This is a genomic window from Vibrio sp. HB236076 (genome assembly GCF_040957575.1).
Taxonomy (GTDB): domain Bacteria; phylum Pseudomonadota; class Gammaproteobacteria; order Enterobacterales; family Vibrionaceae; genus Vibrio.
This window is the reverse complement of the sequence record NZ_CP162601.1, coordinates 2133850-2249192: the sequence shown is the minus strand read 5'-3', so window position 1 is coordinate 2249192 and position 115343 is coordinate 2133850. Positions and strand designations below refer to the sequence as shown.

Below are 115343 nucleotides of genomic sequence, written 5' to 3'. Positions count from 1 at the left end.
ATGTGGCATAAGGTTAGACACATCGAAGGGGCTTCTCAGCGTATTCAAGAAGATACCATGCGTTTCGCTTCCATTGTTGAGGGACTTGGGGTGAGCTTTCTCAACTCAGTGATGACACTGATTGCGTTTTTGCCTATTTTATGGGGGTTATCAGGTTACGTTAAAGAGGTCCCTATTTTTGGCGAGGTACCACAAGCATTGGTGTTTGTGGCGATCATTTGGTCTATTTTTGGTACCACGTTATTGGCACTTTCAGGCATAAAGCTACCAGGGCTTGAGTTTAACAATCAAAAAGTGGAAGCTGCTTACCGTAAAGAATTGGTGTACGGTGAAGATTTCGCTGACCGCGCCCAACCACCAACGCTTAAAGATTTGTTTTCGAATGTACGTCAAAGTTATTTTAAGCTTTATCTTCACTATGTGTATTTTAATATAGTGCGCTATGGCTATTTGCAAGTCGGTGCATTTATCCCCTTGATTGTATTGGCACCGTCTATTGTGGCAGGTGCATTCACATTAGGTGTTATGCAGCGTATCCTCAATGCGTTTAATCAAGTTGAGAACTCCTTTCAATACTTGGTTAACTCATGGACCACCATTGTCGAATTGATGTCGATCTACAAACGTCTTAAAGCGTTCGAAAAACAGATTGATCACACCCCCGAAGGTGCTTCAGAGTTAGCTTACGACAACGACTGAGTGCCCATATACGGACAAAAGGGACAACCTGAAGTTGTCCCTTTTCATTTGTCTCTCATTCAATCAATTGGGTGCTGTAACCATTGCTCTATCGGTAAGAGGATTACTGATTCCAAGCGTCAGAATAAAATTCTCTATAACCATTGTCCGGATCATAAGTATTTCTATCACCACCGGCTTCATCGATATTATCAGGCGTTACGAGATGTACGGGGGTGACGTAATTACTGATCGGTTTTTTATTAAACAGCCGATTGAGTTCATCAATGGTTTGCCAGCCGTGCAAGTTGAGCGGTTCGGCCACGGTCGCAACCTGAAAATCTTTATTGCGAATTCGTTCAAAAGCTGACTGACTACCATCGCCAGCAGAGATATTTTTTGGTGCATTGGTTTGATTTTTGCCCAAAGAGTGTAACGTTGGGGCCATATAGTCGAAATAGAGATCGTTTATGGCAAGTGTGTACCCATATTGGCCTTTGAAATCTTGTATGAGGTTATAGGTGAGCTTGGGAATGCGACTTGACGTTTTGGCGAGTGGTTCATCGATATAATTCAAAACCTTACAGCTCCGACATTTTTTAATATAGTCTTCCATCACTTTGGCTTTGTGAATTGCAATTTTATAAGCACTGTCGGTTAAGATGACCACATTGGCGCGACCATTTGAATCGGCGATGGCGTACATGGCCGAGACTTTTGCTACGTCATCTGAGGAGCTGGTGATGTTGGTTGAAATATAATACTTTGGCATGGGGCCAGGGTCTGGGCTCGCGTGCCAAGCGACGGTTTTGATGCCTGCGGTGTGGGATTTTTTTAATAATGTTTCCATTTTATCCGGGTTAAAGCCACCAACTACGATGCCGTCTGGATTTAAGCTGATGGCTTGCTCAAGCGCTGAGTATTGGCCGTCAAAGGTGCCAGCACCGTCGATAATCCGCGTTTTCCACCCTATTGCTCTGCTCGCTTCCATAAACCCTTTCACAACCCCTAAAACACCATTGTTTTTTAGATCTGAAGTGACAAAAATAACGGTTTTATTTTTCGCCGCTTGAGGAGTATTGGGCAATGTAAAAGGAGGGAATTGGGTCGATGATGCTTTTTTAACAACAGATTTGGCATGTTGAATATAGTCATTGGTTGAGTTTGCCCAAGTTGGGGCGGTGGTGAAAACAGACACCACAACGGTTGAAATAACAATGAGCATTTTCATAGATATAACCTTTCCTCTTTATATGGGCAAATGAGAGTATTGTTGCTAACTATTTAGTCAGTCGATGTAATAGACAATCGTTTGCTTAATTTCTGATTGCTTTAAGTCGTACTTAAATAAACATAGTTTAAATGTGACAGACAGAAGGACATTCATTTGAAATAAACGAATTATTGTGAGGAGGTTATAATTTTCAAGCTGTAAAATCACAGGTGTGTGTACTCAATTTGCCGATCATCTAACAGTGTTTTTAATTTGCAACGCATGTAAAGCCGGGAGTTGCATTTTGCTTAATTCCACTAGTTATCATTGAAATACGTATTTATTGAGCTCATAGTTTTTATTGAGATCATGGTGTCAATGGGCGAAACAAAATGTCGAGCTTAGGGTGAACCATTTTTCGCTTCACGGTAACGGCATAAAAACTCTCGTAGACACTTGGCAGTTGCACATAGCTGCTTAATTGATGATTATCGAGCTCATCTTTGACCACTACTTCCGGCATTACCGCTAGCGCCTGGGTATCTCGTGCCAACAATCGCAGCATGGCCATGTCATCGGATTCGGCGACAATTTCTGGCTGCAAATTATATTGTGCTGACAGGGCGTCAAACGCACTGCGCAGTGCACTCTCACCGTAGGGGAGTACCCAGCGTTGATTTTGATAACTGTCATCTAGGGAAGTATTTAAAGGCAAGCCTGGTGGTCCAATAATGGAAACCGCTTGTCTGGCGAGTACTCGTGTTTGCCAATGCGGTTTGTGTGAGCCACTCACGGCAATCGTAGTCAGTGCAATGTCGAGTTGCAGTTCGTTTAGTGCATTGAGTAGCCCGGCTTGACTCATGGATTGCAAGGTGTAACGACAATCACTTTGATTGATGAGGGGTTGTATAAATTGCTCAGTAAAGTTTCTCGATAGAGTAGAAAGAATACCGATTCTTAACGTGGCACCGGGCAGGGCTTTACCACTGGTCAATAAGGTGGTGAGCTCTTCACCATTTCTAAAAATATCTTCAGCGTAACTCAAGGCGTGATAACCACTTTCAGTCAACTGTAAGTTTCGTCCTTTGCGTTCAAAAAGTTGAACGTTAAATGATTGTTCTAACTGCTTTATTTGCGCAGACAATGCCGATTGCGAGATGTGTAGCTCTTGAGCAGTATGGGTGAGGTTACCTTTCTTGGCGACTTGCCAAAAATAAAAAAGGTGATGGTAATTGAGTCTGTCCATGAGTTCTTTAAAAGTGAACGTTTAGTTATTTATAATATATTTTACTTAATGAAAGTAAAGTCGCACAATAGACATTACGTTTTAATGTGTGAGATTTGTCATGCTTTCTCTATTTCTCTTAACCCCTTTGAAATACAGCTTATTGGGACTTATTGCGATCCTTGGCGCGACCATTTTGCGTTACAGCTGGGTTGCATTCGCCGGAGAGTCAGACCGTCGCCGCTTTTTACAGGCTTTACTGATGACCATGGGCTCCGTTGTTTTGGTGATCATCAGTAACCACTTGGTGGTGTTTTGGTTAGCTTGGGTGGCGGTAAGCCTTTGCTTACATCGGTTGATTTTATTTTACCCATTAAGGCCACGTGCACAGCTTGCTGCTCACAAAAAGTTTCTTCTCGCCCGTTTTAGTGAAGGGCTGCTTGCCATTGCATTTGTTTTTCTCTATCACCAGTTTGATACCTTCTCCATTCATGACATTGTGCATTTGGCCGCGACTCAAGGTCCGAGCATCAGTGTGTCGATTGCGGCGACGTTATTGGCGGTGGTTGCCATGATCAAGTGTGCTCAACTGCCTGCTCATGGCTGGTTGATTCAGGTGGTCGAAGCACCCACCCCGGTTTCTGCTTTGTTACATGCAGGGATCGTTAACCTCGGTGGTATCTTGTTATTGTTTTTTGCCCCTATTTTGGCGGCCAGTGCATTGGCCTCCTGGTTAGTGATCATCCTTGCGGGAGTCAGTACTGTTGTTGCTGGATTGATCAGCACAACTCGGATCAGCATCAAGGTTAAATTGGCTTGGTCTACCAGCTCTCAAATGGGACTGATGTTAGTTGAAGTGGCATTAGGGCTTTATGAGATGGCGTTGTTGCACTTGTTTGCTCACTCGTTTTACAAGGCGTATTCCTTCTTAAACAGCGGCAATACGGTCAATCATTATCTGGCGGCAAAGCTGGCCGGTAAAGTGAAGCCGTCAATTCGTCATTGGGGGTGGGCATTGGCACTGTCGGCATTGGTGTTAATCGTGGGGCAAGTGCTGTTTAGTGTCATGACCAGTGCTGCAGCAACCATGCTGGTTTGGTTTGCTTTAGCCGCGCTAATACTGCCAAGTATTGCTCATCAGGCGCCGGTCAAAGCTAGGGCAATCAGTATCGCAATGTCATTGGGGTTGTCAGCTTTGTTACTGACCTTATACACACTGGCTAAGCATAACTTGGCACCTTTGATGGGCTTGGATGCGCCATTAAACCTGTATGCCGATTTGTTTATTGCTGTGTTGTTTGAAATTTTGTTTGTGTTGTCCATCGCTCTTCAATATTGGCCACATCATCCTTGGGTTAAAAAATTATTTATCTGGCTTAACGCCGGAGCCTACTTAGATGAGTGGGCAACGCGGATCACACTGCGCTTATGGCCGAGTAGTACATTAATTCAAATGCAGAGCGCTCAGTGGCAATCAAAATCAGAGGTAAAATAATAATGAATATCAAGACTATAACAGACAATAAGAGCAAGCCTCGAACATTTCAATCGGTTGCCACTCAAGCGGCGTCTTTGATTGCCCCTGCCTGGCCTTTAGATCGCTCTATCGCGGTTAACCCTTGGTGGCCTCAGCGACATCAAACCATTGACGATACTTTTGCACAACAAGCGGTACTGACAGGGTTTCACGGGTTGATGCCGGTCTCTTACTATCGAGCGCATTGGCAAGCGCAAATCCAGCCCCACCATTTGATGGAAGCGAAACGCCAATGCCAATCGCCTTTGGATGAGCAGGACTTAGTCGCTGTTATTCGTGGTGAGCTTGGCGACATTGGTCGATGGAAAACCTTGGCGATGTTGATGGATGACATGGTGCCTTCGGAACAAGGACACAGCTGGGAGCAAGAAATTATTCAGCAAGTGAGTCAGTTTATCGCTCTTTATCATCAATACCCTGAGCGATTTGATGCCGAAGGAGGCAAGAGCGGTCAGCACCTTTATCAAAGTTGGTTGGAGGTGGTGTGTCTAGACAAAGGGATTAAAACCTTACTTGGGGTCGATCTATTGGATTACTTCAACCGATTACCCAAAACTTTGTCAGCTTTGTTTGAGCATGTCGAACATCAATGGCAAGACGTATGGTATGACGAACAAGGCGCGTTGACGTTTACTCGCGGCTCTCTTAATCAGTTATCGGGGTGGGCCGGTTGGCAAGCTTGGCTTGATTGGCAATCTGGATTGGAACAAAAAACCACAGATGAACCACATGCGCTGGGCTTAGTGGCTATTTTGTTGGCATGGGATACCGTACTCATGCACTGGCTACTCAAAAACAATACGGAAGCGGCGTTGAAAATTCGCCAACGCATCAAGCATCAATCGATGCAATTAGAGAGCTTAGTGAGCAGTGCTAAGCAGGTACTTGAACCACTTTGGGTATGGCAATGTGCGTTGGAAATCAGCATTCAAGACGATTGGGTGACGAAGATCAAGCAAACCTCGATAGAGCCTTTGTCCGAGCTCCCTGAATTACAGGCGATCTTTTGTATCGACGTACGCTCTGAGCCGATGAGACGAGCGATTGAGGCCCAGAAACAAGGGTTTGAAACCTTGGGCTTCGCCGGCTTTTTTGGGGTACCTGTTTCTTATCAAACACAAGATGGCAACGTTACTCGACCACAATTACCAGGGCTACTCGCGCCGAACTTTGTTGCTAAATCCACGCGTGTTCAGCCTGAACGTTGGTTTCGTATGACCCATTTGGGCTGGCAAAATAGTTTTGAAAAGCCGGCATCCAATTTAGGCATGGTAGAAGCGGGAGGGCTACTTAAATTGGTCAGCCTGTTTAAGCGCGCTGTGTTAGAGCAAGGAACCGATAACCCAGTGAATAAAGAAGCGCGTAAAAACCAGCGCTGGCAACTTGAGCGACATGATATTGCTCTAACCGTAGCAGAAAAAGCGGAGCTAGGGGCAGGTATTTTAAAGGCGATAGGCATTAGTCAGCGTCTAGCTAAGGTGATTTTGCTGACAGGCCACGGTAGCCAAACGTGTAACAATCACACTGCTTCAGGGCTTGATTGTGGTGCGTGTGGTGGTCAAACCGGAGAGGTCAATGTCAAAGTACTGGCGGCTTTACTCAATGATAAAGCTGTGCGTGAGAAAATGGCGGAGTTTGGGGTGTTAGTCCCTGAGCAAACGGTATTTTATGCGGCTTTACACAATACCACTACCGACGATATCGATGTGTTTGAAGCGCCAAATCAAGCCGCGTGGTTAGCAGATATCGACAACGCATCGCAATTGGCACGTAAAAATCGATCAAAACAATTTGCCGATATCGATGAGCCTTCACCAGAAGAAATGGTGAGGTTTTTCAAGCACAGAGCGACAAACTGGGCTCAAATGCGTCCGGAATGGGGGCTGTGTAATAACGCTGGTGTGTTTATTGCTCCGAGGCATTTGACAAAAAATATCGATTTTTCTGGACGTGCGTTTTTACATGAATATCATGTCAGCCAAGATCCAGAGTTTAGCCAGCTTGAAAAGATCATGACAGCACCTTTGTTGGTAATGAACTGGATAAACCTGCAGTATTATGCTTCAGTGACCATGCCTGACAAATACGGTAGTGGCAACAAGTTGCTGCATAACGTCGTGGGTGGGCGCATTGGTGTTTTCGAGGGCAATGGTGGGGATTTGCGTATTGGCTTATCACATCAGTCGGTGCATGACGGAGAAAAATACCGTCATCAACCCGTGCGATTAAATGCGTTTATTCAAGCGCCTAAATCGGCAATTGAAGCCATTCTTGCTCGCCACGCGGATGTCGCAGCACTGGCTGATAATCAATGGTTGTTTCTTTATCAAATCGACGAAGACCACCAAGTTTGGCGTTATCACAATAAGCATTGGCAATTAAAGTAGTTACGGAGATTTTTTGTTGAACACTCTAAAGTTGGCGGCCACTAGCCGCCAAGATTTACAAACAGCGGCTCAATTACTCCAGCAAGGTAAACGAGTGGCGCTTCCTACTGAGACAGTTTACGGTTTGGCTGCCGATGCAACCCAGCCCGATGCTGTCAAAGGGATTTTTGCAGCCAAAGGAAGGCCGGCTAATCACCCTCTCATTGTGCATATTGGGGATATTGCACAGCTATCTGAGTGGGTGGAGAGTGTTTCAGAAGATGCCTTAACGCTAGCCAAAACCTTTTGGCCCGGGCCGTTAACCTTGTTGTTGAAAAAATCGACGTCTTGCAATTCTGTGGTGACTGGCGGCCTGGAAACCGTTGCAGTGCGTATTCCTTCTCATCCTGTCATGTTGTCGTTATTACAAAAACATCGCCTGGCCGTCGCGGCGCCGTCAGCGAACTTGTATAAACAGCTCAGCCCCACCAATGCCGATCAGGTTCTAGATGGGCTTGATGGTCGTATTGAAGCGGTAGTGGATGGCGGGGATTGTCTGTTCGGTTTGGAATCGACGATTGTTGATCTTACGTCTGAGGCGATTCAAGTGCTTAGAGCGGGCCCGATTACCGCACATCAATTGAGTGAATGTCTTGGTAAACCCGTTACTTACCCTGAGAGCCACAATGTGGCGGTACCAGGTAATGTAGGAAGTCACTACCAACCTCAAACCCTATTGCGTTTAGTGGGGAGCCTCTCCCAGTCACTAGAGCAACGTGATCGCTCTTTGACTTACGCGGTATTGCATACCACCGCTTTTGCTGAAGAAGCCAATGTACACAGCTTAGCCATGCCGCTTGATGCTCAGGAGTACGGCAATAAACTGTATCGCTATTTAGCCAAAGCAGATAAATTGAAAGTAGACGAAATTTGGTTAGAGCAGCCACCGACAGGTGAGGAATGGAATGCGATTCACGATAGGTTAAGTCGCGCTGCTCTACCATTGTAACCCTCATCGTGAGTCGTGAAACACTCACCGTGGTGCAAGTTATCAATCTGATATAAGTATACCAATTTGATCCACTTTTGGCTCACAAGTAGCGCAAAAATGGCCTGTTAATTGAATTGGTATATTTCACTGCTACTCTGTCTAAGTCACTTATTCGCCCTCACTTTATGCACTAGGTCATCCGACGGCCTTGATAAGATCTGATTGAGCTTCCTTTTGTTATGTTATAACATACCTATATCTGGCTTGGGCATTTGGTATTAGCGGTATTTCGCTTTAACACTAAAACCAAGGTAATCCCTCAATTGAGTAGTGTTAAACCTTTATGAGTATTCATCCAACATCTCCGCTCCCCGTTACGGTTCTCTCTGGCTTTCTCGGCGCAGGAAAAACAACGGTTTTAAGGCATATTCTCACTAATCGTCAAAATCGAAAGGTCGCCGTGATTGTCAACGATATGAGTGACATCAATATCGATTCTTCAACCATTAAGAATGAGGTTTCGCTTAGTCATCAACAAGAAAAATTGGTTGAAATGAGTAATGGTTGTATCTGCTGTACCTTGCGAGAAGATTTATTGGTCGAGATCCAAGCGTTAGCCAAAGAAGGTCGATTTGACCATATTGTGATTGAATCAACAGGCATTTCTGAACCTTTGCCTGTCGCAGAGACTTTTACCTTTCAGGATGAAAACGGTCATTCCTTATCGGACATTGCCCGACTCGATACTATGGTAACCGTTGTTGATGCGTTAAATTTTATGCGTGACTACCAGCAAGCTGAAGACTTACAAGCCACCGAACAACACCTCGGTGAAGAGGATGAGCGCAGTGTGACTGATCTGTTAGTCGACCAAGTTGAATTCGCCGATGTTATCCTGATCAGCAAAAGCGATCTCGTCTCGCCAGAGTCATTAGCACATCTACAAGGGGTACTGAAAACGCTAAATACAACGGCTAACATTATTGTGATTCGCGATGGTCGCGTGGATATTTCACAAGTATTAAACACCGGGTTATTTGACTTTGACAAAGCCCAGCAGTCTCCAGGTTGGCTCAAAGAGTTGCGCGGCGAACACGTACCGGAAACGGAAGAATACGGCATCAGCAGTTTTAGTTATCAAGCTCGTCGTCCATTTGATCCTGAAAAGTTTTATCACTTTTTGCATAACCTCGAACAATTTGGCACCTTGCTTCGCTCAAAAGGGTATTTTTGGTTGGCGACTCGGCCTGATTTTGCCGGTCAGTGGAGTCAGGCCGGTGGAATGGCTCGTTATGGCTATGGCGGTATGTTTTGGCAAGCGACGCCCAAGTCACAGTGGCCGAGTGATCCAGAGTATCTCGCGTCGATTGAAAAAACCTGGCTTGAACCCTTTGGTGACCGACGCCAAGAGTTGGTATTCATAGGGCAAAATTTGGATAAACTTGCCATGATCAAAGCGCTAGATGATTGCTTGATCAGTGAAGAGCAGGCCGCTTTGGGGCCAAAGAGTTGGCAACACCTTGCTGACCCGTTTACGGAGTGGGAGGCGTAACCATGTCTACTGTTCATTTACTTGACTCGGAACTGGACGATACCGAAAAGCCGTTGTCTTATGCCATCGATACGGCGCCCAATGTATTGGCTAACATCTACCAATGTGAACACAATATCGCGCTATGGCAACGAAAGCTAGACCAGAGTTTAGTCGATAACATTGAGACCATGCTACGCAATACAAGCACCTTGGCTTTAGTACAAACGGTCACGCCAGATAATGCGGCACAATGGATTGAGAATCGGTTATCTGAGCACCCATGCGCCAAGCCGCTAGGTGAAGACATTGCGCTCGTTGTCGATATGTTTTGTTGTCTGTTTGACCTTGAGGAGGTCGGACTGAGGCTCACCAAATTAGACAAGCCGATGTGTCCTAAATTTCATGTTGACCACGTACCGTGTCGTTTGGTCACCACTTATGTTGGTACGGCGACAGAGTGGCTTGCGAATCAGGATGTCAATCGAGATAAATTAGGGTCGGGGAGTGCTGGTCTGACCGACAGTGAATCTGGGTTGTATTCATCTGCCGAAGTGATTAAAAAGGTCACACCTGGCGATATCGCTTTATTAAAAGGCAGTGGTTGGGAAGGTAACGAAGCTAAGGGAATCGTGCATCGCTCTCCAGCCATGAACAATGATCAGCCGCGTTTATTACTGACATTGGATATGATCTGATAGTGAATGGGTTAGCAGTGAACTCTACTCAAATCTGATTGCTTGGCCATCCGTTACCGAGATTTGGGGGCGGGAATGACAACTTTAACCACCGAACTTATGGGGTTTCCATTGATTGACCATTCTCCATGATCATTGGCATTCAATGTCACTTTGACAACGTTGTCTCCTGTTTTAAACAACGATCTTGGCAAGTGAAACCAAGAGCTATAAACACGAGCAATTTTGACGTCATTGACATAAATATGAGCGTGCCCTTGGTTATTGTTTGGCGCTTGATTGATTGATGCTGGAGTAAACGTAAAGTGGCGAGTTAAAATTTGTACATTAAAGCCATCCATAACATCGGGAAACATCAAATGGCTGACACTGGGAATTGGGCTTTGTGATGACACTTCTCTTGGCGGGTGCTGATGGCTCACCTCCATGCCTTTAATGCTGCGTGTATTTTGATAAGAGCCAGTATTATTGTCCGCCCCTGCGATGGGGCTATCTGTCATCGATAATACATTGATTAGCAGGAGCGAGAGGCTCGCCCCGAGAATGAAATAGGCGAACTTTTCCATTTATTGACCCGGAGGTGGTGGCATGGCATTGACTAAGTCACTCTTGTCGATATTGAGCGCTTGAGCAGCGGCTGAAAAGTCGGGTGGCATGGTATCGCCTAGCGCGTTTTTCAGCGCTTCTTCACTGACGCCAAGTTGCTCGGCAATGTCTGCGAAATTAGGGCCGCCACCTTGTGGGTGAGCCAGTTTACTCTCTACTTCACCATGGTAACAATCAACCATGTATGGGGCTTCATCGGCGGTTAAATGATAGTGATAGATGCCCTCGGGAAATTCTGGGGTGGGTCCAAAATGGCCACTGCATTCATCAAGATCATGACTTTTCACAATTACGCCTCCGACATCTTGATTGCTGTATACTGGGAAACCATCTTGTAATACCCCGATCATAATTGAGTGCTCTCCGTCTTGCTCGGCCGCTTCAGCAATACAGACTGGTATACCGTGGTAGTGATAATTTGACCCATCGACCAGTGTATGGCCATTACACTCATCCAGAAAAGGAACGTGATCGTGAATCACTTGATCGTCTTTAGCCACTACAGAGCGATCTGGGTTTTCATAATCATTGAAAATTTGTGCGCCACTTAACGCCACTCCTATCTGACCTAATGAGGTTTGGGTGACAGAGTTTGAATAAACCGGTTTGGTGGTAATGCGTGTATCAATGGGGGTTTCTGTAAAATAACTGCCTGATTCAACAACATTAAAAAATTCTGCGGGTTTATTGGCAAAAGGTTGATTTTGAGGGTTAGTCGGAATTAAATACTTTTCGGCAAATCCATGACTGGGAATACCATTCGATTGAAAGCGAAAGGTATTGTCTGAGCCTTGAAGCGTAATCGTGACATTGTCTGCCCAATTGGCATGTTGGACCGCTTGAGTTGTGTCGACCGGCTCGGTAAGGCTGCTTTTAGCTGAGACCGAAGAGTAAATGATGGAGGCAACAGCTGCCATCACAGAGACTGCCGTGGTGGTGTAGAGGAGTTTATTGGTCATTGAATTTGCTCACGATGCTTTGCGACGACGTTATCTTCCAAATAATTAAAGTAGTGAATAAAGATCACAAAATCAAATCGCACAGTGATGCATTGACCCATCTTTACCTTGGAAAACTAGCCGTGCAGTGTGTGATTGATACCGGGAAAGGTTTCATTTTATTGATAAATGTCTATCGAACTCTTGTTTAGCTCGTATCCGAGTGTGACAATGACCAAAGCCAAGCGCCAAGGCTGTTATGTCCTGTTCTTTTGGAGAGATTAGATGCATTTTGATGTGAATTTGAGCGGTAAGATTTTAGACCCAATTCACGGCACAATTATGATTACCGATATTGAAAGGCAGGTGATCAGTCATCCGTTATTTCAACGGTTGCGCAGTGTGAAGCAGAACTCTTTTTTATATAAAGTCTTCCCTTCTTCCCAGCATAGCCGGTTTGAACATTCGCTTGGTGTCATGCACGTTGCGTATCAAATGTATCGCCATTTGGTTATTAACTCATACCGCTATGATTCTAAATACAACGATAAATTATTGTTTACTCAGATAGAAAAAATATCTTTTGCACGGGTGCAAGAGTTAAGGTTGGCCGCATTGCTGCACGATATTGGCCACGGCCCGATGTCTCATCAATTTGACTCATTTTTGTTGAGTGCTACACAACTTAAAGATGCCCTTGGTCCTGAATTTTCAGACATATATTCGTTAATTGATGACAGTAAAGGGGTTGAACACGAGCATATTTCACTGATTTTTATCAAAAAGATATTTTCTGATCTACAGGTAAATATTGAAGTGGATAATATTATTAAATTAATTGAGTCAAGTTTTAAAGGTGGTGTCATTAATGATGTCATTGGCGACGAGCAGTATGATATTCAGCCCTTGTTTACCTCTTTAATTTCCTCTTGTCCTATTGACTCGGACCGGATGGACTATTTACTGCGCGACAGTTATTTTTCTGGCGTCAAGTGCGGTATCTATAATATTGAGAGAATCATGATGTCGATTGTCCCTGTTGTGAAAGGCAAACAGGTATATTTGGCTTATAAAGAAAGTGGTCTTGATTCCATATCTGAGTTTATTTTCTCGCGCTCTAGTTTATTCAGTCAAGTGTATTACCATAAAACCAATCGAGCATTTTCATCGATGTTGACCAAAGTCTGTAATAAGTTAACGGCTAAGAGCGACGATGATCATTTATTCGCGGCCATGTATCAGTTTAAAAGTGGTCATTTTGCCAATAATTTACGCTCGCTTGAACGTTTTTATCTCGATAACTCGGACGAATTTTTTATCAAACATACCTTGTCACAACTGATTAAACGCGACCCTAAAGCAAAAGATATTATAGACAATATTTTGTATCGTGCGCCTTGGAAAAAACTTTACGAAGCAAAAGCTTACCAGCCAAATTGCACCGTACATTCCCAAGTGAACAAAGGGTTTGTCACGCAATTGAAAGACGACTTTAGCCAATATTTGACCCAGTACATTGATAAAGAAGATTTTTTTATTGATGTAATGAGTGATAACTCATTGAAAGATTTGGATAAAACAAAGGTTAAGTTATTAACTAAAACCGCGAATAGCGACTATGAATGCCACGATATCGCCTTGTGTGGTGAAAAATTAGATCAGTATCAAAGCGTGCGTTATTTTATACGTGTGTATGTTAACCCAGTGGTATGTGATCCGTCAGTGATTGAAGCCGTCAATAAACTCGATGTGATTAAGCAAACCCTCGTTTCTCGTTATGCATTGCGTTAGCGTCTTTATCAAAGGTGTTGTATCAGGGCAAACGCTTTGATGAGCTTCTTACTGCGCCGTTTTCGATTTGGCTTTGTCACAAAGATCAGATAACGCGCTCCAAACCAAAAAGGCTTAGCGATAAAAATCAGCTAAGCCTTTTTATTATTAAATGGCGCTCCCGACAGGATTCGAACCTGTGACCTACCCCTTAGGAGGGGGCCGCGCTATCCAGCTGTGCCACGGGAGCTTGCCAATATTCTAACGAATTGACTTTAAAAGTCCAATAGGGCTTTTGAATTACTACTGATTTTTCAGTATCTTGTGCATCACATCGCCAATTTGAACACTTGAGGCGAGGTCGGGTTGATCTACGGTAAGATCCGCACCGGTTTCATACACACGTGCCACGGTTAACGTCACGTCGCTTTCGATAACTTTTGGCCTTGAAATCCCTTTTTGATCAATAAAAGAGGCGGTGTGCCAAAGTTTGAGTTGATCGCCTTTTTTGACGCCGTGAATGCGTCCCAGATCCATACTGATCGTTTCACCAAATTTGGCCGCCACTTCGGGTAAAGTGACTTTACAAGCCAATTCGTTTTCCAGATCTAACATCACATTTCGGCTGACACGTAGCATCATCTCGCCATAGGTTGAGTGCCAAAAGCGGGCACTTTGGGTATCGACTTGACTGGTTTTAGGAAAAGGCCAAACACCAATATCTCGATAGATCTTGTTAAAGACTTGATGACCAGTACTGCCATCAAAAATAGATAAATCCATTGCAAATTGACGATTAATGGTGTCTTCATCGCTAAATGAGTTACCAATTGTGGCCGTCAAATCAATGATATTGCCGCCAACTAAATACTGAGCTCCGGTATCTTGCGCCAACATTTGTATACGAGCAGGGTCGTCAAGGCCAAATTTATATGGCGTAACACCAACGGACACAAAGCTGTGAGATTGTTTGTCAATTTGACGCTCGACAATTTTGGTGTAGTCCTCACCCAGTTGATAAATCTGACCCATCACGGCTTGCTGAGGTGATAAAAGCCTGAGATCGCCCAGTAGTATTGTCTTTTTGTACTGTTGATTGTGGCAAGCTCTTGCCGATGGATAAATATCCACTCTGGCCGTGACATAAATTTTATTGCCGTTTTTACTGATCTTATCAATCGCAATATAGCGAACTTCGTGGTTAGTAAATTGGTATTCGGTTTGAGCTGCCTCGAGAAAAGGCCATAAGTTGCTTAAGCTACCAATATCGGCGCCTGAAAACTCCACCGCTTTGTAGACGGCATCTTCAAGAGCGTGTTGCCGCGCTTGGTTTTCTGAACTAACAATTGCCGATTCTCCGGTGACTTGGTACCAAGCCGCCTGTGCATTAGCAGTGTAAAAGCCGATTAAAATCAATGCGCTTATTTGTTTAATCCATTTTTTCATGTCTATTAACCAATCTGGGTATAATTTTTGCTTCGTTAGAATCATTCACGGCTATAACGGCAAAAAAAGGATGGTGAACGTTCATCATTCAATGTGAAAGCAAAGACTGTTCCATTTACTCAATGCTTTGTGACTAGTGTAACAGTAGATGACGAATTATCTGGAGACAAACCGATGAAAAAGTGGCTCGTGTTGATACCAGTCTTATTCCTGACTGCCTGTGCGTATGCGCCAATTTACAATGGAAAGCAACAATACGCAGGAAGCCAATTTATGTTGTTAGAAAACCCACAGCATACCATGAATTACTTTGTCGATAGCTTGACTGAAGAGTTGATTCTGTCTAACACGAGTGTTTCAGCGAGAACGCCTTTAGCAGTGACCTCCTTTGTTGATGTACAAAACATGGATGCGACCAATTGGCTTGGAAATACGGTGTCTGAAGGCTTTATTTATCAATTTCAACGACGCGGATTTCAAGTTGTGGACTACAAAACGACAGGCGATATCCAAGTCACTCAAGAGGGTGATTTTGCTTTGAGTCGCGATTGGAAATCGTTGGCTCACGAGCAAAATATTCAGTATGTGTTAGTTGGAACGATGCTGCGCCAAGAGGGTGGGGTGTTGGTCAATGCTCGGGTTGTTGGTTTAAAAACGCGCATCGTCGTCGCCTCGGCTCAAGGGTTCTTACCCGCTGATCGCATTGGGCGTGATTTAGATACCCTGAACAGTATGCGTACAAAAGACGGTGTTATCATACGTTCTGATCCTACGATACGTCAGCCTTACACCGTGATTTTGAGACCTTAGGAGCAAGTGAAATGAGAAGCGCATTAATGATAATCACAGTTTTGTGGTTAGCCGCCTGTCAGCCGCTGCAGACGATTAGAGATGATAATACCTTGGTCGCGGTTGGCTATGCGACCATCAGTGAGCAAAAAGGTCGTAATGATGAGGAAAGGCGTGTTAGAGCGATGAGAGCGTCCAAGATTGATGCTTATCGTGAATTGGCTGAGCAAGTTTATGGTATGCGCATCAGCGGCCGTGCAGAATTACAAGACCAACGTTTAGGGGTAGAAAACACATCAGGTGCGGTTGATGGTGTTATTCGTGGTGCCGAAGTGGTGAGAAGCTATCCGGTGGGCGACAGCTATGTTACTGAACTAAGACTGGATATTCGTAAAATGTCTGCCTTAAGGGATTACGGTGAGGTTCAACCAGTACCCAATGCAAGGCAAGAAACGATCTTCTAATTTAAAAATTGACCTCGTGATATTCGCAACAAGCAAAAGCGCGATCTTATTTTCGCGCTTTTGTTTTTTTACATTGATGAGTGCGGTAAAGAAACCAACTTTAGGCTTTGATATTTGTGCCTAATGTCGAAATAGATTGGGTTTTTCCGCCAGCGTTATAAGTCATGCCCGCTTTGCGATTGGTTTCTTGCAATAAATTATTTAACTTGCGAAAACTCATCTCAGCTCGAGCTAAAGCCTCACCGTTCACTAGGTTAATTTCTTGGCAACGGGTGATAATCGCTTGGATATCACTGACTTTGGCAGACAAATTGTCATCGTCCGAGAGTTTGGTAACATCTGGGTGAGCCGCGATGCGTTGATCGGTGATTTTTAATCGTTCAACCAATTCATTTTTCTTTAGTGCAACGGACTCTATTTGGGAGGAAATTCGCTGAGTGATCGCCTGGGTTTCATCGCTCAGTACTTGCTCGAGCTCGTTGGCACTGTCGAGTTGAAATTGAACTAAATCCACTAAAGCAACCATCACTCACTCCTTATCTCGTTTTTACCGCCAAGCGTTACTGCGTTGAAAGCTCACTTTCAAATTTTAAAATATTGCTCGCTAGCTTGTCAGGATCAACCTTGTATGAGCCGTTAGCGATCGCTTCTTTGATAGAAGCTACCTTAGCTTTGTCAAACGCAGGTTGTGACGACAAATCTTGTTGCATTTGATTAAGCGCTTTGCTTTGCTGGCTCAAGGATACGGAATCTTGTCCGGAGCCCGTTGCGGTTGTTTTACTATCATTTTGTGTTGCAGTGCTGCTAATTTCAGTTTTACTGTTACCGCGTTGCGTTGCAGTACTTAACTGATTTGAGCGCACATTATCAATGCCTGCCATATCTCTCTCTCACTCTCACCAGGATGACATTTCTCTCAGTGGCTATATTATCGACCATCATTGAGGTTTCTTTAATATTTTGATCGAATATATTGATTCATTCTACCGCACTTTGGGCTTTGTAGGTCAAGTGAGCTTTAAAAGAGGGTGAAACTTAGTTAAAAAGCAACAGAAACCTCACCAACGGCAGTGACTCGCGCTTGGATTATACGTTGGGATTTGTCGTTTTTCACTCTCACTTGCTCGCCTTCTCCACCATCTTGTAGGGCGGTTCCTTGAGTTGTGATAGACATCCCACCTTTGGCAGCAATGATGGTCACTTTTTCATTGCGACAGACAACACAAATATCATTTCTTTCAACGACATCGCCCAAGCGAATCAAACGTTTTACCTTAGCGCCAGTGACGTTATTGAGTTGGCTATAGCCCTGGCGCCTAAAATGTTGCAAAGTAATCATCGACACCGTGACATCAGATGGCGATATAATAACGCCTTTTGCGAGTGGGCGAAGCGCGGTTACCATGGGCAATGCTAGCTCAATTTTTACCGGGACATACACGCGCCAATTGTCTGATTCGCACTCAACTAACACATTTATATTACTTCGATTACTGTTAGTATTGTTAGCACTGGTGGTAAGGGGTATGGGACAATCCGTCATTTTTAAACGCGGGTCAAGGTCTGCCGCTTGTACCTTGAGTTCTGCTCCTTTAGGCTTAGTCATATTGGCGAGGATATACTCCTCTGCCGCTAAGCGGGTGCGTTCGATTTGTCTATCGCTGGCAGCGTGAGTGAAAAAACTCAACAAAAAGAGAAAAAAGCCGATAAACTTAACAAATCTGGCTATAAACACTCTACATTTACAGTGTGTATCAAAAAAATGAAAATAAGACTTTGCCATTACGCGCCTCTTTTGTAGTTTTGGCTAAATTTAGGGTAACACCTTTGAGCAAAAAAGTTTGAAACGGAGTAAAACTTATGACGGGGATTCTTGATTCTGTCAATCAACGGACTCAATTAGTCGGCCAAAACCGATTGGAGCTTTTGACCTTTCGTCTAATGGGTCGTCAACGTTACGGTATTAACGTTTTTAAGGTTAAAGAAGTATTACAGTGTCCTCGACTCACAATTATGCCCAATCTGCATCCTTTTGTTAAAGGAATTGCTCATATTCGCGGTCAGACGGTCTCCGTAATTGATTTGAGTTTGGCAGTTGGTGGCCGGGCGACAACGGATATCGAAAAGTGTTTTGTCGTTATCGCTGAGTTTAACCGCAGTATTCAGGCGTTTTTGGTCAGCTCCGTTGAGCGCATCATTAACATGCGCTGGGAAGAAATTTTGCCGCCGCCAGAAGGGGCCGGTAAAGCAAATTATCTTACGGCTGTCACTAACATCGATAACGAGTTGGTTGAAATCCTTGATGTTGAGAAAATCCTGGCAGAGATTGCACCCGTCGATGAAACCATGGACAGTTCGATTGGCGAAGATCTGGCTGCGGCAGAGCAAGAAAAACAATTTGTAAGACGCATTCTTATCGCAGACGATTCAACGGTAGCACGTAAGCAAGTGGAGCGAGCCATTACCTCAATTGGTTTTGATGTCATTGCCGTTAAAGACGGCCGAGAAGCTTATGAAGCTTTGGTTGAAATGACGAAAGAAGGCAACATTCACGATCAAATTTGCTTGGTCATTTCCGATATTGAGATGCCAGAAATGGACGGCTATACCCTGACAGCAGAAATTCGCCGCCACGCTGAGCTTAAAGATCTTTATGTTATTTTGCATTCATCGTTGAGCGGAGTGTTTAATCAAGCGATGGTCGAACGCGTTGGGGCGAATTCATTTATTGCCAAGTTCAACCCTGATGAGTTGGGTAATGCCGTTAAGTCAGCGCTAACTATTCAATAAAAGAGTATTAAATGACAACAATAACGATAAATGATAATGAATACCGAGACTTTTGCCGTTTCCTAGAAGCACAATGTGGGATTGTTCTAGGTGACAGTAAGCAATATTTAGTAAGAAGTCGCTTAACACCCTTGGTGAATAAGTTTCATTGCTCGGACTTGTCGGGGTTACTCAAGGATGTCATTGTTGGTCGCAATCGCGAGTTGAGGTTAGCGGCTGTTGATGCTATGACGACCAATGAAACACTTTGGTTTCGCGATACGTATCCTTTTACGGTTTTGGCCGAGAAAATTTTGCCTGAGGTTGGAGCGAGTAAACGGCCAGTGAAAATTTGGTCTGCTGCGAGTTCCTCAGGCCAAGAGCCTTACTCAATTGCCATGACAGCGATTGAGGCGCAACAGAAAAAGCCGGGATTGTTTACCTCAGTGTCTATCACCGCGACAGACATTTCTCCAACTATGCTGGATCATTGCCGAGCAGGTGAATACGACAACCTTGCACTTGGTCGTGGGCTATCACCAGAGCGCCGTCGAGTCTTTTTTGAAGAGGCGGGTAACGGCAAGATGCGCGTCAAAGACAATGTGAAACGCATGGTTAACTTTAGACCACAGAACTTAATGGAAAGCTATGGTCTATTGGGCAAGTTTGACATTATTTTTTGTCGCAATGTACTGATTTACTTTTCACCTGAAATGAAGGCGAAAGTACTTAATCAAATGGCGATGAGTTTGAATCCTGGTGGCTACTTACTGCTAGGGGCTTCTGAATCCCTAACCGGGTTGACTGAACGCTTTGAAATGGTTCGCTGTAATCCGGGAATTATTTATAAGCTAAAGTAGCATTATTTACTCTCATTTGTCGTGAAGATGACAGGTTGTCATCTATAAAGCTCAGTGCTGTCACTGAGCTTTTTTGTTTCCAGTGTGATTGATATTTTTACGATGGCGTTTATTGTGTTTGTACACAAGTAGAAAGATTATCGCTTGTGGCGTCATTATTTCACATCAAAAGAGGGTTAATGGGTGAGATCTAGCGGGGTCGTAATCCCTCTTGTTTTGCTGACCGACATTGAGTACATCAAAAAAATGAATTTTTGATACAAGATTTTCCAGTTTGGCATAAAGTTTGCTAATTAAATAACCATCAATCCGTCAACTTACCTCCGGGGAAATAACATGGCCATTTCATTTGATAATGCTTTGGGAGTTCATCAGTACACAGTTGGTGTCCGCGAGCGTAATGCAGAGGTTATTTCGACCAATATTGCTCAAGCGAATACCCCGGGGTATAAAGCACGTGGCTTGGATTTTGCTAAAGAATTACAAGCGGCAACGTCGGGTAGAAGCCTGCACTTAGCAGAGACGGATGGACGGCATATTTCTGCCACTACAACGCTAGAAGGGGACAAACTCTACCGCATCCCTTCTCAGCCAGATACCGGTGATGGCAATACGGTTGACCTTGACATGGAGCGTAACTTATTCATGCAAAATCAAATCCGACATCAAGCCTCACTTGACTTTCTTGGCGGTAAATTTAAAGGCTTAACCAAAGCGATCAAAGGGGAGTAGTGTCGATGAGCTTATTTAACGTATTTAATGTTGCCGGCTCGGCGATGAGCGCAGAATCCGTTCGCCTAAACACAACTTCGAGTAACCTTGCTAACGCAGACAGCATCAGTAGTTCAGCGAAAGAGACTTATCGTGCACGTCACGCAGTATTCGGTGCTGAGCTTAATCAAGCGTTAGGGGATCGCGGTGATACCGTCCCAGTGAAAGTCATGGGGGTGGTTGAAAGCAATAAACCTTTGGTGGCTGAATACAATCCAGAACACCCGATGGCCAATCAAGATGGGTATATTTACAAACCGAATGTGAACGTAATGGAAGAGATGGCGAATATGATTTCGGCCTCGCGTTCTTACCAAACCAATGTCCAAGTCGCGGATGCCAGTAAACAAATGTTGCTGCGTACGCTACAGATGGGTCAATAATTAAGGAGAAATCGTTATGGCGGGAGTCAATAATGTCGGTCAAAGCGGCTTGTCCTATATTGACCAGCTTAAAGCGTTACAAGACAAAAAAACGGATGAAACAACCGGAAAGCAGGACCTAAAACAAGAAGACTTTTTGTCTTTATTGACCAAACAGCTTTCTCAGCAAGATCCTTTTAAACCGGTCAGTAATGATCAAATGATTGCCCAGATGGCGTCATTTGCCACCGTCGATGGGATTGGGAAAATGAACTCTCAGTTTGAAAGTCTCAACTCTTCGATGACCTCTAACCAGGCTCTACAAGCTTCTTCCCTTGTCGGTCGCGATGTACTTGTCCCGGGCGCGAGTGGTATGAAAGGCGACAATGCACCAATGTCATCCATGGTTAAGCTGCCTAATGCGGTAGATAACGTCATCATTCGGGTAAAAGACGCAGCAGGACAACTGGTGCGTACATTTGATGTCGGCGCTAAGCCTGCAGGCGATTCTAAGGTGATTTGGGATGGCAATGACGATAAAGGCAACCCATTGCCGGCTGGTAAATACAACGTGGAAGCCTCAGGAATGCTAGACGGCAAAGCAACCAATTTTTCTGTGTCGAGTTATGCCAATGTAAATAGCGTGTTGCTCGGTAAAGGTGACGGCAATGTCATGCTCAATCTGGCTGGTTTTGATTCGCCAGTCAAACTTGCGGAAGTACTGGAAGTCGGTAAGGCGTAACGCTTGCCAGATTTAGGAGAATTATAATGTCATACGTATCACTTAGCGGCTTATCCGCTGCTCAATTAGACTTAAACACGACGAGTAACAACATCGCGAACGCCAACACTTTTGGCTTTAAAGAATCGCGAGCTGAGTTTGGTGATGTTTATTCAAACTCCTTGTTTACTAACTCAAAAACCACGCCCGGAAGCGGTGTTCAGCCCAATCAAATTGCGCAACAATTTCATGAAGGCTCAAGTATCTATACTAACAACCCGATGGATTTGAGAGTCGCGGGCACGGGGTTTTTTGCCGTCGCGAAAGACAGGTTGGTGCCTAACCAAAATGAGCTAACTCGAAACGGGGCGTTTCACCTAGACAAAGACAATTACATGGTGACAGCAAATGATGAGTTTTTGCTCGGGTATGATGTCGATTCCTTAACCGGTGAAGTGACGTCTTATGAGCCGAAACCGCTTCATATTCCTTCAGAATTTGGTAAGCCTAAACAAACAGGCAACGTCACCGTAGGTGTCAACTTACCGGCCAATGGCGAAACCAAAGATCCATTGCAATTTGATTTTTCAGACCCGGATACCTATAACCGTTCCACGTCATCAACGATTTATGACTCTATGGGGCAGTCTTACAAACTATCGACATATTATCTGAAAGATCAAAACCAGCCTAATACTTGGCAAGTCTATTATACCGTGACCGATGCTGAAGGTGAGAAAGCCCTCAACATTGCCGGCGGTGATGCGACCAATGCCACAGGGCAAGTTGGCCACACAATGCGATTTAATAATGATGGTACGCTGGCCAGTATTAACAATAATCAACCCGTTTTGACACAGTCACTGGGCGGAGCTGATAACCCAAATCCGGTTAATCTCAATGGCGGTGATACCGAGCAGGTCCTCAACCTGGATGTCAGCGGCGCCACGCAGTTTGCTGCACCGTTTGAGTTAACTAAGTTTGATGAAGATGGCGCCACCACTGGCTTTTTGACCAAAGTTGATTTTGATGAAAAAGGCAGTGTTTATGGGACTTACTCAAATGGTGAAAACATCACTTTAGGACGTGTTGGTCTTGTGCGCGTTCCCAATGAGCAAGGCTTAGATAAAAAAGGCAGTACTCAGTGGAACTCGACCAATAACTCTGGTGATAAGATCTGGGGTGAGTCAAATAAAGGCTCTTTTGGTACTATCAACAGTGGCACCTTAGAGCAGTCTAATATTGATATGACGCAAGAGTTAGTCGATCTTATCTCAGCGCAACGTAATTTCCAAGCCAACTCTCGTGCGCTTGAAGTGCACAACCAACTGCAACAAAACATCCTACAAATCCGATAATACAGGGCGGGGCAGTGATGCCCCGTTCATTGTTTCGTTTCTAAGTCTCATGGCAGAGACTGTCTTATTTATTTCTGAATAAGGGGCAAATGCTACTCACCTTTTGCCGCCCCGGCTTGCCGCTTGTGAAAATATTGCCACCTTATAATTTAACCTACTGATTTATATTGATTAATTTTATGGCATCATAATTGCTTAACTCCTATTGAGAGAGATAGGAGGATCACCATGGATCGAGCACTGTACCTAGCGATGAGTGGCGCAAAGCAAAATATGCAAGCTTTGCAAACTCGTGCCAATAACTTAGCCAATGTCAGCACGACAGGGTTTAGAGCGGATTTAGCTCAAGCGAGAGCGATGCCGGCTTATGGTGAAGGGTTACCATCGCGTGTCTTTAGTATGACTGAGCGTCCAGGCTATAACTTTCGTCAAGGCAGTGTCATCACCACAGGTCGCGACCTTGATGTGACCATTCAAGGACGAGGCTGGATTTCGGTTCTCGACAGCAGTGGCCAAGAAGGTTTGACACGTAATGGCAATTTACAAATTGATCAAAACGGTTTGTTAACCAATGCCAGTGGCCATTTAATTGTCGGTGACAATGATGCGCCGATTAATCTACCTATTCCATTGAGCAAAGTCGAAATTGGTAAAGATGGTACGATTTCTGTCTTACCACAAGGGGCGCCTGCCGATGCGATGGAAATTGCTGGCCGCATCAAGTTAGTGACGACGGATGACAGTTCATTGTACAAAGATGCGAACGGTTTGTTTCGCCACATCGACCTCAATCAACCTTATCAAGCCGATGCTGCGGTTTCTTTGACAACCGGTGCCATTGAAGGCAGCAATGTCAATGCAGTCGGCGAAATGACAGCGATGATCGATTTACAGCGCCAATTTGAAATGCAAGTCAAAATGATGAGCACAGCCGAAGAAATGGACAAAACATCCGATTCACTATTGCGTAGCAGCTAAGACAGGTGAGGAAATAAAGTATGCAACCAGCACTATGGGTCAGTAAGACCGGGTTAGATGCCCAACAAACGAATATTGCCACCATTTCAAACAACCTTGCGAATGCGTCTACGATAGGCTTTAAGAAAAGTCGCGCTGTGTTTGAAGATCTCTTTTATCAAAACATTAACCAGCCGGGTGGTCAATCGTCACAAAATACTCAGCTGCCAACCGGTTTGATGCTTGGCGCTGGCTCTAAAGTGGTTGCTACTCAGAAGGTGCACACCCACGGCAATGTACAAACCACTTCGAATGCTCTTGACTTAATGGTGGAAGGCGATGGTTTTTTCCAAGTGACAATGCCGGATGGCAATATTGGCTATAGCCGTAACGGGCAATTTACTCTTGACGCCAATGGCACAGTGGTGACATCGGGAACAGGCTATGCACTTGAGCCACAAATTGTGATCCCAGAAGATGCGATATCCATTACGGTTGGCACCGATGGTGAAGTTTCTGTACGCGTGCGCGGTCAGCAAAATAATGTCGTGGTTGGACAAATTACGATTACTGATTTTATTAATCCAGGAGGGTTAGAGCCGGTAGGTCAAAACTTGTACTTACCCACAGGGGCAAGCGGTGACCCACAAGAAGGCGTCCCTGGATTAGATGGTTTAGGGGAAATTCGTCAATCTATGCTCGAAACCTCGAACGTGAATGTAACAGAAGAACTGGTCAATATGATCGAAGCTCAGCGCGTTTATGAGATGAACTCAAAAGTGATCTCTGCCGTTGATAAAATGATGAGCTTTGTCAATCAGCAGCTCTAACAGTACGGGAATAAGGACGATACGATGAAAGCTCTGTATCTAGTTGCGTTAACCACCTTGCTTAATGGTTGTAGTGCACTTTTAATGCCTGAAGACGCGGAAGCTCCGCAAGCGACGACCGTCGTCGATGCTATCGAAGGTGATAAGTCTCAGCCAGAATCTAATGAAGGCCTCGTCGATTCATTACGCGGGCGCACCGATGCAGTGGCAGACGATCCGGCCTGGGCTCCCATTCATCCCAACAAGCCAGAGGCTCATTACGCCGCAGAGACCGGTTCATTATTCAGTCAAGCAACAGCGAAAGACCTTTACAATGACAAAAGGCCACACAGTGTCGGTGATATTATCACGGTCAATTTAGATGAAAGTACAAATGCATCAAAAAGCGCTAATGCCGACTTGTCAAAAAGCAATGATGCCAGCATGGATCCACTCTCGGTTGGTGGCCAAGAGCTCAAAGTCGGCGATTACAATTTTTCGTATGGACTGAGTAACCAAAACAATTTTACTGGTGATGCATCGGCTAATCAAAGTAATAGTTTAAGTGGGGCTATCACAGTGCAAGTGATCCAAGTACTTGGCAATGGCAATCTCGTGATCCGCGGTGAAAAGTGGATGACGCTCAACACTGGCGACGAATATATTCGATTAAGTGGCACCATTCGCCCCGATGATATCGATGCCGATAATACCATTGCGTCTAACCGAGTGTCGAACGCCCGCATTCAATACTCAGCGACAGGCGATCAGCAAGATATGCAGCAACCAGGATTTTTGGCACGATTTTTTAATGTCTCACTTTAAGAGTGTTGTTTTTAATCGCTATTCATAGCAAGTTGGTGATGAGCCTTTGTCACACGAGGAGTTAGCATGAGCAAATGGCTGGTATTATTGGTAACCTTGGTGTCTTTCTCTACCGAGATTCAAGCGGCACGCATTAAAGATGTCGCTCAAGTAGCGGGGGTGCGCAGTAACCAGTTGGTGGGTTATGGCTTAGTGTCTGGCTTGCCGGGGACTGGGGAATCAACGCCGTTTACTGATCAAAGCTTTGCCGCTTTGTTGAAAAATTTTGGCATTCAATTGCCGCAAGGGGTAAGCCCAAACTCGAAAAATATTGCCGCAGTCATGGTAACGGCCGAAATGCCAGCTTTTTCAAAACCGGGTCAGCGTATTGATGTCACCGTTTCTTCGATTGGCTCTGCGAAAAGTTTGCGTGGCGGCACTTTATTACAGACGTTTATGAAAGGACTGGATGGGAAGGTCTATGCCGTGGCTCAAGGTAACATGGTTGTCAGTGGATTCAGTGCTGAAGGGGCAGATGGGTCAAAATTGGTCGGTAATAACCCGGCGGTTGGGTTGATCTCACGCGGGGCCATGGTTGAAAAAGAAATACCGACGCCGTTTTCTCGTGGCGATTTCATCACCTTTAATTTGTTAAATTCTGACTTTACTACCGCTCAGCGCATGGCGGATTCGATCAATAACTTTCTCGGCCCGCAAATGGCTAATGCCATCGATGCTACTTCTGTAAAAGTTCGCGCGCCAAGAGATCTTAGTCAACGAGTCGCCTTTTTATCTGCCATCGAAAATCTTGAGTTTAACCCCGCAGACGGCGCAGCAAAAATCATTGTTAACTCGAGAACGGGCACGATCGTTGTCGGTCAGCATGTACGCTTAAAACCGGCTGCGGTAACTCATGGTGGCATGACTGTTGCAATAAAAGAAAATCTCAATGTAAGCCAACCAAATGGCTTAGCGGGGGGGAATACTGTTGTTACCCCAGATTCGGATCTTTCGGTTAAAGAACAAGATGGCAAGATGTTTAACTTCCAGCCTGGTTTAACTCTCGATGATTTGGTGAGAGCAGTCAATGAAGTGGGTGCGGCGCCATCGGATTTGATGGCCATTTTACAAGCACTCAAACAAGCGGGTGCAATCGAAGGTCAGTTGATCATTATTTAAAGGCAAGCGCATTATGGTAAACAATGGCAACGATATCGGATTTGTACAAGACATTACCGGTCTCGACAAACTCAGACAGCAAGCCGTCAGCGGCAAAGAAACCGACCAACACGCCGCGCTAAAAAATGCAGCCAGGCAATTTGAGTCCATTTTTACCTCAATGCTATTTAAATCAATGCGAAAAGCGAATGAAGGCTTTGAGTCGGACTTACTAAAAAGCCAGAATCAAGACGTTTACCAAAACATGCTTGATGAACAAATGTCGAGTGATTTAAGTGCCAATGGTTCATTAGGGCTAGCGGATATGATCGTGAAACAGCTTGGCGGCAACTTACCGAGCAGCGATATCGCTAAGCAGCAAGAGAGCGCAATTCGCCAAGCATCCGTACAAGCGGTGAATCATCGCCCTATGTCACAAGCGGCTCTTCGTCAAAAGCAGGAAGCACTAACGGCTTCAGGAGTGATTACCCCCAGCTCATCCAATTCCCCTTTCGGTTCGCCACAAGAGTTTGTTCAGCGCTTAGCGCCTTACGCCAAAAGAGCGGCGAAAACCTTAGGTGTTGAACCCACCTTATTACTCGCTCAAGCGGCACTTGAAACCGGCTGGGGTAAAAAAGTGGTGAGCAATGCGTATTCCTCGAGTAATAACCTGTTTAATATCAAAGCGGACTCGAGTTGGCAGGGCAATAAAGTCTCGACACAGACCTTAGAATTTATCGACGGCATGCCGGTTAAACAGCAGGCTGCTTTTCGCCGCTATCCTAATTATGCGGCCAGCTTTACTGACTATGTTCAATTTTTACAGCGTAACCCTCGCTACCACAACACGTTGAACACCGCTCAAAACTCAACGGCGTTTATTCATGGTATCCATCAAGCTGGCTATGCCACGGACCCAAACTACGCCAATAAAGTACTCAAAGTCAAAGAACAAATAGATAAGTGGTCGTTCTAATCTAAAAAGGCTTATGTTTTCATAAGTCTTTTTTTTTATTGGTAATTTTGCTTGGTATGTTTTTTGCTTATTTCATGTTAGGCGCGGCATTTTGCCGCCCATATTCTCCATATCTTTTTTTGCGATCACCGAGGGGGCAGGCATGGCATCCGATTTACTTGGATTAGGCAGTCAGAGTGTTTTGACTGCTCAGCGGCAATTAAATACCACCAGTCACAATATTTCTAACGTGAACACGGAAGGTTTTAGCCGCCAGTCGGTGATCCAAGGCACTAATATGCCGCGAATGTTTGGTGGCAGTACCTATGGTATGGGGGTTCACGTTGATAATGTCCGTCGTTCATGGGATCAATTTGCCGTCGATGAACTCAACTTAGCAACCACCAATCACGCCTCCAGAACCGATGTTGATCAAGATTTGGATATGCTTTCGAGTATGCTTTCATCAATCGCATCGAAAAAAATTCCCGATAATCTGCACGATTGGTTTGATGCCGTCAATGTTTTGTCTGATACCCCGAATGATATGGGGGCTCGTGAAGTGGTATTAGAAAAGGCCGGTATTATCACTGATACTTTAAACAGTTTTCAAAACAGTGTTCGTCAGCAATACGATGTTGTCAATAAACGTCTTGATGTGGGTATTAAGCGAATCAATCAGTTAGCGGTCGAAATTCGAGATCTACAACGATTAATGATGAGCTCACCAGGCCCTCATAACGATTTGATGGATGAGCATGAAAAACTGGTCAAAGAGCTGGCTCAATACACTAAAGTAACCGTCACGACTCGAAAAAATGCCGAGGGATTTAATATTCATATCGGTAATGGGCACACGATAGTTTCAGGTACTGAAGCCAGTCAACTGCAAATGATTGAGGGTTATCCCGATGTACATCAACGCCGTTTAGCTATTGTAGAAGGCCCTGCAGTAAAACCAATCAAAAGCGATAGTATCGACGGTAAGCTCGGGGCCATGCTCAGGTTTCGCGATCAAGAAGTTCCCAATGTGCTCGATGAATTAGGCCGGATGTCCACCGCTTTTGCTTACCAAATTAACCAATTGCAACACCAAGGATTGGACTTGAATGGCGATGTGGGTGAAGACTTATTTACTGATGTGAATTCTGAGTTAATCGCGACGTCAAGAGTGATCAAGAACCGCGACTCAAAAGCCGACATGGCCGTCTTTATCGATGACTTATCAAGTTTAAAGGGCGGTGAGTATTCACTGCGCTACAATGGTAGTGAGTACGAAATTTATACTCCAAGTGGTGAGAAAAAGACGGTGTCTCCACTATCGGGGGACAATGGCGATCAATTTTATCTCGATGGTATGCGAGTTGAAATTCGTACCCCACCTCAAGAAGGGGAAAAAATTCTGTTGCGACCGACTCGTGATGGCGCGTTACAAATTGAGTTAGCGACAACCGATCCTAAAAAAATTGCGGCACAAAGTTTTGAGGCGTCTACCACGTTTGCCAATGGCAAAGCCGATTTTAGAATTGATCAGGCGGGCGACTTAAAAGAGTTCAGTGTCGTGATCTCCCCAAATGGTAATCAATTTGCGGTTTTAGATAAGTCGGGAAAGGTGGTGCAAAAGCCAGCCGATTACCCACCAACGGGCCCTGTCAGTGTGTCATTGCCAAGTGATCACCCAGATTTTGACCAAGGAACAGCTACGGTATTTGAGCTGAGCAGTGGTGCGTTAGCGAGAGATAAGTTTACGGCAAACTTGGTCCCTTCACCGGGTGACAACGGCAATTTGCGTAAAATGTTTGATGTGCAAGCTTTGCAAACCCTTGACGATGAAGAGTCTACATTGGTGGATGTGTATAACAATCTCAATACCAATGTCGGGCTTCGCTCGTCAACGGCATCTCGATTGTCTGATATTTCGAAACAAGAAAAAGAGCAAGCGGAGTCAAGAGTCGCCTCCATTTCAGGTGTTAACCTTGATGAAGAAGCGGCCAATATGATGCGCTTTCAGCAAGCTTATATGGCATCATCGCGAATCATGCAAGCGGCAAATGATACTTTCAATACCATACTTCAGTTGCGATAGGAGTGATCATTAATGCTAAATCGGATCTCAAGTTTTCATAATTATCAAACCGTGCAAAATGACTTGCGACGACAAGAAAATAAGATTCATCACAATCAAGCTCAATTAGCTTCGGGTAAAAAATTGACCAAACCCAGTGATGATCCTTTGGCGACCCATTATGTGCAAAATATCAAAAAACAATCGGATCAAATCCAACAGTTTTTAGACTCCATCGTGTTAGTTCGCAATCGTTTAGAGCAACACGAGGTCAATATTGCTAACGCGACCGAATTTATTGATGCCAGTAAACGCAACGTGATGGAAATGATCAACGGCGCCTTATCGCCGGAAGACCGGGCGGCGAATAAACGAGAGATATTGGAATTGACGAATAACTTGATTAACTTGGCGAATAGCCAAGATGAATCAGGTAACTACACCTTTGCCGGCACCAAGCCAAAGGAGCAACCTTTCTTTCGCGATTACGATGGTACAGTGATTTACAAAGGCGATGATTATCAGAGAAAAATGAAGATTTCATCGAACTTAAACATTGCGATGAATGATCCGGGTAGCCGGATTTTCATGAATATTGATAACCCATTTGGCCACTATATGCCGGCGTATGAGTTACAAAATGCGTCACAGTTGCTGCTTAACAAAGCCACTAACCTCGATCCCGATGACACTTCGACCTATAAAGTGACTTTTGTCGATATGGGCAATGATAAGTGGGGCTATCAGTTAGAGCAAGACGGTGATGTCGTTGCGGCAGACCAATTTGACCCTCAAACTGGGATTGAATACGAAGGGTTATCGATCAAAATTAACGGTGAAATTACCAAAGGCGACAGTATTACTTTGACGCCTCAAGACCAATTTAGTGTGTTCGACAGCCTAAATCAAGCGATGACCTGGTCAGAAGAGTCGGTCTCCGATGCCAGTGCGACGGCCGAATTACAAAGTGCGACTAAACAGCTGCAAGCGGCTTTTATTCATTTAACGCAAATGCGAACGGATGTTGGTGCTCGCTTGAGCACATTAGATACTCAAGAGCAACAGCATCAAGACTTTGAGTTGTCGCTCGCCAAAGCCAAAGGCAACTTTGAAGATTTGGACTATTCCAAAGCGGTGATTGACTTCAGTGAAAATACGCGTGCATTACAAGCTTCTCAACAAGCGTTTGGTAAAACCAAAGACTTAACCTTGTTCAATTACATCTAACCCACAACTTGTCTAGGCTAATCTTCTCTATCCCTTATGTGCAATGCCATATGTGCAGAGAGGAAAAGCGGGCGGCAACGGGGTGGCAAATGAAACGGCAAGGATGAGTTTAAGCGGAATTAGAAAGCGATTGAATGGAAGTAGGTAAATTATTTTAATGGTAAATTATTGTTTTTTATAGGGTGTTATCTTTAATTTAAACTTGGCATGGTATTTGTATTGTATTAAGAGTCAATTGTTGATTGCCGCTTTATCAAGGCAGTTAATGAACTTAGTCAATTTGTTAATTTCGGTCAGTGCTTATCCAATTGAGAATCGAGCTGGCCGCTTCGCAATCAAGAGCGAACTCAAAGGAGAGCATAATGGCCATTAATGTGAATACCAATGTGTCGGCAATGACGGCACAACGTTATTTAAACAAAGCCAGCAACGACTTGAATACATCGATGGAGCGATTGTCTTCAGGTAACAAGATCAATAGCGCTAAAGACGATGCGGCTGGCTTGCAGATTTCTAACCGTTTAACATCGCAGTCTCGAGGATTAGAAGTGGCCATGCGAAATGCTAATGATGGTATTTCGATCGCTCAAACGGCAGAAGGGGCGATGAATGAGTCTACCTCGGTCCTACAACGTATGCGGGATCTGGCGATTCAGTCGGCAAATGGTACTAACTCGGATGCCGAGCGCGCCGCTTTGAACGAAGAAAGTACGGCTTTGCAAGACGAATTAAACCGAATTGCTGAAACAACATCATTTGGTGGACGTCGTCTTCTCAATGGCACTTTTGGCGACGCATCTTTTCAGATAGGTTCAAATGCAGGTGAAGCCATGATCATGGGGTTAACCAGTATTCGTGCCGATGACTCGCGTATGGGCGGCATTACCTTCATGTCGGAAAGCGGTAAAGATAAAAACTGGCAGGTAAAACCAGAAAATAGCGATCTTACCATTGTTATTCCACGTAACCCGGCGGAAGTTAAGGATGGGGAGTCCGATGAGGTTACAATTAATATCAACGCAAAAACCGGCGATGATATTGAAGAAGTCGCGACTTACATCAACGGCCAGTCTGACTTGGTCAATGCGTCTGTTACTGAAGACGGCAAACTTCAAGTATTTGTTGCAAAACCCAATATTCACGGTGAAATCAGTTTCTCTGGTGGGTTAGCCAGTGATCTTGGTATCGTTGATGAGCCGGTGAAAACCACGGTACAGGATATTGACTTAACGTCAGTGCAAGGCTCTCAAAATGCGATTAGTGTTCTCGATGCGGCGTTGCAATACGTCGATTCACAACGCGCGGATTTAGGGGCGAAACAGAACCGATTGATGCACAGTATTAACAACTTAGCCAATGTCCAAGAAAATGTTAATGCGTCTAACAGCCGGATTAAAGATACCGATTTTGCGAAAGAAACCACGCAGATGACCAAAGCACAAATTTTGCAACAAGCAGGGACATCGATTCTTGCTCAGGCAAAACAGTTGCCAAGTGCTGCAACACAATTGTTGCAGTAGTACTTCGACATTGGGCCCGGTTCAGACGTGGACTTAACCTAATGACGATGGCAAGCTTTAAAGTTTGACAAAGGGCGGCTCTCTCATCTCTCACCTGCCAAGCTTTTGATGACTTTATTGCACAGGTAACAACCTATGGGTTTCATTTCTCTGATCTCCACTCGGCGTTGTTTACCTTTCTAGCCCCAGTTCTCTCAAAGGAAAAGGGGCTTTTTCTTTTTTATTCCATGATTCACCTCACCACCGTTCAATATTAACCTTAAAGAAAATACGACATTGCCCCTTCGTCAATATTGATATTATCTTGAGTGTTTCCTCTCCGTTTATTGTTATAGTGCTACCGGTTTCACAATTAAAGCCACGACGTAATGATTTGCGCTATATATTGATCGAGTTTTGAGCATATTGGCCGTTAATACCTATGTCTTCAAGTGAAACGAGTTTTCTGGTTGGTCGGAAAACCCGTAATCAGAAAACAATGTGGAGAATTATTATGGCGATTAATGTGAATACCAATGTGTCAGCGATGACGGCGCAGCGTTACCTCAACAGTGCTAATACGAATATGCAATTGTCAATGGAGAGGTTGTCATCGGGTTTTAAAATCAACAGTGCTAAAGACGATGCCGCAGGGCTGCAAATTTCTAATCGTTTAAGTGCGCAAAGTCGGGGTCTTGATGTCGCCGTACGCAATGCCAATGATGGTATTTCAATTGCGCAAACGGCGGAAGGGGCGATGAATGAAACCACCAATATATTACAACGCATTCGCGATCTTTCATTGCAATCGGCCAATGGTTCAAACTCCAAATCTGAGCGTGTTGCGATACAAGAAGAGGTCACCGCACTTAATGATGAATTAAATCGGATTGCTGAAACCACCTCTTTTGGTGGCAATAAATTACTCAATGGCACCTTCGGCTCTAAAGCTTTTCAAATTGGTGCCGATAGCGGTGAAGCGGTGATGCTGAATTTGAGAGACTTGCGCTCGGACAACCGCATGATGGGCGGGACCAGTTATCAAGCAGAAGAAGCTAAAGGCAAAGATTGGCAAGTGACCGCAGGCGATAACGACTTAACGTTAGAATTTACTGATACTTTTGGTGAAGAGCATGAAATCGTAATCAATGCTAAACAAGGTGATGATATCGAAGAGCTCGCCACTTACATTAATGGTCAAACCGATTACCTAAAAGCGTCCGTCAATGAAGAAGGACAACTGCAAGTGTTTGCCGGTAATAATAAAATTGATGGTGACGTTGACTTTTCAGGCAGTTTGGCTGGTGAATTAGGGTTCGGTGATGGTCAGGCGGTTACGGTAAATACATTAGATGTTACCAGTGTTGGCGGCGCTCAAGAGTCGGTGGCAGTGGTTGATGCGGCTTTGAAGTATGTGGACTCTCACCGGGCAGAGTTGGGGGCTTTTCAAAACCGCTTTGACCATGCAATCAGTAATCTAGATAACATAAATGAAAATGTAAACGCGTCAAAAAGTCGGATTAAAGACACTGATTTCGCCAAAGAGACAACGCAACTTACCAAAAGCCAAATTTTGTCTCAAGCATCAAGTTCGATTTTGGCACAAGCCAAACAGGCTCCAACCACGGCACTAGCGCTGTTAGGTTAGCCCACAGTGAATAAAATAGTCGACTAACTTAACATGAGTTGTTGATAGTAAGATGGGTTTTCTCTTTTTCAGAAAACCCATTTTTTTGATTGGTAAGGGTAAACAAGGATTAAGTCGCGCATGGTATCTATCGTCACTAATTCGACGGCTATGTTAACTTCAAGGTATTTAAATCAAGCGAATACAGAGTTGTCTGTATCACAAGCTCAGTTGCAATCTGGCTCTTTGATCAATCGCGCCAGTGATAATGCGGCGGGGATGCAAATTTCAAATCGTTTGACAGCGCAAACTCAAGGGCTTAGCCGCGCGATGGCCAATGCCTCAGACGCTTATTCTGTCGCTCAAACTGCTGAAGGGGCGCTACAAGAAAGTGCTGAAATACTGGGTAACTTAAGAGATTTATCACTTCAAGCGGCCAATGGCAGTTACCAAGACTCAGACCGGCGAAATCTAAATCAAGAAGCGCAGGCGTTACTTGATGAGTTAACGCGAGTGGCAAATAGCACCACTTATGCAGGCCATCATTTACTCAATGGAACATTTGGTCGCAAAGCCTTCCAATTAGATTCTGACACCAACAGTATTAGCTTACATTTACTCAATACGGCCCCAGACAACGAGAATATGGGCGGTTATCACTATTTATCAGAGCCAGTATCGGTGGATACGTGGTCGGTGAATACCGATAACCAAGAGTTTGTTTTTGATTACACTGACGCACAAGGCAATCATATTGAGCAATATTTGCCGTTGATAGCCGGTGATGATGTGTATCAAGTAGCCACTTATCTCAATAGCCATCAAGATGTGTTTCATGCCTCGGTGACAGAGCAGGGGCGTGTGCAGCTTTTTGCCGCTGAGCAGCACGCGCCCTTTGGTCTGAATTTATCTGAGCAAAGTCAGTCATTGTTTGAGTTTGATGCCCCTGAATCTAAGTTATTATCTCAGCTTGATTTGTCGACACAAGGCCGAGCACAACTGGCCATTGGTCAAGTTGATGCAGGCATTCAATTTATCGATCGATTAAGAGGTTCGATTGGCGGCTTTCAAAATAGAGTAGAAAGTACCTTGAGCAATTTAGCCAATGTTCACCAGCAAATTGTGCGTTCCAATGCGGCTTTAAAAGACACCGATGTTGCTAAGGCCTCAACCGCATTGGTGAAATCACAAATGTTAAGAGACGGCAACTCTGCGATGTTATCGCAAGCCAAACAAAGCCAGCACTCTGCCTTATCGCTGTTGGTGTGATATCAAGGTCGCAAAGGTGGAATTTAGGAGCAATAAAAAAACGCTACTCAAGAGCAGCGCTTTTGACCACGTTCGAAAATCTCTATCGACACGTCTTATTCTTTGAAACCAATAATGTTTACAAAGCCATTACTTGCTGACGCGAAGTACGGTGCTTTCACCGACGACGACAGTACCAGAAAGTTTGGTTAAGTCTTTGATTTCATCCATGTTTGAAATGACAACAGGGGTCAGGACCGATTTGGCTTTTTCTTCTAATAAAGCGAGATCAAACTCAATAATGGTATCACCAGCTTTGACCGTTTGACCTTCTTCCGCGATACGTTTAAAGCCTTCGCCTTTCAACTCAACGGTATCAATGCCAAAGTGGACGAACATTTCAATGCCATCATCAGATTCAATTGAAAAAGCGTGGTTGGTTTCAAAAATCTTTCCAATCGTCCCATTTACTGGAGCAACGATTTTGTCACCGCTTGGCTTGATAGCAATGCCATCACCAACGATTTTTTCAGCAAACACGACATCTGGCACGTCTTCAATATTGATGATATCACCGGACAAGGGGGCGATGATTTCGTAAGCACCTGTGTCTGCACTATCATCTGATACTAGTTTTTTGAGTTTATCAAACAGACCCATGTATTTGCTCCTAATATTTGAATGCGATTTGTTGAAGTATAGTATACCAATTGAAGCCATTAAACGAATACTTTTCATTTAATGGCTTGGTATTACAAGGTTATTCAGCGTGCTTCGCCATAAACTCTTCAACACATGCTTCAATTTCAGCAGCGGTTGGCAAAGAAAGCGCGTGCTCTGCCATGGCTTGTACTTCAGCAAAGTTGGCGTTGCGGATAACTTTCTTAACACGTGGAATAGAAATGCCACTCATTGAGAACTCATCAAGGCCCATACCGAGAAGCAGTAGCGTTGCATGCTCGTCACCAGCAAGCTCACCACACATACCGGTCCACTTACCTTCTGCATGTGAAGCGTCGATAACTTGTTTAATCACATTTAGAACCGCAGGAGAAAGCGGGTTGTAAAGGTGAGAAATCATTTCGTTACCACGGTCAACCGCTAAGGTGTACTGCGTGAGGTCGTTGGTGCCGATAGAGAAGAATTCCACTTCTTTCGCTAAGTGGTGAGCAACAGCGGCTGCCGCTGGTGTTTCAACCATAACGCCGATTTCGATGTTTTCGTCAAAGGCATGACCTTCTTGACGAAGCTCAGCTTTGTATTCCTCGATGGCTTTTTTCAGTTCACGAATTTCTTCAACCGAGATGATCATTGGGAACATAACGCGAAGTTTACCGTGTGCTGAAGCACGAAGAATACCGCGTAGTTGATCGCGAAGGATTTCGCGACGATCTAAGCTGATGCGAACCGCACGCCAACCTAGGAAAGGGTTGAGCTCTTCAGGCAGATCCATGTATGGCAGATCTTTGTCACCGCCGATATCCATAGTACGAATGATAACGGCTTCACCGTGCATCGCTTCGGCAACATCTTTATAAGCTTGATATTGCTCTTCTTCTGTAGGCAAAGAATCGCGGTCCATAAATAGGAACTCTGTACGGTAAAGGCCAACGCCTTCGCCGCCATTGCGCAATACGCCATCACAATCTTTCACTGTACCGATGTTGCCACAGACTTCAACGCGGTGACCGTCTTTAGTTTCAGCGGGTAAATCTTTTAGTTTGGCAAGTTCTTCTTTTTCTGCAATCGCATCAGACTGAACTTTTTTCGCTTGAGCAAGCTCTTCATCGCTTGGGTTGATGATGATCTTGTTGTTTACCGCATCAAGCACGAGCATGTCGCCGTTTTTAACTTGCTGAGTCACGTCGTTGGTACCGACAATGGCAGGTAATTCTAGTGAACGCGCCATGATTGAGGTATGAGACGTACGACCACCGATATCACACGCAAAACCAAGAACGTATTCTAGGTTGATTTGTGCAGTTTCAGAAGGCGTTAGGTCGTTGGCAACTAAAATAACTTGCTCGTTGATATCGCTAAGAGAAACGATATTGATGCCCAAGGCATTTTTCACAAAACGAGAACCGATATCACGAATGTCTGTCGCGCGTTCTTTTAGGTATTCGTCGTCTAAAGACTCAAGAGCAGAGGCTTGCTCTTCAATCACAGTGTGAATGGCATTGTCTGCAGTAAGCTTGTCATTTTTGATCAGAGCGAGAATTTCTTCTTCGAGCTCTTCATCTTCAAGCAACATGATATGACCTTCAAAAATGGCTTCTTTTTCTTCGCCGAAGGTTTCTAGTGCTTTCTGTTTAACGACTTCAAGTTGAGCGGCTGATTTGTCGCGTGCGTCGAAAAATCGTTGCACTTCGGTTTCAACTTGGTCATCGGAAATTAGGTTTGTATTGAGGACAATTTTTTCTTCTTTAAGAAGAAGCGCTTTGCCAATGGCAATGCCCGGAGATGCTAGGATACCTGAAATCATAGCTTTACCTTAACTTGGTCTGCTGTAAAAGAAAGAGTCTGGACGCTGTGTGCGTGAAGTACTGTGAAGGTAGCAAAGCCATGGGCATAGGTTACGACCATGGCTTTGCAGACTAAGACGGTGCTTAGTGTAGTTGATCCATTAGAGCAACTAAGTGGTCTACAGCTTCTTGTGCCTGTGCACCTTCAGCAGAAATAGTTACTACAGCACCTTTTACTAGACCTAGAGTCTGAAGTTTGAAAAGGCTTTTCGCGCTTGCGCTTTTACCGTTGTTAGTAACAGTGATATCAGCGTCAAAGGCTTTAGCTTCTTTCACGAACTGCGCTGCTGGGCGAGTGTGAAGACCGTTTTCTGCAGTAATTTCTACTTGCTTCTCGTACATGTGATATACCCCGATTTACTTTAATTGTCTTAATTGATGCCCTAGCTTAACCCCCTTCATTCGCTTTGACTAGCTGAAAAAAAACGGGATTATGTTATTTTTGTGCATCAACTTGTTTAGTAATGTATTGTTTTTCCCCAATTTAATGAGGTTTGCTATAACTTCTATTATTTTGAAGCTAAAAATAAACGCCCTGATATTACCAAAGGTGCGGCTAGGATCAACAAAAAAGCCCCTCAATCGGGGCTTTTTTACATGAAAAATTGATTTGACAATGGATTATTGTTGATTTTCTGCTTCAGTAAAAATACCTGCAAATAGTGCAGTACTGAGATAACGCTCACCAGAACTTGGCAAAATAACCACAATATTTTTATCCGCGAACTCAGGAAGTTCAGCAAGGCGATTTGCCGCTACCACCGCGGCACCAGATGAAATACCCGCTAAAATACCTTCTTCTTTCATTAGGCGCTGAGCCATTTCAATCGCATCGTCTGATGTCACAGTTTCAACGCGATCGAGTAGATCAAGGTCTAAGTTTTTAGGGATAAAGCCAGCACCGATACCTTGAATTTTGTGTGGGCCAGGTTGTACTTCTTGGCCGGCGAGCACTTGGGTAATCACTGGTGATTCTGCAGGCTCTACTGCAACAGCAGTAATGGCTTTGCCTTGTGTTTTCTTCAAGTAACGAGTAGTACCTGAAATAGTACCCCCAGTGCCCACACCAGCGACGAAAACATCCACTTGTCCTTCAGTGGCTTCCCAAATCTCTGGACCTGTGGTTTTTTCGTGGATCTCAGGGTTTGCTGGGTTGTCGAATTGTTGCAACATGTAAAATTTGCTAGGGTCTGTTGCAACGATTTCTTCCGCTTTGGCGATTGCGCCTTTCATGCCTTTTGCCGCTTCCGTTAACACTAGGTTAGCGCCAAGCGCTTTGAGGAGTTTGCGTCTCTCTAGACTCATCGACTCAGGCATGGTCAACGTCAATTTGTAACCACGAGCAGCAGCAACAAAGGCCAATGCGATTCCGGTGTTGCCACTGGTTGGCTCAACTAATTCAGTTTGTGAGGTGATTTTACCTTGTTTTTCGGCGTCCCAAATCATGTTGGCACCGATTCGACATTTGACACTAAAGCTAGGATTGCGAGCTTCAACTTTAGCAAGTACGTTGCCTTTGCTGACCTTGTTTAAGCGCACTAGTGGGGTGTTGCCGATCGTTAGAGAATTATCTTCGTAAATCTTGCTCATGGAATTGTTCCTTCATCACTCGTTACTGGATAGAGTCAAAGCATAGGCCTATGACAATAAACCGAAAAAGATTAAAAAGTTATAACTTATTTAATTGGGTTTGATAAGGGGGTACTCGTTTGAGACGCCGTTACATGTAGGGGGCGAAACTGCTCGACCCACATTGCGGTTGCACCGCAGACGGCAATGGGCATCACGAAAAAGTTAACCAAAGGGATAGAGGTGAATAATGACACTAAAAACCCAAACCCATAGGCCTTGGTTTGTTTTTGTTTCAGATTGTGTCTCATCTCACCAAAGCTGACTTTGTGGTTGTCGAAAGGGTAATCACAGTATTGAATGGCCAACATCCAAGCGGTAAATATGAACCACAATACAGGGCCTATTGTTTGACCTAACGCCGGGATAAGCAGCAACAAGAAAAGCCCCACCACTTTGGGCAAAGTGTAAGCCAGTTTTCTAAATTCACGCGCGAAGATTCTCGGTAGATCTTTGACGGCGTCCCATAACCCTTCGTCATTAATAGGTGAGCCAGTGAGCTTCTGTTCTACTTTTTCAGACAATAAGCCATTAAATGGCGCGGCGATGAAATTGGCCAATGTGGTAAAGAAATAAGAAAAGGTCGCGAGTATTGTCAGGGCCAGTATTGGCCACAGGACGTAGCTTAGCCAAGACAAAAAATTTGGCAGCTGGCCAAGCCAAGTTTCTATCCAACTATTGAGGTTGGAAAACAGATACACCAGAGCACCACCAATCAGGAGGATGTTGGCCACTAATGGCAATAGGATAAAGCGCCTTATTCCAGGTGAGATTGCGAGTTGTGCACCATAAAAAAAATAGCCAAAACCAGAACGTGAACTTTGCATAATTGGGTTTATAAGATTGAGAGACAGGCTGACATTGTACTTGAGATAACAAAGAAAAAAAGCGTGCCATTTATCACAATAAAATACTTACTTCTAACAATATTTTGTTCTAAATCCATGATAAGGTTTGTTAGAGTATAGGGATAACCAGTTTAATGGACAATTAATGAACAGATCAGTTTTGATTTGTTCCGACACGAGAGTTAAAAATGCAGGAATTGCGATTCGTTCTCATCATAGTAGGTATTATTGCTATTGCCGCCTTGCTGTTTCACGGCTTATGGTCCAGTAAAAAAGAAGGCAACTCCAAATTTAATAACAAGCCATTGAGTAATATTGACTCTGAGCCAGAACTCAAAGACAAGAAACGCAAGTCGTCTCGTTTTGGTCGTAAAAAGCGACGTGAATTTTCAGAGCCGACAGAAGACTCTGCCGAGTCATTTGATGCCGTCGATACCCCCGAGCCGCAAAATGACAATCCATTTGCCGCTCAAGATCAGCACGTGACACACGATCCCTTGATTGATGCTTACCAAGCGCCGTTACAAACAGAGCCCACATCAGCCGATGTGACCTTAGGCGAAACATTGAACACGGCGGATTTAGAAGGGTCTCGCGATGAAAACGCGCCGTCTGAGGTGACTCTGCCAACCATGGACGCGGTGGATGAAAACTCTGAGGCGGTTATTGATGAAGGCCAACCAGAGCCTGAAATGCAAGTATTAGTCCTGCACGTGCATTGTTTGGGTGAAGCGCCGTTTGTCGGCACACAACTTTTTGATAGTATGCAGCAAAATGGGCTCATTTTTGGTGAAATGAATATTTTCCACCGCCATGCAGACTTGTCAGGCAATGGTAAAATACTCTTTAGTGTCGCGAATATGATGCAACCTGGAACACTTGAGCATGACGATCCTGACACCTTTACAACCAAAGGGATTTCATTTTTCATGACGTTACCTTGTTTTGGGGATGCTGAGCAAAACTTTAAGTTGATGCTAAAAACGGCTCAACAAATTGCCGATGATGTTTCAGGGCAGGTGTTGGATGAAGGTCGCCATAGCATGACACCCGATCGCCTCGCTAAGTACCGTCGTCAAATTGCAGACTTTAAGTCATCTCAGGCATAATAAAGATTACCGAAAGAAGAAAGAGCTCCTGAGGGGGCTTTTTTTATAAACAGAGAAATGAGTATGTCGCAAGCATTACAATCGCGCCTAGAATTTTTAAAACAGCAACTTCAGTATCACGCCATTCGTTATTACGTTGAAGACAGCCCGGAAATCCCCGATGTTGAGTACGATACCATGATGCGTGAATTACTCGATATTGAGGCCAATCATCCTCAGTGGGTCACCGCTGATTCTCCGAGCCAACGAGTGGGCGCTCAAGCGCTGTCCAGTTTTGGTCAAGTTGAGCATGAGCTTCCAATGCTGTCTTTAGATAATGCGTTTAATGATCAAGAGCTTGAGGCTTTTGAGCGCCGTGCTCTTGAACGTTTGTCTAATAAAGCGGTGTTGAGTTATTGCTGCGAGCCTAAGCTGGATGGACTCGCGGTGAGTCTCTTGTATGAAAATGGCGTTTTGGTTCAAGCCGCGACCCGGGGTGACGGTACGACAGGGGAGAACATTACAGAAAATGTTCGCACGATTAAATCGATTCCATTGCGCCTGCGCGGTGAGGGCTATCCGACCCGATTAGAAGTTCGCGGTGAAGTATTCATGCCCAAAGCGGGGTTTGAACGTTTAAACGAGCAGGCTCGTCAAAAAGGTGAAAAAGTCTTTGTTAACCCAAGAAATGCCGCCGCCGGTAGCCTGCGACAACTCGATTCCAAAATTACCGCGACGCGACCGTTAAGTTTTTATGCTTACAGTGTGGGCGTGGTCGAAGGAGGCACGCTTGCTGACAGTCACTTTCAGCGTTTTAATCAGCTCAAAGCGTGGGGGCTGCCGGTTGGCGCACAAGTAAAACACGTTGATTCGATGGCGGCGGTTAAGGCTTATCACCAAGAGATCTTGGCGGCCAGAGAGTCCTTGGCCTACGAAATTGACGGAGTCGTATTTAAAATTGACGACATTGCGATTCAACAGCAATTGGGGTTTGTCGCCCGAGCACCGCGTTGGGCTATCGCCTATAAGTTTCCGGCACAAGAAGAAACAACACGACTAAGAGATGTGGAGTTTCAGGTTGGCCGAACCGGAGCGATTACCCCAGTTGCGAAGCTAGAGCCGGTGTTCGTTGGCGGGGTAACCGTCAGTAATGCGACACTGCACAACGCCGATGAAATACAACGCCTCGGAGTAAAAATAGGTGATAGTGTGATGATTCGCCGTGCTGGTGATGTGATACCACAGGTGGTGTCGGTGGTGCATGATCGCCGCCCAGACGATGCTCGTGATATTACTTTTCCTACCCAATGCCCAGTGTGTGGTTCCAATGTCGAGCGCATTGACGGTGAGGCTGTGGCGCGATGCAGTGGTGGTTTAGTGTGTTCAGCACAGCGCAAAGAAGCGCTTAAGCACTTTGTTTCTCGTAAGGCGATGGACGTAGATGGCTTGGGGGATAAAGTGATTGAGCAGCTCGTCGAACGTGAAATGGTACAAACGCCAGCTGATCTTTTCTCTCTCTCTGCCGGCGTGATCACGGTCTTGGAGCGAATGGGACCCAAATCAGCACAAAACATTGTCAATGCCTTGAGTGTGGCTAAGCAAACCACTTTGCCTCGCTTTTTATACGCCTTGGGCATCCGAGAGGTTGGGGAAGCGACGGCATCAAACTTGGCTAATCACTTTCAAGAGTTAGAGCGTATTCGTACGGCAACCATTGAGCAACTTGTTGAAGTTCAAGACATTGGTGAAATAGTTGCGACCCATATTGTCAAGTTTTTCTCTGAGCCACAAAACCAACAAGTGATCGAAGATTTGTTAGCCCAAGGGATCCATTGGCCTAATATTCAAACGGCAGAAACGGACAAACCGAAGCCACTTGATGGTAAGACGGTGGTGTTAACGGGAACTCTGACCCAGCTTTCTCGCTCTGATGCGAAAACGGCATTGCAAGACTTAGGCGCTAAAGTGACCGGCAGCGTGTCAAAGAAAACCGACATGTTGTTTGCAGGTGAGGCCGCAGGCTCTAAGCTTACCAAAGCGCAAGACTTGGGGATCAGCATTAAAACTGAACAAGATCTGCTCGACATGATTAAGGCTTAAGGTTTGACCGGGCAACCGGCAAAGAAAAAAACAGCCAAGTTAACAACTTGGCTGTTTTTTTTTCGAATTTAGTAAAGCAGTGAATAAAGCTGACGGCGATATTTGGCACTTAAAGCATTACCTTGACCAAGTGCGCTGAGAATATCCATGAAGGTTTTCTTTACGTCACCGTCTAACGCATTGAGGTCGCGTTGTAAAATAGGCCAAAGTAGCGCGAGCGCATCTTCGTCTCGATGTGCCTCGTGGTATTGAACGGCGAGATGACAGGCAAGACGTTCGTCTTGTGGTGCATTGGCGTATTCTTGTTCTAACTTTTGTAGTTCAGGGCTATTAGCAGCGTTTTCGTGCAAATTCAGTTTAGCGACAAGTCCTTCGTAAAAGCCCTGTTGGTACTCAAGAGGAATGGTCTCGAGTAGTGGTTTGGCTTCAGAGAATTGTTGTGTCTCTAATAAGCAATCGATCATGATGAGTTTGACTTCTGCTTGCTGCTGTTGATCGCTTTCAAGCTGTTTTAACAAAGCCAAGGCCTGAGCATAGTCGCCCTGTTGATGGAGCGATTGTGCTTGTTGAAAAATTTGCTCCGCTTGACTTGGCAAATGCTTAGCCAGCATGGCTTGAATGGAATCTTGTGTCTGTGGTCCACCTAAACCGTCAACCGGCTGCCCCTGAGTAAATAAAGCTAAGGTAGGTATCATTTGCACGCCGAATTGACTGGCTAGGCCCATGTGTTGATCACAGTCTAAGGTTGCCAGTAAAAATTGCCCTTGGTATTGCTGCGCCAGTGTTTCTACCGTTTGTTTACTTTGCAGACTTTCTGGTTGAGATGCTGACCAGAATAAGAAAAGCACGGGGGTTTTCATCGACTCTTCGAGTATTGAGTGAATGTTGTTGTCGTCGACAGCGGTGATGAAAGGGGATTGCATAAACCATTTCCTTGATTGGGCCAAAAGTGAAGAATAGATTGTAAATTTGCCGCGCAGACGGCTAGCAAACTGAATCGGCATCAGCCATAGAGTTCACATGCAGCGCGTTATTTACACTCAGTGTGTCTGATCAAGATCAATATATACCTATGTAATATATTGAGGTACATGAGGGATTTTTCAAGTTATCAATGGTCGATGAAGTAAGAAGTTGATGTTCTTTAAACTAAGAAAGTATGAGTAAAAAAATCAGAACGACAGTCAAACATAACCAATTAAGTTGATTAAGTGTCATTCTCTATCCTTGTGTTGTTAGTAAAGGTGTTGCGATACTACAGACGATAAGTGACACAATGATGACAAAACAACCGCAAGTGGTGTTTTTTTTGAACAGCTAGTGTGATGGGGTTAACTCTTTTGCAATAAATTATTTAATGCTGGGCTGAGATGGGGGTACTGAAAATTAAATCCAAGCTCAGTTAATTTTGTTGGCTTAGCACGTGCGCTATCAAATAACAAACAATGGGACTCCCCCATAAGAATGCGCATAAAACGGCGGGGAAGGGTTAATAAATGTGGTCGATGAAGAGCTTGTGCTAGGGCCAAACTAAACTCTTGCTGAGTGACGCTATGAGGTGAGCAAAAGTTAAACGGTCCTGTGGCTTTGTCGTGTGAGAGTAAAAAAAGAATCGCATTCACTACATCCTGAATGTGTATCCATGCCATAAACTGTTTACCCGCCCCTAATTTGGCTCCAAGACCCAATCGATAGGCCGGAAGCATTTTCGCTAGCGCGCCTCCTCTAGGGCTAAGTACAATGCCAAAGCGCAGTGTACACACCCGAGTTGACTCACTGTGTACTTTTAATGCTTCACGTTCCCATTGTTCGCAAACTTGGTGAGCAAAATCTGGGCTGTGCACGACTTTTTGTTCATCGAAAGCATGGTTTTTTTGATCGCCATAATAACCGACAGCAGAAGCACTTAAAAAAGTATGCGGTGGCGTTTGGCTGGCCAAACAAAGGTTGACTAACTGCTCAGTGGTCTGCCAGCGACTTTGGCATATGCGATCTTTTTGCCCATGAGACCAGCGTTTGTCGGCGATAGGCTCGCCGGCGAGGTTGATAACGGCGTCAAAGTCATTGAGGTGAGAAAGTTGGCTTAACTGGGAAATAAAACTCAATTGCCCGTGATTGAGATACTGTAACTGCTGCGCCGCGAGTTGAGGGTTGCGAGTGACCACCACAAGGGTCTCTGCGTGAAGTGCTTTTAATAAGGCCTGGCCAATCAATCCTGTACCGCCTGTGATTAAAACCTTCATCCCTTCTCCTTCCTGTTGGCTTGTGGCGCACAATGGGTCGCGGTGATAATTGTTCTGTGTTGTATGGTGTACGGTAAACACCGTGTACAAGATCTATTGTACAAGAACTATTGTTTATCAATATGCCCAAGTTGTCGCAATGGGTCAATATGATCTCTCAATCTTTGCTTAAGCCGTTTGGCATCAGGAAAACCCTGTTCTTTTTTTCTTTCCCATAAAGAAACATCATCGCAAAAAATCTCAAAATACCCGCCAGTCGACGGGCATAAATTCACTGATTCTATGTCATCACTAAAAGTATGCAACAATTCCTGGGCTAGCCAAGTGGCGCGTAACATCCAATTGCATTGAGTACAGTAGTAAATTCGAACGGTAACTTTTTTCATCAAAGTGCCTAATTAGCAAACAAAACCTGGGAGCCGTGATCTAAACTGGTCAGCAGTAACGTGTTAGGGTTAATGACGTCGACTTTGCGGCTTTGCTGTGCATCCATTTTAAATAATTGTTTGACGAGGTTTAACTGTTTATTACTGATGTCCTGAGATTTTGGGGAAGAAAGATCCTTAAAGTCTTTGGGGGTAATCAGTAGGTAGTCGTCGGTCATCTTCCAGTTGCCATTTTCCGAGATATCAATCGACATCACTTCTTCTTTCGCCGTGAATAACTTGATGGTTGAGACGCGAATATAGCTGCCGTTGGGCAAATATTTAACGTTGGCAGTCATACTGACTTTTTGCAAAGGGCGAGTACCTGGCACGGGGCTTGATGCGAGATTATCGGGCATCAAAGTTTCAAGGTGTGATTCCCATTCATTGGCTGTGATAATGTGGCGTATGCGATAATCACTGCCCCAATATAGCCAAGAGGAAAAGGCAATCGATAGGGCGAGCAAAAGAGAGGCAATCTTATAGGACATACGGAGGATCCTCATTCAACTACTGGCAAACTTGAGCAAGTTGTGCTTGCTTGTCGTACAATATTCGAACGGTGAAATTATCACTGGCTTGGTTTTCTTTGTGAATGTAGTTCAATACCAGTTTGTCTTCTTCTCCACCGGTCACAATGATTTGCGTTGGTAAGGCTTGAGCTTGTCGTTGGGTTAAATAGTGACTGACACACAATTGAATGTCTTTTTTCCACTTCTCAATGGAAGGGTAATACAGTGAGCTGTATACCGGCGTGTTTTGGTATCGCATTAGTAATTTGAGTTCGCTGGTCGGCGGCATAGAAAAAAAAGCCGTGTAAATAGGCAGTAATATCGCAACCGTAAGCATCGCAATACACATGGATCCCATACGCCATGATAGCGGGCTTCGTTGTTGCTTAAGCGGTTTGCTATTGGTTTGCGCCCCAGAAAAAAGGGACGATGTTTCGCCTTCAACAGGTAAAAGCGAATCAGTGGCATCCGGAGTGGTTGTACGGTGTTTATCGGTGTTTGACTGAGGTGCCTCAGACGCTTTTTTCAAGGGAGTCTCGAGCGTTAATGGCGTATCGATATAACAGGTTTCCACCGCGCAAATAAGTTGGTATCCGCGTTTGGGGACAGTCTTAATATAAATCGGTGAGCGGGTCGAATCTTTGAGGCTTTTTCTCAGCGTCGAAATGGCTTGGGTGAGGCTTGAATCATCCACTTCAAAGCCTTGTTCTCGCCATACAAATTCGTGTAATTCTTGTCGAGTAATGACATCGTTAGGATTTTGGCACAAAAGCAACAAAATGCGACCTTCATTACTGCCAAGTCGGCTCGACTCTTCATCACTTTGTTGATCGTACAAACAATTACTATTGCTATCAAACAAAAAGCGTCCAGCGATGAGAAATTTTGAATCAATCGAGTTCATTTTGTTTTCTTTTGTGGTTTGTTAAGCTATATCAATGGTTTATGACATTTTTTTGTCGGCTTTGTTCAGGTTTTTTTAGAATTTTTTACCCAAATTACTGAGTAGGATAATAAAAAAAAAACAAAAAAACACCGCATTTAAATAGATTTACACTTGAAAACCTATCTTTTGACCACAATCTACTGGTCAGGAATTAATGTCATATAGACAACGTATCTCTTTAATTATTCGTTACATATCAACTTAAAGCTTGGAGTTAACATGAGCGAGACGGTAACTAACAACAAAGAAACTCGTGGTTTTCAATCAGAAGTGAAACAACTGCTTCACTTAATGATCCATTCATTGTATTCAAACAAAGAGATCTTCTTACGCGAGTTGATTTCCAACTCTTCTGATGCTGTTGATAAATTGCGTTTTAAAGCCTTATCTGACCCTGAACTCTATCAAGGTGATGCCGATTTAGGTGTTAAACTGTATTTTAATGAAGAGGCCAATACGTTAACCATTTCTGACAATGGTATCGGTATGACTCGCGATGAGGTGATAGAAAATCTTGGTACGATCGCCAAATCAGGTACCGCAGACTTCTTTGCAAAACTGTCTGAAGATCAAAGTAAAGATTCACAGTTGATCGGTCAATTTGGTGTTGGTTTCTACTCGGCGTTTATTGTCGCTGATGCCGTGACAGTACGTACGCGTGCCGCGGGTGTAGATGCTGATCAAGCCGTACAATGGCATTCCTCTGGTGAAGGTGAGTACACCTTAGAAGACATCAACAAGGCCTCTCGTGGTACCGACATCGTCTTGCATATGCGTGAAGATGGCAAAGAGTTTCTCAGCGAGTGGCGCCTTCGCGATGTAATCAGTAAATACTCTGACCATATTGGCATTCCGGTTTACATCGAAACCGCGGTAAAAGACGAAGAAGGCAAAGACACAGAAGAAAAACAGTGGGAGCAGATTAACAAAGCTCAAGCGCTGTGGACACGAAACAAATCGGATGTGTCAGATGAAGAGTACCAAGAGTTTTATAAACACATTGCCAAAGACTTTGCCGACCCACTGACTTGGAGTCACAACCGAGTTGAAGGAAAAAATGACTATACCAGCTTGTTGTATATTCCGTCTAAAGCCCCTTGGGATTTATTTAACCGCGACCATAAAAGTGGTCTAAAGCTATACGTTCAGCGAGTGTTCATTATGGACGACGCAGAACAGTTTATGCCAAGCTACTTGAGATTTGTTCGCGGTCTGATTGATTCTAACGATCTGCCACTAAACGTTTCGCGTGAAATCCTGCAAGATAATAAAGTGACACAATCACTGCGCAATGCGTGTACGAAACGCGTGTTGACCATGTTAGAAAAAATGGCCAAAAAAGACGCTGACCAATACTTGTCGTTCTGGAAAGAATTTGGCTTGGTGTTAAAAGAAGGTCCGGCGGAAGACTTTGCTAACAAAGAAAAAATTGCTGGTTTAATGCGATTTGCGACCACGGAAACTGACTCAAGCGAGCAAAGTGTTTCACTTGCCGATTACGTTGGTCGCATGAAGGAAGGTCAGGATAAGATTTACTACCTAACGGCAGACAGCTACACCGCAGCGAAAAATAGCCCACACCTTGAGCAGTTCAAAGCTAAGGGCATTGAGGTTGTGTTGATGTACGATCGCATCGATGAGTGGTTAATGAACTACCTCAACGAATTTGATGGTAAGTCGTTCCAGTCAATTACGAAAGCCGGCCTTGATCTCAGTCAGTTTGATGACGAAGCAGACAAAGAGAAGCAACAAGAGACTCAAGAAGCGTTTGCCTCGGTTGTTGAGCGTGTACAAGGCTATCTAGGTGAGCGAGTAAAAGAGGTTCGCACGACCTTCAAGTTGGCGTCAACGCCTGCTGTTGTGGTAACCGATGACTTTGAAATGGGCACTCAAATGGCAAAATTATTGGCTGCTGCCGGTCAAGAAGCCCCAGAAGTAAAATACATTTTCGAGTTGAACCCAGAACATGCTTTGGTCAAACAAATGGCAGATGAAGCAGATGAAGAGCAGTTCGGGCGTTGGGTTGAAGTCCTGCTTGGTCAAGCCATGCTCGCGGAGCGTGGTACGCTCAACGATCCTTCGCAATTTCTAGGTGCAATGAATCAATTACTCAATCATTAATCCTATTGAAAAGCTCGCTACGGCGGGCTTTTCTTTCTTTTGATGAGGTGAAGACGCTTTTGGTGTACGATGAATCGTAAATATTATCAACGTCGAACTTGATTGAAAGTTCAAGGGCGTGTATTTTTCTCGCCTACTTTCTTACTCCCTTTATACCCAAGCTTACCCGTCGAAGTAAAAGGTAATCTTCGGTATAAATGACATTTAACAAGAGGATATAACATGCGCATCATTTTATTAGGTGCTCCTGGTGCTGGTAAAGGAACTCAAGCTCAATTCATTATGGAGAAGTTTGCCATTCCGCAAATTTCAACCGGTGACATGCTGCGAGCAGCAATCAAAGCGGGTACCGAGCTTGGTAAGCAAGCCAAAGCCGTTATTGATGCAGGGCAATTGGTATCCGATGACATCATCCTTGGCTTAATCAAAGAGCGCATTGCTCAAGATGATTGTGAAAAAGGCTTCTTGCTCGATGGTTTTCCGCGTACGATTCCTCAAGCTGATGGGCTCAAAGCCATGGGCGTAGATGTTGACTACGTTATTGAATTTGATGTCGCTGACGATGTGATTGTTGAGCGCATGGCTGGTCGCCGTGCTCACTTGGCTTCAGGTCGTACTTACCACGTGGTGTACAACCCACCAAAACAAGATGGCATCGATGATGTGACAGGTGAGCCACTGGTTGTTCGCGATGACGACAAAGAAGAAACCGTGCGCGCTCGTCTCGGCGTTTACCACGATCAGACCGCTCCTTTAATTCAATATTACCAAGCAGAAGCGAAAGCAGGTCAAACTCAGTACTTGACTTTTGATGGTACTAAACCGGTTGCTGAAGTCAGTAAAGATATTGAAAAAGCGCTTGCATGATCAGTATCTAGGTTTGTTATAGTGAAGGCGGCCCCTAATAGGGTCGCCTTTTTTGTGACAGTCAAAAAAGCTTGTTTAGGAGATATGAATTGAAAGAGAATGATAAATCAGGTGTTTTACTCGTAAACCTAGGCACACCAGACGCAGCAACCCCTAAGGCCGTTAAACGTTTTCTCAGCCAATTCTTACACGATCAAAGAGTAGTGACTCTCAATCGTTTTTTATGGTGCCCCCTTTTACACGGTGTGATATTGCCGACGCGTTCCCCCAAAGTTGCCAAACTGTATGAGTCAGTATGGATGGAAGGCGGTTCGCCGCTTATGGTGTATTCAGAGCGTCAAGCGAAAAAATTACAAGCCTTGCTCGATCAGCCTGTGGCGTTGGGTATGACTTATGGCAATCCGAGTGTCGGCGCTGGCGTGCAAGCACTCCTTGATCAAGGCGTGACTCGTATTACGGTGTTACCGCTATATCCTCAATACTCTTCAACCACCACCGCTGCTGTTTCGGATGCTTTAGCTAAGGTAACGAAAAAATTAATGGTGGTTCCAGAGATACACTTTATCAATCACTATCACGACCATCCTCTTTACATTAAAGCGCTAGCAGAAAAAGTGCGTCAATCATGGGCGGAGAAAGGCCAAGGTGATTACCTCTTGTGTTCCTATCACGGCATTCCACAGCGCTACGCTGACAATGGGGATATCTACCCGAAACACTGCTTAAAAACTACAGAGTTATTAGCGAAAGAGCTGGGCCTTAAAGAGGGGCAGTATCAAACCAGTTATCAATCGCGTTTCGGCCGTGAAGAGTGGTTAAAACCTTATACTGATGACACGCTAGAAGCCTTGGCTAAGCAAGGGATAAAGTCGATGGATATTATTACGCCAGCGTTCTCTGCCGATTGTTTAGAAACACTAGAGGAAATTTCGGTTGAGTCTCGGGAGGTCTTTTTAAGTGCCGGGGGAAATCAATTTCAGTTTATCCCTTGCTTAAATGATGATGACAACCACATTGCGATGATGGCCGATATCATCCAAAATCAGTGAGACGGTACCCATGGCTTTTGCCCATCGCGGGTTGAAAGTCACGGGTAGTACGATATAGGTAATGGTTTGGCCTAGTTGTTAAGTGCTGTGGCTGCGCTACCAGCGAGTACATACTTGATGAGCTAGGTATGATCAGCCGATCGAATAAGTGTATGGGGCAACTAATGCGTCAGTCGTTGTTGCCTCAAATCAGTAACAAAGAAGAGCGATAATAAATGACACCTTGGTATTTACTGTATTGTAAGCGCGCTGAGCAAGAAAGGGCGAAAGCACATTTAGAAAATCAAGGCGTGTGTTGTTATTACCCGCAAATAGAAGTAGAACGAATACGGCGTGGCAAAAAGCAGCGTCAGCAAGAGCCGTTATTTCCTGGCTACGTGTTTGCCAGCTTCGATTACAAACAGGGGCCGAGTTTTACGACCGTACGTTCGACACGAGGTGTCGCAGACTTTGTGCGCTGTGGGAGTAAGCCGATAGAAGTACCGATGGCATTAATCGATTCTTTGCAAACTCTAGAAGGGCTAGAGCAAAAAAAATGCCATTCTCAGTTGCCAAAACCGGGCGATAAGGTCAATGTACTCGGCGGGCAATTTGCTGGCATTGAAGCCATTTACCAAGAACCAGACGGTGAAACGCGCTCTATTATGCTAATCACCTTGATTAATCAGCCCGTGAAAGTCATTGTCGATAATCAAAACTTATCTTTCCCAAAGGATTAAAAAAATAGCAGCTCAACGCTGCTATTTTTTAGTTCAATCGAAGACGATTTAGTAGGCTTCGTTGTGTACGTTTTGAACTGCACGGCCTGAAGGGTCAGCACAGTTTTTAAATGACTCATCCCACTCGATCGCTTTTGCTGAAGAACAAGCAATCGATGGACCGCCAGGAACACATTCTGCTGCCGATGGTAGCGGGAATAGCTCTTCAAAGATTTCGCGGTATACGTAACCTTCTTTTGTTGTGGGTGTGTTATATGGGAAGCGGTAAGCCGCTGTTTCCATTTGTTGATCAGTCACTTTCTCTTCAGCGACAGATTTTAGTGTGTCGATCCAGCTGTAACCAACCCCATCGGAGAACTGTTCTTTTTGGCGCCAGGCGATAGACTCTGGCAAGTAGTGTTCAAAACACTCGCGCAAAATGTGTTTTTCCATCTTGCCGTTGCCACACATTTTGTCTTTTGGGTTAAGGCGCATTGCGACATCAATAAATTCTTTATCCAAGAAAGGTACACGACCCTCAACACCCCAAGCTGCAAGTGATTTGTTGGCGCGAGCACAATCAAACATGTTTAAAGCCAGTAATTTGCGAACGGTTTCTTCGTGAAACTCTTTGGCGTTTGGCGCTTTGTGGAAGTATAAGTAACCACCAAAAATCTCATCGGCGCCTTCGCCAGATAGAACCATTTTGATGCCCATGGCTTTAATTTTACGCCCCATCAAGAACATAGGTGTAGAAGCGCGTATCGTTGTCACATCATAGGTTTCAATGTGATAGATAACATCGCGAATGGCATCAAGGCCTTCTTGGATGGTATAGGTCATTTCATGGTGAACCGTTCCAATTTGATCAGCCACTTCTCGCGCTGCTTTCAAATCCGGAGCACCCTCTAAACCGACGGCAAAAGAATGCAACTGAGGCCACCAAGCCGTAGACTTTTCGTCATCTTCAATACGCATTGCGGCAAACCGCTTGGCGACTGCTGAAGTGATCGAAGAGTCAAGACCACCGGATAAGAGTACACCATAAGGAACGTCCGTCATCAGTTGACGCTTAACCGCCGCTTCTAGGGCTTCGGTTAGCTCTTCTTTACTGGTGCTATTGCCTTCAACTGCCGCATAGTCATTCCAGTCGCGAATGTAATAACGCACGGGCTCAGCATCCGCTGATGATAAGTAGCTGCCTGGAGGGAATTCACTGATGGTTTTACAAACAGGAACCAGGGCTTTCATTTCAGAGGCAACGAAGTAGTTACCGTGCTCATCGTGGCCTTGGTACAGAGGAATAATACCGATGTGATCGCGTCCAACGAGGTATTGATCTTTCTCAGAATCGTAAAGCGCAAAGGCAAAGATACCGTTGAGTTCTTCAAGTAACTCTGCGCCTTTTTCTTGGTAAAGGGCGAGAATAACTTCACAATCTGAATCCGTTTGAAATTCGTATTTATCTTGGTAGCGAGCGCGGATCTCTTTGTGGTTGTAAATTTCACCATTGACAGCCAGGGCGATTTTGCCATCTGGGCTGTACAAAGGCTGGGCTCCGCTGTTCAAACCAACAATAGCAAGGCGTTCATGTGCCAAAATAGCCTTGTCTGAAGCATAAATACCTGACCAATCTGGTCCGCGGTGGCGAAGCTTTTTCGACATTTCTAGGGCGATAGGTCTAAGTGCGGCAGCGTCACTTTTAATGTCTAAGATGCCAAAAATTGAACACATACTGAATTCCTTGTTGTTCTAATAAGCGATAATTTGTCTGTGGTTTAATTTGCCATTTTGATAAAAAAAAGCAAGCTAGACCGATTAAAAAAATCATAAAACCACATCATGTTTAAATTTCATCAATTTATTTAGCTATTTTGGTAAATAAATTCCATTTGCTGGTGGTTTGGTGACCAAAAAACTGACTTGGATTGTTATTTAGTTGCTTGAAGCTTTAGCTCACCTTCAAGCGTTTCGCAGACATGGCGTGCAAAACCCAATCCCGCTTCACTGTAAATATTGAAGGCGGCATCTACCCCAAGCTCGACTAAGGTATCAATTTGATCGTGATACTCAGCAATAGCCGCTGTTTTGCCACGGTAATGCCTGTTGCTGAGTTGTTCTAAAGCAAATTGATTTCCTTGATGGTGAGGCATGGCCAGCAACACGAGCTTGATGTTCGCGGTGTCTAGAATTCGTTCCCAAAAGTCCGAATCAGTGGCGTCGCCCACAATCACATTTCTGCCGGCTTCACGGTGACGGCGAGCGGTCTCTTCTCTGACCTCTACGCCAAGGCAAATCGAGCCAAAACGCTCTGAGAGTTCATCGTAGGCACCGCGGCCGATTCTGCCCATTCCCAGAATCAGTACTTGGGCATTCCCTGCACTGATCCTTTGGTCTTTGGGATTAATTTCATTGACATCAACATCGTGAATATGAGGTGACAAGCGATGGTAAATTGAATGGCCAAAGCGATTGAGCGGGGCAGCAATGATGAAGGACAGAGATACGGCTAATGCCAAAGCCACTAAGATGTCGTTTTCCATCCAGCCGAGTTGAAAAGCCAGACCGGCAACGATTAAGCCAAATTCGCTGTAGTTAAACAATGCCAGTGAGGTCATCATTGAGGTGCGGGCTCGAAACTTAAATTGATTAATCACCCAGTAGTACAACAGGCCTTTTAGTGGCAGTAATAGCATGATAACGAGCGCTAAAGCGGCCCCAGACCAGGTGAGATCCGCAGAGAGTCCTATGTTCAAGAAAAAGCAAATCAGGAATAGCTCTTTCATGTTAAACAATGATTTAGACAGTTCTGACGCCTTAGGGTGTCCGGCGAGTAAAATGCCAAGAACCAAGGCACCTAAGTCTGGTTTCATACCAACCAGTTGGAACAAGCCAGCACCGGTAACTAACGCGGCAGTGACGCCAAATAAAACCAACATTTCGCCGTGGCCGACAAAGTCCATGATGCGATAAAAAACAGGGCGAAGTAGGGGCAGTAATAAAACCACAACGGCGTACCAGTAGGGGAGTTTTCCGGTAGAGGCGGTTAAAAAGATGACGGCGAAAATGTCTTGCATGACAAGAATACCAATCGCTAATGTGGCGTAATTGGCATTCATCTCACCTTTGTCGTGTAACGTTTTGATCGCAAATACGGTACTGGAAAAAGACAGCGCAAAAGCCAGTAAGGCCATTTGCTCTATCCCCATCTCGGCTAATACGCCGACCCCCAAGGATTTAAACAGCATAAAACCGGCGATAAAAACGAGGGTAGACAGTAAGTTGTGAAGTGTCGAACCGAGCCAAATCTCCTTGTTAAGCAAGCTTTTTACATCCAGCTTTAAACCGATAGTAAAAAGCAGCAGAGTGACCCCTAGATCCGCTAACAAGGCAATGCTTTCTTGCGATTGGTAGCCGGCGGAGTGCAAAACAAAGCCTGCAATAAGAAAGCCGACCATAGGAGGTAACTTGACCGCAGTGGCAAGCAGTCCAGCGATAAAGGCAGAACCAATAAATAATAAATCCATAGTATATTCAATAATTAGTAAAGGATGACGATTGTTATTACAGTGACACTGAGCAAAATTAACGTTTATTAAGCTAATAATTTTTGTAGTAACTCACCGTTTAGCATTGCTCTTTTTATCATGGCGAAAGCGCCCATGGTGGGACGATGATCAATCTCTGAAGGCACTAATGTCAAATGTTTGTGCAATGCCGACAAAGACTGGGTAGAAATACTGCGATAAATGGCGGGGAAGATAATGTCGTGAGCGGCTTTGATGTGGCCAGCTAAAACGATTTTCTGTGGGTTAAATAAGTTGACTGTCATGGCAATCGCTTTGCCAAGTGTGTGCCCGACCATAATTAAGGTTTGCTTTGCTAATTCATCACCGGCTAAGGCGTGCTCACATATGACTTCAACGGTGAGATCTGAGTCTGGGACCTGATGTAAAGAAGAAGGATAGCCTTGAGCCAGCAAACGGCGGATCTTTCTTAAAATCGCTGGATTAGCCGCCACCGTCTCTAAGCAGCCAAAATTACCGCATTGGCATTGTTCACCTAAAGGATCTATTTGAATGTGGCCAATTTCCCCGACGTTGCGATTATGGCCAAGAAAGACCTGGCTGTTCATGATGATACCGGCACCGGTGCCTCGGTGTACACTGACGAGAATGGAATCTTGGCAGCCTTGAGTCGCGCCAAAGTAATGCTCAGCCAGAGCAATACCGCGTACATCATTACCAACCAGACATGGGCATTGTAAATGTTCGGAAATGAGCTCACCGAGTTTGAAGTCTGCCACTGTAATATGAGGCATGTAATCGACATCACCAGTGGCAGGGTCAACTAAGCCTGGCAAGATCACGCCGATGGCAATGAGGTGAGTGATTTGACTTTGGCATTGATCCACAAAAGAGTCGAGTTTCTCGAGTAATGAATACACCAATTCCGTTTGATTGGTATACGGCAAGTCATGATTGCTTTCATATAAGCTATTAGCTGATAAGTCATAGAGGCAAAATTGCACATAATCACGACCGATTCTGACGGCAATAGACTGGAATGAAAGTGTTTCAGTGGTGAGAGAAATGGCTCGGCGCCCGCCCGTAGACGCTTGCTGAGCTACTTCATTGATCAGACCGTGTTCGAGTAACTGACGGGTTATTTTTGTCACGCTGGCGGGTGCCAGTTGGCTAATTTCAGCAATTTTAATTCGAGAGATGGGGCCTTGTTGGTCGATCAACCGATAGACTGCGGCGCTGTTGAGTTGTTTTACGAGATCGACATTGCCGATTTGACCATCATACATAGGTGTACTGCTCTTTGCTCTTAGGGATCTTAATGGTATTTGACACCTTCAATATACTGACTTTTAAGTAAAAAGAAATCGACAAATGGCCACAATATGACATGGGTGGCATTAATCAATGTCGCTGGCAAGACGATGAAAGCGTCGGGCGCGATTTTAACAACCGGTTTTAATGAGTTAGAGGCGGAGGAAATTTGCCCAACTTTCCACTTGCTGCGTTTTATTTGCCAATAAAGTGGTTGTTCTGGTTGTGCAAACCGGCAGAATTGTGGATCATTAGAGATTATATTGTGTTAGCCACTGCTAACGAATCCAATTTCTGAAAAACGTAATGTTGAGGTGCTATAGATGAGTGAAGCTGAAGCTCGTCCATCGAATTTTATTCGCCAAATAATTGATAAAGATCTGGCTGAGGGCAAGCACAGTCAAGTGCACACGCGGTTCCCACCTGAGCCAAATGGCTATCTGCACATTGGTCACGCCAAATCGATTTGCTTGAACTTCGGTATTGCTCAAGATTACCAAGGACAATGTAACCTACGTTTTGATGACACAAACCCTGAGAAAGAAGACATCGAATACGTTGATTCGATCAAAAAGGATGTCACTTGGTTGGGTTTTACTTGGCAAGATGAACCTTGTTACTCTTCTAACTACTTTGACCAGTTGTATCAATACGCGATTGAATTGATCAACAAAGGCCTTGCTTACGTTGAAGAGTTAACGCCAGATGAAATTCGCCAGTACCGCGGGACATTAAAAGAGCCTGGTAAAGAAAGCCCTTATCGCAATCGCAGTGTTGAGGAAAATTTAGCGCTGTTTGAAAAGATGAGAGCTGGTGGGTTCGAAGAGGGTAAAGCGTGTCTAAGAGCGAAAATTGATATGTCTTCGTCCTTTATGGTGTTAAGAGATCCCGTGCTTTATCGAGTGCGTTTTGCTGAGCACCATCAAACCGGTGATAAGTGGTGTATTTACCCAATGTACGACTTCACTCACTGTATTTCTGATGCGCTTGAAGGGATTACTCACTCGCTGTGTACGCTCGAGTTTCAAGATAACCGTCGTTTGTACGACTGGGTGTTAGACAACATTACGATTGATGCTCGACCGCACCAATATGAGTTCAGTCGCTTAAATCTTGAATATACTGTGATGTCAAAGCGAAAACTCAATCAGTTGGTGAAAGAAAATCTTGTCAATGGTTGGGATGACCCTCGTATGCCAACTATTTCGGGTTTGCGCCGCCGAGGTTTCACTCCGGCTTCAATTCGCGAATTTTGTCGCCGTATCGGGGTGACTAAACAAGAAAACATGATTGAGTTTAGTTCACTTGAGTCTTGCATTCGCGATGACTTGAATGAAAATGCACCACGAGCGATGGCGGTTCTTGACCCTGTCAGGTTGGTGATTGAAAACTTTGATGAGCCAGAAGTTCTCACCATTGCCAATCACCCAAATAAGCCTGAAATGGGCGAGCGCCAAGTCCCTTTTACTCGTGAAATCTACATTGAAAGAGATGATTTTCGAGAAGAAGCGAATAAAAAGTACAAGCGTCTCGTCTTGGGTAAAGAAGTGCGTTTACGCGGTGCCTATGTGATTAAGGCAGAGCGAATTGAAAAAGACGAGCAAGGTGAAATTACCACGATTTATTGTCGCTATGACGCTGAAACTTTAGGTAAAAACCCGTCAGATGGTCGTAAGGTGAAAGGGGTAATTCACTGGGTGTCTGCCCAACAAGCGCTACCCGCTGAAATTCGTTTATACGATCGCCTATTTACTGTGCCCAACCCAGGAGCGGCTGAAGATTTTTCTGAGACCATTAACCCAGATTCATTGAAAGTCATTAATGGTTTTGTCGAGCCAAGCCTGAAAAATGCAAGTAAAGAGCAAGGTTTTCAGTTTGAGCGTACCGGGTATTTCTGTATCGATAGCAAAGACTCAACGCCAGAAAATTTGGTCATTAACCGAACGGTTGGTTTGCGCGATACTTGGGCAAAAATCGAAGCGTAATGGCTTTACTACACCAATCTGATTAAGTCTTTGGTCAATGATCGCGAAGGAAAAAAGCTTGAGAACAAGACAACTTCTTTTCTCAGTAAAGATAATCATCGTTGTTGTTACTCGACCAGTGATTTTATTCATGATGCTATCGAGCTTTTAGCCTGCGAGGGTGACCTGATACTTAGTTAGATTGGTATTACCAGCCGATTGAGCAATGGCGCCGCGGCGCTTTTTGGTTTTTTGTCTCTGGTATAGAGTGGGAAAGCCGCTATTCAACGAGTCGTGTTAAAAACAAAAAAAGCCAGCAATCTTAACTTGCTGGCTTTTTAATAAGCACTAAATAAACGGAAGGGGAGACGATTATTTGTCTTTCGGTTTGTGGTGGTCAGGGTTGTTTTTACAACAGCCACCAATCGATTTACCGTACAGATAAAGGCTATGGTTGGTTAATTCCACATTATAGCGGGCTGCGATTTGTCTTTGGCGCTCTTCGATAACTTCATCGCTAAATTCGATAACTTCACCACAATCTAGGCAGACCAAGTGATCGTGATGGTGTTTTGTCGACAATTCAAAAACGGATTTACCACCTTCAAAGTGATGACGAGTCACAATACCCGCGTCATCAAATTGGTTGAGTACTCGATACACGGTTGCAAGACCTATTTCTTCACCAATATCAATAAGCTTCTTATAAAGGTCTTCTGCGCTGATATGCTGACCGCCTGGCTGTTGAAGCACTTCCAAAATTTTTAAACGAGGCAAAGTAACTTTGAGGCCTGCATCTTTCAGTGCCTGGTTATTATCTGACATAAATGTTCCCGTAGGTGATCTGCGGTAAGATTGCAATTTATCTCACCTATTATAGGCGAAGCAAGACAAACTTTAAACCCGAACAGGGGGTGACGGCAAATAATTGATGATGAAATGTGACTGAAATTAACTGATTTTTTAGTTTTATTTACCTTAGTTAACATTTAATGAAATCAGAAGCATAACCAGATTGAAAGGGATTTTGTTGTTATCTGACACACAGTTTTAAAAACTCGGGTCATGAAACGGTTCACATTTGTGTTATCGATAATCCAATCGTTAAAAAAGTAAGGGTGATTATGCACACTTTGACTCAGTGGTTGTGGCAGCCGAAACAGTTGCAAAAAGTAATGAGCCTCTGGCCTCCATTTTTTGGCGCGGGTATTAAGATCACATACATCAGTGATGATTATCGCTGTGTCCGCGTCACGTTAAAGCACCGTTGGTGGAATCGCAATGCAAATCGCACTCAATATGGCGGTAGCTTATTTTCACTGACGGATCCGATCTACTCACTCATGCTAATGGGCGTATTAGGGGAGAAATATTATGTGTGGGATAAGCACGCCAGTATTGAGTTTATTCGCCCTGGCGTTGGTGATGTAAGGGCTGAATTTGTTATATGTCAGGAGACAGTGGACGCGATATTACAGGCAACACAGAGCGGCAACAAACACTTCCCACAATTTTCAACGGAAGTAAAAAACCAGCATGGTGAAGTTGTTTGTGTCGTCAACCGCACTTTGTACGTTAAGAAAAAGCCCCAATACCGTTAGTGTTTATTCTCTAAAGCTATTGATACACATGTCAAAAAAATGAACATCTTTGTTTTTGAATGAAAGACTTTTAAATATGTTATTTAATTTCAATTGCTTAAGTATTTTTTGCTATTTTTTATAATGCAAGAAAAAAAGCCAAAACATTGACTTTTGTCATGCTTTATTGTGGAAAGATGCGACTCCTGCGGCATTTTTACATTTCTGTTTCATTTGTAAAAACTCAGTGATTGTTTATCAAAAAACATAAGCTAATCTTATGGTTAGGTCATTGTTATTTTTGTGTGTACTCAGTTTGATGCACAAAAGCAGACTCAACTTCCCTGGGCTATTGCAGATAGCTTAATGATCGCAACAAATGAATGGGTACCAATGTGGATATTATCGATAATGCAGTCGCAGTAGTGGAATTACTCGAGACAACTTGGGTGATTCTTGACAGTGGTGAATGGATGGAAATTGAAGACGCCTCGCAAATTCAAGCCGATGTTCCGCGTCTCAATGCCAATGACATTTCTTATGAGAATGAAGAAATTGTTTTGCCTGATGATCAGCAATCCATCTCTATTCCCCAAGACATTATCGCTTCGATTAATAATAGTTCCTCACAATTTAGTGCCTTTTCAACCGCGGAAGCACTGAGCAGTGCTCAAACTTCGAACGAAGAAAGTAGTGATGGTCAGTCTGGTTTTCAACTTTTGATGCGTGATGGTCAAATTATTATCCCTGAATCGGGTTACGAGACGGCCCCAATTGAACAAACGGAAATTGCGCCAGAACCTCCAGCTGATATCGACCCTGCACCGCGCTTTACTTTTGGTAGTCTTGGGGGCACTGACGTTTGGATTAATCGTTATGATGCTGACTCTCTTGAAGTGTCTGGTGCTGCGGATAATGTCGCGGATGGACGAACAATCCAAATTTCTTTTTTGGACAGCAATGGCGATTCAATCGTACGCACTGGTGAAGTTGAAAATGGTGCTTGGTCTATTACCGGTATTGATATTACTAGTCTGAGTGACGGTGAACTGACTGCAACAGTGTTGCTGGTTGGTGGCGATCAAGATGATGCAGCCAGTGAGGTTAAAGTTAAAGATACCCTGGCTGAAATTGACTTTGATGAAAGTAACGATGACAAAACTCAAGGCTCATTCGATGTATCTGGAACGGTTAATGGTATTCAAGATGGGCGTACGGTGGCTTTAAATGTGTTGGACAGTGATGGCAATACGGTTAACGAATATCAAACAACGGTCGTTGACAGCCAATGGTTGGTAGAAGCTGTTGACCTTACAAATGTTGATGATGGTGAATACACCCTATTAGCGACGGTTGTTGATGTGGCTGGTAATGATGCCGCTTCTTCGTTTACCGTCACCAAAGATTCTACTGCTTCAATAAGTATCGAAGTTGAAGGTTATGATAGTGATGTTATTAACGAGAATGAAGAAAACAGCCTAATTGTCAGAGGTCAAGTCAGTGATATTGAAGACGGGCAAGATGTGACCATCAGCGTTACAGATGAATCTGGGCGTCAAATTAATGTAACCACTCAAGTCGTCGACGGAGAATATCAGGCTACCATGAGTACAGCTGATCTCAATGATGGCCTTTTAACCTTCAACGCCAAAAGTATCGATACGCTTGGCAATACAACGACAGCCGAAACACAAATTCGCTACGATACTAACGCGACTATTGATGTGAGCATTGACAATAATGATAGCGGCTTTATCAACCAAAGTTCTAGTCAAAATGTGACTATCAGCGGTAGTGTCAATGATATTGAAGATGGACAGAAAGTCTTTGTCACGATTACCGATCAAGTAGGGCAAAATATTGTTGTGACGAGTGAGGTTTCCAATAGTCTATTTAGTGCCGATAGTATTGATTTAAGCAATTTAGACGATGGCCTTTTAACGATCGAAGTTCAAGCGACAGATTTTGCAGACAATATTGCATCTAATGTTATAAGCGTTGAATTAGATACAACCTTAATTCTCAGTACCAGTATTAACAAAACCACAGATGGCGTGATCAGTAGCGTTGCTGATGCAAGTAATGAGTTAAGAACATTACAACCGGCTGAAAATAAAGTTTTAGTTGTTGATGGGCAAGTCAATGGAATAGACGATGGTCAACGGGTATTCATTACAATAAGTGATATTGATGGAAATACTATTACAACACAGGTTGAGGTTAATAATAGTGCTTATACGTCTAATGCATTAGATGTGTCTGGTTTAACTGACGGAACGCTAACTTTAGTCGCTGAAACAACGGATTCAGCGGGCAATACTCAGCAAGCGACAGATTTTGTTGAGCTAGATACAACTGCTGAGATCACGACACAAATATCCAAGACCGACGATAGTGTTATCAATCATGCAGAAAGTACTCAGTTGACAATTTCAGGGACAGTCACGGGAGTGGAAGATAGCCAGCAAGTAACACTAACCATTAGTGATGGGGTTAACTCAGAGATTGTCGTTGAAAGTCGCGTTGTTGGTGGTAGTTACATAGCTGAGAATATAGATGTTAGTCATTTTTTTGCATCAGATGTTACCGTAGAAGCGACGGTTAGCGATTTAGCAGGAAATCAAGCAAGTGCCCAAGACAGTGTTGAGTTTGATAACATCGCCGCAATTACCGCTAGCATAGATAAAACCGACGATGGCGTGATCAATGGCAATGGGGAAAGCGCTGTCGTCGTCGTGCGCGGGTCGGTTAGCGATGTCGAAGACGGTCAGACGGTCACTGTCGTTCTTTCTGATAGCATTAATGAAATCAGCGTTGAAGCTGTGGTTGAAAACGGCGCGTATGTGACGGAGCCGACCGATGTCAGCGCCTTTGTCGATGGCACCATTACTGCGACTGCCAGCGTGTCGGATGTGGCGGGTAACCCTGTGGTCTCAGTGCCAGACAGTGTTGAGCTGGATAACACCACCGTCATCACTACCAGCATTGATAAAACCGATGATGGCGTGATCAATGGCAACGGCGAAAGCGCTGAGGTCGTGGTGCGCGGCAGCGTGACGGACGTTGAAGACGGTCAGACAGTGACTGTCGTTCTTTCTGATGGCACGAATCAAGTCAGCGTTGAAGCGGTAGTCGAAAACGGTGAATACGTCACTGATGCCACCGATGTCAGCGCCTTTAACGATGGCACCATAACCGCCACCGCCAGCGTGTCGGATGTGGCGGGTAACTCTGTGGTCTCAGCGCCAGACAGTGTTGAGCTAGATAACACTGCCGCCATTACCACTAGTATAGATAAAACGGTGGATGGCGTGATCAATGGCAACGGCGAAAGCGCCGCAGTTGTAGTGCGCGGCAGCGTCATTGACGTTGAAGACGGTCAGACTGTGACCGTGGTATTAAGCGACGGCACCAATGAAGTGAGCGTTGAAGCCGTGGTTGAAAACGGCGAGTACGTGACTGAAGCCACCGATGTCAGCGCCTTTGCCGATGGCACGATTAGCGCCACCGCCAGCGTCACGGATGTGGCCGGTAACCCTGTGGTCTCAGCGCCAGACAGTGTTGAGCTAGATAACACCGCTGCTATTACCACCAGCATAGACAAGACAGCCGATAGCGTGATCAATGGCAACGGCGAAAGCGCTGAGGTCGTGGTGCGCGGCAGCGTGACTGACGTTGAAGACGGTCAGACAGTGACTGTCGTTCTTTCTGATGGCACGAATCAAGTCAGCGTTGAAGCGGTAGTCGAAAACGGTGAATACGTCACTGATGCCACCGATGTCAGCGCCTTTAACGATGGCACCATAACCGCCACCGCCAGCGTGTCGGATGTGGCGGGTAACTCTGTGGTCTCAGCGCCAGACAGTGTTGAGCTAGATAACACTGCCGCCATTACCACTAGTATAGATAAAACGGTGGATGGCGTGATCAATGGCAACGGCGAAAGCGCCGCAGTTGTAGTGCGCGGCAGCGTCACTGACGTTGAAGACGGTCAAACCGTGACCGTGGTACTTTCCGATGGAATCAATCAAGTGAGCGTGACCGCCGTGGTTGAAAACGGCGAGTACGTGACAGAGCCAACCGATGTCAGCGCCTTTGTCGATGGTACCATAACCGCCACCGCCAGCGTGTCGGATGTGGCGGGCAACCCGATTGCAGCTGAAGACAGCGTTGAGCTTGATAACACCGCGGCGATTACTACCAGCATCGATAAAACCGATGATGGCGTGATCAACGGCAATGGGGAAAGCGCTCAAGTTGTTGTGCGCGGCAGTGTGACGGACGTGGAAGACGGTCAGACCGTCACCGTGGTACTTTCCGATGGCAACAATCAAGTCAGCGTGAGTGCCGTGGTTGAAAACGGCGCGTATGTGACTGAAGCCACCGATGTCAGCGCTTTTGCCGATGGCACCATTAGCGCGACCGCCAGCGTGTCGGATGTGGCGGGCAACCCGATTGCAGCTGAAGACAGCGTTGAGCTTGATAACACCGCGGCGATTACTACCAGCATCGATAAAACCGATGATGGCGTGATCAACGGCAATGGGGAAAGCGCTCAAGTTGTTGTGCGCGGCAGTGTGACGGACGTGGAAGACGGTCAGACCGTCACCGTGGTACTTTCCGATGGCAACAATCAAGTCAGCGTGAGTGCCGTGGTTGAAAACGGCTCGTATGTGACTGAAGCCACCGATGTCAGCGCTTTTGCCGATGGCACCATTAGCGCGACCGCCAGCGTCACGGATGTGGCCGGTAACCCTGTGGTCTCAGCGCCAGACAGTGTTGAGCTGGATAACACCGCTGCTATTACCACTAGCATCGATAAAACCGATGATGGCGTGATCAACGGCAACGGCGAAAGCGATCAAGTTGTTGTGCGCGGGTCGGTTAGTGATGTTGAAGACGGTCAGACCGTGACCGTTATTCTTTCTGATGGTATGAACGAAGTGAGCGTTGAAGCCGTGGTCGAAAACGGCGCCTATGTGACAGAGCCAACCGATGTCAGCGCCTTTGTTGATGGCACCATTACCGCGACCGCCAGCGTGTCGGATGTCGCCGGTAACCCGATTTCAGCCGAAGATAGTGTTGAGCTGGATAACACCGCCGTCATCACTACCAGCATTGATAAAACCGCTGACAGCGTGATCAATGGCAACGGCGAAAGCGCTCAAGTTGTTGTGCGCGGCAGCGTGACGGACGTTGAAGACGGTCAAACGGTGACTGTCGTTCTTTCTGATGGTACGAACGAAGTCAGCGTTGAAGCCGTGGTTGAAAACGGCGAGTACGTGACTGAAGCCACCGATGTCAGTGCCTTTGCCGATGGCGCGATTAGCGCGACCGCCAGCGTCACGGATGTCGCCGGTAACCCGGTGGTCTCAGCGCCAGACAGTGTTGAGCTGGATAACACCGCTGCTATTACCACCAGTATTGATAAAACCGATGATGGTGTGATCAACGGCAACGGCGAAAGCGCTCAAGTTGTTGTGCGCGGCAGCGTGACGGATGTTGAAGACGGTCAAACGGTGACCGTGGTATTAAGCGACGGCACCAATGAAGTGAGCGTTGAAGCCGTGGTTGAAAACGGCGCGTATGTCACAGAGCCGACCGATGTCAGCGCTTTTGCCGATGGCACGATTAGCGCCACCGCCAGCGTCACGGATGTGGCCGGTAACCCTGTGGTCTCAGCGCCAGACAGTGTTGAGCTGGATAACACCGCGGCGATCACCACTAGCATCGATAAAACCGAGGATGGTGTGATCAATGGCAACGGCGAAAGCGCTGAGGTCGTGGTGCGCGGCAGCGTGACGGACGTGGAAGACGGTCAAACGGTGACCGTGGTATTAAGCGACGGCACCAATGAAGTGAGCGTCGAGGCAGTAGTTGAAAACGGCGCCTATGTGACAGAGCCAACCGATGTCAGCGCCTTTGCCGATGGCACCATTACTGCGACCGCCAGCGTGTCGGATGTCGCGGGCAACCCGATTTCAGCCGAAGACAGCGTTGAGCTGGATAACACCGCGGCGATCACCACCAGTATTGATAAAACCGATGATGGCGTGATCAATGGCAACGGCGAAAGCGCTCAAGTTGTTGTGCGCGGGTCGGTTAGCGATGTCGAAGACGGTCAGACTGTTACTGTGGTTCTGAGCGACGGCACCAATGAAGTCAGCGTTGAAGCGGTGGTCGAAAACGGTGAATACGTAACTGAAGCCACCGATGTCAGCGCCTTTGCCGATGGCACCATTAGCGCGACTGCGAGTGTCTCGGATGTCGCGGGCAACCCGATTTCAGCCGAAGACAGCGTTGAGCTTGATAACACCGCCGTCATCACCACCAGCATTGATAAAACCGCTGACAGCGTGATCAATGGCAACGGCGAAAGCGCTCAAGTTGTTGTGCGCGGCAGTGTGACGGACGTTGAAGACGGTCAAACGGTGACTGTGGTTCTGAGCGACGGCACGAACGAAATCAGCGTCGAGGCCGTGGTTGAAAACGGCGCGTATGTCACAGAGCCGACCGATGTCAGCGCCTTTGTCGATGGCACCATTAGCGCCACCGCCAGCGTGTCGGATGTGGCGGGCAACCCGATTTCAGCCGAAGATAGTGTTGAGCTGGATAACACCGCCGTCATCACTACCAGCATTGATAAAACCGACGATGGCGTGATCAATGGCAACGGCGAAAGCGCTCAAGTTGTTGTGCGCGGGTCGGTTAGCGATGTCGAAGACGGTCAGACTGTTACTGTGGTTCTGAGCGACGGCACCAATCAAGTCAGCGTTGAAGCCGTGGTCGAAAACGGTGAATACGTGACGGAGCCAACCGATGTCAGCGCCTTTGTCGATGGCACGATTAGCGCGACTGCCAGCGTGTCGGATGTGGCGGGCAACTCGATTTCAGCCGAAGACAACGTTGAGCTGGATAACACCGCGGCGATCACTGCCAGCATTGATAAAACCGATGATGGCGTGATCAATGGCAACGGCGAAAGCGCCGCAGTTGTAGTGCGCGGCAGCGTCACTGACGTGGAAGACGGTCAAACCGTGACCGTGGTACTTTCCGATGGAATCAATCAAGTGAGCGTGACCGCCGTAGTTGAAAACGGCGAGTACGTGACAGAGCCAACCGATGTCAGCGCCTTTGTCGATGGCACCATAGCCGCCACCGCCAGCGTGTCGGATGTGGCGGGCAACCCGATTTCAGCCGAAGATAGTGTTGAGCTGGATAACACCGCCGTCATCACTACCAGCATTGATAAAACCGCTGACAGCGTGATCAATGGCAACGGCGAAAGCGCTCAAGTTGTTGTGCGCGGGTCGGTTAGCGATGTCGAAGACGGTCAGACTGTTACTGTGGTTCTGAGCGACGGCACCAATCAAGTCAGCGTTGAAGCCGTGGTCGAAAACGGTGAATACGTGACTGACGCCACCGATGTCAGCGCCTTTGTCGATGGTACCATAACCGCCACCGCCAGCGTGTCGGATGTGGCGGGCAACCCGATTTCAGCCGAAGACAGCGTTGAGCTGGATAACACCGCGGCGATCACTGCCAGCATTGATAAAACCGATGATGGCGTGATCAATGGCAACGGCGAAAGCGCCGCAGTTGTAGTGCGCGGCAGCGTCACTGACGTTGAAGACGGTCAAACCGTGACCGTGGTATTTTCCGATGGAATCAATCAAGTGAGCGTGACCGCCGTAGTTGAAAACGGCGAGTACGTGACAGAGCCGACCGATGTCAGCGCCTTTGTCGATGGCACCATAACCGCCACCGCCAGCGTGTCGGATGTGGCGGGCAACCCGATTGCAGCCGAAGACAGCGTTGAGCTGGATAACACCGCCGTCATCACTACCAGCATTGATAAAACCGCTGATGGCGTGATCAACGGCAATGGGGAAAGCGCTCAAGTTGTTGTGCGCGGCAGCGTGACGGACGTTGAAGACGGTCAGACAGTCACCGTGGTACTTTCCGATGGCAGCAATGAAGTGAGCGTTGAAGCTGTGGTCGAAAACGGTGAATACGTCACTGAAGCCACCGATGTCAGCGCCTTTGTCGATGGCACCATTAGCGCGACTGCGAGTGTCTCAGATGTCGCCGGTAACCCGATTTCAGCCGAAGACAGTGTTGAGCTGGATAACACCGCGGCGATCACTACCAGCATTGATAAAACCGATGATGGTGTGATCAACGGCAATGGGGAAAGCGCTCAAGTTGTTGTGCGCGGCAGCGTGACGGACGTTGAAGACGGTCAGACCGTGACCGTGGTATTAAGCGATGGCACCAATGAAGTCAGCGTTGAAGCCGTGGTTGAAAACGGTGAATACGTGACTGAAGCCACCGATGTCAGTGCCTTTGTTGATGGCACCATTAGCGCGACTGCGAGTGTCTCAGATGTCGCCGGTAACCCGATTTCAGCCGAAGACAGTGTTGAGCTGGATAACACCGCGGCGATCACTACCAGCATTGATAAAACCGCTGACAGCGTGATCAATGGCAACGGCGAAAGCGCCGCAGTTGTAGTGCGCGGCAGCGTCACTGACGTTGAAGACGGTCAGACTGTGACCGTGGTATTAAGCGACGGCACCAATGAAGTGAGCGTTGAAGCCGTGGTCGAAAACGGTGAATACGTCACTGAAGCCACCGATGTCAGCGCCTTTGCCGATGGCACGATTAGCGCGACTGCGAGTGTCTCGGATGTCGCCGGTAACCCGATTTCAGCCGAAGACAGCGTTGAGCTGGATAACACCGCGGCGATCACTGCCAGCATTGATAAAACCGCTGACAGCGTGATCAATGGCAACGGCGAAAGCGCCGCAGTTGTAGTGCGCGGCAGCGTCACTGACGTTGAAGACGGTCAAACCGTGACCGTGGTACTTTCCGATGGAATCAATCAAGTGAGCGTGACCGCCGTGGTTGAAAACGGCGAGTACGTGACAGAGCCAACCGATGTCAGCGCCTTTGTCGATGGCACCATAACCGCCACCGCCAGCGTGTCGGATGTGGCGGGCAACCCGATTTCAGCCGAAGACAGTGTTGAGCTTGATAACACCGCCGCCATTACCACTAGCATCGATAAAACCGAGGATGGTGTGATCAATGGCAACGGCGAAAGCGCTGAGGTCGTGGTACGCGGCAGCGTGACGGACGTTGAAGACGGTCAAACTGTGACCGTGGTATTAAGCGACGGCACCAATGAAGTGAGCGTTGAAGCCGTGGTTGAAAACGGCGCGTATGTCACAGAGCCGACCGATGTCAGCGCTTTTGCCGATGGCACGATTAGCGCCACCGCCAGCGTCACGGATGTGGCCGGTAACCCTGTGGTCTCAGCGCCAGACAGTGTTGAGCTGGATAACACCGCGGCGATCACCACTAGCATCGATAAAACCGAGGATGGTGTGATCAATGGCAACGGCGAAAGCGCTGAGGTCGTGGTGCGCGGCAGCGTGACGGACGTGGAAGACGGTCAAACGGTGACCGTGGTATTAAGCGACGGCACCAATGAAGTGAGCGTCGAGGCAGTAGTTGAAAACGGCGCCTATGTGACAGAGCCAACCGATGTCAGCGCCTTTGCCGATGGCACCATTACTGCGACCGCCAGCGTGTCGGATGTCGCGGGCAACCCGATTTCAGCCGAAGACAGCGTTGAGCTGGATAACACCGCGGCGATCACCACCAGTATTGATAAAACCGATGATGGCGTGATCAATGGCAACGGCGAAAGCGCTCAAGTTGTTGTGCGCGGGTCGGTTAGCGATGTCGAAGACGGTCAGACTGTTACTGTGGTTCTGAGCGACGGCACCAATGAAGTCAGCGTTGAAGCGGTGGTCGAAAACGGTGAATACGTAACTGAAGCCACCGATGTCAGCGCCTTTGCCGATGGCACCATTAGCGCGACTGCGAGTGTCTCGGATGTCGCGGGCAACCCGATTTCAGCCGAAGACAGCGTTGAGCTTGATAACACCGCCGTCATCACCACCAGCATTGATAAAACCGCTGACAGCGTGATCAATGGCAACGGCGAAAGCGCTCAAGTTGTTGTGCGCGGCAGTGTGACGGACGTTGAAGACGGTCAAACGGTGACTGTGGTTCTGAGCGACGGCACGAACGAAATCAGCGTCGAGGCCGTGGTTGAAAACGGCGCGTATGTCACAGAGCCGACCGATGTCAGCGCCTTTGTCGATGGCACCATTAGCGCCACCGCCAGCGTGTCGGATGTGGCGGGCAACCCGATTTCAGCCGAAGACAGTGTTGAGCTTGATAACACCGCCGCCATTACCACTAGCATCGATAAAACCGAGGATGGTGTGATCAATGGCAACGGCGAAAGCGCTGAGGTCGTGGTGCGCGGGTCGGTTAGCGATGTCGAAGACGGTCAGACTGTTACTGTGGTTCTGAGCGACGGCACCAATGAAGTCAGCGTTGAAGCCGTGGTCGAAAATGGTGAATACGTCACTGAAGCCACCGATGTCAGCGCCTTTGTTGATGGCACTATTACTGCCACCGCCAGCGTGTCGGATGTAGCCGGCAACCCGATTTCAGCCGAAGACAGCGTCGAGCTTGATAACACGGCTGAAATTACCGTTAGTCTTAATGACACCGATCAAATTATTAACCAGTTTGAGCAAGACTCCGTTGTTTTCTCTGGAAGCGTTACAGATATTGAGCCTGGCCAGCCAATTACCCTGACATTAACCGACAGTAACGATCAAGAAAAATCCGTAACTACCAACATTGATCAAAATGGTCAGTGGCAAGTTACAAGCGATCAAGTTCAAGAACTCGCGGATGGGGATATAGTGGTTCATGTTGCTGTCAGCGATCAAGCGCTAAACCCAGCGGAAGCGAATGTAACCTTTGTTAAAGATACTCAAGCAAGTCTAACTATTGCGATTGAACAAACTGATGACGGGGTAATTAATGGCAACGAAGAGCAATCTCTCATGTCCCTATCTGGAACTGTTGCAGAAATTGAAGATGGTCAGAGCGTTTTAATCCAAGTTTCCGATGGTGTTAACCCGACGATTGAAGTGTCTGCTTCGGTGGTTGATGGTTTATATCGTGTCGAGAATATTGATATTTCTTCATTGAACAATGGCACGATCACCGCGTCAGCCAGTACACAAGATGTGGCTGGTAATACCGCTAGCGCAGCAGATTCGGTGCAACATGATAAGTTGGCAAGTATCACCGTTGACATTGACGATACCAGTGATTTTGTCATCAATGGCAACAGTGAAAATACCCAGGTTGATATTTCGGGTACGGTTTCTGATATTGAAGATGACCAAGTTGTTACTGTCGTGGTAAGCGATGGTAGTGAAAGTTTAACCTTCACCGCTCAAGTGAATAATGGCCGTTACCTTATCGAGGGAGTGGATCTCTCTTCGTTAAATGATGGCACCTTAACCGCTGTGGCAAGTGCCTTAGATGTTGCAGGAAATCTCGCGCAAAATTCAGACACGGCAGAGCATGATAAAATTGCCAACACTACCATCGAGGTTGACGCGACCGATCTAGTTGTCAACAACAGTGAAAAAGGTCATGTCGTGGTGACCGGCGTGGTTGAGGATATAGAGACTGGTCAAACAGTCTCGGTCACCTTTAGCGATGGCTCTTTGAGTAAAACGGTGACGACTAGCGTTGATGACAATGGCCAATGGCAAATAGAACCTTCGGATATCAGTGACTTAGCCGATGGTGAGATATCAGCTCAAGTGAGTATTTTTGATCAAGCGGGTAACGAAGCAACCAACAGCAGTGTATTTGAAAAAGATACTCAGGCAACCATTACATTAGATGTCAACGATGATGTGATTAATGCGGCTGAAGATGAAGCCGTCGTCATCAGTGGCCAAGTTGGTGATGTCGAATCAACCAATGTGGTGACGTTGACATTCACTGACCAATTCAATTCAGACCTTGTATTAGAAAACATCGCATTGGATGAGCAGGGCCGCTGGACGGTGAGCAATGCGGATATCAGTACTTTAAGCGATGGTCAGATTGATGTTGCTGTCAGCGTATTTGATGATGCCGGTAATGAAGCCGTTAATCATGCTAATTTTATTAAAGACACCCAAGCGACCACCTCACTAACCGTTGCTGATGACTTAGTGAATGCAACCGAGCAGCAAAGTGTACTCATTAGTGGACAGAGTGCTGAAATTGAGCCAACCAATACAGCTAAAGCAACCTTTACTGACAGTGATAACAAGCAGGTCGTTATTGATGGTATTGCTTTAGATGGCGATGGAGCTTGGTCCGTTAATGCCGATATATCCTCGTTGCTCGATGGCAATATTAATGTGTTGATCAGCATTTTTGATGATGCGGGTAATGAAGCTGTCAGCCAATCGAGCTTTGAAAAAGATACGCAAGCAGAGGTTTCAGTCAACGTTGGTGACGATGAGTATATCAATGCGCAAGAGCAAAATAGTGCGGTCATAGCCGGTAATGTAGATGATATTGAGGCGGGTCAAGAGGTTGATATTACCCTCAAAGACAGTGATAACAGTATCGTTCTGACCGGCACGGTTGAGGTTGACGACCAAGGCAATTGGCAGTTAGAAAGCAGCATCTTACGTTTCTTATCCGATGGTGAGTACAGCGTTGAAGTCAGCAGTGAAGATATTGCCGGTAATCCTGCAGTTGATGTGCTTAATTTCACTAAAGATACCCTTGCTAGTACAACGATTGCGCTTAGCGACAATGTATTTAATGCAACGGAAGTGAATGACTTATCCGTCACTGGCGTGGTCAGTGATATTGAATTGACCAATAAGGTTTCCGTGACATTGACGGACACTGACGGCAAGACCATCACCCTTGATAACATCGATATTGACAGTGACGGTCAATGGCAGATTAATAATCAAGATATATCAACATTAGCCGACGGCAGTATTACTGTCTCGGTCAATGTATCGGATTTAGCCGGTAACACCGCAACTAACCAAGCGAGCTTTGTCAAAGATACTTACGCTGAGCTTTCGGTCGAGATTGACGATACTGCGGACGATGTGATTAACGGCAACAGTGAAAACACCGCCGTAACGCTCAGTGGTACGGCGCTCGGGATTGAAGATGGTCGTACGGTGACAGTCGAAGTGACTGACGGCACCGCAACCTTGACCTTTAGCGCCGAAGTGAGCAATGAAGCCTATGTCATTAACAATGCTGACATCTCTGATTTAGCCGATGGCACGATCACCGCGAATGCCAGCGCCAGTGACAGCGCCGGTAACCAGGTGACGGCCCAAGATGCTGCCATTCACGATAAGACTGGCGTGACTACTATTGAGGTGGCGACTGGCAATGACAATGCGATTAACACCAGTGAACAGGGTTCGGTGGTGGTCAGCGGCGTGATTGAAGAAGCCGACAGTACACAAACTGCCACAGTGGTCTTTACCGATGAGAACGATGACACCGTTGAAATTAGTGGCGTCGCGATCGATTCTGATGGCAACTGGGCGATTGACTCGACGTCGATCAGCGATTTAGCCGATGGTGAGATTACGGTCTCGGTTAGTGCGTTGGATGTGGAGGGTAACCTCGCCACCAATAACACTACCTTTAGTAAAGACACCACCATTGACATCACGGTAGATATTAATGATACCGATGACAACGTCATTAATGGTAACAATGAAAATACGCAAGTGGCGATTACCGGTACCACGACTGGGGTAGAAGATGGCCAAACCGTGACCGTCACGGTGCGCGATGGCGACGGAAATAGCGAAATCTTTACCGCAACAGTTTCAAATAATGCTTACCAAATTAGCGGCGCGGATGTTTCTGCGCTCAATGATGGCACGCTCACCGCGAGAGCGGAAGTGTCGGATGTGGCGGGTAACAGCGACTTTGCTGAAGATAGCGCGACTCACGATAAAACCGCCAGCACGACCATTGAGGTAGCAAGCGGTGATGATGTGGTCAACAGCGATGAGCAATCGAATGTGGTCATCAGCGGTGTGGTTGCCGAAGCGGATGAATCGCAAACAGCCACAGTGACCTTTAGCGATGAACAAGGTCAGTCGGTTGTGGTAAATAACGTTGCGGTCAATAGTGATGGTGAATGGCAAATTGCCCCATCGGATATCAGCAGCTTAGACGATGGCGAGATCACCGTTAGTGTCAGCGTGCTCGATGTTGAAGGTAACTTAGCGCAAAACACAACAAGCTTTAATAAAGACACCTACGCTAATCTTTCGGTTGAAATTGACGATACTGCAGACGATGTGATTAACGGCAACAGTGAAAACACCACCGTAACGCTCAGTGGTTTGGCGCTCGGGATTGAAGATGGTCGTACGGTGACAGTCGAAGTGACTGACGGCACCGAGACCTTGACCTTTAGCGCCGAAGTGAGCAATGAAGCGTATGTCATTAACAATGCAGACATCTCCGATTTAGCCGATGGCACGATCACCGCGAATGCCAGTGCCAGTGACAGCGCCGGTAACCAGGTCACGGCCCAAGATACTGCCATTCACGATAAGACCGGCGTGACCACCATTGAAGTGGCGACTGGCAATGACAATGCGATTAACACCAGCGAACAGGCTACAGTGGTGGTCAGCGGGGTAATTGAAGAAGCCGACAGTACACAAACTGCCACTGTGGTCTTTACCGACGAGAACGATGACACGGTTGAAATTAGGGGGGTCGCGATCGATTCTGATGGCAACTGGGCAATTGACTCGACGTCGATCAGCGGTTTGGCCGATGGTGAGATCGCGGTCTCAGTCAGTGCGTTGGATGTCGAGGGTAACCTCGCCACCAATAACACCACCTTTAGTAAAGATACCACGATTGACATTACGGTAGATATTAATGATACCGATGACAACGTCATTAATGGTAACAGTGAAAACACGCAAGTGGTGATTACCGGTACCACGACTGGGGTTGAAGATGGCCAAACCGTCACGGTCACGGTACGCGATGGTGACGGAAATAGCGAAGTCTTTACCGCAACGGTTTCAGATAATGCTTACCAAGTTAACGGCGCGGATGTCTCAGCGTTAAACGATGGCACACTCACTGCGAGAGCGGAAGTATCGGATGTAGCGGGTAACAGCGACTTTGCTGAAGATAGCGCGACTCACGATAAAACCGCCAGTACGACCATTGAGGTAGCAAGCGGTGATGACGTGGTCAACAGCAGTGAGCAAACCCATTTCCAAGTCAGTGGTCAAGTCACGGACATTGAAAATACACAAGCGGTCAAAGTCACCCTGATTGACTCTGATGAGCAACCAATGGTGATCGAAAATATCGCGATTGACAGTGATGGAGGCTGGCAATTACCAGAAACGAATATCTCGATACTTGCCGATGGTGATATTCGCGTCACGGTTAGTGTGTTTGACCAAGCGGGTAATGAAGCGATTAACTCGACTCAATTTAATAAGGACACACAAGCAAGTATTACCATTGCCACTGAAGATAATGACGTTTTAATCAATGATGTCGAGAAAACCGCGGTGGTGATCACAGGGCAAAGCAGTGAAATTGAAGTCGGACGAACGATTGACCTAGTTATTGAAGATACCTTGGGTGAAACCGTCGAGACACAAGTGACTATCGCAGAAGGTGGTCAGTGGGTGAGTGAGGCTTTGGATCTCAGTGCACTGTCTGATGGTGCTCTCTCAATTACTGCGACAGGAACCGATCTCGCTGGTAATGAAGCAATCGGTACTCTAAATGTGGTTAAAGATACTCAGAGCGGTATCAGTGTAGAAATTGACGACGATAATCGCATCAATAACGAAGAGCAAGCCGATGCGAGAGTATCAGGTCAGGTAACGGATGTTGAAGCAAACCAAGTCGTTGATGTGACAATTAAAAATGCGGCGGGTGAGTCTGTCTTTACCGGCACTGCCGTGGTGGATGAGTTAGGTAACTGGCAGTTAGACAGTTCGATTTTAAGTGTTTTATCTGACGGTGATTATCGCGCTGAGGTGAGCACTAGCGATGTCGCAGGTAACCCAAGCAGCAGCTTTGTCGACTTTACCAAAGACACTCAAGCGAGCACCACTATTGAACTGGCTGATGACGTCGTAAACGGCACCGAGCAGACCGCGGTAAGTATCAGTGGTCAGGTTGATAATATTGAAGATACTAATACGGTTTCTGTGACATTGACGGATGCTGACGGTAAGACCATCACCCTTGATAACATCGATATTGACAGTGACGGACAATGGCAGATTACTGATCAAGATATTTCCACATTAGCCGATGGCAGTATTACCGTCTCGGTCAATGTATCGGATTTAGCCGGTAACACCGCAACTAACCAAGCGAGCTTTGTCAAAGATACTTACGCTGAGCTTTCGGTCGAGATTGACGATACTGCGGACGATGTGATTAACGGCAACAGTGAAAACACCGCCGTAACGCTCAGTGGTTCGGCGCTCGGGATTGAAGATGGTCGTACGGTGACAGTCGAAGTGACTGACGGCACCGAGACCTTGACCTTTAGCGCCGAAGTGAGCAATGAAGCCTATGTCATTAACAATGCAGACATCTCTGGTTTAGCCGATGGCACGATCACCGCGAACGCCAGCGCCAGTGACAGTGCCGGTAACCAGGTTACGGCCCAAGATACTGCCATTCACGACAAGACTGGCGTGACTACTATTGAAGTGGCGACTGGCAATGACAATGCGATTAACACCAGTGAACAGGGTTCGGTGGTGGTCAGCGGGGTAATTGAAGAAGCCGACAGTACACAAACTGCCACAGTGGTCTTTACCGATGAGAACGATGACACGGTTGAAATTAGTGGTGTCGCGATCGATTCTGATGGCAACTGGGCGATTGACTCGACGTCGATCAGCGATTTAGCCGATGGTGAGATCGCGGTCTCGGTCAGTGCGTTGGATGTGGAAGGCAACCTCGCCACCAATAACACCACCTTTAGCAAAGACACCACCATTGACATTACGGTAGATATTAATGATACCGATGACAACGTCATTAATGGCAATAGTGAAAATACGCAAGTGGCGATTACCGGTACCACGACTGGGGTAGAGGACGGTCAAACCGTGACCGTCACGGTGCGCGATGGCGACGGAAATAGCGAAATCTTTACCGCAACAGTTTCAAATAATGTTTACCAAATTAGCAGCGCGGATGTTTCTGCGCTCAATGATGGCACGCTCACCGCGAGAGCGGAAGTGTCGGATGTGGCGGGTAACAGCGACTTTGCTGAAGATAGCGCGACTCACGATAAAACCGCCAGCACGACCATTGAGGTAGCAAGCGGTGATGACGTGGTCAACAGCGATGAGCAATCGAATGTGGTCATCAGCGGTGTGGTTGCCGAAGCGGATGAATCGCAAACAGCCACAGTGACCTTTAGCGATGAACAAGGTCAGTCGGTGGTGGTAAATAACGTTGCGGTCAATAGTGATGGTGAATGGCAAATTACCCCATCGGATATCAGCAGCTTAGACGATGGCGAGATCACCGTCAGTGTCAGCGTGCTCGATGTTGAAGGTAACTTAGCGCAAAACACAACAAGCTTAACTAAAGATACCACGGTGAATATCGATATTGATACCACCGAAAATGGCATCAACAGTCGCGCTTTTAAAGCTGGTGACATTACTTCCTTGTCTGGTAGTACCGATGCGGAACAAGGCTCTATCGTTACTTTGGTTGTTTCTGATGGTGTGAATCAAGAAACGATCAATACTGCGGTTGATGCGAATGGCGAATGGCAAGCAAACGGTATTGATGTCAGCGGATTAAACGAGACTCAGCCATGGACTATTACCGCTTCTGTTTCTGATAATGCTGGCAACTTAGCTCAAGATGACACCCCAATTCTGGATGCCCTAGATACCCAAACATTGAATGAAAATGATTTGTTAGAAGGGGGAACGAGCACAGCAACCTCAAACGTTAACAGCTCGAACGCGGCGTTGTCGTTAAGTGCTGACCAAAGTGGTCTTGCAGGCCTAACGGTCGATAATCAAGCCGTCAGTGTGGCGGTGGCCAGCGATGGCCAGTCATTAGAAGTGCGCGACAGTAACAACAACTTAGTGATCAGTATTGTGCTATTAGGGACTCAGGTCTCAACCACGTTACACGCATCAGTTGACCACGAGAGCGCTAGCTTGAGTACCGATATCTTTGTCGATGCTTTACAAACTGACAGTGACGGCACCAGTGAACTGATTGTGGTACCGACTGAACTTGTGATTAACGACTCAGCACCAATCAGCCAAGACGATACCTACACGGTGACCGAAGCGTTAACCGGTGACGATAATAACGGTAATCTGCTCGATAACGATACCACATTAGATGGCGATGCTGTGTTGACGAGTGTGGTTTTTGGGGCGGACACATACACAGTGACTCAAGACACGCCAGCAGTGGTCGAAACTGGCGAAGGGACACTCACTGTCAATCAAGATGGTAGTTGGACCTTTGCGGCGCTGGATAATCGCGACTCATCAACCCCACCAAGCTTTAGTATTGATTACACCATTACTGACAGTGACGGTGTGAGCACATCAACCAGTGAAGCGACCTTTACAGTACAAGATGGCACAGCAGGGCAGTTTAGCTATGTTACGGCCACTTATACCGAGGGAGTCTATGGTCAGACAGCGACGAAAAATAAGACCTTCTCAATTGCTGCGGGCTCTGACCAAATTGATGCGGACTCGATCGTTTTTGATGATACGGTTGCCGACTTAGACGCTCTTGGGCTAACCAGTGCAGGAGACAGTATTACTTTTGAGCTGCTTCCAGATGGTAAAACCATCATTGGTAGTACCGATAGCAGTGAAGTGATCCGCTTTACAGTGAGTACAGAGCAAGACGCTGATGGTAAGAGCATTGATGGTAATGTCGAAACACTCATTACCTTGCCTATTGATAATCCAAGTGGTAATTCGGTCAATTTTGACTTGTCACTTTATGGAGAAGACAACGATGGCACGGTGATTAATGGTGCGGGCAATGTGACGATCACACTTAATGATGGCGACGCGCCAAGTCTAGCCAACATCGACAGCGCAGCTCTCGATGAATCTAACTTGGCCAGCGGTTCCAATGTCGCCACCGGCCAGCTTGATACTGTACTTGGCAGTGATAGTTTTGAGGATTTAACCTTTGCCAATATCGCTAGTCAGCCAAGTTTAACGGCGGATGGTATTGCGGTTGAATATACGTTAAGTGCAGATGGAACCGTGTTAACCGCTCACACTGGGGATGTTAACGATCCTGTATTTATCGCTACTTTACCCGCGATTACGACGACGGAAAGTCAAACAGATTTGAGCTATCAAATTGAGTTGATTAGACCAATTGATAACAATGGCGACAGTTCGTTTGATCTTGCGATTGAATTGAGCGACCAAGATGGTGATGTCGCTGAAGATACTATTACGGTAACTGTCACCGATAGTGCCAATGCCACTCAAACGAGCCCTGAGCTTTCTGTGGCGGAAAATCCATCGCTTGATACCACAGACCAAAGTGATACTCAGACATTAACCATTACCGCAGGCGGTGAAGATGTGGTTGATTTGGTAATGAATGTCACCACAGGGGAGGCTGTCCTGGATAGCAATGGCAGCCCATTGACGCAAAATGGTCAGGCTATTACTTGGTTAGTCAATGGTGATGGCACTGCTCAAGGTGTGATTGGCAATGACGTTGTCTTCACGATTACTCTGCCTAGCACAGTTGAGGTGACCGCAGGGCAAAGTACGGACTACGATGTTTCGGTGACTTTGTCGGGCGCGATTGACCACCTTGATAGTCAAAGTGAAAACTTGTCTATCCAAGTCCCGATTGCCAGCTTAGACAATGATGGCACTCGCTCTGAAAGCGAATTTACTGTCTCGGTGGATGACGGTCAAAATGCCGTGGTATCGAGTTCTGTAGACAGCAGCCCAGCAGTTGATGAAGAGGGGCTTCGTACTGACGAGTCAGTCACCACCAGCGGTGAAATCAGTATCACTCAGGGCTCTGATGAGATTGTGGAAGTCAAGCTTGCCGATGGGTTTAGTTTTGATGGTTATACGTCAGGAGGCGAAGCGGTCAGTTTAGCCAGTGACGCAGACAGCAATGGCTGGTTTAACGCCACGGCGAATGTCGGAGAAGGCGGCACTAGCGATACGGTGTTTAGAGTCAAATTTAACGCTGACGGCACCTTTGACTATGAGCAATTTTATGCCCTAGACCACAGCAGTCAAGGGGAGGACACACTTGATGTGGTAGTAAATATTGTCGCGGTCGATGCCGATGGCGATATTTCAAATAGCAGCAATATTGTTATTGCTACGGTGACTGATGATACGCCAACCATCACCGGTGAATCTCGCACTTTGGTCGAGGGCGAAACCATCAACGTCAACCTGCTCGACAACCTAGTCGGCGGGGCCGATGGCGCGAGTGTCTCGAGCATTACTTACCAGGGGGTCGACAGAACGGTTGGTACCGACTTTAGTTTGGTGGATGAAAACAACAATACCTATGCAACGGCCACCATTAACGCGGATGGCAGCGTGACCATTGAGACAACGACCTTTAACTCAACAACAGCGGATTATATTGATGCGATCACCTATGAGATCACCGATGGCGATGGAGATATTGCTAGTGCTGATCTGAGTTTAACCGTCAGTGACGATATTGGAGAAATAACGGTGACGGCCACTGACATTAATGAAGATGGCAGTTCGACGATTACCATTGAGCTCAACCCCGGTGATATTGACCAAGGTGAAAGTGTGTCGCAAATTCGCATTCTCGCTTCGTCATTACAAGGCGGCAGTTTGTCACTCAATAATACGCCTCTCAGCCCTGATAATGACGGTTATTATGTACTGACAGTAGGAAATGGGCTGAGCGTTACTGACGGTGTGGCGACCATTGATGGCAGTTTAACCTTTACCCCGCTTGCTGATAGCTCAAATGAAACACAAGATATTAGCCTAGAGATTGATGCAACGGTGTCGACTAACAATGGCGATCGCACCTATACGGCGACTCAGGAAATTTCGGTGACTTCTGTTGCCGATACTCCGGACTGGTCTGCAGATAATGTTTACAGCTACAGTACGGCAGAAGACACGGCAGTCGATGTGGTTATCAGTGCTTCATTGAGCGATAGCGACGGTTCAGAAACCCTGACTTACCTCATCAGTGGGCTGGATGAAAACTTAGTATTAACGGCTAATGGTCGCACTTTGGCCAATGGCGATACCCTGTCAGAAAGTGAAGTGCAAAGTTTGCAAGTGTCTGGAGATGAGCATGTTTCTGGCAGCTACAACTTTAGCATCACCGCAATCGCGACCGAATCTGAAAATGACGACACAGCGCAATCCAATACGCAAACGGTGACGGTTGATATCACCCCAGTTGCCGATGAACCGCGCTTATTTGTCCGTAACCAGACGGTCGATGAAGACAGTTTGATCAACGCTAATCTTTTGTTTAGTGGTGAACTCGTTGACCAAGATGGCTCAGAAGTTCTGAGTTATGAAGTAGTTCTGCCCGACGGGTTTGAGTTGGTTGACAGTAACGGTGACCTACTGACGCAAAATAGCGAAGGAGCATGGTTGGTATCGGACAGTGACTTAACGGCAGATAATGTCTTTGTGCGACAAGCGCAAGACATCAGTCGCGCCAATGATACGGTATACCAAGTCCAGGTAGTGGCCATAGCGACAGAACAAGCCGATACCAGCAACCCTGCCACCACAGAGTTAAAAACACTTGAACTAACTGTTATCGGCCAAATTGATCCCCCTGAACTTGATGAAGCAAACAGTAATGCCAATTGGGCCTTTGCCGAGGTTGACGAGAATAACTTCACGTTAACCAACGAAAGTGGCGTGGAAGACACTCGCTTGCAAATGGACTTTTTGATTACGACATCCGATATCGATGGCTCTGAATTTATCAGTTTAGTGATTTCTGAATTGCCAGACAGTGTGGTGTTGGTTGACGTCAATGGCGATCCTGCCGACTTGCCGATTGTTGGGCGAGATAGCAACGGCAACCCAATGTACAGCTTGCCAGCCACGGAAATGGAAAATTACTACCTTGAACCGGTCGGCGACTTTAGTGGCGAGGTGAGCTTTAATATTAAAGTTGTCCCTACAGAGTCAGATGGTGACACGTCAGATTATAATATTGCGGTTACGACCGAGTTTAATCCTACGGTAGACAACAATAGTGCCAGTTTAGCCACGGCAGTGGTCGGCAATGAAGACACGCCAATCGCGTTGGACTTTAACCCTAGCCTACTCGACAGTGATGGGTCGGAATCGATCACTGGTGCTGTGATTACCGCAATACCCGATTCGACCACCTTATATGTCGATGGCGAGGCGGTTGAGTTGCCGATAGAGGGGTTAAATTTGGCAACATTAGTTAGGGACGGTGAAACCCTCAGTGATGTCTTGACCAGCGATCGTGTTACCTTACAGGGCGATGATGACTTTTCTGGTCAGCTGACGGTAGAGATGTCTTATACCGTTACCGACAGTTCCAATGTGGGCAATGCTGAGCAAGTGATTAACAGCGAGGTCTCAGTGACCGTCAATGGTGTCGTTGATGTCAACTCGGCCAGTGAAGCCGATGCAGAAGTGACCCGTATCGAAGCGACCGACGACACGCTGGTATCGACAAGCAGAACACTCTCTTTAGATGGAGCAGTGACGTTCACCGAAGCAGATATCGATGGCTCGGAATACATATCTTATATTGAAGTGATTTTACCCAGTGATTCGGTGATTGAAGTTGTACATGCTAATGGGGCGCTCCCGGATGGCAGTGGGCGCTGGGTCATTCCAATTGATGCAGGAACCAGTGCCAGTGAAGTCGATATTGTTGATTTGTTGGCAGGAGTGACACTTGAAGCGCAAAGCTCGACTGGGGTGATTGAAGTGACCGTTGGCGCCCGTGTGGTCGATGGCAGTAATGCCACTGTATTGCAAGATACGTTTACGGTTGATTTTAATGTTTCTGGTCAAGGCAGTACATCACAAGCTTCAGAAGTTGGTCAGTTACAAATCACCACCATTGACGCGATAGAAGATGAGACCGTTGATTTGACCGGTCATATCAATACATCGTTAACCGACGATGCCAATGATACCGTCACTATTTACATTCTTGGTGAAGACTTGCCAGAAGGGATGGAAATTTCGGGCAGCGGTGTGGTTGCTATCCCCGGCAGCGATGGTGAAATCAGTGAATACATCATTCCTGAGTCCGCCTTAGAGAGTTTGTCGTTTAACTCTGCAGGGACTGATTACTCAGGCCAATTGGACATTCCTGTTCGTATTGTGGCGGTTGATAACGACAGTGGCGATCGCTACGTCGATGAATCCCAATCTTTACAAGTCGATATCACGCCAGTCACTGATGGCGGAGAGTTTACTGCTGTGGTTTCAACCATTGCTGAAGACAATAGCGACACCTCTTTAGGCCTGAGTCTCAATCTGACCGATTCAGACGTTGCTGACTCCGACCCATTGATCAACGGTGGGGTCGAATCACTCGACTTTACCCAACCGATCATCATTACTTTGCAAGCCGGCGTGGGGTTGTATGACCCAAGTGGTTTGTTTACCGATAATGGTGATGATACTTACACCTATAACGGTACTGAAGCACAGTTTAGTGATGCGCTGGCACAGGTCGGAGTGATTCCTGTGGCCAACCAAGCTTCAGAGGATGTGGTGATTGAGTTATCGGCAACGGTTAAAGACGCCGCGCAACTATCTACTGGCACGGTCAACGCCAGCGGCCAGATTACCAGCACCATTAGTGTTGGCGTAACGGCGGTAACGGATGCTGCACAACTGTCGGCTGCCAACCAATCTGGTGTCGAAGATAACGCTATTGTACTTGATGGGTTATCTGCCTCCCTTATTGATGACGATGGTTCAGAGTCACTGTCGATTACCTTATCTGGGGTGCCACAAGGCTCGATTTTACAGGACGCTGAAGGCAATGAATTAGTCAATAACGGCGCTGACGGCGGCGACCTTAACGGGGTGACGACGAACAGCTGGACGGTGACGAAAGCGCAACTCGATGCTGGGATAGTCCTCACGCCACCACTCGATTTTAGTGGTGACATTCCCTTAACCTTAACCGCTCTGACTCAAGACCAAGGTGCTGAGATCGTTGAAACTTCGGTTGATTTTGTGTTGTCAGTGTCGCCAGAGGCCGATGCACTCGACTTTTCTAAGCAGCCACTAGCCAATAATGAAGGGCTTGAGGATGACTCAATCACCATCGACTTTGCCGCATACAGTGAAGAAGCCGATGATACTGAGCAAATTGAGCTAACCGTGACGATAGCGGCTGATTCGGATAGCAGTGCTTTGTTTAACTTGACGGGCAATGCCTTTATTCAAGTTGAAGGGCAAACGGTCTACTTTGCTGAAAATGACAACGGCGATTACAGTGCGACCCTGATCAGTGACAGCAGTAGTATTGAAAACTTTGATTTTAATGGCGGTGGCTTAGCCTTTGGTCAATTCAATATGAATGTTGAAACGACCGTAATCGATAGCGCTGAAATCAATGGAGAGACCGTAACTTCACGAGGTGAAAGCCAAAGTGCTAACTTCACCGTGACCTTAGAGCCACAAGTGGACACTCCGGTATGGGCATCAATCGGTAATATTTCTAGCAGTACCACCAATAACATCGATTTGGGCTTAGATTTGGATTTGCAAAACCCTGCTACAGGTGAAACCGCGTATGTGGCCATTACTGGATTACCGAGCGGTTACAGCTTCAGCCACGGTGACTTTGATTCCGAAAATGGAACTTGGACCGTTGGCATCGATGATATTGAATCACTTTCTATTGTGAATGCGAACAGCGGTGATAGTTTTGACTTAACCATTACTGCGACTGCGGAGCTCGATGGTGAGCAAGCCAGTGCGGATTCCGAAGTGATTACGGTGAGTGTCAGTGCCAATGCCACGGCGTCGTCATCGAGCGATAGCTCAGATATGTCAGCCTCATCAAGCAGTAGCGATAGCTCCAACGCCGATGAGATCCTGACTCAAGGAGAAAGTGCATCATGAGACTAAACGTTTCTAATACAGAGTTACAACAACTCGGGGAGGAAGTGGCAGCGACGCTGCACCTTTCTCATCAAGCGGATAATTTGTTATTGGGCTTACCCAGTGGTCATTATGCGATTCACCATTTAGAGCAAGCATTAGCGAATATTAATGTGCTCTCGCACAAACAAAACCCCAACCATGACATTGTTTATCCTGCATTGATTGTTGATATACAAGGCGATATCTGGTTATACACAGACGATTACGCCTGTGATTATTGCTCGAACCCAGAGTTAAGTAGAGAGCGCAATATTGTCGATATAGAGCCGGTAGTCAGTTGGTATTTAACTCATAAAAAGGTCACAGATAAACGCGCAGAGCAGTTGCACAAGCGGGTGCCTAACTGGCTACTCCCCGTTTGGCAACAAATTAGGCCTTACTATCGCGCTTTGCTGATTGGCTCTTTAACCATTAATATGCTGGCACTGGTCGTGCCGCTATTTACCATGAATGTCTACGATCGTGTTGTGCCAAACGCCGCGTTAGATACGTTGTGGATGCTGGCTCTAGGGGCATGTATTGCCGTTGCTTTTGATTGGTTGTTAAAACAATCCCGCAGTCATTTGACTGACGCCGCTGGCCGTCAAATTGATTTACGAGTCAGCAGCAAAATGTTTTCTCGCGTTCTCGGTATGCGCCTTGAGCATCGCCCATTATCATCGGGTGCTTACGCCAAGCAAGTTCAAGACTTTGATACCGTCAGAGAATTTATCACTTCGGCAACCTTAGTCTCTGTGGTCGATTTGCCATTTACGTTGTTGTTTATTGGCTTAATTGCTTGGCTAGGAGGGGCCATTGTTCTCGTGCCTATTACCGTGCTGACATTGGTCATTTTGTTGAGCTTAATACTGCAAAGCCATTTGAGTCAGAGCGTAGAAGAATCGGCCAAACTTTCCACTCAAAGACAAGCTTACTTGATTGAAAACCTCAATCAATTGGTCGAGCTTAAGCAGGCTAATGGCCAGGCGAAAGCACAAGAGAAACTTGAGCAAACACTCTCGCAAATGGTCGACTGGCAAATACAAGCGCGTCACAGTGCCAGTACTATGACTCACTCGGTCATGGGGTTAAGTCAGTTAAACTCAATCGCTCTGATTGTTGTTGGCGTCTATCTGATTAGTGCTGGGCAAATGAGTATGGGAGCGCTAATCGCCATTGTGATGATTAGTGGTAGAGCATCGAATTCAATTGCCTCAATTGCCAGTTTATTACTCAAGTACCGCCAAACGAAAACGGCAATGGAATCAGTAAAAAGTATTTTAATGCTCGATCAGGAACAAAAACCTGGCGATCACACGATTGATGCTGACTTAAGTGGTCAATTTACTGCGCGACATCTAGGGTTTAAGTATCAAGACCATGACATGGACGCGTTATACAGTCTTAATTTTGACATCCAAACTGGCGAAAAAATTGGATTATACGGCAATGCGGGATCCGGTAAGTCGACGTTATTGGCTATTTTAGCCGGCCAGTATCAAGGAACTGCTGGTCAGTTGTTGATCGATGATATTGACATTCGTCATTGGTCTTTGAGTGCTTTGAGAAGGCAGACGGGGTGGGTATCACAAAACCCCAATTTATTTTTTGGTTCAGTATTAGAAAATATTACATTGGGAATGAACAATATAGCGCCGGAAAAGCTGGCAAGTGCGCTGACACAATCTGGCGTCACTCGCTTTATCGACCGCTTAGAGTCAGGCCTAGAAACCCAAGTGGGCGAGTTTGGTCGCAATTTATCTGGCGGTCAGCGACAAGCCGTGAGCGTGGCTCGGGCACTGTTACACCAGCGTTCAGTGCTGTTACTCGATGAGCCTTCTTCCTCGATGGACAATGGCCAAGAACGTCAATTGATAGAAACGTTAAAACAGCGAAGAGAAACGCTTGTTATTGCGTCACATCGCAAGGAGCTATTGCAACTGTGTGATCGAATTTTTGTGCTTGATCACGGGCGGTTAAAGTCAATTGAGACCCCTGCAAGTTTGTTTAAATCGACAAGTTCTAAGGTGCGTTTGGTCAGTAAACGCGTTGAAGCCGTTAGTCCAAAATAAGGATAAGAGGTAGATATGGCCGATCTCTATATGGGGCAGCTTTACGCAGCAAAACAATCGAAACGGTTAACTTGGCTGGTTTTTTTATTAGTTATTGCCTTTGTCGTGTGGGCCGCTTATGCCCAGATTGACGAAGTGGTGGTGGGGCAAGGTAAGGTGATCCCCGCTCAGCGAGTACAAACAATAGAATCACTGGATGGCGGAACCCTAAAGCAAGTTTTGGTCACCGAGGGGCAACTTGTTGAGGTCGGGCAACCCTTGTTGTTAATTGACGAAACCCGTTTTGCGGCGGCTTTTGCTGAATCGAGCCAAGAGCGAGAAGCCTTATTGGCACGACGAAACCGCCTCACGGCAGAACTGAAAAGTGTGAAAGCCGATAGTGCTCTCGCCACTGGGGTTGCAGTGGTGTCAACGCGCATTGCAAGAGATGGAATTTCGGCAAGTGTCTATCAACAGGCAGAAAATACTTACAACACAAGACTGACCCAAGTGCAGTCGCGCATTGAACAAAAAGTACAAACCGTCAGGCAACAACAACAAGCGATTAATGAGCAGAAAGCCAATATCAATGCTTTGACCCAACGTTTGCGGTTGATAAGTCGCGAGGTGGCATTAACGACCAGCGCCGTGGAGGCTGGGGCCGTTGCGGAGATGGAGTTAGTTCAGTTACAGGGCGATCAGATCGGTGTCCGAGGTGAACTGAATCGAGCGAAAGCACTATTACAACAACTGTTGGCGGCGAAATTACAAGCGGAAGAAGAAAAAAATGCCGTAGTGTTTGATTATTTAGCCGACACTCAAAATCAACTTGATGAAGTATCTAATGAGTTAGCCAAAATCAATCAAAGCAGTAAAGCGCTTGAAGACCGTGTGGTTAAAGCGCAATTGCGCTCACCGGTTAAAGGCACCGTGAAAAATATTGTTTCTCGCTCGATCGGCGGGGTGGTAAGCCCTGGGCAAGTGATGATGGAAATTGTGCCACAGGATGACCAATTATTAATTGAAACCCAGATACAGCCGCAAGATATCGGTTTTCTTCGTCAAGGCATGCCGGCGAAAGTGAAATTTACCGCTTTTGATTTTGTTATCTATGGTGGTTTAGATGGGCAAGTTGTCTATGTCAGCCCAGATGCCTCCTATCAGGAAGACGGCACCGCTTATTATACGGCGCACATCAAAACGCAAGATAACTACCTTGGACAGCATGCAATCATCTCTGGTATGCAAGCGCAGGTTGATGTACTAACCGGTAAAAAAACGATTCTCGACTATTGGTTAAAACCCGTATTGAGAGCCAAAACGAACGCGATGCGCGAACCATAAATGTATAAGGACTTTTTAATGAGGAAATTTTCCCTTTTAATGAGCTTGTCTCTGCTTTCAGGGGCATCTCAGGCGCTGACTTTGGAGCAGTCTGTTGCTCAAGCGTTGAATACTCACCCGAGGTTGATGGAGCGCTATGCATCATTTGAAGCAAAATATCGCGATAGACGAGGTGCATTCAGTGATTTTTTACCGCAAATCCGTTTGTATGCCGCATATGGTTATGAAGAGGTGGGTTACGACTCAGGTGATGAACTCGACAGTGATTTGGACCGCCGCGAATTGGGGCTTACCATTACTCAAATGCTGTTTGATGGCTTTCGTACGTCAAATGAGGTTGACCGTTTAGATTATGAAGCCAAAGCCGATCAGCAAGGCCTTATCTCGACCGCTGAAAACTTGAGTCTCGAAGTGGTACAAGTGTACCTTGACTTGATCAAAGCGGAAAAGTTGGTCGAGTTGTCGAGAAAAAATGTCGATCTGCATCAGTCAATTCTTGATGATATCAATCAAAGGCGCAAGCGAGGTTTATCGAGCGATGCCGATGTTGCGCAAGTCGAATCGAGATTGGCCACGTCAGAGTCCATTTTGCTGGTGGCAATGAATAATCTTTTAGATATCAAAGTCAATTACTATGACCTCGTTGGTGTGCAAGCACAAAATTTAGTTGACCCAAGACCGGATTATGAATTCATCCCGAATCGATTAGATGAAGCTGTCAATATCGCAAAACAGAACCACCCAGAAATCAGTGCTGCTATTTATGATACCAATGCGGCCAAAAAACAAATGAAACGCGATAAAAGTGGTTATTACCCAAGGTTTGATATTGAGGTTGATGTTAACCGCAATCGCAATATTTCTGGTGCTGAAGGGCGAGATGAAAATGGCCGCGTGATGTTAACCATGACTTATGATTTATTTAATGGTGGTCGTACTCGTGCAGAGTCGGAGGCCTCAGCATGGCGCTACCAAGAGTCTTTAGCCGTTAAAGACAATACGTTCTTAGAAGTGGAAGAAGCCACTAATTTTGCATGGAATGCCTATGTGTTTTTGGGTAAGCAAAAAGAGTTTTATCAAAAAAACGTTCATTTTGCTGAAATTGCTCAAAAAGGCTACGATACGCAATTTGAACTCGGGCGTCGTTCATTACTCGATGTCTTGGACTCACAAATTGAATTGTTTTCTGCACGTCGAAATTACATCGAAGCGGACTTTGATCAAAGAGAAGCAAAATACCGTCTTATTAATGCGACTGGTCGGCTGATCGAAGCATTAAGGGTCACTACCCCTAGTGTTTGGCGTTTAAAGGAGGACGACTAAATGAAATATTTATGTATCGCATTGGCTTTGATGATGGCCGCCTGTTCAACCCCAGATTATCAATACCAAGCCGAAAAACAGTTAAACGATTTAAATGATGACGACTTGGATGGGGTGATTAATCACCGTGATCAGTGTGCTGAGACGCCACTAAAGGCGGTGACGGATAACAACGGTTGCCCAGTCGAGAGCGATAAATATCATTATAGTTACAGTGTGATTAACTTTGGCTATGATCAGGACCGCTTGACTTTGGCATCGAGAACGAATGTCCAACTTCTATCTAAACGGTTAAAACGACTCGGAACTGGTGAATTGTACTTGATTGGTGATACGAGTGAGGAAGGCACCGTTGAATACAACCGAAAACTCGCTCAGCGTCGTATCAATGCAGTAAAACAGGCCCTGGCTGTGTTTGGCACCGGCGAGGTCAAAATCAAAGAAGAAAGTTTTGAAGATACCCAAAATATTCCGCAAGATATCAGTGGCCGCTATACTCGGGTAGTGGCGGTGATTAAGGTGCCTCGTAGTACTGATGTAGAAATGCAATTTGACGTGTACAACGCGACACAAAAGTACTGATCTTAGCGTTTCCTTAGACATCATTGAACGAGAATGGAATAACGAAAAAGGGTCGCCATTGCGGCCCTTTTTCGTTTCATTCTGAGTGACTCAAACGTGCTCAGTCTTCAAGCTCTGCCAGGCACATTTCTTGATAAATTTGCTCAACCCAAGTTTTGACTCGGTCGTCAGTGAGTTCAGGTTGGCGGTCTTCGTCAATACACAAACCGACAAACAGATCATCTTCACCGTCGACGATGGCTTTTGAAGCCTCAAATTCGTAGCCTTCGGTTGACGTGTATCCCAAGATGGTTCCACCTTTGGTTTCTACGATATCACGAACGGTTCCCATCGCATCACAGAAATATTCGGCGTAATCTTCTTGGTCACCACAGCCAAAAATAGCCACTAGCTTACTTGAAAAGTCAATTTGCTCGAGTTCTGGGAAGAAGTCATCCCAATCGCATTGTGCTTCACCGTAATACCAAGTTGGAATGCCGAGTAAAAGTAGATCGAAATTATCAATGTCTTCTTTACTGCTCTTCGCAATATCTTGCACGTGAACCAGTTTTGTACCGAGTTGCTGTTGAATCATTTTTGCAACGGCTTCGGTGTTTCCTGTGTCGCTACCAAAAAAGATACCTACACTTGCCATAGATTAATTACCTTTTATTTCAGTGTTACGGCGGCTTATATACAGTGGGTCTTGTCGTGAGACTATAGCATTGTTCATTTCAATGCTTCTGAAAACACAACTGAGACAACGCTGTGCCAGCACGGTCAATATTTTCTGCGCCAACTATAACACTATTAAAGTCTAAAGTTAATCGGCCTAACTCAGTTGATAAGTCAACGGATTTAGGTGGTTAAAAAGCGCCGTATGGCCCGGTTTACTTCTTGGGGTTTTTCGGCGTGTAACCAGTGGCCAGTGTTGGCAATAATGTGCGCTTTGGCCTGAGGAAACTGCGTCGTTATCTGTGTTTGAAACTCAGGTTTGATGTAATCTGAATTTGCGCCTTTTAGAAATAAAATGGGCAGTTGCGAGGCTGGCAAAGGCTGCCAATCCAGAATGTTATGATAGTTATCCCACAGTGAATCAACATTAAAGCGCCAAGCAAAAGTCTGGTCATTTTCTTTGTAAAGAGACTTGGAGAGAAATTGACATACTTCAGGTTGCTCAATGTGTTGAGCTAGCACCGAAAGGGCCTGTTGGCGTGAGTTGGGCCTTTGCTTGGCGACCGCTTTTAAACCGGCAAAGACGGCATCGTGGTGACGCTCTGGGTAGCGAACGGGTGCCATATCTAACACAACGGCTTTGGCACATTGTGTTGCAAGGCGTGCACTGAGCTGCATGGCGATTTTACCGCCCATGGAATGGCCTATAACAGTGAAGCCATCGATGTTTAACTGCCCTAATAACTGTGCGATATCGTCTGCCATCGCGGCATAGTTGTGCTCACTGTGATGGAAAGATTGGCCGTGGTTTCGGACATCGACGCTGATCACTCGGTGATCGGTGGCGAGATCTTTGGCCAATAAACCTAAGTTACTAAGACTGCCGAACAGACCGTGAATAAGGATCACACAAGATCCTTGACCTTCATCTTTATAATTGAGTAATTGTGACATTTTTAAGTTTCATTATTGGTTTTACGTAGAGTATCCGCTGGGATCTCGTTATAATCACCTTGAGTTTAAACATAGAGATTGTGAAAAGCGAATGAAAACAATAGAGGTTGATGAAGATCTATATCGATACATTGCGAGCCAAACTCAAGATATTGGTGAGAGTGCATCGGATATTTTAAGGCGACTTTTGCAAGTGGATGCACCATCGAAAAAAGTGGTCACACCCTCCGCGCCAGTGGAAAATCCACCAGTGACACCAGCTTGGCTTCAAGACAGCTCGGTTAATACCCTTGATACAACCAAGGCCATGAGAGAGTTGCTTATTTCCGATGAACTGGCCGGCAGCACGAAAGCCATCGATAGATTTTTATTGATTTTAAGTACGTTATATCGCTTATCACCCAAGTCTTTTGCTCAGGCAACTGAAGTAAAAGGTCGCAAGCGCGTGTATTTTGCTGACAACCAAGAGACCTTGTTAGCGCACGGTAAAACGACAAAACCAAGGGCTATCCCCGATACGCCATTTTGGGTGATTACCAACAATAACACCAGTCGAAAAAGGCAAATGGTTGAGCAAGTCATGGCGCATATGGCTTTTCCTCAAGAGCTGATCGACAAAGTGACTAACGCAATTTAATCACAAGGCCTCATTGTTGCCATCATGAGGCCTTTATTATAATAAAAGGACGTCAATTTATGGCTATTCACTCTCGAGCAGGGCAAAAAGCCCTACCACAGGATTTGATCAATATTCCTTACCTTGTCGCTCAATATTACGAGTTACAACCCGATGCCACACAAGCAGAGCAACGCGTTCAGTTTGGTACCTCTGGGCATCGCGGCACGTCGAGTAAAACCACGTTTAACCAGCTGCACATTCAAGCTATTTGCCAAGCGGTGGCGGAAGTACGTTCGAAAAATGGCATTAACGGTCCGCTTTTCTTAGGCAAAGACACCCACGCTTTATCGGAAGCTGCCATGGTAACGGCACTGGAAGTCCTAGTGGCCAATGGCGTGCCAGTAATTGTTCAAAAAGACAATGGTTACACGCCGACGCCTGGGGTTTCTCACGCGATTCTAACCCACAACGCCCAGAGTAAGGCGCTGGCTGATGGTTTGGTGATCACACCATCACACAACCCCCCACAAGATGGCGGCATTAAATACAACCCACCTCATGGCGGCCCTGCAGAAGCGACGATCACACAAGAAATCGAAGATCGCGCCAATGCGATCATTGTCGATGGTATGCGCGATCTGAAATCATTGCCTTACGCCGAGGTCGCTAACAGTGACTTAGTGGTGAGTAAAGATTTGGTCACGCCGTACGTCGACGATTTGATCAATGTTGTGGATATGGAGGCAATCAAAAAAGCCGGCTTGAAGTTGGGCGTTGATCCTCTTGGTGGCAGTGGCATTGATTATTGGCGTCAAATCGCCAAAACCTACCAATTGGATCTTACTTTGGTTAGTGAAGCGGTGGATCCGTCTTTCCAATTTATGTCACTGGACAAAGACGGCGTGATCCGTATGGATTGTTCTTCACCCTATGCCATGGCCAGCCTACTCGAACTGAAAGATGACTTTGATCTGGCGTTTGGCAATGATCCGGATTACGACCGCCATGGTATTGTCACGCCAAAAGGTTTGATGAACCCGAATCACTTCCTTGCGGTGTGTATCGATTATCTTTATCGTCATCGCCCGCAGTGGCAAGCTGATGTTGCTGTTGGTAAGACCTTGGTTTCGAGTGCCTTGATTGATCGCGTGGTAAGCGATTTGGGCCGTGAGCTATGTGAAGTGCCGGTTGGTTTTAAGTGGTTCGTTGATGGCCTTTACCAAGGCAAGTTTGGCTTTGGTGGAGAGGAAAGTGCAGGGGCGTCTTTCTTGCGTTTTGATGGCACGCCGTGGTCAACCGATAAAGATGGTATTATCCTATGCCTTCTCGCCGCTGAAATCACCGCCGTGACCGGTAAAACGCCTCAAGAGTATTACGAAGCGTTAGCGGACAAACACGGTGAATCGCAGTACAACCGTATTCAAGCGGTGGCCAACGGCCCACAGAAACAGGTATTGAAAAGCCTGTCTCCGGAGCAAGTGACGGCAGAGACTTTAGCGGGCGATCCCATTACAGCTCGTCTGACTCATGCTCCAGGCAATGGCGAAGCGATTGGCGGTTTAAAAGTCACCACTGATTTTGGCTGGTTTGCTGCTCGTCCATCGGGTACTGAAGAGATTTACAAAATTTATTGTGAGAGCTTTAAGGGAGAAGATCACCTTAAATTGATTGAGCAAGAAGCTCAACAAATCGTGAATCAAGTCTTCGCGAAAGAAGGTTTGTAATCCTTTTTGCCCTGCCAATAAGGTGGGGCAATATTTCACCTTCTTCTCAGTGGTAGGCATTGAGCCTATCTAATACCAATCTAACTATATAGCGGGTCACCTTAGCTGGTTAAAAAACTCGATAACGTCGTTAAGAAAATAACCTATAGAACAACAACTTACTGTGTCTTTTTGCCTTTTTCTCAAGCTTAATCCCACATTACCATTGAACACATACTTAATTAGATTGGTATAGCACTTTTGTGCCTCTTTTTTGTTTAATCTCATTATCAGTGACTGGTTTACTCAAACTTTGTTCTATTGAAACACACCTCACTCAGAGCCGGTTACCAACCTTTCCTGGCGATATCATCGTTTAGACACTCAATAAAATTCATCGTCATGTAACGGGTGACAAGTTAAGCAAATAGTTGGATTAATTAACTCTGTTCTCGTGTAAGTTCTCCTCACCTGGCCAATGGTCGGGGACGATAAACCAAAAGTCCCCGAGTTCAGAGCGACAGTGGACAAAGCCATCGGGTAAACAGCGTAATGCACTGCTTGAGTGTGGTCTATCGCCACTTGCCCATTGGTGTTTCTCTAAAGGGTAAAGCTTTTCGGTTACTTGAGGCCATTGATGGTGAAAGCACCAATAACCGGTAATGGCACTCGGGTTGATGACATACTTGGCACAGTCACTTGGGATGGGTTCATCATCGAATGGGTTGCGATATAGCCTGCCTTGCATTAGGAGCTTATGCCGATCGATGGAGTAACCGTATTGCGTTAGGAAAGGTGAAGTCGTTGACAATGGCAACTGGTGGTTGATCATGTGCATCAGTTTTTTGTCTAGTCTATCGCTGGCATTGGGCCCGTACCAATGCCCTTGGTACAGCAAATAGAATTTAATCGCCACTTCCCAATGTTCGATGCGATTATCGACGCCGACGATAAAATCGATGGCGCCTAGGGTACGGCCCTGGCTATTAATTTGAATTTCTTCTTCCAACAAAGTATAGCTTGGGCTGTGAAAAAACACGTGCTGGTATAAATACTGATAAATAAATCCTAAGCGGTGATTACCTTGATAGTCACCGCTTGGCATCGAATTGGGAAATGAGATGTTGGCGGCAGACTCGATGATCTCACCGGGCTCTAGCAAAGAAGGGGCGTTTTGGATCCAATGATAAAAAGAGTAGAAGGGATGCGTCATACCCGTGGGCTCCATAAGCTTTTCGACTTTTTTGTGTGAAATTGATATAACGGGTTACCGTTTTATATCCTGGCTTGGCAAAATGAATAACCTTGAACTAGAGCAAATACTAAATCAAAAGTTAAACGCATCACAGATCAAAGACTACTGTCCGAATGGATTGCAAGTTGAAGGACGTACTGAAGTCAAAAAAATCATCACGGGCGTTACGGCGTCAAAGGCACTTATTGAATATGCGATTGAGAAGCAAGCCGATGCGATTTTGACCCATCACGGCTATTTTTGGAAAGGGGAGCCTGCCCCTATCCGTGGGATGAAAGGACATCGAATTAAACAGCTTCTTATCAATGATATAAACCTGCTTGCTTACCATTTGCCACTCGATGTTCATGGTGAACTTGGCAATAACACCTTATTGGCACAACAACTGGATATTGAAGTGATCGGCGATCTCGATGCCGAGCCCAAAGGCGTTGTTAAACACGGTCGTCTGGCTCGTCCTATGTCAGGGGCCGAATTCGCCGATAAAATCAATCGTGTTCTCAATCGAAAAGCGCTGCATATTGCGCCAGAGAATGCCGATAAAATGATTACGACAGTCGGTTGGTGTACTGGAGGCGGGCAAGACTTTATTGAATTGGCCGCGCAAAAGGGATTAGATGCGTTCATCTCCGGTGAGATTTCGGAGCGAACCACATACAGTGCCAGAGAGCAAGACATCCATTACTTTTCCGCAGGTCATCACGCCACTGAGCGCTGTGGTATTCGGGCGTTGGGTGAATGGCTTGCCAAAGAACATGGCTTTGAGGTTGAATTTAAAGATATCGATAACCCGGTTTGATGAGCAAAATTGGGTCAAAGACTGGTGAAAAAAATGCCCTCGCAAGAGGGCATTTTGATTTCTGTTGCAATGTAATGCCGTCGATAAGGCAAAGACCCTATCGGCAATCGACTTACTCGCGTTCGTGAATCGGTTTGAAATGACGCTCAGTTTCGCCGGTGTAAAGCTGACGAGGTCGACCGATACGGCTTAGTGGATCTTGGTGCATTTCATTCCAGTGAGCAATCCAACCAATGGTACGAGACATTGCAAAGATCACGGTAAACATTGAGATAGGAATACCAATGGCTTTGAGAATGATACCGGAATAAAAGTCGACGTTAGGGTAGAGTTTCTTGTCGACAAAGTAGGGATCAGACAAAGCAATTCGCTCAAGCTCCATGGCCACGTCAAGCAGAGGATCTTGAATATTGAGCTCTTTTAAAACGTCATGACAGGTTTCACGCATCACGGTCGCTCGGGGATCGTAGTTTTTGTAAACACGATGACCAAAGCCCATTAAACGGAATGGGTCGTCTTTATCCTTAGCGCGGTTAATGTACTCAGGGATGTTATCCACACTACCGATTTCTTCAAGCATACGTAAACAGGCTTCGTTTGCACCGCCATGCGCCGGTCCCCAAAGCGAAGCTATACCCGCCGCGATACAGGCAAAGGGGTTCGCACCAGAAGAGCCCGCTAAGCGAACCGTTGACGTTGACGCATTTTGCTCATGGTCAGCGTGTAAGGTAAAGATTCTGTCCATCGCACGGGCAACAATCGGATTGACTTCATATTCTTCACACGGGGTAGCAAACATCATGTGCAAGAAGTTTTCCGCGTAATTGAGGTCATTTCTCGGGTAAATAAACGGTTGACCCATCGAGTATTTGTAACACATGGCCGCCAGAGTTGGCATTTTTGACAGCAAGCGGTAAGCGGTGATCTCTCGGTGTTCATCGTTGTTGATATCCAATGAATCATGGTAAAACGCAGCAAGAGCCCCCACGACACCACACATTACCGCCATCGGGTGTGCGTCACGGCGAAAGCCATGGAAAAAGCTAGCAATTTGCTCGTGTACCATAGTATGGCGAGTGACTGTACGCTTAAACTCTTGATATTGCGTTCGATTTGGCGCTTCGCCATTGAGTAGGATGTAACAAACTTCCAGGTAATCAGCATGGTTTGCAAGGTCGGCTATTGGAAAACCGCGGTGTAGAAGAATACCTTTTTCACCATCGATATAAGTGATTCGAGATTCACATGATGCAGTGGCAAGAAAGCCTGGGTCATAGGTAAAGTAACCATTTGCTCCAAGCTTACGAACGTCAATTACAGGGGTGCCTAGTGACCCAGCCATAATTGGCAGCTCGATTGGCGCTTGACCTTCGATGTGAAGGGTCGCTTTCTTATCTGCCATAACAATCTCCTTTGTTTTATTTTTAATCCGCCCAGGATTTTTGTGTGTCATTTTTGTACTGGGGTTGAGAGGCAAAGTCAATTTTTCTCTTTCGTAGTGTGCTCTTCTTTTGATTTTTTACAACTTAAAAGTAAAAAACATGCCCTGTGTAGCATAATTTGTTACGACAATTGTATTAGAATGTTGCTAGCCTTATATTGGCGCAGTAGATAACGGCTCATGCCTTATAAACGCTTGTTTGTATAGAAATTACATTTTTAATGCAAATTAAGTTTTTAACATTTTATTTACATCTTCCTCGCTGTAATTGTGGTTTATTTGTAAAATCAATGTTAATTTTGCCGGGTATGGGCTGAATTTCTCAATAAAACTATAAATGCTCAATAGAGCTGAGTGAGCAAGCCCGTGAAAGAAAGAAAGTCAAGACCTGTTAATTTAGATTTACAGACCATTCACTTTCCCATTACCGCCATCGCATCCATCTTGCATCGAATATCCGGTGTCATCATGTTCGTTGCGGTTGGGATTTTGTTGTGGTTACTCTCCATCTCCTTATCCTCCCCGCTCGGTTATGAGCAAGCGACAGACATCGTCAGTGGATTTTTTGTCAAATTTATCCTGTGGGGAATCCTGACCGCATTGGCCTATCACATTGCTGGTGGTATTCGTCACCTCATCATGGATATGGGCTATTTCGAAGAGTTGGAATCGGGTAATCAAAGTGCCAAAGTTGCCTTTATTGCAACCGCGGTATTATCTATTTTAGCGGGGATTCTAGTATGGTAAGACATGTCTCTTCCGTTGGTAGAAATGGCGTACACGATTATCTGTTAATCCGCGCATCTGCCATTATCATGACCCTTTACACCCTCTATCTAGTTGGGTTTTGCGCCTTTAACGAGCTAACTTACGTATCATGGACTGAGTTCTTTGGTGGAACCTTCACCAAAACTTTCACCATGTTGGCCTTGGTATGTGTGTTAATTCACGCTTGGATTGGTTTGTGGCAAGTCCTCACCGATTATGTGAAATGCACCAAACTGCGTAGCCTTTTGCAATTGGGCGTTGTCGCAGTCTTGCTAAGCTACGTTTTTTCTGGTCTCTTTATTCTGTGGGGTGTGTAAGTGTCTATTCCAGTTCGTGAGTTCGATGCAGTTGTCATCGGCGCAGGCGGCGCAGGCATGCGCGCTGCGTTACAAATTTCTGAGCAAGGCCTTTCTTGTGCTTTGCTATCTAAAGTCTTTCCAACCCGTTCTCATACCGTTTCAGCGCAAGGTGGTATTACCGTTGCACTTGGCAACTCCCACCAAGACGATTGGCAATGGCACATGTACGATACGGTAAAGGGCTCTGATTACATCGGAGACCAAAACGCTATTGAGTACATGTGTAAAACCGGTCCTCAATCGGTTATTGAGCTAGAGAAAATGGGACTACCATTTTCACGCTTCGAGAATGGACGCATTTATCAACGCCCCTTCGGTGGTCAATCGAAGGAGTTTGGTGGTGAGCAAGCAGCGCGTACCGCGGCAGCGGCAGACCGCACCGGTCACGCTTTATTACACACGCTCTATCAACAAAACATCAAACACAAGACCACGATTTTCTCTGAATGGTATGCGCTTGATTTAGTGAAAAACCAAGATGGTGCGATCATGGGTTGTACGGCGCTGTGCATGGAAACCGGTGAGATTTGCTACTTTAAATCCAAGGCGACTGTGTTAGCAACCGGTGGTGCAGGGCGCATTTACGCGTCGACCACCAATGCTCACATTAACACCGGTGATGGTGTTGGTATGGCGCTGCGAGCTGGCGTACCAATGCAAGATATGGAAATGTGGCAATTCCACCCAACCGGTATCGCTGGGGCGGGTGTGTTGGTCACAGAAGGTTGTCGCGGTGAAGGTGGGTATTTGCTCAATAAAGACGGCGAACGCTTTATGGAACGTTATGCTCCTAATGCTAAAGACTTGGCGGGTCGTGATGTGGTTGCGCGCTCAATGATGATTGAAATCCGTGAAGGCCGTGGCTGTGATGGGCCATGGGGACCCCATATTAAATTAAAACTCGACCACCTAGGTAAAGAGGTTCTCGAGTCGCGTTTACCGGGTATTTGTGAATTGTCGCGTACCTTTGCTCATGTCGACCCAGTCAAAGAACCAATCCCCGTAATCCCTACCTGTCACTACATGATGGGAGGGGTGCCGACACAAGTTTCAGGACAAGCGCTAAAACAGAACAGCCAAGGTGCTGATCAAGAAGTTCAAGGACTATTTGCTTGTGGTGAAATTGCATCTGTCTCGGTGCACGGTGCGAACCGTTTAGGTGGCAATTCGCTGCTTGACCTAGTGGTGTTTGGTCGCGCTACAGGTTTGCATTTGGGTGAAACACTCGCCGCACAGTCCGAGGCTCGCCCTGCGACTGAGTCTGATATTGAGGCTTCTTTAGCCCGCACCATGCGTTGGGAAAATAGCACTCGAGGTGAAGACCCGGCACAAATTCGCAAAGATTTACAACAGTGCATGCAAAACAGTTTCTCAGTATTTCGTGAAGGCGATGCGATGGCGACCGGGCTTGAAGAGCTCAAAGTCATTCGCGAGCGTTTGCAAGACGCGCATCTGGCCGACAAGTCAACCGAGTTTAACACGCAGCGAGTGGAGTGCTTAGAGCTTGACAACCTTATGGAAACGGCCTATTCCACCGCAGTGGCAGCCAATTATCGCACCGAAAGCCGAGGCGCTCATGCTCGCTTTGACTTTCCTGAGCGCGATGATGCCAATTGGTTGTGTCACTCCATTTACAACCCGGAAACCGAGCAAATGGCGAAGCGTGATGTCAACATGACACCGGTTCATCGCGACGCGTTCCCACCGAAAATCCGTACCTACTAGTTAAAGGGGGAAGAAAAGATGAAAGTGAATTTCTCTATCTACAGATATAACCCTGATGTTGACAACAAGCCATACATGAAAGACTACACGCTTGAAGTCAAAGAAGGCTCGGATATGATGGTTCTCGATGCCTTAATTCTGCTCAAAGAGCAAGATCCGAGTATCGCGTTTCGCCGCTCATGCCGCGAAGGGGTGTGTGGCTCAGACGGTTTGAACATGAACGGTAAAAATGGCTTGGCGTGTATCACGCCATTGTCAGCGGTCAGTGCCGATAAGATTGTGATTCGACCTTTGCCAGGGCTCCCTGTTGTTCGCGATTTGATCGTTGATATGACGCAATTTTACGATAATTATGCGCGTGTGAAGCCTTACTTAATTTCTGATGGTGAACTGCCTCCATCGAGAGAGCACTTGCAAGCGCCGGAGGATAGGGCTCATCTAGACGGTTTGTACGAATGTATCATGTGTGCATGCTGTACCACATCGTGTCCGTCGTTTTGGTGGAACCCAGATAAGTTTATCGGTCCGGCAGGCTTGCTTGCAGCATATCGTTGGTTGATTGACAGCCGCGATACGGCAACCGATGAGCGTCTATCAGAACTCGATGATGCATTTAGCGTTTTCCGTTGCCATGGCATTATGAATTGCGTCAACGTTTGTCCTAAAGGGTTAAACCCAACCAAAGCGATTGGCCACATCAAAACCATGTTGGTCAACCGTTCAGTGTAAATAGTTCGCACAGCCGCCTTGAATGGGCGGCTGTATTATACCAATTTGACGAAGTGAAAACGCAGGCCTACAAACGGTGAGGGCATTGAAAAATCGGTCAGAATCCAACGTCGGATTTTTGTCTTCGTAGCGGTTCAGTCTTATTTTAGCCCGGGCGGTAAGAAGGTTGATAACACGGTTTGTTCGATTGGTATTAAACGGCTCGACTCAGGTCGAGAAACTTATTAATAACGATAAAAAAGGGAATATATGCAAGATGGCGTGATGAAGGCATGGCTCGAGTCTTCACACTTGGCTGGCGCCAATGCAACGTACGTAGAAGATCTCTACGAACTCTACCTTAGTGATCCCGATTTGGTTAGTGAGGAATGGAAACGTGTATTTGAAGGATTACCGACTTACCCTGAACAGGTGGTCGAACAACCTCATTCACGTGTCCGTGACTACTTCCGTCGACTCGCGCAAGAGGCAAAGCATTACAATGTCCAAGTTAGTGATCCCGATGTCGATGCAAAACAAGTAAAAGTACTGCAATTAATTAATGCCTTTCGATTTCGAGGGCATGAAGCGGCACAGCTCGACCCTCTCGGTCTGTGGCAAAGACCGCCGGTTGCAGAACTCAACCCTGCTTTTCACAACTTAACCGAAGACGACTTCGAAGAAAGTTTTAACGTAGGCTCATTTGCCATTGGCAAAGAAACCATGAAATTGCGTGATTTGTACCAAGCACTGCAAGACATCTACTGTGGGTCGGTTGGTGCAGAGTACATGCACATCACCAATACAGAGCAAAAGCGTTGGATTCAGCAGCGCCTAGAGCCTGTGGTGGGTAAGCCGAGTTACAGCAGTGAAGAAAAACAAACTTTCCTCGAAGAACTAACCGCTGCTGAAGGCTTAGAGCGCTACTTAGGTGCGAAATTCCCGGGTGCAAAACGCTTTTCACTCGAAGGCGGTGATGCACTTATCCCAATGACCAAAGAGCTTATCCGACATGCCGGTAAAAATGGGATGCGCGAGGTCGTTATTGGTATGGCCCACCGCGGCCGACTTAATATGCTGGTCAACGTACTGGGTAAACGTCCTCAAGATCTGTTTGATGAATTCGCTGGCAAACACAGCGATGAAAGCTGGGGGACCGGCGATGTTAAGTATCACCAGGGATTCTCAGCAGATTTTGCTACTGAGGCCGGAAATGTCCACTTAGCTTTGGCCTTTAACCCTTCTCACCTTGAAATTGTTAACCCCGTTGTTATCGGGTCGGTGCGCGCAAGACAAGATCGCCTCAAAGATAAAAATGGCAGCCAAGTATTGCCAATCACGATTCACGGTGATTCGGCCATTACCGGCCAAGGGGTCGTAGCCGAGACATTCAATATGTCTCAAGCACGTGGTTTTCAAGTTGGAGGTACCGTCAGAATTGTGGTGAATAACCAAGTTGGCTTTACCACGTCGAATATTCGCGATACGCGCTCGACCATGTATTGTACCGACATTGCGAAAATGGTTCAGGCGCCGATTTTCCACGTGAATGCCGATGACCCAGAAGCGGTGGCTTTTGTGACTCGCTTGGCATTGGATTATCGCAATGAGTTTCGCAGTGACGTTGTGATTGACTTAGTTTGTTATCGTCGTCATGGTCACAATGAAGCCGATGAGCCAAACGCGACACAGCCTTTGATGTATCAAAAAATCAAAAAACACCCAACCCCTCGCAAACTCTACGCCGATGTGTTGATCGAACGCGGTGATAAAGACCTCGAATTAGCAACACAATTGGTCAATGAGTATCGAGACGCTTTAGATCGCGGTGATGTCGTGGTGAAAGAGTGGCGTCCGATGACAATGCATTCCGTTGATTGGTCGCCATACCTCAATCACGATTGGCAAGAAGAGTGGCAAAGTCAGGTTGAGTTAGACCGTCTCGTTGATCTTGGCAAACGCCTATGCCAAGCGCCAGAGAGCCATAAGCTGCAAAGTCGAGTTGCCAAAATCTACAATGATCGCAAGGCGATGTTAGACGGTCAAAAAGCGGTGGATTGGGGCATGGCAGAAACCTTGGCTTACGCAACGTTAGTCGATGATGGCAAACGAGTTCGCATTTCAGGCCAAGACTCTGGCCGTGGTACTTTCTTCCATCGCCACGCTGTGCTTCACAACCAAGAAGATGCGAGTGTCTACACACCACTGAGTCATTTACACGACAAACAAGGTCCTTTTCAAGTCTTTGATTCTGTGTTGTCTGAAGAAGCTGTGTTGGCCTTTGAATACGGTTATGCCACCGCAGAGCCGGGCGGTTTGACCATTTGGGAAGCGCAATTTGGTGATTTTGCCAATGGCGCTCAAGTGGTGATTGACCAGTTTATCTCATCTGGTGAGCAAAAGTGGGCGCGTTTGTGCGGTTTGACTATGCTGTTACCACACGGCTACGAAGGGCAAGGGCCAGAGCACTCGTCGGCGAGACTTGAGCGATATTTGCAATTGTGCGCTGAGCAAAACATGCAAGTTGTTGTCCCTTCTACACCGGCACAGGTTTACCACATGCTCCGTCGTCAGGTAGTACGCCCTATGCGTCGTCCTTTGATTGTCATGTCACCTAAGTCACTGCTAAGACATCCCCAGTGTACGTCATCGTTGGAAGAGCTTGCCACTGGCACATTCCAATCGGCAATCGCTGAAATTGATGATCTTGTGGCAGAGAACGTTAAGCGAGTGGTGTTCTGTTCAGGCAAAGTCTATTTCGACTTGTTGGATTATCGCCGTACCAATCAAATTGACGATGTCGCCATTGTTAGGATTGAACAACTCTACCCATTCCCTATGGAAGAAGTGCAGGCAGCAATTGCGTCTTACACCAATGTGATAGATTTTGTTTGGTGTCAAGAAGAGCCGCAAAACCAAGGGGCTTGGTATTGCAGTCAGCATAATTTTAGAGCGGCTATCCCAGATGGCGCGACGCTCAATTATGCAGGTCGCAAAGCGTCGGCATCACCCGCGGTAGGCTATATGTCTCTACACATACAACAGCAAAAAGCCTTAATTGAAGATGCTTTGCTAATTAAATAAAGAACTAGAAAATAAAGGGAAAACTGAATATGACAATTGAAATTCTGGTTCCAGATTTACCTGAATCAGTCGCTGATGCAACCGTGGCAACTTGGCACAAACAACCTGGTGACAGCGTTGAACGCGATGAAGTGATTGTTGATATTGAAACGGACAAGGTTGTGCTAGAAGTCCCCGCGCCTGAGGCCGGTGTTCTTGAAAGCATTGTTGAAGAAGAAGGCGCAACCGTGCTGTCTAAGCAGCTATTGGCAAAGATCAAGCCAGGTGCTGTGGCGGGTGAGCCGACAACAGATAAAACCTCTGAGCCTGAAGCATCACCGGATAAACGCCATACGGCATCACTCAGCGATGAGAGTAACGATTCCTTAAGCCCCGCGGTGCGCCGTCTATTGGCAGAGCACAATCTCGACGCGAGTGCAATCAAAGGCTCAGGTGTTGGCGGTCGTATTACTCGTGAAGATGTCGATGCGCATTTGGCGAAAAAATCAGTGGCACCAAAAGGCGATGACGCTACAGCCATTGATGTGCCAGCCGCGGCGAGAACGCAAAAACGCGTACCAATGACGCGTCTTCGCAAGCGTGTTGCAGAGCGTTTACTCGAGGCGAAAAACAGCACTGCGATGTTGACGACCTTTAACGAAGTCAACATGAAGCCGATTATGGATTTGCGTAAACAATACAAAGACAGCTTTGAAAAACGTCACGATATTCGCTTGGGCTTTATGTCTTTTTACGTTAAAGCCGTAACAGAAGCACTAAAACGTTATCCAGAAGTCAATGCTTCAATTGATGGCGACGATATTGTGTATCACAATTTCTTCGACATTAGCATGGCCGTTTCGACGCCACGTGGTTTGGTGACACCGGTGCTAAAAGACACAGATACACTGAGTTTTGCTGAAATTGAAAAAGGCATTAAGGACTTGGCGATCAAAGGTCGTGATGGCAAATTAACGGTTGATGAGTTGACCGGTGGTAACTTTACCATCACCAATGGTGGTGTGTTTGGCTCTTTGATGTCGACCCCGATCATCAACCCGCCACAAGCGGCAATTTTGGGAATGCACAAAATTCAAGACCGCCCTATGGCAGTTAATGGCCAAGTTGAAATCTTGCCGATGATGTATCTCGCCTTGTCTTACGATCACCGCTTGATCGATGGCCGTGAGTCAGTGGGCTTTTTGGTGACGATTAAAGAGCTTCTTGAAGATCCAGCGCGTTTATTACTCGACGTATAACAGCGCTCAGGCTTAAAGAAAAGGTCTAGGCAGCCAATGATGTCAACGTCTCATTGGTTGCCTTAACTTGACCGTTAATGACAAAGAGTCTCGGTAATATTAACGGTAAACCCCTACGATGTAACGAGATGACCTGTGTCTCTCGCTATGGAAATAATAAATCCCATTCATGGGATAACAGATGGAATGACAGAATGAACTTGCATGAATACCAAGCCAAACAGCTGTTTGCAGAATTCGCTTTGCCTGTCCCTGAGGGCTATGCTTGTGATACCCCTCAAGAAGCGGCTGAAGCCGCGGGCAAAATCGGTGGCTCAAAATGGGTCGTAAAATGTCAAGTACACGCTGGTGGTCGCGGTAAAGCGGGCGGTGTGGAACTGCACGACTCTAAAGACGGCATTCGAGCGTTCGCACAAAAATGGTTAGGCAAAAACCTCGTGACTTACCAAACCGACGCTAATGGTCAACCTGTGACGAAAATTTTGGTTGAAGAAGCGTCTGACATTGCCAATGAGCTTTATTTAGGTGCTGTTGTTGATCGTGCCAGTCGTCGAATCGTCTTTATGGCATCAACCGAAGGCGGTGTTGAAATTGAAAAGGTCGCTGAAGAAACCCCAGAGCTCATTCACAAAGCCGCTATCGACCCATTGGTCGGCCCTCAAGCGTATCAAGGCCGTGAGCTGGCATTTAAATTGGGTTTGAAAGGCGACCAAATTAAACAGTTTACTAAGATTTTCTTAGGCCTAGGAAACATGTTTGCACAATACGATTTAGCGCTATTAGAGATCAACCCATTGGTGATCACCGGTGAAGGCAATCTGTTGTGCCTCGATGGTAAAATCAATATTGATTCTAATGCCATGTATCGCCAACCGAAATTACGCGACATGCACGATGCGTCTCAAGAAGATGCTCGTGAAGCCCATGCAGCCCAATGGGAACTGAATTACGTGGCGCTTGATGGCAACATTGGCTGTATGGTCAACGGCGCTGGTTTGGCGATGGGTACCATGGATATTGTCAATCTTCACGGTGGTCAACCGGCGAACTTTCTCGACGTTGGCGGCGGTGCCACCAAAGAGCGAGTGACAGAAGCGTTCAAGATCATCCTTTCCGATGACAAAGTCAAAGCTGTATTAGTTAATATCTTCGGTGGTATTGTACGCTGTGACTTGATTGCCGAAGGCATTATTGGTGCCGTTGAAGAAGTCGGTGTGACGGTTCCGGTCGTGGTTCGTCTCGAAGGTAATAACGCTGAGCTGGGTGCAAAAACTTTAGCAGACAGCGGGTTGAATATCATTGCAGCGACTTCATTGACTGAAGCTGCAGAAAAAGTCGTAGCAGCTGCGGAGGGTAAATAATGTCGGTATTAATCAATAAAGAAACCAAAGTCATCTGCCAAGGTTTCACAGGCGGTCAGGGCACGTTCCACTCAGAGCAAGCTATTGCCTACGGTACTCAAATGGTGGGTGGTGTCTCTCCTGGTAAAGGCGGTTCGGTTCATTTGGGTTTACCCGTGTTTAATACCGTACGTGAAGCGGTTGAACAAACCGGTGCCACGGCCTCGGTTATTTATGTTCCAGCACCATTTTGTAAAGATGCGATTTTAGAAGCCATCGATGCTGGCATTAAGCTCATCGTTACCATTACTGAAGGGATCCCAACGCTCGATCTTCTCGATGTCAAAGTGCGCTTGGATGAAGCTGGTGTGCGCATGATTGGTCCTAACTGTCCTGGTATCATTACCCCTGATGAGTGTAAAATTGGTATTATGCCAGGCCATATTCACAAAAAGGGCAAAGTGGGTATTGTTTCTCGTTCAGGTACCTTGACTTATGAAGCCGTTAAACAAACCACCGATGAAGGCTTTGGACAGTCAACTTGTGTCGGTATCGGTGGTGACCCCATCCCTGGATCTAACTTCATCGATATTTTACGCTTGTTTGAAGACGATCCTGAAACCGAAGCGATTGTAATGATTGGTGAGATCGGTGGTACGGCAGAAGAAGAAGCCGCTGCCTTTATCAAAGCCAATGTCACTAAACCCGTCGTCTCTTACATTGCTGGCGTCACTGCGCCTCCAGGCAAGCGTATGGGCCACGCTGGTGCGATTATCTCCGGCGGTAAAGGTACAGCAGAGGATAAGTTTGCTGCCCTTGAAGGCGCAGGTGTCAAAACGGTAAAAAGTTTGGCCGATATCGGTAAAGCACTTCGAGAAGTGACGGGCTGGTAATAATACCAATTTAACGAAATAATTGGTCACCCTAACGGGGTAAGAACTCGATAACGCCGTTAACAAAATCACGGGTAGAACAACAATTCTTATATTGATAAGAAAAGTGGTTGCTCTGTTCTCAAGATTTTTTCCTGCGCTATCATTGACCACATACTTCATAAGAATGGTATAAAACGTGGTTTAATTAAAAAGGCCTGGGTAACAACCCAGGCCTTTTTGTTTCTCGTTAATTCACATGACTCATATTGCGATTACGCGTTACGGCGCATTAATTGTGCAACGATAAACAAGCTTGCCGCACTGAGCACCACCGAAGGGCCAGCAGGCGTATCAAAGTGCCAAGAAAAACTGATCCCGGCAATCACGGAGATACAACCGATAATCGAAGAAAACAGCGCCATTTGCTCGGGAGAGTGAGCCAGTTTTCTCGCGGTTGCCGCTGGGATGATCAGCAACGACGTCATGATAAGAGCACCGACAAATTTCATTCCAATGGCAATCACAACACCAATCAAAAGCATTAAAACCAAACGCATCAAATCGATATTTGTACCTTCTACCGCTGCCATTTCTTCGTTGATGGTACTCGATAACAAGGGGCGCCAAGTCAAAAAGAGCACTACGCCCACGACAAGAGCTCCCGAGTAAATAAAGAGCAAATCACTAGGGCTAACGGCGAGTAAATCACCAAATAAATAACCCATTAAGTCGACTCGCACATCGTCTAAAAAACTCACAGAAACCAGGCCAATAGAGAGTGCACAATGAGCTAAAATACCGAGTAAGGTATCGGTTGCCACCAATTGTTGGCGTTGAAGGGTAACCAGTGCGGCCGCGAGCATTAAGCAGCAAATTATCAAAGCCAGATAAATATTGATATCCAGCAAAAAACCCAGAGCTAGGCCCATTAAAGAGGCATGAGCTAAGGTATCACCAAAATAGGCCATACGTCGCCAAACAACAAAGGAGCCCAGTGGGCCAGCAATTAACGCGATACCGAAACCGGCTAACAGCGATGGTAGAAGAAATTCAAGCATTGTGGTGACCGTGGTTGTGATGTTGACATTGCTGAGCCTGTCCAGCAACGGGTTCCCCTGCGAGATCGTGGTGATGTTGGTGCTGGTGGTGATAAACCGCGATAGAGTTGCGCGCGGCTTGACCGAACAGGGCGACATACGCTGGATGGCTTTGAATACTGGCCGGTGCGCCAGAGCAACAGATATGGTGCTGAAGGCAGATCACCTCATCGGTTTTGGCCATCACCAAATGCAAGTCATGAGAGACCATAAACACCGCGCAACTAAAGCGTTTGCGAATGGTATCAATGAGATCGTATAAATCGATTTGGCCTTGTACATCAACGCCTTGGGCTGGTTCATCCAGCACCAATAGTTGAGGTCGGCGCAGTAGAGCGCGGGCGAGTAGAACGCGTTGAGTTTCACCGCCGGATAATTTGTGCATGTCACTCGACGATAAGTGCTCAGCTCCGACGAGCTTTAATGCTTCAAGGCATTCACTTTGGCTGTAGCTTCCCGCTAATTTCATAAAGCGATTGACTTGCAGTGGCAGGGTTTCATTGAGTCTCAGCTTTTGAGGAACATAGCCAACCCGGAGTTTATGACTGCGCTCAATAGTGCCTTGATAATCTTTTTGCAGCCCTAATAACACGCGAATTAAGGTCGACTTACCCGCACCATTTGGGCCAATTAAGGTGGTGATTTTTCCTTCTGTAACATCGAGGGAAATATTATCTAATACGCGCTTTTGGTTGAAAACGACGGATATCTGTTTGAGACGAATTAACGTCGACATGGTAAAAACTCTGTTGCTTTTTTATTATGTTATAATGTAACATTTATTTTCATTAAACACTAGCGCCAAATTTTGAGGGATCCATGTTACGTTTATCACTGCTAATAGTGACCATATTGTCACCGATATTTGCCAATGCGACAACGGTTTTAACCAGCATTAAGCCGATTCAGTTAATTGCAACAGAACTGACGCTCGGTGTGACGACGCCAGAACTATTGGTACCGGCCAATGCATCGCCCCACGATTATGTACTTAAGCCTTCTGATCTGAAAAAAGTCAAAAATGCCGATATTAGCATCTGGTATGGTGATGGTCTCGAACCCTTTTTGGAACCGCTCCTCGAAGGCAAAAGTAACGTCATAACCATTGAGCAATTTCAACATGTTGATTGGTTAGAATTTAGCAGTGATCATCACGATGACGGTCATCACCATCACGGTAACATTAACCCGCACTTTTGGCTCGGAGCGAAGGTAACCGGACAAGTGGCCAAAGAGCTCACTCGTCAACTGGTTGCGCTTGATCCAGAGCACAAGGTGCAATACGAGCAAAACTTGGTCAAGTTTGAACAAAACCTAGTGAAAACCGATGAAGCCATCAAACAACAATTGACACCTTATAAAGACCTTGGCTACTACGTATTCCATGACGCATACAACTATTTTGAAAGTGTGTACGAACTCAACCACCTAGGTGAATTTACAGTATCCCCTGAGCGAAAGCCTGGCGCAAAAACCTTGATTGCGATTCGCAAAACCTTACTCGCAACCCCTGGCAGCTGCGTGTTCTCTGAACCTCAATTTACGCCTGCGGTTGTCAAGAGCGTGACAAGAGGTACCGATGCTAAACTGGGCGTGCTTGACCCATTAGGTTCAACGATTGAAAATAAGCCTGGTGGTTATTTTGCCTTTCTACAAAGCACGGCAAATAGTTTCTACGACTGTTTCTCTCAGTAAGCATCATTATTGTCTTTGTATCATAAGATGCTCGATGGTCAACCTCGCTCTCTTGAGCGAGGTTTTTTTTGCAATTGACATTTTTTTGATATAAGGCAAAAGCCTGATACGTCATCAACGTAAACTTAATTGTAAACAGAAACGATTCTCAATAGGTTTTCATTATGACGTTGGATCAACTTTCAGCGGGACAAAGTGCCCATGTGGCTTCTTATACCCATTTGCCACTCGATGCAAAAAAGCGTTTATTGGCTTTAGGTTTAATACCACGATCTAAGATAAAACTGGTGCGACGGGCTCCTTTAGGTGAACCATTACAGGTTCATTTCAACGGTATCGACCTCGCTTTGCGTAGTGCACAAGCAAGGTGTATTGAGGTGACTCTATGAGTGTGACCTTACTGAGTGTCGGTAACCCGAATAGTGGCAAAACCACATTTTTCAATTCACTGACGGGATCAAACCAACAGGTGGGCAATTGGCCTGGTGTGACAGTAGAAAAAAAGGTGGGTTGTTATCAGCATGGCAATCAAAAGGTTGAGGTGATTGATCTGCCCGGTCTTTACGCGATGGAAAGTGAGAAAACCAGTGTCGATGAAATGATTGCCTCTCACGCAATCTGGCAACATGATGCAGAGATGATTATCAATGTGGTCGATGCTACCTGTTTAGAGCGCAGCTTGTATTTAACGTTACAATTGCGCGAGCTTAACCGTCCTATGGTGGTGGTGCTCAATAAAATGGATGCGCTCAGAAAAAGTGGCCGCGATATCGATCACGCAGTGCTAAGCCGAGCTTTGGGTTGTCCCGTCTTTGCTTTATCGGCGTTTAACCCAGACGACGTTGTGAGATTTAAAGCTCAGCTTGATGGTTTGCTTCAACAAAAGGTGAGCCTGACCGAGATACAGATTGACTATGACTCTGAGTTAACGGCCGTACTGGATGGCATTGTGCAGACAGCAAGCCGCCCAAGTAAGCACAATCACATGGGGGTTGCCTTGCGTTTATTAGAAGGGGATCTTCAAGCATGGCAATACATACCTTCAGAGTGCCATACTGAGATCAGCACTCAATTGGCTCACCATAATATTGATGTTGAATTATTTATTGCTCAAGCAAAATATCAGTGGATTTATCAAACTTGTCTCGATTGTGTCAATATTTATCGCTTGGATACGGTCAGTTGGACTGAGAAAATCGACCGTTTAATATTAAATCGCTTCTTGGGGATCCCACTTCTTCTCGTAGTGATGTATTTGATGTTTATGGTATCGATTAATATTGGCAGCGCTTTTATTGATTTTTTTGATATTGCTGTCGGTGCGATATTGGTGGACGGCAGTAAGGCATTGCTCACGCCATACTTACCGGATTGGTTGGTGACCTTATTGGCAGAAGGGATTGGCGGAGGGGTACAGACGGTGGCAACATTTATACCGGTTGTCACGTGCCTTTACTTGTGTTTGTCAGTGATTGAAAGCAGTGGTTATATGGCACGAGCGGCATTTGTACTCGATAAAATGATGCAAGGCCTTGGCCTGCCCGGAAAAGCATTTGTCCCTCTCGTCCTTGGCTTTGGTTGTAATGTCCCTTCCGTAATGGCGACAAGAACGTTAGAGCGAGAAAGAGAGCGACGCTTAACAGCGGCCATGGTGCCTTTCATGTCTTGTGGTGCGCGCCTGCCCGTTTATGCCCTTTTTGCCGCCAGTTTTTTTCCTCAGCAAGGGCAAAATGTGGTGTTTGGTCTGTATTTACTCGGTATTGGTGCAGCTTTGTTTACCGGATGGTTTTTGAGTAAAACCGTGCTTGCCGGGCAGTCACACCACAGTATGATCGAGTTACCTCGTTATGAATGGCCAAGAATGAAACATGTGATGGTAAAAACGTGGCACAAGCTCAAACGGTTCATTTTGGGGGCCGGTAAGGTCATCGTGCTCGTAGTTGCGGTGCTCAATGTGCTTAATTCCGTTAGTTTAGACGGTACGTTAGACAATCAAACGAACGGTCAATCTGTATTGGCGAAAGCCTCACAATGGGTGACACCAGCTTTCGAGCCAATGGGGATTGAGTCTGACAATTGGCCGGCAACGGTTGGTATTATTACCGGTGTCTTTGCCAAAGAGGCAGTCGTAGGGACCTTGAATACCCTGTACGTTCAAAATTCATCGCCCGATCCACATTGGTCGCTGTCTGAGCAGTTACAGACTGCTTGGCGATCAATCGGTGACAACCTTACCTCTCTCTCATTTTTTGATCCCTTAGGCTTAGAGGTTGGTGACTTAAACACATTGAGCGTTGCTGCCGATGAGCAGGGCGTTGATATCGGCTTGTACTCAACACTGCAAAGCCACTTTGCCAAAGGTTGGTCTGCATTTGGATATTTGGTCTTTGTACTATTGTACACGCCATGTGCGGCGGCTTTAGGTGCCTATCAACGAGAATTTGGGCGAGGCTTTACGGTGTTTGTCGCGTTGTGGACGTTTGCGCTGGCTTATAGTGCTGCAACCGTGTGTTTTCAAGTCAGTCAGTTGTCTTCGTCACCACTCACCGCTGGTCTTTGGCTAATGTTCATGATCTTTTTATGGACGGGCGTATTTTTCTGGTTGCGTTTTGGACGCCGGGTTAAGCGAGTACTTCAAGGGTATCAGGAGGTAATATTGTGATACTACTACGTCTTAAAGAGCAGATTGACAGCTATGGTCCATGCTCTCGCAGACAATTGGCAGACGCTTTTGGTCTCAGTGAGGACGGTATTGAAGCTATGGTAGAGATATGGCTTAAACGCGGTGAGATACAGAGGGTGTATTGTTTACAAGCGGGGCAATCGCAGTGTTTTTATAAATGCGTCAATAGAGAGGATATTGCGGTTGATGTCTATCTTTAAGCTTTAAGGCGCTCCCTTTACTCGGTGTTTAGGGAGCGAAAAACCAAGACGATCACAGAGTACTCAACAATTTTGGATGGCAGAAAACTCGGGGTGCTGATTAAGGTGCTTTTGTACCCGTTGAGTCAGCTCGAGTTGCGCGCTTTCACTTCGATATTCGCCTCGTGTGTTACCCCATAATGGGCCAGGCCAAGCTAGGTCATCGACAAAGCGAGCAATGTGATGATAGTGAAGTTGTGGCACCATATTACCAAGTGCACCGAGGTTGATTTTGTCTGGGGAAAACTGGCTTTCGAGAAATTCAGAGACGCTTTGTGACTCGAGCAGAAACTGTTGTTGCTCACTCATGGCCAAGTGGTGGAACTCTTTGAGGTCGGCCTTTTTAGGCACTAAGATCAGCCAAGGGACACTGTTATCGCGATGAAGCAAAACCAAGCACAATGGAAACTCACCGACTTGTGTCGTGTCTTTTGCCAGTTGAGGGTGCAAAACAAACTCAGGCATATTCAATCCTTATAAACAAAAAGGGCTGAAAATTCAGCCCTTAACATTGATAACTTACATTCTTTCTAGCGTATTAATACCCAGTAAAGCGAGACCTTGTTTAATCGTCTTGGCGGTCAATGCTGCGAGTTTAAGGCGGCTTTGTTTTACTGCTGGATCTTCAACAATCAAAATAGGGCAAGCTTCGTAAAAGCTCGAGAATTGACCTGCGAGTTCAAATAGGTAAGCACACATTAGGTGCGGCTGACCTTCGCGAGCGACAGACTGTACCGCTTCTTCAAATTGCAGCAGTTTCGCGATGAGGGTCTTTTCTTTTTCGTCAGTGATTTGGATATCACCGTCGATATTTTCCATCTCG

General features: G+C 46.1%; 83 protein-coding genes and 1 tRNA gene (2 of these 84 only partly in view). 53 read left to right on the top strand and 31 right to left on the bottom strand.

Annotated features, from left to right (window positions below):
- On the top strand, positions 1-699 hold the 3' portion of the coding sequence (gene sbmA, locus AB0763_RS09775) for a peptide antibiotic transporter SbmA (protein ID WP_306100867.1). The gene continues 576 nt to the left of window position 1, outside the view; only the last 699 of its 1275 coding nucleotides appear in the window; the start codon falls outside the window, past its left edge; its stop codon occupies positions 697-699.
- A 103-nt stretch (positions 700-802) separates the two neighbouring features.
- Here the strand turns inward: sbmA and AB0763_RS09770 are convergent, their stop codons facing one another.
- Positions 803-1909: a substrate-binding domain-containing protein gene (locus AB0763_RS09770; protein ID WP_306100868.1), complete on the bottom strand. Its 1107-nt coding sequence runs from the start codon at positions 1907-1909 to the stop codon at positions 803-805.
- Positions 1910-2258: 349 nt separating this feature from the next.
- A complete protein-coding gene (locus AB0763_RS09765; protein ID WP_306100869.1) occupies positions 2259-3137 on the bottom strand; it encodes a LysR family transcriptional regulator in 879 nt (292 codons plus the stop codon).
- Positions 3138-3237: 100 nt separating this feature from the next.
- Between AB0763_RS09765 and AB0763_RS09760 the strand changes: the two genes are divergently transcribed.
- From AB0763_RS09760 to AB0763_RS09740, 5 genes are all read left to right on the top strand, one after another.
- Entirely contained in the window at positions 3238-4611 is a 1374-nt protein-coding gene (locus AB0763_RS09760; RefSeq protein WP_306100870.1) for an NADH-quinone oxidoreductase subunit L, read from the top strand.
- A gap of 2 nt (positions 4612-4613) precedes the next feature.
- Entirely contained in the window at positions 4614-7040 is a 2427-nt protein-coding gene (locus AB0763_RS09755) for a DUF2309 domain-containing protein (RefSeq protein WP_306100871.1), read from the top strand.
- 16 nt (positions 7041-7056) lie between these two features.
- Positions 7057-8028 carry an L-threonylcarbamoyladenylate synthase gene (locus AB0763_RS09750; protein WP_306100923.1) on the top strand — a complete coding sequence of 324 codons (972 nt, stop codon included), beginning with the start codon at positions 7057-7059 and terminating at the stop codon, positions 8026-8028.
- 325 nt (positions 8029-8353) lie between these two features.
- Entirely contained in the window at positions 8354-9562 is a 1209-nt protein-coding gene (gene zigA / locus AB0763_RS09745) for a zinc metallochaperone GTPase ZigA (RefSeq protein WP_306100872.1), read from the top strand.
- A gap of 2 nt (positions 9563-9564) precedes the next feature.
- Positions 9565-10239 carry a DUF1826 domain-containing protein gene (locus AB0763_RS09740; protein WP_306100873.1) on the top strand — a complete coding sequence of 225 codons (675 nt, stop codon included), beginning with the start codon at positions 9565-9567 and terminating at the stop codon, positions 10237-10239.
- Positions 10240-10292: 53 nt separating this feature from the next.
- On the opposite strand, the gene AB0763_RS09735 is transcribed toward AB0763_RS09740, so the two are convergent.
- A complete protein-coding gene (locus tag AB0763_RS09735) occupies positions 10293-10739 on the bottom strand; it encodes a hypothetical protein (RefSeq protein WP_306100874.1) in 447 nt (148 codons plus the stop codon).
- A gap of 66 nt (positions 10740-10805) precedes the next feature.
- Positions 10806-11804, bottom strand: a complete 999-nt coding sequence (locus tag AB0763_RS09730) for a YHYH protein (RefSeq protein WP_306100875.1) — start codon at positions 11802-11804, stop codon at positions 10806-10808.
- A 264-nt stretch (positions 11805-12068) separates the two neighbouring features.
- Between AB0763_RS09730 and AB0763_RS09725 the strand changes: the two genes are divergently transcribed.
- On the top strand, positions 12069-13574 hold the full coding sequence (locus AB0763_RS09725; protein ID WP_306100876.1) for an HD domain-containing protein: 1506 nt from the start codon (positions 12069-12071) through the stop codon (positions 13572-13574).
- A gap of 152 nt (positions 13575-13726) precedes the next feature.
- On the opposite strand, the gene AB0763_RS09720 is transcribed toward AB0763_RS09725, so the two are convergent.
- Both AB0763_RS09720 and AB0763_RS09715 read right to left on the bottom strand, forming a co-directional pair.
- Positions 13727-13803: transfer RNA gene (locus tag AB0763_RS09720), tRNA-Arg, on the bottom strand.
- 53 nt (positions 13804-13856) lie between these two features.
- Entirely contained in the window at positions 13857-14999 is a 1143-nt protein-coding gene (locus tag AB0763_RS09715; protein ID WP_306100877.1) for a flagellar assembly protein FlgT, read from the bottom strand.
- Between the two features lie 174 nt (positions 15000-15173).
- Here AB0763_RS09715 and AB0763_RS09710 point away from each other — a divergent pair, with 174 nt between their 5' ends.
- Positions 15174-15809, top strand: a complete 636-nt coding sequence (locus tag AB0763_RS09710) for a FlgO family outer membrane protein (RefSeq protein ID WP_306100878.1) — start codon at positions 15174-15176, stop codon at positions 15807-15809.
- 11 nt (positions 15810-15820) lie between these two features.
- Positions 15821-16252 carry a flagellar assembly lipoprotein FlgP gene (gene flgP, locus AB0763_RS09705; protein ID WP_306100879.1) on the top strand — a complete coding sequence of 144 codons (432 nt, stop codon included), beginning with the start codon at positions 15821-15823 and terminating at the stop codon, positions 16250-16252.
- A 100-nt stretch (positions 16253-16352) separates the two neighbouring features.
- On the opposite strand, the gene AB0763_RS09700 is transcribed toward flgP, so the two are convergent.
- The 3 genes from AB0763_RS09700 to flgA form a co-directional block, all read right to left on the bottom strand.
- Positions 16353-16778 (bottom strand): flagella synthesis protein FlgN, encoded by a 426-nt coding sequence (locus AB0763_RS09700; RefSeq protein ID WP_306100880.1) that lies wholly within the window; start codon positions 16776-16778, stop codon positions 16353-16355.
- A 34-nt stretch (positions 16779-16812) separates the two neighbouring features.
- Positions 16813-17133 (bottom strand): flagellar biosynthesis anti-sigma factor FlgM, encoded by a 321-nt coding sequence (gene flgM / locus AB0763_RS09695; protein ID WP_306100881.1) that lies wholly within the window; start codon positions 17131-17133, stop codon positions 16813-16815.
- 158 nt (positions 17134-17291) lie between these two features.
- The gene (flgA, locus tag AB0763_RS09690; RefSeq protein WP_306100882.1) at positions 17292-18035 is read right to left on the bottom strand and encodes a flagellar basal body P-ring formation chaperone FlgA; all 744 of its coding nucleotides are present in this window, start codon (positions 18033-18035) and stop codon (positions 17292-17294) included.
- A 77-nt stretch (positions 18036-18112) separates the two neighbouring features.
- On the opposite strand from flgA, the gene AB0763_RS09685 reads away from it, so the two are divergent.
- The 16 genes from AB0763_RS09685 (at position 18113) to AB0763_RS09610 (ending at position 35463) form a co-directional block, all read left to right on the top strand.
- A complete protein-coding gene (locus tag AB0763_RS09685) occupies positions 18113-19042 on the top strand; it encodes a chemotaxis protein CheV (protein ID WP_306100883.1) in 930 nt (309 codons plus the stop codon).
- Between the two features lie 11 nt (positions 19043-19053).
- Positions 19054-19881, top strand: coding sequence for a protein-glutamate O-methyltransferase CheR (locus AB0763_RS09680; RefSeq protein WP_306100884.1), 828 nt, complete (start codon positions 19054-19056; stop codon positions 19879-19881).
- Between the two features lie 336 nt (positions 19882-20217).
- Positions 20218-20613: a flagellar basal body rod protein FlgB gene (gene flgB / locus AB0763_RS09675; protein WP_306100885.1), complete on the top strand. Its 396-nt coding sequence runs from the start codon at positions 20218-20220 to the stop codon at positions 20611-20613.
- A 5-nt stretch (positions 20614-20618) separates the two neighbouring features.
- On the top strand, positions 20619-21035 hold the full coding sequence (gene flgC, locus AB0763_RS09670; RefSeq protein ID WP_306100886.1) for a flagellar basal body rod protein FlgC: 417 nt from the start codon (positions 20619-20621) through the stop codon (positions 21033-21035).
- 16 nt (positions 21036-21051) lie between these two features.
- Positions 21052-21756, top strand: a complete 705-nt coding sequence (gene flgD / locus AB0763_RS09665) for a flagellar hook assembly protein FlgD (protein WP_306100887.1) — start codon at positions 21052-21054, stop codon at positions 21754-21756.
- 26 nt (positions 21757-21782) lie between these two features.
- Positions 21783-23093: a flagellar hook protein FlgE gene (gene flgE, locus AB0763_RS09660; RefSeq protein WP_306100888.1), complete on the top strand. Its 1311-nt coding sequence runs from the start codon at positions 21783-21785 to the stop codon at positions 23091-23093.
- A 228-nt stretch (positions 23094-23321) separates the two neighbouring features.
- Entirely contained in the window at positions 23322-24071 is a 750-nt protein-coding gene (gene flgF, locus AB0763_RS09655; RefSeq protein ID WP_306100889.1) for a flagellar basal-body rod protein FlgF, read from the top strand.
- A gap of 20 nt (positions 24072-24091) precedes the next feature.
- Complete coding sequence (gene flgG / locus AB0763_RS09650; protein WP_306100890.1) at positions 24092-24880, top strand: flagellar basal-body rod protein FlgG; 789 nt, start codon at positions 24092-24094, stop codon at positions 24878-24880.
- A 24-nt stretch (positions 24881-24904) separates the two neighbouring features.
- A complete protein-coding gene (flgH, locus tag AB0763_RS09645; protein WP_306100891.1) occupies positions 24905-25684 on the top strand; it encodes a flagellar basal body L-ring protein FlgH in 780 nt (259 codons plus the stop codon).
- 66 nt (positions 25685-25750) lie between these two features.
- Positions 25751-26842 (top strand): flagellar basal body P-ring protein FlgI, encoded by a 1092-nt coding sequence (locus AB0763_RS09640; RefSeq protein ID WP_306100892.1) that lies wholly within the window; start codon positions 25751-25753, stop codon positions 26840-26842.
- A 13-nt stretch (positions 26843-26855) separates the two neighbouring features.
- On the top strand, positions 26856-27797 hold the full coding sequence (flgJ, locus tag AB0763_RS09635) for a flagellar assembly peptidoglycan hydrolase FlgJ (RefSeq protein ID WP_306100893.1): 942 nt from the start codon (positions 26856-26858) through the stop codon (positions 27795-27797).
- Positions 27798-27939: 142 nt separating this feature from the next.
- Entirely contained in the window at positions 27940-29862 is a 1923-nt protein-coding gene (gene flgK, locus AB0763_RS09630) for a flagellar hook-associated protein FlgK (RefSeq protein ID WP_306100894.1), read from the top strand.
- Positions 29863-29874: 12 nt separating this feature from the next.
- A complete protein-coding gene (gene flgL, locus AB0763_RS09625; protein WP_306100895.1) occupies positions 29875-31068 on the top strand; it encodes a flagellar hook-associated protein FlgL in 1194 nt (397 codons plus the stop codon).
- A 362-nt stretch (positions 31069-31430) separates the two neighbouring features.
- Positions 31431-32588, top strand: coding sequence for a flagellin (locus AB0763_RS09620; RefSeq protein WP_306100896.1), 1158 nt, complete (start codon positions 31431-31433; stop codon positions 32586-32588).
- A 493-nt stretch (positions 32589-33081) separates the two neighbouring features.
- The gene (locus AB0763_RS09615; RefSeq protein ID WP_306100897.1) at positions 33082-34215 is read left to right on the top strand and encodes a flagellin; all 1134 of its coding nucleotides are present in this window, start codon (positions 33082-33084) and stop codon (positions 34213-34215) included.
- Positions 34216-34335: 120 nt separating this feature from the next.
- Positions 34336-35463: a flagellin gene (locus AB0763_RS09610; RefSeq protein ID WP_306100898.1), complete on the top strand. Its 1128-nt coding sequence runs from the start codon at positions 34336-34338 to the stop codon at positions 35461-35463.
- 129 nt (positions 35464-35592) lie between these two features.
- Here the strand turns inward: AB0763_RS09610 and crr are convergent, their stop codons facing one another.
- From crr to cysZ, 5 genes are all read right to left on the bottom strand, one after another.
- Entirely contained in the window at positions 35593-36102 is a 510-nt protein-coding gene (gene crr / locus AB0763_RS09605) for a PTS glucose transporter subunit IIA (RefSeq protein WP_306100899.1), read from the bottom strand.
- A gap of 100 nt (positions 36103-36202) precedes the next feature.
- Positions 36203-37927: a phosphoenolpyruvate-protein phosphotransferase PtsI gene (gene ptsI / locus AB0763_RS09600; protein ID WP_306100900.1), complete on the bottom strand. Its 1725-nt coding sequence runs from the start codon at positions 37925-37927 to the stop codon at positions 36203-36205.
- Between the two features lie 124 nt (positions 37928-38051).
- Positions 38052-38309, bottom strand: a complete 258-nt coding sequence (locus tag AB0763_RS09595; protein ID WP_306100901.1) for an HPr family phosphocarrier protein — start codon at positions 38307-38309, stop codon at positions 38052-38054.
- Between the two features lie 279 nt (positions 38310-38588).
- Entirely contained in the window at positions 38589-39557 is a 969-nt protein-coding gene (gene cysK / locus AB0763_RS09590; RefSeq protein ID WP_306100902.1) for a cysteine synthase A, read from the bottom strand.
- 86 nt (positions 39558-39643) lie between these two features.
- On the bottom strand, positions 39644-40423 hold the full coding sequence (cysZ, locus tag AB0763_RS09585; RefSeq protein WP_306100903.1) for a sulfate transporter CysZ: 780 nt from the start codon (positions 40421-40423) through the stop codon (positions 39644-39646).
- A gap of 209 nt (positions 40424-40632) precedes the next feature.
- Here cysZ and zipA point away from each other — a divergent pair, with 209 nt between their 5' ends.
- Both zipA and ligA read left to right on the top strand, forming a co-directional pair.
- Positions 40633-41553 (top strand): cell division protein ZipA, encoded by a 921-nt coding sequence (gene zipA, locus AB0763_RS09580; protein WP_306100904.1) that lies wholly within the window; start codon positions 40633-40635, stop codon positions 41551-41553.
- 63 nt (positions 41554-41616) lie between these two features.
- Positions 41617-43632, top strand: a complete 2016-nt coding sequence (gene ligA / locus AB0763_RS09575; protein WP_306100905.1) for an NAD-dependent DNA ligase LigA — start codon at positions 41617-41619, stop codon at positions 43630-43632.
- Positions 43633-43700: 68 nt separating this feature from the next.
- On the opposite strand, the gene AB0763_RS09570 is transcribed toward ligA, so the two are convergent.
- From AB0763_RS09570 to AB0763_RS09550, 5 genes are all read right to left on the bottom strand, one after another.
- Positions 43701-44555: a co-chaperone YbbN gene (locus tag AB0763_RS09570; RefSeq protein ID WP_306100906.1), complete on the bottom strand. Its 855-nt coding sequence runs from the start codon at positions 44553-44555 to the stop codon at positions 43701-43703.
- Positions 44556-44963: 408 nt separating this feature from the next.
- Positions 44964-45875 (bottom strand): TIGR01777 family oxidoreductase, encoded by a 912-nt coding sequence (locus tag AB0763_RS09565; RefSeq protein ID WP_306100907.1) that lies wholly within the window; start codon positions 45873-45875, stop codon positions 44964-44966.
- 107 nt (positions 45876-45982) lie between these two features.
- On the bottom strand, positions 45983-46261 hold the full coding sequence (locus tag AB0763_RS09560; RefSeq protein ID WP_306100908.1) for a SelT/SelW/SelH family protein: 279 nt from the start codon (positions 46259-46261) through the stop codon (positions 45983-45985).
- 8 nt (positions 46262-46269) lie between these two features.
- Positions 46270-46791 (bottom strand): regulatory protein ToxS, encoded by a 522-nt coding sequence (locus AB0763_RS09555; protein ID WP_306100909.1) that lies wholly within the window; start codon positions 46789-46791, stop codon positions 46270-46272.
- Between the two features lie 19 nt (positions 46792-46810).
- The gene (locus tag AB0763_RS09550) at positions 46811-47716 is read right to left on the bottom strand and encodes a transcriptional regulator (protein WP_306100910.1); all 906 of its coding nucleotides are present in this window, start codon (positions 47714-47716) and stop codon (positions 46811-46813) included.
- Positions 47717-47977: 261 nt separating this feature from the next.
- Here AB0763_RS09550 and htpG point away from each other — a divergent pair, with 261 nt between their 5' ends.
- From htpG to rfaH, 4 genes are all read left to right on the top strand, one after another.
- Entirely contained in the window at positions 47978-49879 is a 1902-nt protein-coding gene (htpG, locus tag AB0763_RS09545) for a molecular chaperone HtpG (RefSeq protein WP_306100911.1), read from the top strand.
- Positions 49880-50101: 222 nt separating this feature from the next.
- A complete protein-coding gene (gene adk / locus AB0763_RS09540; protein ID WP_306100912.1) occupies positions 50102-50746 on the top strand; it encodes an adenylate kinase in 645 nt (214 codons plus the stop codon).
- Positions 50747-50835: 89 nt separating this feature from the next.
- Entirely contained in the window at positions 50836-51795 is a 960-nt protein-coding gene (hemH, locus tag AB0763_RS09535) for a ferrochelatase (protein WP_306100913.1), read from the top strand.
- 215 nt (positions 51796-52010) lie between these two features.
- Complete coding sequence (gene rfaH, locus AB0763_RS09530; protein ID WP_306100914.1) at positions 52011-52514, top strand: transcription/translation regulatory transformer protein RfaH; 504 nt, start codon at positions 52011-52013, stop codon at positions 52512-52514.
- Between the two features lie 48 nt (positions 52515-52562).
- Here the strand turns inward: rfaH and asnB are convergent, their stop codons facing one another.
- The 3 genes from asnB to AB0763_RS09515 all read right to left on the bottom strand — a co-directional run bounded on the left by asnB (position 52563) and on the right by AB0763_RS09515 (position 57306).
- Positions 52563-54227, bottom strand: coding sequence for an asparagine synthase B (asnB, locus tag AB0763_RS09525; protein WP_306100915.1), 1665 nt, complete (start codon positions 54225-54227; stop codon positions 52563-52565).
- Between the two features lie 197 nt (positions 54228-54424).
- Complete coding sequence (locus tag AB0763_RS09520; RefSeq protein WP_306100916.1) at positions 54425-56020, bottom strand: cation:proton antiporter family protein; 1596 nt, start codon at positions 56018-56020, stop codon at positions 54425-54427.
- Between the two features lie 68 nt (positions 56021-56088).
- Positions 56089-57306 carry an ROK family protein gene (locus AB0763_RS09515; RefSeq protein ID WP_306100917.1) on the bottom strand — a complete coding sequence of 406 codons (1218 nt, stop codon included), beginning with the start codon at positions 57304-57306 and terminating at the stop codon, positions 56089-56091.
- Between the two features lie 348 nt (positions 57307-57654).
- Here AB0763_RS09515 and glnS point away from each other — a divergent pair, with 348 nt between their 5' ends.
- Entirely contained in the window at positions 57655-59316 is a 1662-nt protein-coding gene (gene glnS, locus AB0763_RS09510) for a glutamine--tRNA ligase (protein ID WP_306100919.1), read from the top strand.
- A gap of 351 nt (positions 59317-59667) precedes the next feature.
- Here the strand turns inward: glnS and fcrX are convergent, their stop codons facing one another.
- Entirely contained in the window at positions 59668-60120 is a 453-nt protein-coding gene (fcrX, locus tag AB0763_RS09505; protein ID WP_306100920.1) for a ferric iron uptake transcriptional regulator FcrX, read from the bottom strand.
- A gap of 299 nt (positions 60121-60419) precedes the next feature.
- On the opposite strand from fcrX, the gene AB0763_RS09500 reads away from it, so the two are divergent.
- From AB0763_RS09500 to AB0763_RS09475, 6 genes are all read left to right on the top strand, one after another.
- The gene (locus AB0763_RS09500; RefSeq protein WP_306100921.1) at positions 60420-60896 is read left to right on the top strand and encodes a DUF4442 domain-containing protein; all 477 of its coding nucleotides are present in this window, start codon (positions 60420-60422) and stop codon (positions 60894-60896) included.
- A 374-nt stretch (positions 60897-61270) separates the two neighbouring features.
- Positions 61271-85963 (top strand): hypothetical protein, encoded by a 24693-nt coding sequence (locus tag AB0763_RS09495; protein WP_368643092.1) that lies wholly within the window; start codon positions 61271-61273, stop codon positions 85961-85963.
- On the top strand, positions 85960-88056 hold the full coding sequence (locus tag AB0763_RS09490) for an ATP-binding cassette domain-containing protein (protein WP_306100505.1): 2097 nt from the start codon (positions 85960-85962) through the stop codon (positions 88054-88056). The genes AB0763_RS09495 and AB0763_RS09490 overlap by 4 nt, the downstream gene beginning before the upstream one ends.
- A 15-nt stretch (positions 88057-88071) precedes the next feature.
- Entirely contained in the window at positions 88072-89379 is a 1308-nt protein-coding gene (locus AB0763_RS09485; RefSeq protein WP_306100504.1) for an HlyD family type I secretion periplasmic adaptor subunit, read from the top strand.
- A gap of 18 nt (positions 89380-89397) precedes the next feature.
- Positions 89398-90702: a TolC family outer membrane protein gene (locus AB0763_RS09480; protein WP_306100503.1), complete on the top strand. Its 1305-nt coding sequence runs from the start codon at positions 89398-89400 to the stop codon at positions 90700-90702.
- The gene (locus tag AB0763_RS09475) at positions 90703-91284 is read left to right on the top strand and encodes a hypothetical protein (RefSeq protein WP_306100502.1); all 582 of its coding nucleotides are present in this window, start codon (positions 90703-90705) and stop codon (positions 91282-91284) included.
- Between the two features lie 100 nt (positions 91285-91384).
- Here the strand turns inward: AB0763_RS09475 and fldA are convergent, their stop codons facing one another.
- Entirely contained in the window at positions 91385-91918 is a 534-nt protein-coding gene (fldA, locus tag AB0763_RS09470) for a flavodoxin FldA (protein WP_306100501.1), read from the bottom strand.
- A 203-nt stretch (positions 91919-92121) separates the two neighbouring features.
- Entirely contained in the window at positions 92122-92892 is a 771-nt protein-coding gene (locus AB0763_RS09465; protein ID WP_306100500.1) for an alpha/beta fold hydrolase, read from the bottom strand.
- A gap of 91 nt (positions 92893-92983) precedes the next feature.
- Here AB0763_RS09465 and seqA point away from each other — a divergent pair, with 91 nt between their 5' ends.
- Complete coding sequence (seqA, locus tag AB0763_RS09460) at positions 92984-93529, top strand: replication initiation negative regulator SeqA (RefSeq protein WP_306100499.1); 546 nt, start codon at positions 92984-92986, stop codon at positions 93527-93529.
- 59 nt (positions 93530-93588) lie between these two features.
- A complete protein-coding gene (gene pgm / locus AB0763_RS09455; protein WP_306100498.1) occupies positions 93589-95235 on the top strand; it encodes a phosphoglucomutase (alpha-D-glucose-1,6-bisphosphate-dependent) in 1647 nt (548 codons plus the stop codon).
- A gap of 415 nt (positions 95236-95650) precedes the next feature.
- Here pgm and AB0763_RS09450 read toward each other — a convergent pair whose 3' ends face one another.
- Positions 95651-96427 carry a DUF1853 family protein gene (locus AB0763_RS09450; RefSeq protein WP_306100497.1) on the bottom strand — a complete coding sequence of 259 codons (777 nt, stop codon included), beginning with the start codon at positions 96425-96427 and terminating at the stop codon, positions 95651-95653.
- Between the two features lie 82 nt (positions 96428-96509).
- Here AB0763_RS09450 and AB0763_RS09445 point away from each other — a divergent pair, with 82 nt between their 5' ends.
- Positions 96510-97268, top strand: coding sequence for a Nif3-like dinuclear metal center hexameric protein (locus tag AB0763_RS09445; RefSeq protein ID WP_306100496.1), 759 nt, complete (start codon positions 96510-96512; stop codon positions 97266-97268).
- Between the two features lie 112 nt (positions 97269-97380).
- Here AB0763_RS09445 and AB0763_RS09440 read toward each other — a convergent pair whose 3' ends face one another.
- Positions 97381-98670, bottom strand: a complete 1290-nt coding sequence (locus tag AB0763_RS09440; protein WP_306100495.1) for a citrate synthase — start codon at positions 98668-98670, stop codon at positions 97381-97383.
- A gap of 393 nt (positions 98671-99063) precedes the next feature.
- On the opposite strand from AB0763_RS09440, the gene sdhC reads away from it, so the two are divergent.
- From sdhC to sucD, 8 genes are all read left to right on the top strand, one after another.
- A complete protein-coding gene (gene sdhC, locus AB0763_RS09435) occupies positions 99064-99456 on the top strand; it encodes a succinate dehydrogenase cytochrome b556 subunit (RefSeq protein WP_306100494.1) in 393 nt (130 codons plus the stop codon).
- Complete coding sequence (gene sdhD, locus AB0763_RS09430; protein ID WP_306100493.1) at positions 99450-99794, top strand: succinate dehydrogenase, hydrophobic membrane anchor protein; 345 nt, start codon at positions 99450-99452, stop codon at positions 99792-99794. The genes sdhC and sdhD overlap by 7 nt, the downstream gene beginning before the upstream one ends.
- A complete protein-coding gene (sdhA, locus tag AB0763_RS09425; RefSeq protein ID WP_306100492.1) occupies positions 99795-101561 on the top strand; it encodes a succinate dehydrogenase flavoprotein subunit in 1767 nt (588 codons plus the stop codon).
- Between the two features lie 18 nt (positions 101562-101579).
- Positions 101580-102290 (top strand): succinate dehydrogenase iron-sulfur subunit, encoded by a 711-nt coding sequence (locus tag AB0763_RS09420; RefSeq protein WP_306100491.1) that lies wholly within the window; start codon positions 101580-101582, stop codon positions 102288-102290.
- 249 nt (positions 102291-102539) lie between these two features.
- Positions 102540-105353 carry a 2-oxoglutarate dehydrogenase E1 component gene (sucA, locus tag AB0763_RS09415; protein ID WP_306100490.1) on the top strand — a complete coding sequence of 938 codons (2814 nt, stop codon included), beginning with the start codon at positions 102540-102542 and terminating at the stop codon, positions 105351-105353.
- A 29-nt stretch (positions 105354-105382) separates the two neighbouring features.
- Complete coding sequence (gene odhB, locus AB0763_RS09410; protein WP_306100489.1) at positions 105383-106591, top strand: 2-oxoglutarate dehydrogenase complex dihydrolipoyllysine-residue succinyltransferase; 1209 nt, start codon at positions 105383-105385, stop codon at positions 106589-106591.
- A gap of 194 nt (positions 106592-106785) precedes the next feature.
- Positions 106786-107952, top strand: a complete 1167-nt coding sequence (gene sucC, locus AB0763_RS09405) for an ADP-forming succinate--CoA ligase subunit beta (RefSeq protein ID WP_306100488.1) — start codon at positions 106786-106788, stop codon at positions 107950-107952.
- Positions 107952-108824, top strand: a complete 873-nt coding sequence (gene sucD, locus AB0763_RS09400; RefSeq protein WP_306100487.1) for a succinate--CoA ligase subunit alpha — start codon at positions 107952-107954, stop codon at positions 108822-108824. The genes sucC and sucD overlap by 1 nt, the downstream gene beginning before the upstream one ends.
- Positions 108825-109078: 254 nt before the next feature.
- On the opposite strand, the gene znuB is transcribed toward sucD, so the two are convergent.
- Positions 109079-109864: a zinc ABC transporter permease subunit ZnuB gene (gene znuB / locus AB0763_RS09395; protein ID WP_306100486.1), complete on the bottom strand. Its 786-nt coding sequence runs from the start codon at positions 109862-109864 to the stop codon at positions 109079-109081.
- Positions 109857-110639: a zinc ABC transporter ATP-binding protein ZnuC gene (znuC, locus tag AB0763_RS09390; protein ID WP_306100485.1), complete on the bottom strand. Its 783-nt coding sequence runs from the start codon at positions 110637-110639 to the stop codon at positions 109857-109859. Before znuC ends, znuB begins: the two co-directional genes overlap by 8 nt.
- Positions 110640-110722: 83 nt before the next feature.
- Here znuC and znuA point away from each other — a divergent pair, with 83 nt between their 5' ends.
- The 4 genes from znuA (at position 110723) to AB0763_RS09370 (ending at position 114481) form a co-directional block, all read left to right on the top strand.
- Positions 110723-111598, top strand: coding sequence for a zinc ABC transporter substrate-binding protein ZnuA (gene znuA, locus AB0763_RS09385; RefSeq protein ID WP_306100484.1), 876 nt, complete (start codon positions 110723-110725; stop codon positions 111596-111598).
- Between the two features lie 164 nt (positions 111599-111762).
- Positions 111763-111987 (top strand): ferrous iron transport protein A, encoded by a 225-nt coding sequence (locus AB0763_RS09380; RefSeq protein ID WP_368643078.1) that lies wholly within the window; start codon positions 111763-111765, stop codon positions 111985-111987.
- The gene (gene feoB, locus AB0763_RS09375) at positions 111984-114260 is read left to right on the top strand and encodes a Fe(2+) transporter permease subunit FeoB (RefSeq protein ID WP_306100483.1); all 2277 of its coding nucleotides are present in this window, start codon (positions 111984-111986) and stop codon (positions 114258-114260) included. The genes AB0763_RS09380 and feoB overlap by 4 nt, the downstream gene beginning before the upstream one ends.
- Positions 114257-114481: a FeoC-like transcriptional regulator gene (locus AB0763_RS09370; protein ID WP_306100482.1), complete on the top strand. Its 225-nt coding sequence runs from the start codon at positions 114257-114259 to the stop codon at positions 114479-114481. The genes feoB and AB0763_RS09370 overlap by 4 nt, the downstream gene beginning before the upstream one ends.
- Positions 114482-114544: 63 nt before the next feature.
- On the opposite strand, the gene AB0763_RS09365 is transcribed toward AB0763_RS09370, so the two are convergent.
- Positions 114545-114985, bottom strand: coding sequence for an HIT domain-containing protein (locus AB0763_RS09365; RefSeq protein ID WP_306100481.1), 441 nt, complete (start codon positions 114983-114985; stop codon positions 114545-114547).
- A 54-nt stretch (positions 114986-115039) separates the two neighbouring features.
- Positions 115040-115343, bottom strand: the end of a protein-coding gene (argS, locus tag AB0763_RS09360; RefSeq protein WP_306100480.1) for an arginine--tRNA ligase. It continues 1430 nt past the right edge of the window; 304 of the gene's 1734 nt are visible here — the last part of the coding sequence; its start codon lies off the right edge, out of view; the stop codon is at positions 115040-115042.

What these genes read in the sequence shown, in the direction of transcription:
- flgB (WP_306100885.1), top strand. Translation starts at nt 20,218, where the DNA reads ATGGCCATTTCATTTGATAATGCTTTGGGAGTTCATCAGTACACAGTT.
- zipA (WP_306100904.1), top strand. Translation starts at nt 40,633, where the DNA reads ATGCAGGAATTGCGATTCGTTCTCATCATAGTAGGTATTATTGCTATT.
- AB0763_RS09640 (WP_306100892.1), top strand. Translation starts at nt 25,751, where the DNA reads ATGAGCAAATGGCTGGTATTATTGGTAACCTTGGTGTCTTTCTCTACC.
- AB0763_RS09680 (WP_306100884.1), top strand. Translation starts at nt 19,054, where the DNA reads ATGACAACAATAACGATAAATGATAATGAATACCGAGACTTTTGCCGT.
- AB0763_RS09515 (WP_306100917.1), bottom strand. Translation starts at nt 57,306, where the DNA reads ATGTATGATGGTCAAATCGGCAATGTCGATCTCGTAAAACAACTCAAC.
- AB0763_RS09710 (WP_306100878.1), top strand. Translation starts at nt 15,174, where the DNA reads ATGAAAAAGTGGCTCGTGTTGATACCAGTCTTATTCCTGACTGCCTGT.
- AB0763_RS09715 (WP_306100877.1), bottom strand. Translation starts at nt 14,999, where the DNA reads ATGAAAAAATGGATTAAACAAATAAGCGCATTGATTTTAATCGGCTTT.
- flgH (WP_306100891.1), top strand. Translation starts at nt 24,905, where the DNA reads ATGAAAGCTCTGTATCTAGTTGCGTTAACCACCTTGCTTAATGGTTGT.
- flgL (WP_306100895.1), top strand. Translation starts at nt 29,875, where the DNA reads ATGCTAAATCGGATCTCAAGTTTTCATAATTATCAAACCGTGCAAAAT.
- fcrX (WP_306100920.1), bottom strand. Translation starts at nt 60,120, where the DNA reads ATGTCAGATAATAACCAGGCACTGAAAGATGCAGGCCTCAAAGTTACT.
- AB0763_RS09555 (WP_306100909.1), bottom strand. Translation starts at nt 46,791, where the DNA reads ATGTCCTATAAGATTGCCTCTCTTTTGCTCGCCCTATCGATTGCCTTT.
- rfaH (WP_306100914.1), top strand. Translation starts at nt 52,011, where the DNA reads ATGACACCTTGGTATTTACTGTATTGTAAGCGCGCTGAGCAAGAAAGG.
- AB0763_RS09685 (WP_306100883.1), top strand. Translation starts at nt 18,113, where the DNA reads ATGACGGGGATTCTTGATTCTGTCAATCAACGGACTCAATTAGTCGGC.
- flgE (WP_306100888.1), top strand. Translation starts at nt 21,783, where the DNA reads ATGTCATACGTATCACTTAGCGGCTTATCCGCTGCTCAATTAGACTTA.
- AB0763_RS09620 (WP_306100896.1), top strand. Translation starts at nt 31,431, where the DNA reads ATGGCCATTAATGTGAATACCAATGTGTCGGCAATGACGGCACAACGT.
- AB0763_RS09570 (WP_306100906.1), bottom strand. Translation starts at nt 44,555, where the DNA reads ATGCAATCCCCTTTCATCACCGCTGTCGACGACAACAACATTCACTCA.
- flgG (WP_306100890.1), top strand. Translation starts at nt 24,092, where the DNA reads ATGCAACCAGCACTATGGGTCAGTAAGACCGGGTTAGATGCCCAACAA.
- AB0763_RS09520 (WP_306100916.1), bottom strand. Translation starts at nt 56,020, where the DNA reads ATGGATTTATTATTTATTGGTTCTGCCTTTATCGCTGGACTGCTTGCC.
- odhB (WP_306100489.1), top strand. Translation starts at nt 105,383, where the DNA reads ATGACAATTGAAATTCTGGTTCCAGATTTACCTGAATCAGTCGCTGAT.
- flgP (WP_306100879.1), top strand. Translation starts at nt 15,821, where the DNA reads ATGAGAAGCGCATTAATGATAATCACAGTTTTGTGGTTAGCCGCCTGT.
- flgD (WP_306100887.1), top strand. Translation starts at nt 21,052, where the DNA reads ATGGCGGGAGTCAATAATGTCGGTCAAAGCGGCTTGTCCTATATTGAC.
- flgC (WP_306100886.1), top strand. Translation starts at nt 20,619, where the DNA reads ATGAGCTTATTTAACGTATTTAATGTTGCCGGCTCGGCGATGAGCGCA.
- asnB (WP_306100915.1), bottom strand. Translation starts at nt 54,227, where the DNA reads ATGTGTTCAATTTTTGGCATCTTAGACATTAAAAGTGACGCTGCCGCA.
- adk (WP_306100912.1), top strand. Translation starts at nt 50,102, where the DNA reads ATGCGCATCATTTTATTAGGTGCTCCTGGTGCTGGTAAAGGAACTCAA.
- flgA (WP_306100882.1), bottom strand. Translation starts at nt 18,035, where the DNA reads ATGGCAAAGTCTTATTTTCATTTTTTTGATACACACTGTAAATGTAGA.
- sdhD (WP_306100493.1), top strand. Translation starts at nt 99,450, where the DNA reads ATGGTAAGACATGTCTCTTCCGTTGGTAGAAATGGCGTACACGATTAT.
- crr (WP_306100899.1), bottom strand. Translation starts at nt 36,102, where the DNA reads ATGGGTCTGTTTGATAAACTCAAAAAACTAGTATCAGATGATAGTGCA.
- AB0763_RS09730 (WP_306100875.1), bottom strand. Translation starts at nt 11,804, where the DNA reads ATGACCAATAAACTCCTCTACACCACCACGGCAGTCTCTGTGATGGCA.
- AB0763_RS09595 (WP_306100901.1), bottom strand. Translation starts at nt 38,309, where the DNA reads ATGTACGAGAAGCAAGTAGAAATTACTGCAGAAAACGGTCTTCACACT.
- AB0763_RS09765 (WP_306100869.1), bottom strand. Translation starts at nt 3,137, where the DNA reads ATGGACAGACTCAATTACCATCACCTTTTTTATTTTTGGCAAGTCGCC.
- AB0763_RS09610 (WP_306100898.1), top strand. Translation starts at nt 34,336, where the DNA reads ATGGTATCTATCGTCACTAATTCGACGGCTATGTTAACTTCAAGGTAT.
- AB0763_RS09700 (WP_306100880.1), bottom strand. Translation starts at nt 16,778, where the DNA reads ATGGTTGCTTTAGTGGATTTAGTTCAATTTCAACTCGACAGTGCCAAC.
- AB0763_RS09490 (WP_306100505.1), top strand. Translation starts at nt 85,960, where the DNA reads ATGAGACTAAACGTTTCTAATACAGAGTTACAACAACTCGGGGAGGAA.
- AB0763_RS09725 (WP_306100876.1), top strand. Translation starts at nt 12,069, where the DNA reads ATGCATTTTGATGTGAATTTGAGCGGTAAGATTTTAGACCCAATTCAC.
- ptsI (WP_306100900.1), bottom strand. Translation starts at nt 37,927, where the DNA reads ATGATTTCAGGTATCCTAGCATCTCCGGGCATTGCCATTGGCAAAGCG.
- pgm (WP_306100498.1), top strand. Translation starts at nt 93,589, where the DNA reads ATGGCTATTCACTCTCGAGCAGGGCAAAAAGCCCTACCACAGGATTTG.
- seqA (WP_306100499.1), top strand. Translation starts at nt 92,984, where the DNA reads ATGAAAACAATAGAGGTTGATGAAGATCTATATCGATACATTGCGAGC.
- flgM (WP_306100881.1), bottom strand. Translation starts at nt 17,133, where the DNA reads ATGGCAGGCATTGATAATGTGCGCTCAAATCAGTTAAGTACTGCAACG.
- AB0763_RS09450 (WP_306100497.1), bottom strand. Translation starts at nt 96,427, where the DNA reads ATGACGCATCCCTTCTACTCTTTTTATCATTGGATCCAAAACGCCCCT.
- AB0763_RS09770 (WP_306100868.1), bottom strand. Translation starts at nt 1,909, where the DNA reads ATGAAAATGCTCATTGTTATTTCAACCGTTGTGGTGTCTGTTTTCACC.
- AB0763_RS09445 (WP_306100496.1), top strand. Translation starts at nt 96,510, where the DNA reads ATGAATAACCTTGAACTAGAGCAAATACTAAATCAAAAGTTAAACGCA.
- AB0763_RS09735 (WP_306100874.1), bottom strand. Translation starts at nt 10,739, where the DNA reads ATGACAGATAGCCCCATCGCAGGGGCGGACAATAATACTGGCTCTTAT.
- AB0763_RS09740 (WP_306100873.1), top strand. Translation starts at nt 9,565, where the DNA reads ATGTCTACTGTTCATTTACTTGACTCGGAACTGGACGATACCGAAAAG.
- AB0763_RS09565 (WP_306100907.1), bottom strand. Translation starts at nt 45,875, where the DNA reads ATGAAGGTTTTAATCACAGGCGGTACAGGATTGATTGGCCAGGCCTTA.
- AB0763_RS09365 (WP_306100481.1), bottom strand. Translation starts at nt 114,985, where the DNA reads ATGCCTGAGTTTGTTTTGCACCCTCAACTGGCAAAAGACACGACACAA.
- cysK (WP_306100902.1), bottom strand. Translation starts at nt 39,557, where the DNA reads ATGAGCAAGATTTACGAAGATAATTCTCTAACGATCGGCAACACCCCA.
- AB0763_RS09615 (WP_306100897.1), top strand. Translation starts at nt 33,082, where the DNA reads ATGGCGATTAATGTGAATACCAATGTGTCAGCGATGACGGCGCAGCGT.
- zigA (WP_306100872.1), top strand. Translation starts at nt 8,354, where the DNA reads ATGAGTATTCATCCAACATCTCCGCTCCCCGTTACGGTTCTCTCTGGC.
- AB0763_RS09560 (WP_306100908.1), bottom strand. Translation starts at nt 46,261, where the DNA reads ATGAAAAAAGTTACCGTTCGAATTTACTACTGTACTCAATGCAATTGG.
- AB0763_RS09475 (WP_306100502.1), top strand. Translation starts at nt 90,703, where the DNA reads ATGAAATATTTATGTATCGCATTGGCTTTGATGATGGCCGCCTGTTCA.
- feoB (WP_306100483.1), top strand. Translation starts at nt 111,984, where the DNA reads ATGAGTGTGACCTTACTGAGTGTCGGTAACCCGAATAGTGGCAAAACC.
- htpG (WP_306100911.1), top strand. Translation starts at nt 47,978, where the DNA reads ATGAGCGAGACGGTAACTAACAACAAAGAAACTCGTGGTTTTCAATCA.
- flgF (WP_306100889.1), top strand. Translation starts at nt 23,322, where the DNA reads ATGGATCGAGCACTGTACCTAGCGATGAGTGGCGCAAAGCAAAATATG.
- AB0763_RS09755 (WP_306100871.1), top strand. Translation starts at nt 4,614, where the DNA reads ATGAATATCAAGACTATAACAGACAATAAGAGCAAGCCTCGAACATTT.
- AB0763_RS09480 (WP_306100503.1), top strand. Translation starts at nt 89,398, where the DNA reads ATGAGGAAATTTTCCCTTTTAATGAGCTTGTCTCTGCTTTCAGGGGCA.
- znuA (WP_306100484.1), top strand. Translation starts at nt 110,723, where the DNA reads ATGTTACGTTTATCACTGCTAATAGTGACCATATTGTCACCGATATTT.
- AB0763_RS09420 (WP_306100491.1), top strand. Translation starts at nt 101,580, where the DNA reads ATGAAAGTGAATTTCTCTATCTACAGATATAACCCTGATGTTGACAAC.
- ligA (WP_306100905.1), top strand. Translation starts at nt 41,617, where the DNA reads ATGTCGCAAGCATTACAATCGCGCCTAGAATTTTTAAAACAGCAACTT.
- flgJ (WP_306100893.1), top strand. Translation starts at nt 26,856, where the DNA reads ATGGTAAACAATGGCAACGATATCGGATTTGTACAAGACATTACCGGT.
- AB0763_RS09500 (WP_306100921.1), top strand. Translation starts at nt 60,420, where the DNA reads ATGCACACTTTGACTCAGTGGTTGTGGCAGCCGAAACAGTTGCAAAAA.
- sucD (WP_306100487.1), top strand. Translation starts at nt 107,952, where the DNA reads ATGTCGGTATTAATCAATAAAGAAACCAAAGTCATCTGCCAAGGTTTC.
- cysZ (WP_306100903.1), bottom strand. Translation starts at nt 40,423, where the DNA reads ATGCAAAGTTCACGTTCTGGTTTTGGCTATTTTTTTTATGGTGCACAA.
- znuB (WP_306100486.1), bottom strand. Translation starts at nt 109,864, where the DNA reads ATGCTTGAATTTCTTCTACCATCGCTGTTAGCCGGTTTCGGTATCGCG.
- sucA (WP_306100490.1), top strand. Translation starts at nt 102,540, where the DNA reads ATGCAAGATGGCGTGATGAAGGCATGGCTCGAGTCTTCACACTTGGCT.
- AB0763_RS09465 (WP_306100500.1), bottom strand. Translation starts at nt 92,892, where the DNA reads ATGTCACAATTACTCAATTATAAAGATGAAGGTCAAGGATCTTGTGTG.
- AB0763_RS09440 (WP_306100495.1), bottom strand. Translation starts at nt 98,670, where the DNA reads ATGGCAGATAAGAAAGCGACCCTTCACATCGAAGGTCAAGCGCCAATC.
- znuC (WP_306100485.1), bottom strand. Translation starts at nt 110,639, where the DNA reads ATGTCGACGTTAATTCGTCTCAAACAGATATCCGTCGTTTTCAACCAA.
- sucC (WP_306100488.1), top strand. Translation starts at nt 106,786, where the DNA reads ATGAACTTGCATGAATACCAAGCCAAACAGCTGTTTGCAGAATTCGCT.
- glnS (WP_306100919.1), top strand. Translation starts at nt 57,655, where the DNA reads ATGAGTGAAGCTGAAGCTCGTCCATCGAATTTTATTCGCCAAATAATT.
- AB0763_RS09380 (WP_368643078.1), top strand. Translation starts at nt 111,763, where the DNA reads ATGACGTTGGATCAACTTTCAGCGGGACAAAGTGCCCATGTGGCTTCT.
- flgK (WP_306100894.1), top strand. Translation starts at nt 27,940, where the DNA reads ATGGCATCCGATTTACTTGGATTAGGCAGTCAGAGTGTTTTGACTGCT.
- AB0763_RS09485 (WP_306100504.1), top strand. Translation starts at nt 88,072, where the DNA reads ATGGCCGATCTCTATATGGGGCAGCTTTACGCAGCAAAACAATCGAAA.
- AB0763_RS09550 (WP_306100910.1), bottom strand. Translation starts at nt 47,716, where the DNA reads ATGAACTCGATTGATTCAAAATTTCTCATCGCTGGACGCTTTTTGTTT.
- AB0763_RS09760 (WP_306100870.1), top strand. Translation starts at nt 3,238, where the DNA reads ATGCTTTCTCTATTTCTCTTAACCCCTTTGAAATACAGCTTATTGGGA.
- fldA (WP_306100501.1), bottom strand. Translation starts at nt 91,918, where the DNA reads ATGGCAAGTGTAGGTATCTTTTTTGGTAGCGACACAGGAAACACCGAA.